The sequence below is a fragment of the Pseudoalteromonas sp. MMG007 genome (genome assembly GCF_018100985.1).
GTDB lineage: Bacteria > Pseudomonadota > Gammaproteobacteria > Enterobacterales > Alteromonadaceae > Pseudoalteromonas.
In genome coordinates, this window is record NZ_JAGJEI010000002.1 from 288,358 (window position 1) to 403,700 (window position 115,343).

The window sequence follows — 115,343 nt, forward strand, 5'->3', positions numbered from 1 at the left end:
TTTATTAGTTAAGCCTTTGTAGGACCTGCTATGTTGTTAACTTCATTTTCTAAGGTTTTATAAAAACCCATTAAAAATAACAGCTCAGCAGTTACATATAACGGGCCAATTATTAAACCGATTAAATCATCTACAAAAGCCGGTTTTTTACCTTCATAATAATGGCCAATAAACTGCAGCACCCAACCAAACACAAACACGCCCACACCAATACTTAACCAAGGCCAAAAAGCCATAGCGGCAATGGGCTGCGCTGCAACTAGCAGTAGCGTAAATAGTACGCCCATAATAAACCCAAGCGAAAAGCTCAGCATAAAATAATAAACAACAGAGGCGAGTACAAACAGCTGTGCGCCATCAATCACTGCACTACCAAGCGGAATTTGAATGCGTGCCAATAAACACAGCGCTGCAAATACAATAAGCGGAATACCAAAAAAGTGAGTGAGCACATTACGTTTAGAGCGATGGTACGAACCATAGGTACCTAGTTGTTGTTGAAGGGTTTTCATTGTTTTGCCTTTATTTTTATATATAAAACTTAATTTAGCAAAAGTAAGTACAACAACAATGTCAGGTATCCGACATTTTGTAAATTAAACAAATGCAGAAATTATTTTACCCGGTTCATGCTCACCTTTCATATCCGTTTGCTCGCGCCCTTTTTGATACTCTTGCTCAAGCATTTTTTGAAGCTCCTCAATTTTATCAGCAATTGCGCTAGGGTCTGCGCCTTCACTTTGCTGCTCTTTAGTGAGTTCTTCTATTGCCGCTTTTAGCTCGTCTATTTTGTTTTTGTTTACACCTAAGCGCTTATAAACCAGCGCTTCTTGGGCACTTTCTAAAAAAGTTGGTTCTTTAGGAGCTGAGGTAATGCCTTTAATATCATTTGTTTTTTCGCTCGGGAGGGTATTAGTTGCCGCAACTTCGCTTAGTCCTACCGCTTTATTTACTGCAGGAGAGTTATAGTTACTATATTGATTTTTAAAGGTTATTGTAGTCATTAGCTCAAATCCATTGTTGCGTTACATTATCTGTAGCAATTTTGGTTCCAACTAAATAAAAAAGTCTCTATTTAAGCTTGTGTAGCACGCGCCTGTAACTTTTGCTTATCTAAAACAGTTATGCGCTGATAGCCTAAACTTATTGCTTTAAGGCTGACTAGGTGCTGCAAAATTTGATTAATAGTTTGACGTGTTAGGTAGGTCATATCAGCAAGTTGCTGCTGAGATAAAACAAGTGGTGTTAAGTGCTCTGTATGTTCACTTAACATTAAAAGTCGGTTACATACTTTTTGTTCAGCGCTTAACAGGGCATGATCTTCCATGGAGGTAAACATGACTCTCAGTTTTTGCGCTAGTAATAACCCAAAATCTTGCCAATATTTGGGTTGCTCATTTAAAAGTTGTCCAAGGCAGCGCTGTGGTACAAAAAATAAAGTTACATTAGTTTGTGCGTGTACGTCGTGAGTCCGTAAGCCGCCATCAAATAACGTTAATTCACCAAACCAAAGTGATGAATCGATAAAGCTAAGTACAGCTTCTTTACCCTCACTACTTACGCCACTCACTCTAACTACACCAGAGAGAACAGCATACAGCCCATCGTGCTGATCGCCGCGTAAAAACAAAGACTGCTGAGCATTAAGCGACAGTGTTTTACCTTGCGTGAGTAAAAAACTTTTTAAATAAGGGCTACGGTTTTTAAACCATTCGCCTTGTTCAATTATACGTTGTTGCTCGGGGCTCATCATTTATTGCATTTGCTGATTAAAAGGTTGTAGTTCTTTAACTAGGTTTTTTGGTAATTGTAAGTCTGTGGCCACTATAAAATCGTTATAGGGATCGTTTCCGGAAAATAGCTCCGCTATTAGTGCCTGGTCCTTAAATACATTAACCGATACCCCACTCCCCATACCGCCAGAGTTTATAATGTAATAATGGTACGGCCCATTATTAAAAAACAAGATACTTTCTCCAACTCGACCAACTTGACGATAATAGCTACCAAAAGGAGCATCTATACTCGCCTTTTTTTCAAGTCCTATGTCGTCAATTCGCCCAAAGCGATAACTAAGTGTAGAGCCATCTTTGGCAAGACATACAGAAAGTACATTTTCGGTAGGCTCTAAAGTGTACGCTTTATCTTTGCTAGGATTACGCATTACTTTTTGCATTTTAGCGTTTATGTAAGCCGTTTCGTTGGTTTTGCAATGAGTGGCAAGTAAGCCTAAAACAATTGCTGGCTCGTTCCCTTTTGCAGCTGGGATTTTTGATTGTGAGTTTGAAGAAGGTTTTATTATATGGTCAAGTTGTGCTTTGTTATGCGAAGAGGTTTGGTTATCGCAACCAAACAAAAATATAAGCACAAAAGAGTAAAAACTCGCTAAAAAAGATATGCGCATAAGAAAGTCCATGTAAAAAATCAGTCTTTAACATAGCGATAAAATAAAGTGCTCGCAATACCCTAATTCATATAACCGCTATAAATCTATAAGTAGACCATCTTCTGCAAAAATTACTTTACTTTTTAATGCTTTATTTAACGATTTATTAAAACGTTGCTGATTTTTTAATGATCGATTCTTAAAATGCGAAGTTACAGTAATACGGGGCTCAACTATTTATAAATGGCTTTACTCGCTTACCTAAAAAACGAAGCTACTTAGCTGTTAGCTTTTCATGTGGGCTTAAAAAAAACATCTTTTTCCAACCTTGGCTTTGCGTTGTAAAAAGCCACGGCATAGGCAAAAGCGATAATATAGAATAATGCACATGGGGCTGTTTTCCTGCAGCGTTACCGGTATCACCCAATGAGCCAATTTGACTGTTTATGCTAACTACATCCCCTGCACTTACATTGTAGTCATTTAAATGTGCAAAATAATGCACGCGCCATTTAGGTCCAAGTACCGCAACTACCTTACCACCTCGATTTAACTCACCTGCAAATATTACAATACCGTTTGTTGAGGCAACAACGGGCGTGTTTTTAGTGCCAAAAATATCAATGCCTTTATGCACACCCGACTTACCCCACGGCTCATACCAAAACGTGCTGTGGTTCCAATCTTTGCCTGTAGCGCCTTTTACTGGAATCATAATTTTTTCAGGTATTAATAAACCGACTATTAATAAAATAATGATTGCGGCCAAAACCCACTTAAGTACTTTCAAAGCTTTATCCTTAATATTAATAGTCGTTAATTTAAATTATTAACCATAATACATGAACGCATTGTGAGTCGTATTTACGGTGCATTGTTTGAGTGAAATACCCGACTAACATGCACTAGACTTATCAACTTTAAAACAGGTTTTATAAGCAATTGCGCACTGCCAGCTATAAATAACCATGTTCCACTTTCTACTAATGAGTCATTTAAAAAGAAAAAACTACCAATTAAAAACCACACTGCAATCAAGAAATCGTTAAATGCTCCCAGCGCTTCATAACGACGTTGGATGGTAATATGCTCTTGCCCTAAGTCTAAATTAAGCTGATTTCTGCTATCCATCAATACTGCTCACTTTTTTTACTGTGTAATTAAAAAACTATTTTTACAAAAATATAGGCTTATCTGCACAATACAATAGCAAATTGCACATAATAAAAAACGCTGTCTGAAATATCAGGCAGCGTTTTGATTTGTATAGGCTGTATAATCTAAGGCTAAGCATAACTTTTAAATTTAATAAATCGTTTATTTTTTCTCTTTTTCTAAACGCTTTTTAAGACTTAAAGCGGCATCAGCAGCGAGTAAACGCATAAATTCAGAACCGTTGCTTTGCTCGCCTTGCCCTGTACCACCAATAACAATTTCAGGTACTAGGCGGCTATTGCCTAAACTTGTAAATAAAGCAGTTTGAATTTTAACTTCAGCTTTTAATGTTTCGTCAAAAACGTATTTAGGATCAAGCGCTGCCGACTTAGCACGTAAACGTGCCTCAGCTAACACATCCATACCAAGTGCTTCTAAACGTTGTTGCTTTAATATCTCTTCTTGCTCTTTTGCAAGCTCCGCTTTTACAGCCACTCGTTGCTGCGCTGAAATAATCGCATTTGCTTTAATACGCTCAGCATCAATTTGCTCTTTAATTTTTAGCTTTTCAGATTCTGCACGTTGCTTAGCAATGGCTTGCTCACCTAGTGCAACCTCTGTACGCGCTTGTTGCTCTGCTTTTTTAAGGTTTTGACGCGCAAGCGCTTCATCTGCTGCCGCTTGTTTTTGCGCCTCTAGGCGAGCGTTTACTTTACTTTCGTAGTCAATATCAATAATGCTCGCATCAACGACTGTAATACCGTATGCGCCCAAAATAGGTGCGTTACGCAGTGCATTGCCTTCGCTGTCTTTTTTAATATTAATAGTAACGCGTTGCTGTTTACTCAAATTACTTAAATCGTCAGTTTTATCACGCTCACCAGTACTAATAATTTGCTCAGTCACAAAAATACCGTTTGTTAGCTGATCAGAAAAATCTTGGCTTAATTGGCCATTACCACCTGAGTAATGTTGCTCTACCGACATCATACGTGCAGACGCTTTAACATTTTCAGTTGTAGCACGCATTAGTAGATTAGAAATTAGGGTTTCTTGTGAGCCAAATTCTTCGTGTATTTTAAGTAAACCACGTAATGCGCCAGACTCACTAGCTGGCACATTGCCCGGTAATCTAAAACGCGATACACCACGGGCACCACCGGTTGTTGTATCTAAAAAGCGAATAGGAATTAACGGTACAATCGCGCTTGCTGTTGCACTACTATCACCAGTAAAGTTAATAGAAATTACTTTTTTATAGGCCGAGGTAGTACCAAATGCTTTTAAATAAGGGCCAGCCTGATTTATTACCGTTAAATTACCAGTAAATGCTGATTGGTGTACTAATCGCTCATCTGCTTCGTTCCACGATATAACCTGCGATGTAAGCGTGGCAATAACCGCTAATACAACAACAATTGACGACACCACAATGACATTACGGCGGCCAAAACGGCTCATAAACGACTCATTTTTTTCTGCTGGGATTGCTTTTTCGTTATCCATTGTTACTACTCTCCATGTTTAATTTTTTCTTAACAAAGTAAATAATTTCTTGCTCGCTTAAATGCGCACAAAAACTACCTGAGCGATGCAATTCAATAAATGTTGCAAGGATCTCTTCTTTGCCTTTAATTGTTTTATGCTCGTCTGCTTGGGCTTGGTTTTTATCAGTAAGTTGAGTAATAAGATCATCCACAATGGTATCTTTATCAAATAACACATTATATTCTTTTGTTTTTCTTACTCGGCTTGTGCGTACATTGCTATAAATGACATAAATAGCTAAACACAAAATAATAACCAATGTACTCAACCCAACAATATAAAAAATCATAATTCCTACTTATATTTAGTTGAATAATCACCTTAATCACAAGTGTAAATTTTTTTCACAAATGTTAATGCTTGATTTTACAGAATAACCGTCTAAAAAACAGGTAAAAAATAAAACATTAGCCAATCGCTAAATACTAAATCTATCTAAAGAAGAGTCTGGGTATGAAATTTTTTGCAAGTGAGGGTCCGCAAACAACGGTAAACTTTTATGTCGTGCACAAAAAAGCCCCTACAGGTTATACCTTGCAGGGGCTTTTTTGAAACTTGCGCTAGCTAGAGCTTCTTATAAAGAAAGCTCTTCTTTAGCACGAGTTAAGTTATGCGTTACCATTGAATTGTCAGAAACCTTTACTGCTTCGTATAAATCTGCAAGTGCTGCTGTATCGTTATGCGCTTTTAAACGTGCAACACCACGGTTGCTTAACGCGTAAGATGTAAGCTGGCGTACTTTAAATTTAGGGCCTTCAGCATCTTTTAAAAGTGCGATAGCTTTAGTACAAATTTCTTCAGCTTGAGCGTAATTTTTAGATTTAACGTTAAGTGCGCAGCTATTGAATGACTCTTCAAGTGGCATTGGTGCAGTAGCGGTTTTGATAACCATTAGTTTGTAGTCACTTGAATCAGCCATTACAGCTGCTGAGCAAGTTAGTAATGAGCCAAGAGCGATGGTTTTTAAAAGTGTACGTTTCATGGTTTGCCTTTCCTAATTAAGTTAGTCGTACTCGTTGCCGACAACTTAACTTTAGAGTATTAGCTCAACAGCGACAAACGAGAAAAACAAACGTAATAAGTGAAGAAAATTAACCTATAGACTTTAGTCTAATGCGTGAGCTGATTTGTTATAAAATCGAGTAACAATTAGCCCTTATTAGCAACTGATTCCTAAACAAAATTTAAGTAATGCCAGTAAAACACGCTATTTTTTGCAACATTAGCTGTATAAATAAAACACATATAATTTATTTTAGTTTAGTTACGAATACTTTTAGCAACTTTGCCAACACTTAAACCCTGGATCAAAATAGAAAACACCACCACAGCATAAGTTAAGGTAAGTAAAATATTTCGCTCTGCTCCATCTGGAAGTTGCAAAACAAGCGCCACCGAAATACCGCCGCGCAATCCTCCCCACGTTAATACCTTCCACGCACCAGAAGGCAACGCTAACTGCTTATTAAAGGTGGTGGTTGTTATACCCACAACAACTAAGCGTGCTAATAAAGCAATTAATATGGTTAGCACGGCAGCGGCTAATAAATTGCCCGAATAGGCAATCATTACAACTTCAAGCCCAATTAAAACAAACAAAATGGCATTTAAAATTTCGTCAATAAGCTCCCAAAATAAATCAACGTAATGACGAGTTTTATCACTCATGGCTAAATTACGGCCATGGTTGCCCACCATTAACCCCATCATAACCATCGCAAGTGGCCCCGATAGGTGCCAATGGCTTGCCAGCGCATAACCGCCAATGACACCTGCTAGAGTAAGTAATACCTCTTCTTGGTAGCTATCTATGCTTTTAAGTAAATAATATAAAATACCACCAAGTGTTAATCCAAAAATAATTCCACCACCCGCTTCAACAGCTAACGTATGCGCTACAGAATAGGTTGTAGGAATATCACCACTTGATAAAATACCCAGTAATAAAACGAATACCACTACCCCTATTCCGTCATTAAATAACGACTCACCCGCTATCACAGTTTCGATACTTTTAGGCGCTCCTGCTGAACGTAAAATCCCCATAACAGCAATCGGATCGGTGGGCGAAATTAACGCGCCAAATAATAAACACCAAATAAACGATAAATCAAAACCAAGTAATGGCAGTAACAAATAAAGTGCACCAGCAATAATAACGGTAGATACAAGCGTACCCACACATGCCAAAATACCAATCGGTAATTTATAACGCCTTAAATCGCTTACATTTACATGCAGCGCCCCGGCAAATAGCAACATAGAAAGCATGCCATCAAGTAAAACCTCCGTAAAATTCAGCTGATCGAGTAAGCTCACCTCATAATCTATCAGATCATCAAACCCTAAAAAGCCCAAAAATATCGCGGTAATAGAAACCAGCATAGAAATAACCATCACACCAATTGTGGTTGGCAAACCAATAAACCTATGATTCACATAGGTAAGTAAGGCAGTAATCGATAAAAATATCGCGCTAATTTCAAATATAGTTAAGCTACTCGTGGGTTCCATTTTTATTAATCCGTATAACATTAGTTTACTGTTTTGTTAGGCCGTATACGCTTGTTGTAAAAACGCAAAAAAGCCATGTTAGGAGCTAACCTAACATGGCTTTTTTGTACCGTGGCTTAATTAAAATGTTTTATAAAACACTTTATGAGCAATCTTTTATAAAGAAAGCTCTTCTTTAGCGCGAGTTAAATTGTGCGATACCATCGTGCTATTAGACATTTGGTTAGCTTCGTATAAGTCGGCTATTGCTGCGGTTTCGTTATTCGATTTTAAACGCGCTACACCACGATTGCTTAAAGCGTAAGAAGTAAGCTGGCGTACCTTAAATTTAGGGCCATCAGCATTTTTTAAAAGTGCGATTGCTTTTGTACAAATTTCTTCAGCTTGCGCATAATTTTTAGACTTAACATTAAGTGCACAGCTATTAAATGATTGCTCAAGTGGCTGTGGCGCCGTTGCAGTTTTGATAACCATTAATTTGTAATCACTTTGATCAGCCATTGCAGCAGCTGAACAAGTAAGTAGTGAGCTAAGAGCGATAGTTTTGATAAAAGTTTTCATGGTCATGATCCTGTTGGTTAAGTCGTGCTTGTTGCCGACAATTAAACTTTAGAGAATTACCATAAAAACGACAAACGATTAAAACAAACCTAATGAGTGAAGAAAATTAACTTATAGACTTTAGTCTAATGCCAAACTAGTAATCAATTCATAGCAAGTACATTAAATATAATTAGTAAACACCAACTAATTTAACTCCCTTATCAATCGCAAACCTATAAACTCCCTCGCCCGTATGCCATAATCTAAATAATTCAAAATTTTAGTAACTTGGCGCGCATTTAGGCGTTTTTAAGTTAACTACTCAGGGTTTTCAGCATGGCATATCAAGAGCAAAATCAAGCAACAATCTATTGGCACGACTACGAGACCTGGGGCGCGAGCCCTCAAAAAGATAAGCCGAGCCAGTTTGCGGGTATTCGTACCGATCTTGATTTAAATATAATTGGCGAGCCGCTTATTGAATATTGTAAGCCGCAGGCGGATTACTTACCTCACCCTGAGGCGTGTTTAATTACGGGTATTACGCCACAAGTGGCGATGAAAAAAGGCTTGGTTGAAGCTGAGTTTATTGCAAAAATTCATGCCGAATTTAGTGTGCCAAACACCTGTGTGGCTGGTTATAACAGTATTCGGTTTGATGACGAAGTGAGCCGTTATAGCTTTTATCGTAACTTTTACGACCCGTACGAGCGTGAATATAAAAACAATAATAGCCGCTGGGATATTATTGATTTAGTACGCGCTTGCTATGCACTTCGCCCTGAAGGTATTGAATGGCCGTTAAAAGAAGATGGCAGCCCAAGCTTTAAGCTTGAGCATTTAACAGTAGCCAACGGTATTGAACACGCTGCTGCGCACGATGCGCTAAGCGATGTAACCGCCACTATTGCATTGGCTAAACTAATAAAAGAAAAACAACCAAAGCTTTATAACTTCTTTTTTGGACTGCGCAATAAAAAAGCACTTGGCGATTTAGTTGATGTATTTAACATGACTCCGCTTGTACATACTTCATCGCGTATTCCTGCAACGCAGGGTTGTACAACATGGGTGGCGCCCATGAGCTTTCATCCGGTAAATAAAAACGCGGTTATTTGTTTTGATTTAACCCAAAGCCCGCAAGTGTTAATTGATTTAAACGTAGAAGAGCTTCGTAAACGTTTATACACCAAACGCGTTGATTTAGCCGAGGGCGATTTACCTGTTGGTTTAAAGCTGGTGCATTTAAACAAGTGCCCTATTTTAGCGCCTGCAAAAACATTATTGCCTGAAAACGCAGCCCATTTAGGAATTGACCGCGAGCAGTGCCTCGCTAATTTAGCTATTTTAAAAGCCAATACCGAGCTTCGCGATAAGGTAACTGAAGTATTTAACGAAAAAGGCGATTACAGCGCGACTACTAACATTGATTACTTACTTTACGATGGCTTTACAAGCCACGCCGACAAAGCAAAATTTGCGATTATTCGCGACGCTAAACCAGATGAATTAGCGGGCTTAAATTTAGATTTTGAAGATAAAAAGTTTAATACATTACTGTTTAGATACCGCGCACGTAACTGGCCTGAAACCCTAAACCAGCAAGAGCTTGATCAATGGCGCCAGTATTGCCAAAACAAGTTAATGCACGGGGAAGATCAACCATCAATTAGCGCACAAGATTTTATGATCACCCTTGAAAACTTGGCCCATGAACACGACGACAGCGAAAAGAACCTGACCATTTTAAAGGCGCTTTATAACTACGCGCAGAGCATGTAATTTGTTTTAAGTCTGTAAAACGCATATAAAAACGCGACGCTTTAGTAATTAAAGCGTCGTGTTTTTGTTTAAATTATTACGGGCTTCGCCCATCACGCAAGCAAGCTTCGCGTCTACAAGTAAGCCCCATATCTACACTTTAGCGGTAGGCTCAGAGCTTGCTCACGTGAAAAGCGAAGCTTTTAATCTTTAAAATGTGAAACGTTATTTTTTATGTAGCGCTTCTATTCGTGCAAGTAAGCTTGAGGTGTCGTATCGGCCGCCACCAAGGGCTTGTACATCGGCGTAGTATTGATCGACCGTTGCCGTCATTGGAAGTGTTGCGCCGTTGTTTTTAGCTTCATCAAGTGCGATACCTAAATCTTTACGCATCCAATCTACCGCAAAGCCAAACTCGTACTCACCTGCCCACATTGTTTTGTAGCGGTTTTCCATTTGCCACGAGCCAGCAGCACCTTTTGATATGGTTTCAATTACTTTTTCGCCATCAAGGCCTGCTTGCTTAGCAAAATGTAGACCTTCTGCTAGGCCTTGCACAACACCCGCAATACAGATTTGATTAACCATTTTACATAATTGGCCTGAACCCACTTCGCCTAGCAACTGGCTAAAACGACTAAATGCCGCCATTACAGGCTGTGCTTTTGCAAATACTTTTTCGTTACCACCAGCCATTACCGTTAACACACCATTTTCAGCGCCCGCTTGGCCGCCAGATACTGGCGCATCAATAAAGTCGATATTTTGCATGGCTGCCTTTGCTGCTACTTCACGGGCAACTTCAGCAGAGGTTGTTGTATGATCAACCAAAATAGTGTGCGGCAGCATGCCTGCTAAAACACCATCGTCGCCATATACTACAGAGCGTAAATCGTCATCGTTCCCAACACACATAAACACTATATCGGCATTACTTACGGCTTCGCGTGGAGTGGGCGCAAAGCAACCAGAGTATTGTTCTGTCCACGTTTGAGCCTTAGCTGTAGTACGGTTATAAACACATACACTGTGCCCTGCTTTTGCTAAATGACCCGCCATTGGGTAACCCATTACGCCTAAACCTATAAATGCGACTTTCATTGACATAAAAATGACCTATTAAACTGATAACTTAGAAACTAGGCCTCGATTATGTCAATCGGGTGGCTAAAAAGCGAATGAAAGTCTTTATAAAATTTCCACTATTAGGAAATTAAGTAGGTAACCTATGGATAGCATTTATCAATTTAACGCACCACTTTATAACAGTGAAAGTTTTCCTCTTAGCCAGTTAAAGAGCAAAACCATACTTATTGTTAATACAGCTAGTAAGTGTAACTTTTCGATGCAATTAAGCGCCCTAGAAAAGCTATATCAAGAATACAAAAGCAGCGGATTTACAATATTGGCGTTTCCGTGTAATCAATTTGGGCAAAATGAGCCTCTTGATAATTTAGCCATTAAAGACTTTTACCAAGCGCAATTTAACGTATCGTTTGAGTTGTTTGGAAAAGTAATGGTAAACGGCCCTGAAGCACACCCACTGTTTAATTATTTAAAATCGCATACGCGTGGTATTTCTCAAAACCGCGCAATAAAGTGGAACTTTACAAAGTTTTTAATTAATACCGAAGGGCAACTAGTTGCGCGTTACGCACCTCGTACCAAGCCCGAAACGCTTAAACACGTTATCGAAGCCAACTTGCAAAAAAAAGCGAGTGGTAAAAAAAGCCCAAAAATAGTAACAAATTTTGCAGCATTAAAAGGCATTTAGTTATTCTAAAACAATAAAGTGGCGCTTAGTAAAGCGCATTACCTAAAAGTAGTTTAATGTTATATACATAAGCATATAAGCATATAAGCGTTGGAGCCAATAACATGAACATTGCTTTTTTTAGCACCCAAAAGTACGAGCAGCCTTTTTTTGAGCAAAGCATTACAGGGCAAAGTAGTGTATCGATTACTTATTTAGAGCAATCTCTTAATCAAAATACCGCCATTTTAGCTAAAGGCTTTGATGCTATATGTGTATTTGTAAACGACACTGTAGATGGCGCTGTAATAAAGCAACTTGCAAGCTTTGGGATAAAAACAATTTTACTACGCTGTGCGGGGTTTAATAACGTAGATTTACCTGCAGCAAAAGCAAATAGCATGAACGTATTACGCGTACCTGCTTACAGCCCAGAAGCCGTAGCAGAGCACTGTATTGCACTTATGCTTACGCTTAGCCGTAAAACACACAAAGCCTATAACCGCGTACGCGAAGACAACTTTGATTTAAACGGTTTGTTAGGCTTTAATCTGCATAATAAAACAGTGGGCATTATTGGCTGTGGTAAAATTGGCCTTGCGCTTTGTAATATATTAAATGGTTTTGGTGCCAACGTTTTAGTGTGCGACCCTTATGCACAACCTGGTAATTACACTATTACCGATTTAGATTCGCTGCTAACTCAAAGCGATATAATCTCACTGCACTGCCCACTAACAGATCAAACTCACCACTTAATAAATAATGACGCATTTAATAAAATGAAACCCGGCGTTATGCTTATTAATACCTCGCGTGGCGCGCTGCTTAATAGTAAAGCGTGTATAAGCGCACTTAAAACTAAAAAGCTGGGGTATTTAGGGCTCGATGTGTACGAGCAAGAGTCTGAGCTATTTTTTAAAAACCACAGTGACGAAATAAATCAAGACGATATATTCTCGCGCATAGTCAGCTTTAAAAATGTATTAGTAACTGGTCATCAGGGATTTTTTACCCAAGAAGCACTTACCGAAATTGCCAATACAACCATACAAAACGCGCTGGAAGTTTGTGAAAGTAAGCCTCTAACTAATGAGGTTTTATAATTTATTTATACTTAATTAATAGGCACAAAAAAGCGAAGTGAGTTTATAAGTTCACTTCGCTTTATTAATCTATTTTTAATGCTAGCTTTATGGCTTAGCCATAATCACCCAAAGGCTACGTTAGCAAATACCAGGGTCATTAATATTGGGCACACAAAACGAATGTACTGAGCAAACCAATAGTGAATCCCTGTTGTTGCCTCATGTAATTTATTCCCTCGCTGCCACATCCAACCTACTGTAATAAAGTAAAACAACCCCATTAGCGGTAATTGGTATTGGGTAAACAGCATAATTACCAAACCAAATAACCAATCAAAGTTTAGTATAATTGCGCTTGCACAAATAAGTACGACTAAACTGACTGCCCACGTTGCTTTAGTGCGGCTCACATTATGGTTTTCGACTAAAAAGGCAACCGGGATCTCAGTGGTTGATATAGTAGATGTAACCGATGCAATTGACATAAGTACAAAAAACAATAAGCCGACTAATAAACCAATTTTGCCCATTGTGCTAAATAACTCTGGTAAAATGGCAAAAATAAGCTGCCCTTCGCCAATTAATTTACCACCGTTAAACACTTCAACGCCGTTATGTTGCGCTACATAAATTGCAGGCACAATGAGTAAACCGGCTAAAAATGCCACGCTTGTATCGAGTAATGCAACGCTTGCGGTTAGTTTTGGCAGGTTTGCATCTGGCTGTAAGTACGAGCCGTAAATCATCATACACCCTACACCTAATGAGAGCGAAAAGAACGCCTGCCCCATTGCTGCAATAATTAAATTTGGGTCGAGCACTTGGCTAAAATCAGGTATTAAATACGCGGCAAAGCCTTCGCTTGCGCCATCTAAGCTGGCTATATAAACAATTAAGCCAACCAATAAAACTAACAGTAATGGCATTAAACGGCGTGACCAGGTTTCGATACCCGATTTAACCCCTTTTAAAATAATGCTGGATGTTAAAATAAGCATAAGTGGCGTAAATACAAAATTACGCAGCACTGAGTCACTGTGTAAAAAGTCGCTTGCGGCATCAAAGCTAAAAAATGAGGTTATGGGCTCAATGGCGTATGAAAGCATCCACCCAGCTACAATAGAATAAAAGCTAAGCATAACCACAGCGCCCGCAAGGCCAATATAACCTGCCGCAGCACCTATTTTTTTATTAGTATTTTGCCATGCATCGCCAAGGGCTTTTACTGGGTTTGCTTGTGCCTTGTGACCTAAGTAAAGCTCAGTATAAAGCGCCGGCAATGCCAATAAAAAAATGACAATAAAGTAAACGAGTAAAAATGCACCACCACCATGGTTGGCCGCTTGTGTAGGAAAACCCCAAATATTACCTAAACCCACTGCTGCGCCAGCAGCGGCTAAAACAAAACCAAATCGGCTTTGAAAGCCATCACGCACTTGTGCCATACATCTACAAATCTGTTATTATTTTGATAGTTGTGAATTAAACCATATTTCATGCCAGCTGAGTAATAAAATTGCTCGTTGTATAAATAAGCTCTGTTAACCGCTCATAATTGCAGCGGCTCACTCAATTTAAGCATTTATGACCGCACATTATTTTAAAAACACCTTAAGTATTACCCCTGCTCAATTAGCAAACTTACCGTTAGCTAATAACAGTATTTTATTATTTGATGCTAAAAAACTCGATGTAAGTAAATTTAATTTACCTGATTACTTAAGCCCATTTGAGCTAAGCGTTATAAATCGCCGTAAAAGCGCGCAAGCAAAACAAGAGTATTTAGCTACTCGCATATTATTAAAACAACTCGTTAAAATAACGCAGCCACAATACGCTAACATAACGCTAAATAGTATGAGCACACAATTTGACGAAGCGAGCGCAAAACTACAACTGCATGTTAGTGGCGACATTTTTAATACCTGTATTTCGCACTCTCATGGTTTGGTTGGCGTAGCCCTTAACTTAACTAAAACTGAGTTTGGTTTTGATATTGAAAAAATAAGCCTAAAGCGCCCGTTTGAAAAGCTCGCTAAGCATTTTTATCACCCAGACGAAATAGCACTAATTACCAAGCCAAGTAATACGCAAACCCAAGCTAATACCTTTTTTAGAATTTGGACATTAAAAGAGTCGCTTGCTAAAGCCACCAGCCGCCCTATTGCTAAATTGCTTAGCCCTAATGTGTTTAACGAGTTAAATATGGCAACACTGAGTGCATCAAGTAACTGTGTTCCCGTTGAAAGTAATAACGAACACACCCACTTTGATGTAACTGTCGCGCATAAAAAAAGCACCGACTGGCGATGCTTTTTAATAACAGACTTTATACTTTAGCTTTTTTATGCCTCTAGTAGGCGGCTGTGTATAGCTTGTACCACGTTATCTGACTCGCCCTGCTCTACTAAAAAGCAAAGGTTGTGCTTACTTGCACCGTGGCAAATTAAACGAATATTAAACTCTTTTAAAACATTCATTAGGTTCATTTCGTGCTGGCGAAGCTGTATTTCTGAACCGATAAGCGCCACTAACGTTAAGTTGTTTTCAACCGATACATGACAAAATTCAGCAAGCTTATCTAAACACGCTTGCTCAAGCTCTGGGCGCGAGGCATTAGGCGCGTTATCGAGGGTAATGGCTACGCTTATTTCAGAGGTAGTCACTAAATCTACCGATATATTAAACTCACTTAAAATAGTAAACACGCGGGCTAAAAAGCCACTTGCCAATAGCATTTCAGGGCTTTTAAGAGTAAGCAATATTTGGTTTTTACGTTGCGTTACAGCGCGTATACCCGGCTGCTGCGATTTTTCGCGCTCAATCCACGTACCACCACGCTCTGGCTCACGGCTTGAGCCTACAAATACATTAATGTGACTACGGCTGGCTGGTAAAATAGTGGCTGGGTGCAATACTTTTGCGCCAAATGTGGCCATTTCTGCGGCTTCGTCAAAGCTCAAACGGGCAATAGGCGTTGCTTTTGCACACAAACGAGGGTCTGTGCTAAATATACCCACTACGTCGGTCCAAATATGTACGCTTTTAGCGTTAATCGCCTCAGCAAGTAATGCTGCGCTGTAATCTGAACCACCACGGCCAAGGGTGGTAGTTTGGCCAAATTCGTCGCTGCCAACAAAACCTTGAGTTACAATTACTTGCTCATCTAATAGCGGAATTAATAATTCTTTAGCCGCTTGCGCTGTGGCTCTAACATTAGGTGTTGCTTTACCAAACTGGCTGTCGGTTTTTAGTACTTTTCGTACATCAAAACGGTCGGCATTTAAGCCTTTTAAACGCAGTACTTGTGCAAATAAGTACGACGATAAGCGCTCGCCAAAACTAAGCAGTTCATCATGCTGCTGATCAGTTGTTAGTGTTTCAAGCGCTAGCGTTTGAAATGCTTTTAATGTTTCGTTAAAGCCTCCTGCTAAATCGGCATCAAGCGATAATTCATCTAAAATAGCGTGTTGAATGGCTAACACGCCGTCTATGTGTTCTTGGCGCTGCTCTGGAGTAATACTTGATTTACACAGTGCAACTAAGTGATTAGTTACGCCGGCACTGGCGCTCACAGCTACAATACGTACGCTTTTATCTGCAACAATAATTTCGCTGCAGCGACTCATCGCTTCAAAGTTTGCAACACTGGTTCCGCCAAATTTGGCAACGATGTAATCTGATTTTGCGCCTTGTACTGTTTGTGGCACTGATTGGGTAGTCATTTAGTCTCCTTTCGCGGTATTTTAACCGCTAAAAAACAAGAAGAACTTGGCAAAGGAATGCATTTGATGTGTCCGCTGCCAGAAGCTCTCCACCTATATTGGTGACAGTTTTGAGGATTCAGCCCCATAAACCGAAAAACAATTGCGACGTACCATTGTTTTTCTCGGCGAGTACTTCCCTCTTTAATGGTTATGGGCGTTCGTCACCTACCATTAAATACCTAAGTATCGCACCTCTTCTGAATGCTTTATTAACCATTGGCTAATAAAACAAAGCCCCGCTAATTAGCGGGGCTTTGAAAGTTATCGTTTAGACGTCTAGGTGTCAAGCATTTATAGTAAATTTTAAACAAAACCACCCATAAAGTAAGCGCCTGCATAACCTACGGTATAGCAAATTAATAATTGCAGCGATAATTTAAAGTAACTAGTAAAAGTAAGTGCTTTAAGTTTGCTCATGGCAATAATACCCGCTGCCGAACCAATTATAAGCATTGACCCACCAACACCTGTTGCATAAGTAAACGACAACCAATGTTGCTGGCTCATTACTATATCTGCTTTTAATAGCGCAGCAGTAAGCGGGACGTTATCAACCCCAGCTGATAATATGCCCATTAAGTAGTTAGCGTATTCAGGTGCCATTATTGTGTATAAATCGGTAAATTTACTTAAAATACCAATTTCTTTTAATGCGCCAACAAGTAAAAGCACACCCACAAAAAACAGTAGCGTGTCGTATTCTATGTCGCGTACAAAATCTATTATGTCTTTGTTTATATCTTTTTTGCGCATTAAAAATTGCGCTACTAAAAACATAACCGATAAGCCAAATAAAAACGTTAATAGCGGCGGTACGCTATAAATTACGCTAAGTGTTAACGTACTCACAACGGTTGATAAAAATATAACAGCGATGGTAATGTCGGTTTTTTCTATGCGTTTTTTTTGCGAGCCAACAAACTCTATTTGCCCTTTCATACCAATAGAGAGTAAAAGCGCTAGTAGCATTACACTTATAAACGCAGGCGCTATGAGCAGTAATAAGTTTGCAATAGACACCTTGCCGTCCAAAAATATCATTAAAGTGGTTACATCACCGGTTATTAGCGATACACCGCCAGAGTTAACCCCAAATACAATAAGTGTGGCGTATTTAATGAGCTTTTTAGCTTCAAGATTTAGCGACATAACCACGGCAAGCGATATAAGCGTAGCGGTTACATTGTCAGAAATAGACGAAAATAAAAATGCAAAGCCGCCCACTAAAAACATAAGTTGTCGTTCACTAATCCTTTTAGGCATTACCCGGTGCACTATGTTTTCTATAAACCCTTTAGAGTTTAAATACGCGACAAAGGTCATGGCGGCCATTAAAAACAGCCACAGTGAGGCTATTTCTAATATATTTTCGTTAAGAAGATGCTGAATTGTGGCTGGGCTTTGCCCATGAAGAGGGTTTACAAAAAGTATAATCCAACAAAGTGTGCCAAAAAATAACGTTGTTTTAGCTTTATTTACGTGAATTATATCTTCTATAACGATCAGTAAGAAGGCAATCGCTATTAGGGTTAAAATTATCGAGGGGACCATGGTAGTTAAATAACCTTTGATATAGTTTTAAAGAACACACAAAAATCACTCCTTTGTGCGTGCCCAATTTCGGCGCGAATTTTAGCACCGCCCTCATGCAAAAACTATTATTAAATGGTCTTAAAAACGAATACTATTTACTGGTAGAATACGTAATAATGAGTCAACTTTAAGAACTCAATAATAAAATACTAGGATGTTGTAACCTCATATGATCCCAGCTAAAAAGCTGCTAAATACCCTTAGCGAACATTGGGGTGTTTTAGAGCTATTATTTAAACGTTTTAAAATGGCCGACTTTAGCCTAAAAGACGTACAAAACGCCATTAAGCAAAAGCAGCCCACATGGACAAACGAGCGCATATATAAAGAAACAAATCGTTTGCTCAATCAAGATATACTCATTCCATTGGCTAAATCTTCTCAGCTTGAAATTAACCGTGCCATTGCCGATTTTGCGACCTTTTTATTACAAGAAGAACACCTAGGTTTAGCACAAGAAATTAGCGTTTTGGTTGATGATTTAGCCCGCCTAGGAAACCGACTAGATAACGCGGGCGAAATGGAAGACTTTGATGATTTACGCCGCTTTAGCCGCATTATGGATGATCGGGTGCGTAAAATAATGAAGCTGTACGCGCACAACGAAAACGCCATATTAAATATTGTAGAGCAAGCTAAATCTGATCACGCGGTGCAATCTTTGCAAAAGCGCTACAAAGCCGTAATAGAAGCCTTTGACGAATACATAGAGCCTATGCTTGAAATGGTCGATATTAGGGGCGATTTTCATGCCTGCTTTACAATTATTGAGCAACAAATAAGTAAGCAAATAGAGCACATTGAGCGCTCGGGTAAGGCCTACAACGACAAACGCATGCTTGAGCAGTTACGTACTCGTATACTCGAAATGCATTTAGTTGGCCGAGAAAGCTTACGTAAAAGCGCCGATATGCTTATGCCTCTGCGCGAAGAACTGCGCCGTAATAACTTAATTACCCGCCAAGCAGCCAAAGTGCTCGGGCTGGTGCGTAAAAATGGCGTAGACAACATGCTAAGTGCGGTACAACCAAACTTTGTAAGCGATGCGCAGCGCTATTCACTTGGGCAGCAGCGCCATATAGTTGCTTACATGGCAAGCTTGGTAGAGTTTGAGCACGAAGAATACCAGCTTCCAGAGCAACAAGACGTGCCGGCATTTGTAACGCCTAACATTCCTGATTACCACGATGTTAAAAAAAGCTTTGCAAAACGCTTTAATAAAAAGCGTAAAAAGCCTCAACCATTGCTGCAATTTTTAGATGAGAGCTACCCCGACCTAGACGCCGACGAAATGCTATTTTTATATCAAAAATTAGTCAGCGACAGCGACGTGCATATTAGCCAAAGCGATGAAAAAGCGCGCGTAAAAATAGCCGGCCAACACTTTTCGTTATACCCATTTAATTCAGCGCCTCAGCCAGATACAAAGGCAGACGAGTAACACATGACACATATAAACCTAGACGAGCTAACACACCTGCAAGCCATTAATAAAAAATTAACTGCGGGTTACCACATTTGCGAACAAGACAACGTAATGTGGCAAGAACTTGACCAACACATAGACGACTACAGTGCTTTATTTAACGCCCTTGGCCACGATTTAAAACACGACAGCCGCGGCTTTTACTATTTTGCCAGCGACGAAAGCACACCAAATATGGGCAAAATATCCCGTGCTATCGCACTTACTATTTACATTTTAATTGAGCATTTTGCCAATACGGGTAAAGACCCAATGCGCGCTTTGTTTGATGAAGTAAACGATTTAGAACTGATGCAAACCTTAGTGCAAATTAACAAACACTTATTTGATCAGCTTGAGATATTTTCGGGCTCGGATTTACGTAAAGACGTATACCTGCGCATGGTACGTTTAGGCCTTGCTCGCGAAGTAGAAGGCGGCTTTATGCTACAAGCACCTATTCACCGCTACATTGATGCTCTAATGGAAGTAAATGAAGAAACCTACATTACGGAGGACGAGGAATGAAAAACTTATACGGACTGAGTAAACTCGCCCTACTTAATACCGCAGGCTATGCAAAGTGTGTGATCCCGCTTGATAAAAGCAGCTCTATTTGTGCGCCAAATAATACCGGTAAAAGCTCGGTTATTAACGCTCTGCAATTTCCGCTAATAAACGATTTACGCTTAACCGAATGGGACGGACACGATTTAGATGAAACCCGTAAGTTTTATTTTTCATCGGATCAGTCGTACATTTTACTTGAAGCCAACCTCCCTCATGGCTCGGTCGTTATTGGTGTAGCGGGCCTTGGTAAAATAGCCGGTTACGCACATCAGTACTTTTGTTATCAAGGCAAACTTGATTTAGAGCAGTACACGCAAGGTAATACCATAATTAAGTTTACCAAGCTGTTTAATCATTTAAAGTCGCTTAATTACAACCCAATTGAGCTAAAAGCACAAGAGCTAAACGCCCTACTTACCGGTGGCGCAACGCCCTTTGACGGCGACATTAACTTAAAAATGATCCCGCTTAATAATGTACAAGACTCTGCCATTTATAAAGAAATTTTTAGACGTATTCTTAACTTACATAAATTGGGCGCAAGCGATGTTAAACGCTTTATGCTACGCGTGTTTGAGCGCCATATGTCAAACTCAAAGGTCGACTTTTACGAAGTCTGGCGTCGCTCGTTTGATAAAGTAAACCGCGCTAAACGTGAATTAAAAGCCCTTGAATCAATGCAAGAGCCAATAAGCGCGCTTGAATCAATGCTTGAAAATCAAACTGTACTGAAAGGTAAGTTAGCAGCCTATGCACCTAAAATTGACCAAGCACTCATTGACTTTGATACCTACCAAGAGGCGCAGCTAAATGAGCTAGGTGTTGCACTTGAAGACATAGAACACGAAAAACATGAGTTTGAACAAAAGCAAAGCCTATACGTGCAGCAATCGCGTGATATAGAGCGCAGACAAACCCAAATTGAGCAATGGTTTTTAGATTACAGCGCCCTTAAAAGCGAGTTTGAGCTGGTAAATAAGGCCACGCTTAAAACTAGCCTTGGCCAGCTCAAACACGATTACGAGTCGCTTTCGCACTCTATAACCAGTGCACAAGGGCAAAGCCTACACACGCTTGATTACCGCATTAGCGAAACTCAAAAACAAATAAAAAGCTTAAAGCTGCAGCTTAAAAACCTTGAGTTTAATTTGTTTACTCGGATGCGCGAAGACCTATCACTTAAAGAAGTAGAAGAAATATCGCGCATTTTAAATCCCGACCTACTCTCGTTTGCAACCACCACTAATGGCGATATAACCATTGATGATGAAGGCGCCTTTGGGGAGTTTTTATCGCTATTAAGTGAAAACGTTAAAGGCGGAGTGCTTACCCTTCCTGGCGCAAGTATTAAACTTAAAAAACTCTCGCCTGTGCAAATGCAAAGCGGTGAAAACAAAGAGCAATTAACGGCGCAGTTAAGTGCACTTGAACACTCATTAAAAGAGTTTAAACAACAGCGCGAAGTAGCCGCTAATGTAGCCGACAAACAAAAAGAAAAAGACGCACTTTACGATGAACTAATGAGCGCAGAGAGCGCCCTAAAACGCTTAGAGCAATTTGAGGTAATGCAGCAATCGGTTGAAGCGCAAGCCATGCTAAAAGAGCAATTATTAGCAGAGCGCGAACAAGTTGACGAGTACCTGCAAGACATTCAAAAAAATAGTGGCTCAATTGCAGACAGACGCTCGTTAATTAAATCTAAGCAAGAGCAAATTAATCGCCAAACCGAGCGCCTACGCCAAGTTAAAAGCGAGCGAATTGACCACACACTCGATTTATACAGCGGTAAAGTAACCCCATACATGATTGATATAACAGTCGACTTTGATAACTTAAGCGACCTAGTACATCACTTTAATAAAGATTGCCAAGAGCTGCGTAACTTTGACATAAACGTGCGTAATACTTATTTGCATGTATATAACGCAGGCATTACTAAGTTTGATAACGAAAACGACGAATTTACTAAATACCAAAAACTAATTAGCGCATTTCACAACCTTGATAACGAACGCGATGCCGTTGAGCGTCAAGGACGCGTAGCATTGACCGAAGTAGCCGCAACCATTAAAGGCTTGCGTGAAGATTTAGACCGCCTTCGCCGCGAGATGAATAGCTTTAATAAAGGCATAAGCCAGCACCGTATTTCTAACCTTCAAGCGTTTAAAATTAACGTAATACCGCGCAAAATGCTGGTTGATAGTATTGATACTATTATCAGCACGTCGCATCAGTTTGAGCAAGGCGACACCCTTGATTTATTAAGCCAGGAACCCTACAGCGAAAGCGCAGTAAACGAAGCAAAGGATCACTTAATAAAACTCGCCTCAGATAAAGCGGGTTTAACGCTTACTGATTTATTTGATATTCGTTTTGAAGTGGTAAATCGCGCAGGTGAAACCGAACACTTTGAAAAAATAGATTCAGCCGGCTCAAACGGAACACGCATTACTATTAAGTTATTATGTGGCATGTTATTTATTCGTTACTTATTAAGCGATCAAGAACAAAACCTTTACCGTATACCTATTTATATAGATGAAGCGGCAGATATCGACCCGCAAAACCAAAAAGCAATTATAGAAACCGCACTAAGCTTTGGCTTTGTACCTATATTTGCCTCGGTTAAGCCACAAATAAGTTGTGACTACATTGTGCCTATTCGTTCAGTAAAAGATGGCGCACAAAACTGGGTAGACGAAAAAGATTGGATAGAAGTTGAACACAGTTAATTGGCCATTAAGGCTCAGCTATTAAACTAAAATATAGAACGTTAAAATAATACACATTTAAATGATGTGTGTTATTTTAAGGTAACGCATTTTATTGGAGCAAACGTAATGAAAAATATACTTATTGTTGCAGCGCTAGCACTACTTTCAGCCTGTACACAAACCCCTGATTGGGATTACGACAAATCAGCCAACTTTAGTAATTTTAAAACATTTGCTTGGGTAGAAAACGCGAGCTTAACTAAAGACACCACAAATTATCAAATTAATGGCTTAATGGAAAAACGCGTTCGTACCGCTGTTAATAAAGAGCTTAGCCAAACGTTGGGGATGAGCTTAGTAGACGCTGCACAAGCGGATGTACTTGTTAACTACCATGCATCGGTAGATAAAGAGCTTGAAGTAGATAGCTTTAACGTGGGTTACGGCAATCGCTGGGGTCATTGGGGCACTGGTTTTCAACGTGATGTTTCTGCCCGCGAATACGAAGTGGGTACTTTAGTTATTGATATTATCGACCGCGAATCTAACCAGCTGATATGGCGCGGTGCTAAAGAAGGTCGTTTAAAGAAAAAACAAACACCCGAGCAACGCGAAGCGTCAATTAAAGAAACAGTCGCTAATATTTTAAGCAACTTCCCGCCGCACAAGCAGCAATAAATTAGAATTAGCGTTGAGTAAGTTTTAAGAAGCTCACAGTATGTGAGCTTTTTTGTTAACAAAGGAATCATACCTTGGCATTTTTAAAGTATTTTACAGTCACTCTATTCGCTTTTTTTGCTTCGCTCCCCGCACATGCACATGCACATGCACATGCACAAAACTTAAAATTAACTCCAGGTTTTTGGCAAGGAATTAACAAAGATAATTTCGAATACAATGTACTGGAAATAAAAGAAAACGGAGAACACCGTTTAATCATTGCAAATATCGCCAGTGCATTTCATAGAAATAAATCAATTGCGTTTAATGATAACGATATTAAATGCAATCGCATTAATTGCACTATCAAACTCATTAGCCCTAATAAAGAACATCTGCAATTTACATTAATTTTAAGCCGTTATTTAGATAATTCATTTGAGGTGTTAGAAATTTATTCTAATGCAGACGATGATTTTGTCATGTCAAAAACTTACCGGTTGGAAAAACAAGAAAGGCAATCTACCGTCCATACATTTATAGATAAATACCGCTCTAGAATAGATGAATTAGCAGCTATAGAAAAGTCAGGTTTATATGGTTTTTGGGTAGGATTATTAAATTTAGACGGCAATCAAAAACTCGTAAGTATTGAATTTCACCCAAATAAAGAGTCATATTTCACCTATTTTGCAAGTGGAACCAATGACATAATCAGCACCACTTTTATGCCACAAGATATTCAAGAAATAGACAACGTACTGAAAATCACTACCAGCAATTCAACCTTTGCAAATAAGCTAATTATTCATAAAGACAACCGAGAACTCAAAGGCTATATGTATTCAAACCACAAAGGTACAACTCTTCAAACTGGCTCGTTTAAATTGTATCGCTTTGAAAGGCCTGAGTAACCTGTAATCTAAGTATAACTCTATGTCAACTTATACTTATACAATAAATCAAAGGGTATATGGCAATAGTCATCGGGGTGATTAGTTAAACGATCTTGATGCTCAGGATCGCTTGGTACGTAATTAGTTAGCATCTCTACCCCTACTACAACTTTTTCGGCATCACTGCGCTTATTTATATAATTGCTTGCTGCGTCTAAATGGTTTTGGTTTTTACTGTAAATAGCAGTGCGATATTTAGGGCCTACGTCATCCCCTTGTTTATTAATGCTGTATGGGTCAATAATTTCAAAAAAGTAGTCAAACAGCTTATTTAGGGTTACGACTTTTAGGTCAAAAATTACCTTTACGCATTCTGCATAACCATCATAGTCGCCGTCTGTCGTTTGATTTGTACCGTTCGCGCGCCCTGCTTCAGTACTTATTACGCCTGGTAAGTGCTTTAAAAATTCTTGTACGCCCCACAGGCAGCCACCAGCAAAGTAAATAGTATTTTGTTCTTTAGTATCCATTATAAATGTTACCTAATGAGAAAAGTGTGAATGGTTATCAAATGCAGTTATTAACAAATTAATGTACAATCGCGCACAAAATGTCTGCTGTTATATTTAGTTATTTTATCATGCTCAAATATAAGCTTTGAAATTAATTGTAACAGCCGCTACAAATAATAAACGACGAGTAACACATGAATCGCACACCACACCTTATAATACCTGCACTATTATGCAGCGTTACCCCATTTGTATATGCCAATACACAGCCTGATGAGTCAGTAATTGAGCAAATAACGGTCGAGGCCTCACCTACTGCGAATAAACTGCCTGTGGGTACATTTGATTCGCCTATTTCTAATTTAGAATATGACCCGCGTGTTGATTTGCAGTCGCGTAATATGGGTGAGGCACAAGCTGATGTAACTATTCGCGGTGGGATTTTTGAAAACACCGGTTTTAGAGTAGGAAGCGCTACCCTGCTTGACCCGCAATCTGGCCATTATTTTGCTGAAATACCTATTGCACCACAAATGCTAAGCGGCCCAGCAGTTTTAACCGGTGCCGATAACGCACTATACGGTATGAACAGCTCTGTAGGTACAGTTTCGTTTGGTTGGAAACCAATTATTACAGGTGGCAGTATATCGCTTGGTACTGGTACAAATGACTTTAATCTTCAAAGTATTCACGCTGCTAAAAACACACAACTTGATAGCTTAGCTAACTATACTCTGGGCTTTGAAGGTGAGTATTCTCACTCGCAAAGTGATGGAACCATTGATAATGGCGATCATGACTTTTCGCGCGCCTCAGCTCGCGTCCAATTAGCAAGCGAGCACAGCCAAACCGATTTATTTTATGGCTCGCAAGATAAGTTTTTTGGCTGGCCTAACTTGTACACCCCTTTTGGCGTTAACGAAACTGAAGATTTAGAAACCCGCCTTTGGATGCTTAATCACAAGCAAAGCTACGCTGATAACAGTCATTTTGAAGTATCGGCGTATTATCGTACCCATGACGATCACTATATTTATTCTCGCGAAAACCCAAGTGCATTTGAAGCTTTTCATAAAAGTGAAGTTAAATCACTTGGACTTTCGGGTCGCCATGCACAAAGCGATGCGCTGGCAATAAATTACTCAGCACAATTTATTGATGATTCGATTGAATCAACAACACTTGAAAACAACTTTACCTCACGAAAGTATTACAAGCTGAGCGTATTGCCCCAATACACAATGGCTTTAAAAGAGAATCAGCAGCTTATCTTTCGTTTAGGCGCTGCGTATGATGATACAAATCGCGATGATGCTGAAGTATCAGCTATTGGTGATATAACCTTAAACACCCAAAACAGTGACGGCACAGCGCAAAGTATTTATTTATCATACGCGCAAGCGAGTCAAGTTGCAGGCTACACAGCGATTGGCGGCAGCGATTCTGGCGGGTTATTTAGAAGTAACTACAACCTTGAGCGCGAAACGACTTCAAACTTAGAGCTAGGCTTATTACTTGAAGAGCAAAGCTGGCAGTTAAACTCGGCTATTTTTTATCGAAAAGATAATAACTTAACCGATTGGACCTTTAATTTTGACTCCACCTCTGCGCGCTTTGCAAACCCGGTTAATATTGATACTGCAGGGGTTGAATTTTTAGCGACTAAGCACTTTGATACTGCAAAACTTATTGCTAGCTATACCTATTTACACAAATCAGAAAACTATGGCGCTGCCGATATTGATGCCAGTTTTTACGCGTTAAACTTTCCTGATCACCGTTTAACACTCGGCGCTGTGTACAACCCAACTGATATTTTAGAATTTAGAATAGATAACGAATGGCGTACACAACACAAAAACGCGCTTAGAAACGGCCACGACAACGCGTTATTCACCCAGCTAACGCTTAAAATAACGCCGCCACAGTTGAGTAATTTATTTATCACCTTAGCGGCAGATAACTTATGGGATGAGTCGTTTGAAGAAATACCAGGTACACCAGGACGCGGTGAACAATATACGTTAAGCGCAACGTATAGTTGGTAAAATTAAAGCGGCGTTTACAAACTCAATTTATACTTTGATTTGTAAACGCTGTGTTTTTTATAAAAGCGCTACTTTAGAAAAAAATATTGTACAAAAAGAAGCGAACGAGAAAACACAAACCAACTATTATTTAAAGTTAATCTCTTCCCCTCTTTTTGAATAAATCACTTTTACAGGTTTTACCTGTCACGTAAGCAAGCTTCACGTCTACAAAATAACCGTATATCTACACATTAGCGGTAGACGCTGAGCTTGCTCGCGTGAAAGCGCAGCTTTTAATTACTTATAAAAATCACTCGGTAATAGATAAATGTAAATATATGTGTATTAACCTCGTAAGCTAGGTTAATTGCTCAAGCTCGGTTATAAGCGCTAGAGCCTCTGCATTTGTTGACCCACACACATCAAATGTGGCGCTAAAATCGCTACATACTTTTGGGCGGCTTTCATCGCCAAATAATTTACATAAATTACGCTCATCTAGCTGAATACAACGCTCTCCAGCTTTTTTACCATTTGGCATTCCAGGGATTGGGGAGCTAATACTCGGTGCAATGCAACACGCACCGCAGCCTAAACGACACGTCATAGGCTCTGTTTTCATAATAACCTCAGTTAATAAAACTATGCAATTTGCAGTGTATTTTCACCCATGCATAGTCAATTGTTTATTTGTAATACACACATGTAATGCTTTGTTACATCTTCAAACGCCTTGTAAACACTTTATTGCGTATTATTGCCTTGTCACCAAATATATGAAGGAATGCCTTGTGGCTACTAAAAAACAAATTTTACTACCAGTCGCGGTTTTAGCTGCCGGGATTGCACTGGCAATTGGCCTTTCAGCAATGAAAACGCCACCAGAAGAAAAACCAGAGCAAGACACTCGCCCGCTGGTTGCGGCAAAAAGCGTAAACATTGATGCTATAACGCTTGATGTAAAATCGTACGGCGTTGTAAAACCTAAAGACCGTACCGAGCTGGTTGCTCAAGTAAGCGGGCAAGTTATTTCAGTAGCCGGGCAATTTGTAGAAGGCGCGTTTGTTAAGCAAGGCGATATTTTAGCACGAATTGATCCAAATGATTACGAAGCCGACTTTATTGAAGCACAAGCAGGCCTTGCACAAGCAAGTTCAGCACTTGAAATAGAACGTGCACAAGCTCACGTTGCTAAAGCTGAATGGGAACGTATTAAATCAGACTCAAGCGATGCGATTGCTTCGGAGCTTTATTTACGTAAACCACAACTTGCTGAAAAAATGGCAAATTTTAAATCTGCTCAAGCCCGTGTAAAACGCACTAAACGTAACTTAGAACGTACGTACATAAAAGCCCCATATGATGCAATTATAAATGAGCGCACTATTAGCTTAGGCTCTGTTGTAAGCGCAGGCAGTAAATTTGGTGAGCTTAGCGCGACAGCAGTTGCAGAGGTACGTTTACCAGTTGCAGATAAAGAGCTGCAATATTTAAATAATGGCGGTATTGGCGCACTGGTTACGCTCAGCGCTGAATTTGCTGGTAAGCAAACTACGTGGCAAGCCAAAGTGGTACGTAGTGAAGGGATTGTTGATCAAACCAGCCGTATGAGCTATTTAGTTGCGCAGTTACCTACTCCGTATGCTGATAACACTAAGCCACTTCGTTTTGGTTCGTACATTAACGCCACAATTGAAGGGCGAGCGCTGGATAACGCGATTATTGTCCCGCACCATTTAGTTAAAAATAACAAAATTGCTATTTTAAACGACAATCAAACCCTTAGCTTTAAAACGCTTAATATTGTACGTGAACAAAACGGCATGGTAATAGCCGACCAAGGGTTAAACAGTGGCGAGCAACTTATTATCTCTGCCCTTGAATACCCAACAGAAGGCATGGCTGTTAAGCTAGAAGGCATTGAGCCTAAAAGCGATGTAACTCAGTTAGCACTTAAAGAGGATACGCCATGAGTACCTCAGAAAAAGGCTTAATTGCTTGGTTTGCACGTAACCCAGTTGCGGCAAACCTAATTATGATTTTTATACTGATTGGCGGACTTTTAACGGCGCTGACAATTCGTAAACAGGCATTTCCACAACTTGAAAATAATTGGGTAAGTATTCAAGCGGTATACCCAGGCGCAGCCCCGCAAGAGGTTGAAGAAGGCATTACAATAAAAATTGAAGAAAACCTTGAGGGATTAGAGGGCATTAAACGCTTTATAACCTACTCTAACCGAGGTTATGCACAAGCATGGGTTGAAATTGAAGAAAAATACGACCTTCAAGAAGCTTTAGACGAAATAAAAGCCCAAGTAGATTCTATCAACTCGTTTCCTGCGGGTATGGAAAGGCCAATAATTCAGCGTGATAAGTTTCAACAAGAAGTGATGTTTATTGCGCTATATGGGGATATGACCTATGCACAACTAAAAGAACTAGGTACAGATATAGAAGATGAATTACTTTCCTTATCGGGTGTTAATCTAGTCAGCTTTTTTAGCGGCTTAAATTATGAAATAGGCATTGAGATTAGCCCCGACAAACTGCGTGAATACGGCCTAACATTTAGAGATGTGTCAAATGCAGTAAGAAACTTCTCAACTAATATGTCGGCAGGGCAAATTCGTTCAGATAATGGTTATATTTCTATGCGTGTTGAAAAACAAGCATATAAAGGTAATGAGTTTGAAAAGTTGCCTTTAATTACCCTTGCTGATGGCGCACAAATATATTTAGGCGATGTAGCCACGATTAACGATGGTTTTGAAGAAGGCTTATTATATTCAAAGTACAATGGTAAAAACTCGTTAATGTTTGATATTGCAGCATCTAAAGATCAAGACATTAGCGACGTTGCCAAAATACTTAAAAATTACATGGCCGAAAAAGAATCTAAATTACCACAAGGCGTAAAACTAACACCTATGGTTGATTTAACCTACTACCTGCAAGGCCGTCTCGATATGATGATCGACAACATGGTATGGGGTGGTGTTTTAGTTATGCTGGTATTAGCATTATTTTTACCTCTTAGATTGGCATTTTGGGTAATGATGGGTTTACCGGTGTCTTTTCTGGGTGCCTTTTTGTTCATGCCGATAGGCTTTTTAGATATCACCATTAACATGGTGTCGTTATTCGCCTTTATAATTGTACTCGGAATTGTAGTGGACGATGCTATCGTCGTGGGTGAATCGGCCAGTGCCGAAATTGAAAAACACGGTCACTCACTCGATAACGTAATCCGTGGTGTTAAACGTGTTGCAATGCCCGCTACATTTGGCGTACTAACTACCATAGCCGCTTTTTTACCACAAGCTATGGCATCAGGCCCAGGCGCAGCATTATCTAAAGCGATTGGTGTCGTTATTATCCTGTGTTTGATTTTCTCGTTAATCGAATCAAAACTTATTTTACCTGCGCATATTGCTGCAATGAACCCGCGTAAACCAAACCCTAAAAACCCATTACATAAACTACGTAATGTGGTTGATAGCGGTTTAAAACACTTTGTACAAAACTACTACACGCCTTTTATAGGCCATTGTATACATTATCGTTATACCGTAATTATAGGTTTTTTATGTATATTAATAGTGAGTGCAGGCATGTTTGCAGGCGGTTTAGTAAAATTTGTACCAAACCCTAAAATACAACATGACTTTCCTCGTATTGTTGTCGAAATGAATCTTGAATCGTCTGAGCATGCAACACTTGAAACAGCTAAAAAAATTGAAGCGGTACTACTTAGTGTAGATGAAGAGCTTGAAGCACAATACGGTCAAAAAATGATTCATGACCTGTCGGTAAGCCTTCGTGGACGTACGACTGCACAGTTAATGGCTGTACTCATTGAACCTGATAAACGCCCTATCGATACCTTTACATTAAGCTCATTATGGCGTGAAAAAATGCCACCACTGCCGGGAGTTAAAACGTTAACTATTGAAGATAACTTATTTGGCGGTGGACGAGATGACGGCGACGTAAGTTTTAGACTTCAAGGCAAGGATACTGACAAACTAAAAGAAGTTGCTGCGTTATTAAAAACTAAATTACAAAGCATGGAAGGTGTAGGCGATGTTAACGACTCACTACAAAGTGCTACCGACGAAGTACAGCTTGATTTAAAACCACTGGCCTACAGCATGGGACTTACACTTGCCGATGTTGCATCGCAAGTAAGCTTTAGTTACTACGGATTAGAAGCACAGCGTATTTTACGCGAAGGCGAAGAAATTAAAGTCATGATCCGCTACCCTGAAAACGAACGTAACTCTATCAGTAACATACACAGTACACGAATCATTACACCAACAGGTGCTGAGGTTCCGTTGAGCGAAGTTGCACAAATCAACATTGTAGATGGTGTAAACAGAATTCGTCGTGAAAATGCAAACAGAACAGTCAATGTATGGGCAGCCATTAATACTGATAAAGTTGAACCTTTTGCCATTGTAAAAGAAATCACTGACGAGTATTTACCAACCCTTTTACAAAATTACCCTGGTGTTACCAGTAATGTAGCAGGACGCGTGCAAGAAGAAATGGACAGCGCTGATGAGCAGTTACGCGACTTTGCCATATCGCTGATGATTATATTTGCGTTATTAGCCATTCCTCTTCGCTCATACTCACAACCATTAATTATTATGTCGGTCATTCCATTTGGTGTGGTCGGTGCAATGTTCGGCCATATGGTATTAGGAATGACCATGAGCGGCCTTTCAATGTTTGGCATAATTGCAGTAGCCGGTATTGTAGTCAACGACTCCCTCGTTATGGTTGATTTTGTAAATAAAGCGCGTGCTGAGGGTGTGCCTATAAAAGAAGCTGTTATGCAAGCAGGTGCAAAGCGCTTTAGAGCTATATTACTGACCTCAGTGACCACCTTTATTGGCGTATTACCTATTATTATGGAAACGAGTTTGCAGGCACAAATTGTAATACCTATGGCAGTATCGCTGGCCTTTGGTGTGCTATTTGCCACGGTAATTACTTTAATACTTATACCTTGCCAATACGTAGCACTAGAAGACGCAAAGCGATTAGTACGTAAGATGCGTGGCAAGCCGCCACTATTGGATGCCCAACCAGCGCCTACTAACAGCTAAACTGAGTTCCCCCCAACCAATAAAGCTCGGCAAGTTGCCGAGCTTTTTATTCTTGGCTCAAAAAGAACATGCAACTATTGGCCAGCTTTCTCAAATGGGGATTTATTTATTAACCTCACTTTTAAAGGATTGACCATAGGTATATTTCAGCTTATTTTATTTATTACATTTTCCGTTTTAATCACACTTAGTGACAAAAAGAATAGCTGCAACTTAATGCTATTAGGCGCCGTTGCTATATCGTTCGCATTTGTGGGGCTCGACTTTTTAATAGGCGTAGATGTAGGTTAATCTTTCATACAAACTAAAACACATTCAATAGCCAGTTTTATAGAGTAAAAAGGTTCGATAAATAAAGAGATAAACTGCTCGTTTTTTATCCCTAATACGTTATGGTATTTAAATAATAAATATACATAATAAAGTTAAGGAACAGCCATGAATACCTCGCAATCAGATCACATTCCTCAAGAAGCCTTTGATTGGTACGACGAATACGCCCACGGCTTGATGGACAGACGTACTTTTATGAAAAAACTTGGCGGTTTAGCTGCACTTGGGTTTTCAATGAGCGTACTGACCAGTGCCTTGCTGCCCAATTACGCGTTTGCAGAGCAAGTATCGTTTAACGATGACGATATAAAAGCCACCTACGAAGAGTTTGACTCGCCAAATGGACATGGTAAAGGTAAAGGCTATTTGGCAGTCCCTAGTAAAGTAGAGGGCAAACTGCCAGTGGTATTAGTTATCCATGAAAACCGTGGTTTAAACCCTTACGTAAAAGATGTAGCGCGTCGCTTAGCCAAAAGTGGCTTTATTGCCTTTGCCCCCGATGCACTTTTCCCTCTAGGTGGCTACCCAGGTAATGACGATGAAGGACGTGCAATGCAAAAAACGATGGACAGAGCTAAAATTCAAAACGATTTTGTAGCCGCTGCCCACTTTTTAAAAGGTCATTCACATAGTAACGGTAAACTGGGGGCTGTGGGTTTTTGTTTTGGTGGCTATATTGTTAATTATTTAGCGGCGGTTGATAGTGATTTGCTTAGCGCTGGCGTGCCTTTTTATGGTACTCCTGCCAGTGAAAATTTACGTAAAAATATTAAAGCACCGTTAATGATTCAATTAGGTGAGCTTGATAAGCGTGTAAACGCGTCATGGCCTGAATATGAGCAAGATTTAAAAGCTAATAACGTTGAGTACACTATGCATATGTACAAAGGTGCAAACCATGGGTTTCATAACGACTCGACTGGGCGGTATGATAAAGACAATGCCGAACTTGCATGGCAACGTACCGTTGAGTTTTTTAATAACAAACTCAGTTAATTAAGCTAACAATAATGTAATGCCACCAGCTTAAACTGAGTGGCATTATACAAGTTAATTAGCCTCAATTTTGGTTATGTAAGTTCTGGTTAGTTAAGCTCTGTAATATGTAATAGCTCACCAGATGGACCCCATAAATAAATCACTCCACGAATAGTACAAAGTTTAAATAGGTGGTAGCAAGTCTAAACAACTGACAAGCAAAACGATTGAAGTAACGTTGAGCCACGGCAGAACTTAAACTGAAATGAATGTAATTCCTTTAGTTTAATTGAGCTAGCAGATGTTTAAACCTCTTTTATAACTGAAGTATAAATTCATTTTTACATAGCAAAAGCCCAACTTTATAGTTGGGCCTGATAATTAAATCAAAATAATCCGTTGAACTAGCATACTTTTAGTTCGCGTGCTTGAATGTACTGCACTAAGTCTTCAATCGATACCACGGTCATACTGTGCTTATTAGCATAATCACTTACCTCTGGTAAGCGCGCCATTGAACCATCAGAGTTTGTTAGCTCGCATATTACGCCAAATGGTTTTAAGCCTGCCAGCTGCATTAAATCAACAGATGCCTCGGTGTGGCCTCGGCGTACAAGTACACCACCAGTTTGCGCTTTTAAACCAAATACATGGCCCGGGCGCGATAAATCGCTCGGTTTAGCATTATCGGCGGTAGCCGCTTTAATTGTGGTTACTCTATCGGCTGCCGATACACCGGTTGTAACGCCATGTTTAGCTTCAATGGTTACTGTGTAGGCTGTGTTATTTTGGCTGGTGTTGTTAGTTACCATTTGTGGTAGGTCTAACTGTTTAATGCGCTCATCGCCCATGCATAAGCACACAATACCGCTTCCTTCGCGGATCATTTCGGCCATTTGTTGGGGAGTTAAATGCTCGGCAGAAAATACAAAGTCGCCTTCATTTTCGCGGTTTTCGTCATCAACAACAAGCACGCCTTGGCCTTGTTGCAGTGCCGCTATGGCATTTTCTACACGGGTGTGGCTTTCGCCAAATTGAGTAAGTAAAGACTGAATCATCATTATATTCCAAATAAAAATAAATAGATTCAGGACACTGAAAGGCATGGCAAAGCCATACAAAATAAATTTGCATGTTTAGCCAAAAAACAGCATTAAAACACACGCCAAAAAGCGATATTTATGGCGTAGTGTAATAAGCTATATTCTCTTTCATCCGGACTTTAACCGTCGGCTCTGGCATCTCACCAGATCTGCTTGACCTTTATTTAACTTTTTCAATATTGTAAAAATAAATTAAATAAAGCGCTCGCGGGCTCGTTTTAGTCAAAAAAGTATTGAGTAAAACATACCGCCGGTGGGGAATTTCACCCCGCCCTGAGAATTTACCGCAAACTTATACGTTTACGGCCTGCGCATTATACGCCTGTATCTATAAGTTATTCAAAAACAAAAGTTAAGAAAGCTCAGTCTTTAATGAGGCTTTAAGTACTTTGCCTTCATTAATATCCGCAATAAGCGAGCATGAAGCGCCATTTACCAGGTTTAAATTAGGCTGTACATGACCTATATCGGCATCAAAAATTACCGGAAACAAACACCCGCCTAAAGCCACATAAAGCGCATGGCGGTAATCAAAGGCGTCGTAATTGCTTTGAGTGATTTCGCTTCGCCCTAAAATAAGGCCATTAATATCGTCAAATATTCCGGCTAGCTTGAGTGAAAGTAAAAATCGAGCAACCGTCGTCGGCGTCAGCTCTGAGTTTTCGAGGTATAAAATGAGTCCTTCTGCTGCACTGTGTTTTTTAAATTCGTGTAATGCTAAGAAAGGTGAGTCGAGCAATAAACCTACAGTATCGAGGCAGCCGCCAAATAAGCGACCTGACATTTCAATTGTACGTTTATCGGTAGAGTTTAAGCACTGCCAATAAGTAGCCTCACTGAGGTTTAAAAGCTCATCAGGGTTTTGAGCATAATTGGGTTTCACTTTTTGATGTAAAGATGAAGGACCTTGTTCAAACTTACTCCCCGCTTCGTAGGTCAAAGTTTCAAAAATTTGTAAACTATACGGGTTTTTTTCATCAGGGTGTAATTGCATTAAATTTGCGCTGTGTAGAGTAGCCCATTGGCACTTAGCTGTTAATGCACAGGCAATAGTACTCACATCAGAAAAGCCCACCAGCCATTTAGGCTTTGCCGCTTTTATAGCATTAAAATCCAGTAACGGCAGCACTTCCATTGCAAGCTCACCGCCCATTGGTGGCATAATCGCGGCTATTTCGTCATCCAATAAAAAGCCCATTAACTGCTCTGCATGGGCTTTGGCATTAAGTTGTTCGCGCGGTTTGTTCTGGCGTAAAAACTCACCTTCGACCACTTCGTATCCACGGTGTTTAAGTCCGTCTATCACTATATCTAATCGTCCGTGGTACTTTTCTTTTAGACCAGATGAAAGTGAGCAAATAGCAATTTTAGAGCCTACTTTTAAAGGCGCTGGATAAAGTATATTAGCCATTGAGTGTTCCTTTTTAATAATACCAACATGCATAAATCTTTGATCAATTTAACGAATTAAATTGCACTATAACGTCGTTAAAAGTTTTTTATTTAGAACAACTAGATATAAAAACTTTTGCCTAGTTCTAGCGTAATTTTCTTAACGTTAAATAGACCCCATATATAAGCAGATTTGTATAAAGTGATTATGTACCTATATCATCATGTTTACTCTTTATGCAATATGAATACCTTTGTTATACCAACTCCATTAAGTATGTGTTCTAAATTTTACGCCGAAAAAACAATTCCAGCTCTAGGCGTAAATTGATGTAATTGGTTGTTCCCTTTACGTAATTTACAACAAAGAAATGGGGGGGTTTAGCGAGTAAAATAGATCGGCTATTTATTGGAGTTGGTATTAGTATAGTGATTTATTCAAGACATAAAAAAACCGATGCAGTCGCATCGGTTTTTATTTAAACGTTGCAGTGAGCTAAATATTAAAGATACTCAACATCAATGATTTCGTACTCAACGTCGCCTTTTGGCGTTTTAATGGTTACAGCATCATCTGTTTGCTTACCAATTAAACCGCGCGCGATAGGCGAATTAACAGAAATTAAGTTGTTTTTAATATCTGCTTCATCATCACCTACAATACGGTATTTTACTTCAGCATCTGTTTCTACGTTTACTATAGTTACAGTAGTACCAAAAATAACTTTACCCGTATTAGGCATTTTAGTTACATCAATAATTTGCACATTCGAAAGTTTCGCTTCAATTTCTTGAATACGACCTTCACAAAAACCCTGTTGCTCACGCGCAGCGTGGTATTCAGCGTTTTCTTTTAAGTCACCATGTTCACGTGCAATCGCAATATCATTTACGATTTTAGGACGGGTAACTGTTTTTAATTCGTTAAGCTCTTCGCGCAGTAACTCTGCGCCACGAACTGTCATCGGAATTGATTGCATACTTTTCTCACTTAACACCAAGGCCTTAATGGCCTTGGTACATTTCCTTAGTTCAATCGCTGGTGTAGCTCTTGAACTGACGTCACTTTACTACGGTCGTCTGCTTGGTTAGCAGTACAGTTAGCAAATGCCGCGTTCAAGGTTGTCGTATAGTTGGTTTTGTTTTGCAATGCACCACGACGCAACACCTTCGAATCTTCGATCGCTTGGCGACCTTCGGTGGTATTTACGATATAGCTGTACTCTTTATTCTTGATGTTATCAAGAATATGCGGGCGGCCTTCATATACTTTGTTTACACGGCGTACTTCAATACCGGCCTCTTTTAAAGCCTCTGCTGTGCCACCTGTTGCATCAATTTCAAAACCAAGGTCTGTCATGGTTTTTGCAAGCTCTACAACACGAGACTTATCGCTGTTACGTACAGATAGTAACGCGCGACCACCGCGTGGTAAAGTGTTGCTTGCACCTAATTGTGCTTTTGCGAACGCTTCGGCGAAAGTATCGCCAACACCCATCACTTCACCCGTTGAACGCATCTCTGGGCCACGGATAGGATCCACACCTTGGAACTTAGCAAATGGTAAAACTACTTCTTTAACGCTGTAATATGGAGGAATGACTTCTTTAGTAATGCCTTGGCTTGCTAAAGACTGACCTGCCATACAACGTGCTGCCACTTTTGCAAGTGCAACACCGGTTGCTTTTGATACAAACGGTACTGTACGCGCTGCACGCGGGTTTACTTCGATTAAGTACACTTTGCCATCTTTTACAGCAAACTGTGTATTCATCAAGCCAACAACGCCAAGCTCAAGAGCCATATCGGTTACTTGCTTGCGCATTACATCTTGCACATCTTGAGATAAAGAATGTGCTGGCAACGAACATGCTGAGTCACCAGAGTGAACACCCGCTTGCTCAATGTGCTCCATAATACCACCAATAATCACTTGCTCGCCGTCACAAATAGCGTCAACGTCAACTTCAATTGCGTTATCTAAGAAACGGTCAAGTAATACTGGTGCCTCGTTTGATGCTGATACGGCTTCAGTCATGTAGCGACGTAAATCTTGCTCGTCGTATACAATTTCCATCGCGCGCCCGCCTAGTACATACGATGGGCGTACTACGAGTGGGAAACCAATCTCAACTGATTTAAGTAATGCTTCTTCAGTTGATGTTACCGTTGCGTTTTCAGGCTGTAGTAAATCAAGACGCTCTACTAATTGTTGGAAACGCTCACGGTCCTCTGCGCGGTCAATCGCATCTGGTGAAGTACCAATCACTGGCACGCCATTCGCTTCAAGCTCACGCGCTAGTTTAAGTGGTGTTTGACCGCCGTACTGTACGATAACGCCTTTTGGTTTTTCAACACGTACAATTTCTAGTACGTCTTCAAGCGTGATTGGCTCAAAGTATAAACGATCAGATGTGTCGTAATCGGTAGAAACTGTTTCAGGGTTACAGTTAACCATGATGGTCTCGTAGCCGTCTTCGCGAAGCGCAAGCGCTGCGTGTACACAACAGTAATCAAATTCAATACCTTGGCCGATACGGTTAGGACCGCCGCCAATAACCATGATTTTGTCTTTGTCTGACGGGTTTGCTTCACACTCTTCATCGTACGATGAGTACATGTAAGCGGTATCTGAGCTAAATTCTGCCGCACACGTATCAACGCGTTTGTACACCGGCACAATGTTTAATTGATGACGTTTTTTACGAATTTCAGCTTCAGAAACACCGGCAATTTCAGCAATACGCGGGTCGGCAAAACCTTTACGCTTAAGCTTGCGTAAAAAGTCTGCATTTAAGCCCGCCATGCCTACTTCACTAATTTTAGCTTCGTCTTTTAAGATGTCTTCAATTTGCACTAAGAACCAGCGGTTAACTTTAGTCAGCTCGTAAACATCTTCAACACTCATACCGTGGCGCATTGCATCGGCAATGTACCAAATACGCTCAGCACCTGGCTCGCGTAATTCACGAATGATTTTTTCACGGGCTTTTGGATCGTCAAGTGCCACAATTGGATTGAAACCCGTTGCGCCAACTTCTAGGCCACGTAATGCTTTGTGTAATGACTCTTGTTGGTTACGACCAATGGCCATTACTTCGCCTACCGATTTCATTTGCGTTGTTAAACGATCGTTAGCACCGGCAAATTTTTCAAAGTTAAAGCGAGGAATTTTAGTTACAACGTAATCGATTGAGGGCTCAAAAGATGCTGGTGTTTTACCGCCAGTAATATCGTTTTGAAGCTCGTCAAGCGTGTAGCCTACTGCAAGTTTTGCTGCAATTTTAGCAATTGGGAAACCGGTTGCTTTTGATGCAAGTGCAGAAGAGCGTGATACACGTGGGTTCATCTCAATGATAACCATACGGCCATCTTTTGGATTAATACCAAACTGTACGTTAGAACCACCTGTTTCAACACCAATTTCACGCAGTACCGCCATAGAGGCGTTACGCATAATTTGGTATTCTTTGTCGGTTAATGTTTGTGCTGGAGCAACCGTGATTGAGTCACCTGTATGCACGCCCATTGGGTCAAAGTTTTCAATAGTACACACAATGATACAGTTGTCTTTTTTGTCACGAACAACTTCTGTTTCGTACTCTTTCCAACCAATCAGTGATTCATCAATCAATAATTCGTTTGTTGGTGATAAGTCTAAACCGCGCTCACAAATTTCTTCAAACTCTTCCATGTTGTAAGCAACACCGCCGCCGGTGCCACCCATAGTAAAAGAAGGACGAATGATACACGGTAAGCCAATACGGCTCATTGTATCTTTAGCTTCTTCCATTGAATGAGCAATTTCAGCACGAGGACATTCAAGGCCAATGTTTTTCATTGCTACGTCAAAGCGTTCACGGTTTTCTGCTTTGTCGATTGCATCAGCCGTTGCACCAATTAGCTCAACGCCGTGCTTAGCCAGTACACCGTGCTTGTCTAAGTCAAGGGCACAGTTTAATGCAGTTTGACCACCCATAGTTGGCAGTACTGCATCTGGTTTTTCTTTTTCAATAATTTTTTCTACCACTTCCCAGTGAATTGGTTCGATGTACGTTGCATCGGCCATTTCTGGGTCGGTCATGATAGTTGCAGGGTTTGAGTTAACTAATATAACTCTATAGCCTTCTTCTCTGAGTGCTTTACACGCTTGAGCACCAGAGTAATCAAATTCACAAGCTTGACCAATTACAATTGGGCCTGCGCCTAAGATAAGAATGCTTTTTATGTCGGTACGTTTTGGCATTATTACTCCAGTTAAATTAGTGTTTACGCGCTTGCATCAAGTCGATGAAGTGGTCAAATAATGGGGCTGCATCGTGCGGGCCTGGGCTTGCTTCTGGATGACCCTGAAAGCTAAACGCTGGCTTATCTGTACGATGAATACCTTGAAGCGTGCCGTCAAATAACGATTTGTGCGTAGCACGTAAGTTACTTGGTAATGACGCTTCATCAGCAGCAAAACCATGGTTTTGTGCGGTGATCATTACTACGTCGCGGTCTAAATCTTTTACTGGGTGGTTACCACCGTGGTGGCCAAATTTCATTTTTGCTGTTTTAGCACCTGAGGCAAGGGCTAATAACTGATGACCTAAACAGATACCAAAAATAGGTGTGTCGGTTTCTAAAAAGGCTTTAATTGCATCAATAGCATAGGTACATGGCTCAGGATCGCCAGGGCCGTTAGATAAGAAGATACCATCTGGGTTTAAAGCAAGTACATCGGCTGCTGAGGTTTGCGCTGGTACTACGGTTAGTTTACAACCGCGATCAACTAGCATACGTAATATGTTACGTTTAACACCGAAGTCGTAGGCAACAACATGAAACTTTTCATCAGCGGTATCTAGGGTTTTAAATCCTTCGCCTAATGTCCAGCTTGATTCGCGCCACTCAAAATTTTCCTTGGTTGAGACAACTTTTGCTAAATCCATACCTTTTAAACCTGGGAAGGCTTGCGCGGCTTGTAACGCTTTGTTTTCGTCTAATTCGTCACCTGCGATAATACAGCCGTTTTGTGCGCCTTTATCGCGCAAAATACGTGTTAGCTTTCTGGTGTCGATGTCCGCAATACCTAAAATATTACGTTCTTTTAAGTAATCATCTAACGATTGCTCGTTACGAAAGTTACTTGCTAGCAGTGGCAAATCACGGATCACTAGGCCTTTAGCCCATATTTGATTCGCTTCTTCGTCTTCGCTGTTGGTACCCGTATTACCGATATGTGGGTACGTCAAAGTTACGATTTGTTCCGCGTATGATGGATCAGTCAAAATTTCTTGATAACCAGTCATAGACGTATTGAATACTACTTCACCGACTGACATGCCGTCAGCGCCGATTGCAGTACCGCGAAACACTGTGCCGTCTTCTAGGACTAACAGAGCGGATTTAGTCAAGTTAAACCTCCTAACAGTAAAAAACGGGAGTAAGCAATTGCTTAACACCCCGCCAATACCCAGAGGGATCGTCAAAACCAGATTTTTGTGAGCTTAAATTGTTTTACGCAGTCTTAAATGATGCCGATATAAAACGCTAAACCTTCAATCATTTTTTCTTGCCTAAAACTCTTTTCATTCCCACTGAAACCCCTGGTTTTACTAGCCACTTGGGTATAATTGGAAACACGCATTTAGTAATTTTTGGCAAATTGGCTGCATTCTACATTAAGTTGCTATTTAGGTCTAATACTATTTGGTAAATTGTTACAAATAAGTAGTTTTAGGTAAAATTAGACCCAAACACGCAAAAAGGTAACTAAACTACTTAAGATCAAGCACATCTTGCATATCATAAAGTCCTACCGGTTTATTTTTCAACCAGCACGCAGCCCTTATAGCACCTAGCGCAAAGGTCATTCTTGAACTTGCTTTATGGGTTAATTCGAGCCTTTCGCCCATAGTTGCAAAATATGCGGTATGTTCACCTACTATATCGCCGCCTCTTAATACCGAATAACCTATTTCATTTTGCGATTTAGCCGTTTCTACTTGGCTGCGGTCGTATACAGCAACTTCGTCATGGTTCCAGCCCTTTGCATCTGCAATTGATTCACCAATAGCTAAGGCAGTACCCGATGGTGCATCTATTTTATGACGATGGTGCGCTTCAAATATTTCTATATCTAAATCATCACCAAATTTAGTAGCCGCTGTTTGTACTAAATTTAAGAGCACGTTTACGCCTACGCTGTAATTGCGGGCAAATACAATCGGAATGTGCTTTGCCGCATCGTTCAAAAGCGCCATATCATCGGCGCTAAGGCCTGTAGTACCTATAACCATTGGTAGCTTTTGCGCTACGGCTGTTTTTAGATGATTACGCATACCTTGCGGCAAAGTGAAGTCGATTAACACATCCACATTATCTACTTCGCTTTCAACGCTAAAGCTTACTGCGCTGTCGGCTGCACTATTTACTTGGTTTACATTAATACCTAATAACGATGAACTGCTACGAACGTATGCGCCTGTAAGTTGTGTTTGCTCTTTAATTGTCGCAGCTTCTAATAGAGCTAAGCCCATTCTTCCGTTAGCACCAAATACACCTATTCGATTTGTCGTCATGGTTTTTACCTAATTTAATTTGAATCCGTTTATTAGTCATATATCCGGACATTGCAAAATACGCAGCTGGGTATTTTTATGCAGTTGGATAAATATTAATCGCTGAAAATCGCGTTGCTTTGTAGATATTATCTAAAAGTCATGCAATAGTCAGGTGACCTTTTAATTTTATAATAATAACAATACCAGTTTACTTTAGCCATCTATACATTTAAACTTCCCTTTCGCGTCGATTTGGTCTTTGGCTTGCGGACGCTGCGGCTAACAACTTTTTTAAATTAAAAGTTGTACTGCTAAATTCAGCTAAAAGAGGAGTTTTGGCTGTGATAAATTTTACTGGTTATGAGGAATATGATGCAGCCATCATTTAATAAAAACAAAGCAATACTTTCTTTACTTCCCCTACTTACCTTTGTAGCGCTATTTTTAGGCTCTGGTTTGTATTTGCAATCGCAAGGGGTTGATTACGCTTTTTACCAACTACCCGCACCTGTTGCTATATTACCCGCCATTATGCTTGCGTTTATATTAAATAAAGGCACGGTAAACCAATGTGTAGAGACCTTTATTAAAGGTGCCGGACACAACAATATTATTACCATGTGTTTAATATATTTACTTGCAGGTGCTTTTTCAGCTGTAGCAAGTGCAACTGGTGGTGTTGATGCGGTTGTTAATGCCGGTTTATCGCTTATTCCACCATCACTATTATTACCTGGTTTGTTTTTAATTGCGGCTGTTGTTTCTACTGCGATGGGGACCTCAATGGGTACTATTGGTGCTATAGGCCCTATTGCTTATGCAGTATCCATTAAAACAGGTATAGATCCAGCATTAATGGCAGGTACTATTGTATCTGGCGCTATGTTTGGCGATAACTTATCTATTATTTCTGACACCACTATTGCAGCGACTCGAACGCAAGGCTGTGAAATGAAAGATAAGTTTAAAGAAAACTTAAAAATAGCTGTTCCTGCAGCCGTACTCACCATTGCTTTATTATTTTATCTCACGCCTGCTGCGCAAGTTGTTGAAACTAAAGATTACGATGTTTGGTTAGTACTGCCTTATGCCTTTATTTTAGTGTTGGCGGTAGCGGGTTTAAACGTATTTGTAGTGTTGTTTAGTGGTATTATTTTTGCTGCGTTAATGGGCTTTACTGGCAGCTACGAAGGCGCAAGCTTTGTAAAAGATATATACAAAGGCTTTACTGATATGCAGGAAATATTTTTACTTTCTATGTTTATTGGTGGCTTATCTGAATTTATTCGTATTAATGGCGGCCTTGATTATATTGCTCAAAAAATTCAAGCGATTACTAAAATAATCGCTAAATGGCATCGTAAAGTGGCCGACCAACTTGGTATCGCCGCATTAGTTTTAACAAGTAATGTATGTATTGCTAATAATACCGTGTCTATTATTGTGGCCGGCCCTATTGCTAAAAAGCTTGCTGATGACGGCGAAATAAGCGGTAAGCGTTCTGCAAGTTTACTTGATATTTTTGCATGTGTAACTCAAGGCTCACTGCCATATGGCGCACAGGCGCTACTATTAGGTGCTACGTTTAAAATTAGCCCGTGGGAAGTGTCTACCTCGTCGTATTACTGCTTTATATTAGCGTTTACGGCAATTGCTATAATTTGTTTACGCCGCAATAAAGCATAATTAACACGTACTTATATGTTGCAGCTTACTAAGTAAGCTGCAACATATGTTAAAATAACACTCTACATATCAATCACTTTTGCTATAATGCGCGCCTTCGCGTGTCACTAAAATTATAGTTAAATACAGATATGAAATTTAAAACATTACTTCCTCTCGTTACCCTTACATCAATTGCTTTATCGTCTTCTGCTTTTGCCGCTAATTGGAGCAGCACAGCATTACATATTAATAATGGCGACCAAAAAAACCCTTTCACAGAGCAAGAGTCAGATACTACTGTTTACTCTATTCAACATGCATCGGGTTACGATTACGGCGATAACTTCTTTTTTATCGATTACAGTAAAGACGATACTGACGATGGTTACCAAGATGCTGATTTTTATGCTGAGTGGTATTCAACGGTAAGCTTATCGGCGATTAGCGGTGAAAAAATTGGCGCAGGCGCGTTATTAGATGTGGGTCTTACTGGCGGAATTAACGTAGCTGGCGATGCTAAAATGATGAAATACTTGCCGGGCGTTAAGTTAAGCTGGGATGTACCTGGTTTTAACTTTTTTCAAACGTTGTTCACAGCTTACATTGACGATAGTGAAGGTGTAGCCAAAGGCGGTGCACCTATTGAAACAAATAGCTGGATGTTTGATGTTGCTTTTGAATACCCTTTTACTATTGGCTCACAAAAATTTAGCTTTAAAGGCCACGCTGAATATATCGCTGAACGTGAAGACGAATTTGGTAACGATGTAAAAGCATGGATACTCGCACAGCCTATTTTAGTATGGGATATGGGCCATGCCCTTGAAATGAAAGAAAATACCTTATTAATTGGTATGGAGCTTCAATACTGGCACAACAAGCTAGGCACAGAGGTCACAGAGTCAGTTCCACAAATACATGTAGAATGGACCTTTTAAGCAACCACGCTTAATTCAAAATAAGTTAAACGGAGCCCTTTTAAGCGCTCCGTTTTTTATGCCATTTTAAGTATTTAATTGAACAGTCCTTAATACTTAGCTATTGTCGTACTTCTTTTAAGCCTAGTGCTGGTCCTTTAAAGGAGTAACAAAATGTCGCCAATTAACGTTATGTGTTTTTCTGCATTGTTAGCTTTCACTAACAATGCCTTAGCAAGCAGTAAAGTGAATACTGAGTCTCTCTCTTACGATGCGCTTATAAGTAGTTACCAATACGACTTTAAAGTAAATTACTTTAATATTGAGTCACAAAAGCAGTCTCTTAAAATGGCGTATATTCACCTAAAGCCTACCAAAGCAGATATGCCTACAGTGACACTTATGCACGGCAAAAATTTTAATGCTGATTACTGGACGACTACAGCACAATACTTACAATCCCTTGGCTTTGGGGTGCTAATTCCTGATCAAATTGGTTTTGGTAAATCATCTAAACCCACTAACTACCAGTATTCGTTTGCAGTACTTGCCCATCATACACATGCGTTAATTGAGTCTCTTAATTTAAAAGAAACAATAGTCGTTGGTCATTCTATGGGCGGTATGTTGGCTAGTCGGTTTACATTAATGTACCCAAGTACAACAACTAAACTGATTTTGCTTAACCCAATTGGGCTTGAAAACTATTTACAATATGTAGATTACAAAGATACAAATTTTTTCTATAAAAATGAGCTTGCCAAAACCCCCGAGAGCGTAAAAAAATATCAGCAAAAAAACTATTATGATGGAAAGTGGAACGCCACATATTCCGCCCTTACAGACTTTATAACCGGGCAAATACAAGGTCCAGATAAAGAGCAAATGGCGTGGGTTAACGCTAAAACATACGATATGATTTTCACTCAACCGGTAATTACTGAATTTAAGGACTTTGCCGTACCTGTTAAGTTAATTATTGGCACCCGAGATAGAACAGGTCCCGGCAGAAACTGGAAAAAAGACGGTGTAGATTATGAGCTTGGCCGTTATGATAAGTTAGGTAAAAATGCCGCTTCGCTTATCCCTAACGCTAAATTATATGAGCTTGATAATTTAGGACACTTACCACAAATAGAAGATTTCGAACGTTTTAAAACGGTATTTAAACAAGCCCTCACAGCTGAATAAACTATGTAAGAGTATAATAAAACCCCTGTAGGAGATGCACTTACAGGGGATTTATTTTATTGGTACGTTATTAAACGCATATTACTTTAACTAATAAGACACATAACTAAAGTGTGCACTGCGGGTTTTTACCTTGAGATTTAGCAGTGCTTTGTTCACTCAGTGCTTTACTCATTTGTGCTTGTAAGTCTTTAATACGACTGCTTGGCGCAGGGTGAGTAGATAAAAACTCTGGGGTTGTACCACTGCCAGCAGCGCTCATATTCTCCCAAAGCGTGACTGACTCTTGCGGATTAAAACCTGCTTGAGCCATCAAATCTAACCCAATTTCATCGGCTTCAGATTCATGTGAGCGACTAAAAGGCAGAACAACACCATATTGTGCGCCTAACCCTAATCCTTGCATTATTTCGTTGCGGTATTGAATATTGCCCATTTCAAGTGCAGCACTGCCTAACTGCAAGCCAGTGTCTAAAATTGAGCTTTGTGATACACGCTCATTTGAGTGCTCAGCAATAACATGCCCTACTTCATGCCCAAGCACGGTGGCAAGTTGATCTTGATTGGTGGCTATTTTTAATAATCCCGTATGAACACCGATATAGCCACCCGGTAGCGCAAATGCATTAGCTGACTCATCTTCAAATACCACGACTTCCCAATTTTGCGACGCATATTCTTGAGGCAAAACAGCGACTACTTTTTCAGCAATACAATTTACGTAAGAATTAGTTTTTGCGTCTTTATTAATAGGCTGAGATGCTTTCATTTCTGCAAAGCTAGCGGTGCCCATCTCACTCATTTGTTGATCTGAGTAAAGTGCTATTTGCGTACGTCCGGTTGGCGATGTTTTGCAACCAGCTAAAACCGCCGTTGCTAATACAGCAAGTACCAGTTTTTTCATAATATTTCTCTCAAGTCATTTTTTTAATTACTTGTAGAATAGCAAACACAGTGCCAGTTTAGAATCTTTACACTATGTTACTACTCGTTTATTTTTATTAACTTAGCAGGCAAACTAAGTTTATACACTTCTAATGCCCTGTTACACTGTAGGTCTTGTTTTTAGTGATTGTTGAGTTTATTCATGGACGCCTCAGCCTCGTCTTTTAATACCCGTATTTTATTACCTCTATTAGCTAGTATTGTAGCAATTACCCCACTGGCAATAGATATGTATTTACCCGCAATGTTGGTGATTGCGAATGATTTACAAACTACTATGCCTAATGTACAAATTTCGTTGAGTATTTATTTGGCGGGTTACTCATTAGGTATGTTGTTTTTTGGCCCTGTAGCCGATCAAATTGGTCGACGTAAACTCGCGCGAATTGGCTTAACCTTATTTGGCACGAGCTCTATTGCGCTGGCGTTTACCTCTGAAATAAATACTTTTTGGGCACTAAGAGCAGTGCAAGCATTTACTGGCGCGGCAGCAACTGTCGTTGTACCAGGTATTATTAGACATATTTATCAAAAAAACACAGCGAAAGGAATGTCGTATGTGTCGATGATCATGATGGTAGCGCCTCTAATTGCGCCTTCTGTAGGTTCATTTATTTTGGGGCTATCTGTTTGGTCTAGCATATTTTTAGTGCTCGCGGCCTACAGCTTTATGATACTTGCTTTTGTACAAATATACTTAATTGATATCCCTATTCATAAAAACGAGAAAAAAGGCCTCGCTTTATTTTTTGATAGTTATAAAACCGTGCTTAGTAATAAAGATGCTCGCGCAGATATTTTAAGCTCTATGTTTGTATCGTTTGGCTTTTTTTGCTTTTTAACCTCAGTACCGTTTATATATTTAGATTTATATAAGGTATCTGAGCAATTATTTGGTGTGTTATTTGCCTTTAACGTAATGGCACTTATGTTTGGTAACTTTTTAAATACGCGAATTGTACCAAGGCTTGGCTCTCGTAAAATGCTTTACGTAGGGCTTGTATGCGGATTTATATCTGGGCTGGCACTACTAACATTTAGTTTGCTACACCTCTCTTTATACTACATAGTGGCTGCCATAGCGCCATTAATGATGAGCTTAGGGGTGACCGCAAGTAACGCCGACTCACTAATATTAATGAAATTTGAAAAGAACACAGGTACTGCCACAGCCGTTATTGGCACGCTTCGTTTTGGCAGTGGCGCATTGGTTGGGCCAATACTAGCGCTAATGCACGCTAAAAGCTCTGTTCCGTTTTCAAGCTTGATGTTTAGTGCCGTGCTTTTAACTATGCTGGTACAGTTAATTCACTATAAAGTAGACAAAAAAAATGCCTCAATTTGAGGCATTTTTAAATATGTTAAAGGGCTAAATTAAGCATCAGCCGCTTTTGAAACCATAACCATTGCTGGGCGTAATAAACGGCCATTCAATGTGTAACCTTTTTGCATAACGGCCAATACTGTATTTGGCGTTACATCGTTACTTGGCTGGATAGACATTGCTTGATGAAAATCAGGGTTAAATTGCTCACCTTGCGGGTTTACAATTTCAACGCCAAATTTAGCAACGGCATCGTTAAAGCTTTTAACCGTCATATCAATACCTTCAAGTAACGGCTTTAATGTTTCGTTTTCTTTATCAGAAAACTCAATAGCGCGTTCTAGGTTATCAATAACTGGTAGTAATTCGTTAGCAAATTTCTCTAGTGCAAACTTGTGAGCTTTTTCTACATCTTGCGCTGCACGACGACGAATATTATCAACGTCAGCGGCTGCACGTACTACACTGTCTTTTTGATCAGCAATAGTCTGTTTTGCAGCTTCAAGCTCTGCGTATAGCATTGCGATTTCCGCTTCAGGGCTTTGCTCTTGATCTGCTTCGTGTTGCTCTGCGGCTTCTACTGCTGCTTCAACATCAGCTTCCATTTGAGCTACTTCTTCATTTAGTTCTACTTCTTGCTCAGGGTTTTTTGTCTGCTCAGACATAAAATACGTGCTCCAATTCTTTACAACTGCGGTAATTATGGGGATTGAATAAAAAGATTCAAGAGTTAGATGACTCTAATAATTTAAATTCTTGGATTATTTCTTCAATTTGCGCCGATTTAGGGCAAATTACGCAAAAGCGGCTTTGGTATTCTTGATTTTGAAAATACGGCACACTAAGTACAATAAGTTCATCGCACTCAGTGAAGGGCAATTTACCAGTATTTAAAACCGATACACCATTTTTAAAGGCAAGCTTATCTTCAACAAAGTTTAAAAACGACACACCAATATTTAGATTTTGTTCGCAGTCTATTTTTTTATATAAATAATTTTCACCGACTACAATACTGTTATCAGAACCTAGCTTTTGGCTAAGCTGACGTGTCCATTGGGTTAATGAGTCGTGGCAGTTGTGGGGCGCAGTATTTGCCATAGCTTGCATTCTATAAAGGCCTTCCATCAACGTTTGTTGACTAAATACAGTATTTAACCACGTTGCAAACTGATAACGTACGCTGTTTGATGAATCGTGCGGTTTATCAATACAAATATTATGGCTCTGCCCTGCTCTATCTATTAATAAAATAAGCCAATCGGTTGAGTCAAAATCAAGTACCTCTACTCTAAATACTTGCTGAGAGCTTGCTTGTGGCAACCCCACACAGCAACACACTTGATACTTTTGACTAAGCCCGTGAGCAAGCTCAACAAGTTGTGCTTGCTCTGGTTGCCAATAATTTGCAATATCAGCAAGTGTAAAGTACTCATCAAACCAATAATCAAACCCTTGTGTTGTCGGGACTCTGCCCGCAGAAGTATGCGGCGAATAAAGCAAGCCAATTTTTTCTAATCGTGCCATTGCGTTACGTACCGTTGCCGAACACACTGCCATACCTTTGAGTTTAGCAATCTTTGTTGATGGGACTGGAAGGCCCTCACCATTACAGTACATGTTCATAACAGCTGAAAAAATTTGTTGATCTCTAGGGTTTAGTTTCATGTTATCTACATCTTGTTGCATGAAAGAGATATCGGGGCGTTTAGTTGTAATTCAAGTCACTTAATTAACTCAATCGCAATAATATTGAAGGTTTATAATATTGCTATAATCAGTATTTTCAAACACTTCTCTTTTGGGTTACCCTACAAATATAAACTCTTTATGTGCGTACATTATGGACTCTCCTTTTAAAACTATTGGCCTTATAGGCAAACCTAATCACCCAGGCGCAGCGGCGACTCTACAGCGATTACATACTTTTTTACTCGCATTAGGTTTTGAGGTAATTGTAGAAAAGCGCACAGGGAGTCAGTTAGAGGATATCCCTCACGATAATCTTGTTAAATTAGTCGACTTAGGCGAACAAGCCGACCTAGCCATCGTGGTTGGGGGTGACGGTAATATGTTAGGTGCCGCGCGCGTACTTGCTCGCTTTAATATCGCAGTGATTGGCGTAAACAGAGGGAACTTAGGTTTTTTGACTGACTTAAATCCAGAAGGATTTGAAGCAAGCCTTGAGCAAGTACTAAGTGGCGAATACCTTGAAGAGAATCGTTTTTTATTAGAAGTTGAAGTTTACCGTCATAACGAATTAAAAAGTGCAAATTCAGCGGTAAACGAAGCCGTACTTCATGCCGACAAAGTGGCTCACATGATAGAGTTTGAGGCATTTATTAATAACGATTTTGTATTTTCGCAGCGCTCTGACGGTTTAATTGTATCAACACCTACAGGTTCTACAGCTTATTCTCTTTCAGGTGGTGGCCCCATATTAACACCCGAGCTAAATGCAATTTCATTAGTGCCAATGTTTCCACATACTTTATCAAGCAGGCCTTTAGTAGTTGATGCCGATAATGAAGTGCGCTTAAAGTTAAGCCTAGAAAACACCGATAGCCTGCAAGTAAGTTGTGACAGCCATGTTGTGCTTGCCGTTTTACCGGGCGACGAAGTAGTAATTAAAAAAGCAGATAAACAGCTGCGCTTAATTCATCCAAAAAACTACTCTTACTACAACGTTTTACGTACTAAATTAAATTGGGGCAGTCGTTTATACTAATCTTATTGCCAAATTTAGTACTATAGAGCAAAATACGGCGTCTAATAATAATCAACGATTTTGGAAACATAAAGCAATGACTTATGTAGTATTCTTTGCTCTACTGCTACTAATTACGCTTTTAGCAAGTTACTTAAAAATTGAAAGTAACCGTAAAAAAGCAATAGAAGCTAAAAAAAAGCTATTTAATGAACGTGTTTCGCAAGTGAACGCACGTCTTAAAACTAAATTAAACGAACTACTTGATGCTAAAGTAATTCGTCCTAAGTACATCCCTCGTATTCAAGCTATTTTAAGCAACTTTTTTGTAGTACAACCCCATACAGACGAAAACTTACAACAATTAGAGGATATAGCCGATTTACTTATTAGTACGCTTACTAACGAGCTAATAAAGATAAACCAAACAAACTTTATTCAATCTTTAATAGATAACGTGCAGCACTTTGTGTCTGAGTTACCCCAACAAGGTATCTTGTATAATAAGCAATTTTATACAAATAAGTTACCTACACTTATTAGTAATATTAAAACCGAAGATTTCTCACAACCTACTGATATAGAAAATGAAACGGCCAATACAATCCCATTAACGCCCGATCCTCGATTCGTCCAAGAAGCGAGTGTTGCTTAAATAAAATAAAATTAATTTGCAAAAAACCAAAACACTGTATAAATTAACAGTTAATTGACTGGATGGATAAACAGTATGTTAATTGGTTTAGAAGTTAAAAATTTCGCAATTGTAAGTAATTTAAGCACCGAGTGGCGCAGCGGTATGACAGCCATAACAGGCGAAACCGGGGCTGGTAAATCTATTGCTATTGATGCTTTATCACTATGCCTAGGTGAGCGCGCAGAAGCCTCTGCTGTTCGCCCAGGTACTGATAAAGCGGAGGTATGTGCGCAGTTTGATTTATCAGCATTGCCTCTTGCTCAATCATTTTTAGAGCAACATTTATTAAGTACTGATGATAGTGAATGCTTATTACGCCGTGTAGTTTGTAAAAATGGTCGCAGTAAAAGCTATATAAATGGCAGCGCAGTCACTGCGTCCCAATTAAAAGAGCTTGGCCAATACTTAATTTCTATTCATGGGCAACATGCTCACCAGCATTTATTAAAAGCTGAGCACCAATTACAGCTTCTTGATGCCTACGCTGGCCACCACAATTTAGTTGAGGCAGTAACTTTAAATTATAAGCAATTTGCTAACCTACAAAAAGAATTTAAACACCTAGAGCAACAGCAACAACAACAAGCTGCGCAAAAGCAACTTTTAGAGTACCAAGTTGCTGAACTCGATGAATTTGCTTTGCAAGAAGGCGAGTTTGAGCAAATAGAAGCTGAGCATTATAAGCTCAGTAATAGCCAAACAATCTTAGAATCTTGCCAACGTGAGCTACAACATTTATATGAAAGTGATGAACAAAATGCATGCTCTATGCTACAACACAGTGCTCAACAGTTTGCTCAACTTGCTCAGTATGATGAAAGTTTAGCAAGCGTCGCTGCATTACTCGATGAAGCAGCGGTACAAGTTGAAGAAGCAAGTCGTGAAGCAAGAAACTACACCGAGCAAGCTGATTTAGATCCCGCTCGTTTAATCGAAGTAGAAACACGCTTAAGTGGCGCAATGGACTTAGCACGTAAGCACCATATAAAACCGCAACAACTCGTTGATTTTCATCAATCTATTTCACAAGAGCTAGAGTCAATTAGTAATAATTCAAACCGTTTAACACAACTAGAATCTGAAATAGACAGTGCCTTAATTGATTACAAACATTCTGCAGAGCAGCTAAGCGAAAGCCGTTATAAATATGCCAGCACACTTAATGTATTAATAAGTGAAAGCATGGCTAATTTATCAATGGAAAATGGTGTATTTGAAATAGCGCTAACACAGCAAAGCGACCGCACACCAAATAGCTTAGGCTTTGATAATGTATCGTTTTTAGTATCAACCAATCCAGGCCAACCTTTACAACCTCTTGCTAAAGTAGCATCAGGTGGTGAGCTTTCTCGTATAAGTCTTGCTATACAAGTTATCATTGCACAAAAGGTTACAACTCCAACCTTAATTTTTGATGAAGTAGATGTAGGTATTTCGGGACCTACAGCATCGGCAGTGGGCAAATTATTACGCCAATTAGGTAAGTCAACGCAGGTTATATGTGTTACCCATTTACCTCAAGTAGCAAGCAGTGCGCATCAGCAGTTTTTTGTCGCAAAAGAAATTGCACAAGGAGAGACCTTTACGCACATGCTGCCATTAAATAAAGATGGCCGTATTAATGAGATAGCACGCCTTCTTGGTGGTGACAACATAAGTAAAACAGCTAAAGCGAATGCTAAAGAACTAATAATGGCTCACGGCTAGCTTGGATATGATAAGTACGGGTTTTTAACATTGTTCTACTCGTACAATAATTAAATTTGGTATTTATTTTTTGTTAAGAGACTCTATTTTACGACTGCATAAGATCTAGCCTACTTTAAAATGTTGTAAATATAGCGGTTATTTTAAGAAGATTACTTACTGAGTTAGCGTATTAACATACTATAGGATTCAATATGCAAAATCCCTTAATTGATTTTTGTATTATTATTAGCTGGGTTTTGTTTGTATTCAGCACAGGCTTAGTGCTATTTAGCAAATATAAGCATACTCATTTTAAGCAGCGATTATTAAAATTTTTAAATGCTGTTTTATTATTTCAAACAGTAACTACAACTTTTTACTTTACCAACAGTAAAGCTGATAGTTTAACCACTTTCGTTTCTAGTTTATGGCTACTAATTGGATTGCAAATTATCTTAAACGTAATATGCTTTATGAGTGTAAAACGTCGAAAAGCTAAAACTAGGCCGTCATTAGACTCATTTTCGATGGACTAGGCACGCCTTAGATTTATGAAAGAGCATGTTTTGTTCCTCCGTTGCTCTTTTACCTTATAGTGTAGTTTATCATCATGCTTAATGTCCGAGTCTATTGAGCGCCCACCGGACGATGAAATAACACCAATTCTGAGCATTAAACTCATACTGTTATTTAAATGTTTACCTTTGGGCTTTTAACTGAGCTATGAATTTTTTCAACGATTATTCTTCCTTTTTCAAGGTTTTAATCTGGAAGAATAATTAAAAATTCTTCACCGCCCCAGCCAGAAGCTGTCGCATTTTTTAGAATGTTTTTTTAATATATTTTAGCTAGGTCATAAATATTTAGTCTACGAAATTATATCCAAAGTCATCATTGGCTTTTTTATGAAAGCTCTGCTAAATACGCTCAAGTTACTATAAAGAGTGAAAAATGATGAATATGACCGTTAAAAGCGGGCTCAATGATGTACTATTTCGCAAAAAAGAAAGAACTGTGGGAAAGGCTTTGTTATAAAAACTATTACATGAAGGTAAAAGCCTAAAGGCATAGGCTGAACTAAGTAACAGGTGCACTGACACACTATTATACAATACGAGCTAGGTCTATTGCATCTAAATCGCACAAACAAAAAAGCAAGCCAGATGGCTTGCTTTTAATACTCATAAAATGAATGACTAAACTTCTAAATAATCCATGATGCCTTCAGCTGCGTTTCGACCTTCAAAAATAGCCGTTACGACTAAATCTGAACCGCGCACTATATCGCCACCCGCAAATATTTTAGGGTTAGTTGTTTGGTGTGTAAATTCACCTTGTTCTGGTGCGTTAATACCGCCCCAATGGTTAATTTCTACATCGTACTTCTCTAACCAATCCATCTTATGTGGTTTAAAACCAAACGCCATAATCACTTGGTCAGCTTCAAGTACATGCTCTGAGCCTTGTACTACTTCTGCACGGCTTCGACCATTTTCATCAGGCTCACCTAATTGTGTTTTGACCATTTTGACACCCGCAACGTGGCCATTATCGTCAAGCACTATACCCGTTGGCTGTACATTAAACGTAAAGTTTACGCCCTCTTCTTTAGCGTTTTTAACTTCACGCTTAGAACCTGGCATATTCTCTTCATCACGACGGTACGCACACGTTACTTTAGCTGCATTTTGGCGAATTGATGTACGTACGCAATCCATTGCGGTGTCACCACCACCAAGTACTACAACCTTTTGATTGACCATATCAATGCAGGCTTGATTTTTTTCGTCATAACCCATTACACGGTTAGTATTGCCGATTAAAAATGGGAGTGCATCGTGCACGCCCGGTGCATCTTCATTTTCAAGGCCAGCACGCATACTTTGATACGTACCTACACCTAAAAAGACCGCGTCGTAGTCAGCTAAAACTTCATCCATGGTAATATCGACACCCACTTCAACGTTTAGCTTAAATTCAACACCCATTTCGGTGAAAATTTCACGACGTTTTTGCATTACTTCTTTTTCAAGTTTGAAAGAAGGAATACCAAAAGTAAGTAAGCCGCCAATTTCAGGGTGACGGTCAAAAACCACTGGTTTTACACCGTTACGCACTAAAATGTCAGCACAGCCCAAACCAGCCGGACCCGCGCCAATAATAGCCACTTTTTTATCCGTCCACGTCACGTATGACATGTCTGGTTTCCAGCCCATTTTAAATGCAGTATCAGTAATATACTTTTCAATATTACCAATGGTTACTGCGCCAAACTCTTCATCAAGCGTACATGAACCTTCGCACAGTCTGTCCTGTGGGCAAACACGTCCACATACCTCTGGCAAACTGTTTGTACGGTGAGAAAGCTCAGCGGCTTCTAAAATACGGCCTGTCCTAATTAACTTTAACCACTGAGGAATGTAGTTATGCACTGGGCATTTCCATTCACAGTAAGGGTTACCACAATCTAAACAACGGTCAGCTTGCGAGTTCACCTGGTTCTCTGAAAAGGGTTCGTAAATTTCCACGAAAGATTTTTTACGCGACGAGATTGGTTTTTTGCGCGGATCTACACGCTGCACGTCTATAAATTGATATACATTTTCGCTCATACTGCCCCCTTATTGCGCTTGAACACGAAGTTCTGCGCTACTGCGAGCGCGATGCCCGAGTAAACTTTTTACATCACTTGATTTTGGTTTAACTAGCTTGAACATAGGTAAATACAATTCAAAGTTAGCTAAAATGGTTTCTGCACGGCACGAGCCTGTCAGCTCTAAATGCTCGGCAATTAAGCCGCGTAAATGCTCTTGGTGCGAACTTAAATCATCAAGTGTTACAACTTCAACAAGCTCCGGGTTGATGCGTTTTTCAAAGTCATTTCGCTCATCTAAAATATAAGCAAAACCACCTGTCATACCTGCGCCAAAGTTAACGCCAATATTACCAAGTACACACACAACGCCGCCGGTCATGTATTCACAGCCATTGTCGCCTACACCTTCTACAACCGCTTGTACACCTGAGTTACGAACAGCAAAACGCTCACCTGCGCAGCCTGCAGCAAATAATTTTCCGCCCGTAGCGCCGTACAAACATGTATTGCCTGCAATAGTCGCTTTATGACTTTCAAACGATGAGCCAAGTGGTGGGCGAATAACAAGCTTACCGCCAGCCATGCCTTTACCAACATAGTCGTTTGCATCGCCTATTAACGTCATTTCTAGGCCACCCGCATTCCAAACACCAAATGATTGCCCTGCAGTACCATGTAGCTCAATTGCAATAGGATCTGCGGCCATACCTTGGTTACCGTGTTTAGAAGCAATATAGCCAGATAGCATTGCCCCAACTGAGCGGTCTGTATTACATATACGGCTCACGAGCGAGATACCTGATGAAGTATCAATCGCCTGCTGTGCTTTACCTAATAACGTTTCATTTAACTCACCTAAATAATGAGAGCTATTTGGTGCGCTACAAAATAACGTTTCGCCCGTTGGGTTATTAGGCTGAGCAATCACAGATGATAAATCTATTTTCTTTTGCTTAGCTGTTTTACCTTCAATCGCTTCAAGTAAATCTAAACGACCGATTAAATCAGTTAAGTTTGCAACACCTAAGCTTGCCATGATCTCGCGTGCTTCTTGCGCTATAAACTTAAAGTAGTTCATCGCCATTTCTGGTAAGCCATGGTAGTGCTTTTGACGAAGCGTTTCGTCTTGCGTTGCTACGCCGGTTGCACAGTTATTTAAGTGACAAATCCTAAGGTATTTACACCCTAACGCCACCATTGGGCCGGTACCAAAACCAAAGCTTTCGGCACCTAAAATAGCCGCTTTAATAATGTCTAAACCTGTTTTTAAGCCGCCATCTGTTTGCAGACGAATACGATGACGAAGGCCATTTTCAACAAGTGCTTGTTGAGTTTCAGCAAGGCCAAGCTCCCATGGGCTACCTGCATATTTTACAGACGTAAGCGGGCTTGCGCCTGTGCCACCGTCGTAACCCGAAATAGTAATTAAATCAGCGTATGCTTTAGCTACACCCGTAGCAATTGTGCCCACGCCAGGCTCCGACACTAACTTAACCGAAATCATCGCTTCAGGATTTACTTGTTTTAAATCGAATATTAGCTGAGCTAAATCCTCAATCGAGTAAATGTCGTGATGCGGTGGTGGTGATATTAGTGTTACGCCCGGAACTGAATAACGAAGTTTAGCAATATAAGGCGTTACTTTTTCACCCGGTAGTTGTCCACCTTCACCAGGCTTAGCACCCTGCGCCACTTTGATTTGAATTACGTCGGCATTACGAAGATAATGCGGCGTTACACCAAATCGTCCAGAAGCAACTTGCTTAATTCGTGAGTTTTTCTCAGTGCCAAAACGTAATTTATCTTCACCGCCTTCACCAGAGTTTGAACAACCACCTAAGCGGTTCATCGCAATAGCTAACGCTTCATGCGCTTCTGGCGAGAGTGCACCAATACTCATTGCTGCTGAATCAAAACGTTTATATAGGTTTTCAGCTGGCTCTACATCATCAACGTTGATGCCCTTTTCAGGTAATTTAAGCGCTAACATATCGCGCAAAGTAGCTATTGGACGATTATTAACTAAATTTGCGTAAGCACCGTAGTCTTTATAATCTCCAGAGCGTACTGCTTTTTGCAGCGTTTGAATTACATCTGGGTTATAAGCATGGTACTCACCACCGTGCACATATTTTAATAAACCACCATGGCTTAGTAGCTTACGCTTACTAAATGCAAGTTTATGTAGCTTTTGCTGATCACTATCAAAATCACTAAAACACGCCCCCTTAATACGACTTGCAACCCCTTTAAAGCACATCTCAACCATAGAGTCAGATAAGCCAACCGCTTCAAACAGCATTGAACAACGGTACGATGCAATTGTACTGATGCCCATTTTAGACATTATTTTGTATAAGCCTTTATTAATGGCTTTACGGTATGAAAGTGTTACTTCGCAGTACGATTTTTCAATCACTTTACTGTCGCTCATCGCAACGAGTGACTCGTACGCAAGGTATGGGTAAATCGCTGTTGCGCCAAAGCCAAGTAGTACGGCAAATTGGTGTGCATCGCGAACGCTACCTGTTTCAATGATAATGTTAGATTCGCAGCGAAGATTTGTATCCACAAGACGCTTTTGTACTGCACCTACCGCCATAGCAGCAGGAATAGGTAGTTGGCTCTCGCTAAAGTTGCGGTCTGACAAAATAAGCATGACACAACCCGCTGCGGCTTTTTCTTGTGCCGAATCACAAATTCGCGCTACTGCCTTTTCTAAGCCCTCTTCGGCTGTGTATGTAATATCGATTTTGCAGTAGCTGTAGTGCTCGTCATCAGCATTAAGTAACTGCTGCATGTCTGCGTACATTAAAATAGGCGTATCGAACTGTAAACGCTTAGCGTGGCCTGTTGTTTCGTTGAATACATTTTGCTCACTACCAATACAAGTAGCAAGTGACATTACGTGGTTTTCACGTAACGGATCGATAGGCGGGTTAGTTACTTGCGCAAACTTTTGACGGAAGTAATCGTAAAGTGAACGATGCCCTTCGCTTAAAACAGCAAATGGCGTGTCGTCACCCATTGAGCCTGTCGCTTCTTGGCCGTTTTCACCCATTACACGAATAACACTATCAAGCTCTTCATTCGTGTAGCCAAACATTTTTTGGTACTTAGCAAGCGTTTCATCATCAAATGAGCGATTACCCGCATCTTGCTCAGTAAGTTCTTCAAATGGTGTTAAACGTTTAACGTTTTCTTCAAGCCATGACTTGTAAGGATGACGTGATTTTAAATCTTGGTCGATTTCATCTGAATGCCAGATTTTACCAAGTTTAGTATCAATTACTAATAGCTCACCTGGGCCAACACGGCCTTTTTCGACTACTTCATCGGCGGTGTAATCCCAAATGCCCACTTCTGAAGCAAGCGTAATAAAACCATCTTGTGTAATAACATAGCGTGCTGGGCGAAGGCCATTTCGGTCAAGGTTACATGCTGCAAAGCGACCATCGGACATAACAATACCCGCAGGGCCGTCCCATGGTTCCATGTGCATAGAGTTAAAGTCATAAAATGCGCGTAAATCATCATCCATTGCACGGTTTTTTTGCCATGCAGGCGGCACTAGCATGCGCATAGCACGGAATAAATCCATACCACCGGCTAAAAACAACTCAAGCATGTTATCTAGGCTTGATGAATCAGAGCCAGTTTCGTTTACAAATGGCGCTGCACTTTGTAAATCAGGAATAAGTGGCGATGAAAACTTATATGAGCGAGCTCGTGCCCATTGACGGTTACCCTCAATCGTATTTATTTCACCATTATGCGCTAAATACCTAAACGGTTGCGCTAAAGGCCAACGCGGCTGAGTATTAGTAGAAAAACGCTGATGAAAAACACAAATAGCGCTGGTCATGCGAATGTCGGCTAAATCTAAATAAAAGTTAGGCAAATCTGCAGGCATCATAAGGCCTTTATAGATAGTGACTAACCCAGATAAACTTGCAATATAAAATGACTCATCTTGCGCTAAACGCTTTTCTGCACGACGACGTGCTACATATAATCGGCGTTCTAAATCTTTAGAGCGCCAGCCTTCAGGCGCACTAACAAAAATTTGCTCAAACCCTGGCAACTGCTGAGTAGCAATAGGACCTAGCATTGAAGGGTCGGTTGGCACTTCACGCCAGCCTAATATTTTAAGTGTTTCTTGTTCTAATTCTTCACATAAAACCTGTTTTGCAGCTTGTGCTAAAACGGGATCTGAATTTAAGAAAACCATGCCTACGGCGTAATTTTTACCTAAGTGCCAATTATGTTCACTGGCAATAGCACGGAAAAAACTGTCAGGCTTTTGCAGTAATAAACCACAGCCGTCACCAGTTTTACCATCGGCAGAAATACCACCACGATGCTGCATGCGATCAAGCCCAGTTATGGCTGTACGTATAAGCCTATGACTAGCCTGACCATTAACTTGGGCTATTAAGCCAAAGCCACAATTATCTTTTTCTAATTTTGAGTCGTATAACATAGACCCCTCCCCTTGCTGCACTGTTAACGTGAATGAACTGCTCGACGATTTGCTAACAGACGCACAAAACTAGCCTCTATAGTAAATAGAGTCAATATTATTTTGAATACATATTCACATTCTTGAATATTTCTCACTTCAAGGCAAGATTTCTTTTGTACTTATAAGTTTTAACAATTAGCGCTTATTTGACCGCTATTTTTTCATGACACTGGTGTCAAGTTTAATATTTTGTAAAAACCAAGGACTGAAACACTTACACCTTACGTAAACGTAAGGCGATATCGGATTGAATAAATATTCACTACCGAACAGTTGATTCAGTTAACATTTAGATAGTTTTATTAGTTAAGTTGAATTTTGCAGATTAAGATCTCTATTTTTGTAGTTTCATTAGTATAGTTATTACTATTTATGTCAATTTTTTATGCTTTTTGTGAATTTTTATCTACTTAATTACAGTCTTTGTAAGACGTTATCCAATAAATAGGAAGTCGGAGGGGCAATTCATTGCTCCACGGATACACTTTTCGGCAAAAATACTCTAAAAAGGTTTAATTCAAACCTTTAATGATAGCTTCTTGTTTTGGTCAACGTGGTAAGTAAAAAACCAAGTGGATTAATGATGTGGACATGAGTGGGTCATATGATTTAAATACAACTAGAACACCGCATTTTGAAAGAGTTTAATTAATCGCTTCAATTTTAAAATTTAGGGTTTACGACTTTAAGCAAAAATAGGTGGTTGAATAAATGATAGTTATGAAGGGTAGTTTATAAACAACAAGGCCACATAAAATACGTGGCCTTGTAATAGTATCTCAAAGCTTGAGTAAAATTTACTCTGCGTCAGCTTCTTTATATTTAGCTGCAGTCTCTGCAACTAGCGGCTGTAACTCACCGCGTTGGAACATTTCGATAATAATGTCACAACCACCTACTAACTCGCCTTCTACCCATAGTTGTGGGAACGTAGGCCAATTTGCGTATGCTGGAAGTTCAGCACGAATATCTGGATTAAGTAAAATATCAACATATGCAAATGGTTCGCCACACGACATTAGAGCTTGTGACGCTTGTGAAGAAAAACCACAATTTGGTAATTTAGGTGACCCTTTCATGTAAAGGATTATTGGGTTTTCTGAAATCTGCTGTTTAATTTTATCAATGGTTTCCATCTACAACCTCAAAATGACGATAGCTGAATATACCCAGGCCTTGAAAATAAATCATTGTGGCCACAGATATATAACTTAAAATGGGCAAATAAAGCCGCAATTGAAATAGTCTTTAGCAATAGCATTGCTGTTTGCTAAAACTTGAGTAAAATACTCAACAATTATAGTAACACTATATTCCCGGTTGGTATAGGTAAGTGGCCTGTTTGTACAGGTATTACGTATAACCAAACGGATTATCAACCAAAAGAAGATGGAGATAGAAAAATGGCATTTGAACTACCGTCACTACCATATGCAATCGATGCACTTGAGCCACATATTTCAAAAGAAACGCTAGAGTTTCACCACGGTAAGCACCACAACACTTATGTTGTTAAACTTAACGGTTTAATTCCTGGTACTGAGTTTGAAAACAAATCTCTAGAAGAAATCGTATGTTCTTCAGAAGGCGGCGTATTTAACAACGCAGCACAAATCTGGAACCACACTTTCTACTGGAACAGCCTATCTCCAAATGGCGGCGGCGAGCCAACTGGTGCAGTTGCTGATGCAATCAACGCTAAATGGGGCTCTTTTGATGCGTTTAAAGATGCATTAAATGATAAAGCAGTTAATAACTTCGGTTCTAGCTGGACTTGGTTAGTTAAACTTGCTGACGGTTCATTAGATATCGTAAATACGTCTAACGCAGCGACTCCATTAACAGATGAAGGTGTTACTCCAATCCTAACTGTGGATTTATGGGAACATGCTTACTACATCGATTACCGTAACGTGCGTCCAGATTACCTTAAAGGTTTCTGGTCACTAGTTAACTGGGAATTTGCAAACGCAAACTTCGCTTAATTAGCGCTTTTAGCTAATTTAAAAAGACGCTTAGGCGTCTTTTTTTATGCTCAATTTTCAACAAAAGTGGTGTTATACGACGGCAGTTCGTTAATTGGTCAACATGATCTTTTTTCACTTAAATTTTTAATTTTATTGCACAAAAATACGAAACAATGACTAAACTTTAAAAAGTAAGCACCTTTTTTAGCGGGTTTCGGAGGTTATTATGACGATTTTTGAGCATTACCAAGCACGATACGAAGCGGCACAAGAAGAAGAGTACAGTATTAGCGAATTCCTTGAAATTTGTAAAACTGATAAGTCTGCCTACGCTAGCGCACCAGAGCGCTTACTTATGGCTATTGGCGAACCCCAAATGGTTGATACTGCAACGGATGCACGATTAAGCCGATTGTTTTCCAATAGAGTAGTAGCACGCTACCCCGCCTTTGAAGATTTTTATGGAATGGAAGACGCTATTGAACAAATAGTGTCTTATTTAAAACATGCAGCCCAAGGGCTTGAAGAGTGTAAACAAGTACTTTATTTGCTCGGCCCTGTTGGCGGCGGTAAATCATCTATTGCTGAAAAACTAAAATACCTAATGCAACAAGTGCCTATATATTCTATAAAAGGCTCACCAGTTAACGACCACCCTTTATCTTTATTTGATGCGGTAGAAGATGCTAGCGTCCTTGAGCAAGAATACGGCATTAAACCCCGCTATTTAAAAACGATTATGTCACCTTGGGCTGGCAAACGATTAAAAGAATTTAACGGCGATATTAGCCAATTTAGAGTAGTAAAACGCTACCCCTCTATTTTAAACCAAATTGGTATTGCCAAAACCGAGCCTGGTGATGAAAACAATCAAGATATTTCTGCATTGGTTGGTAAAGTAGATATTCGCCAACTTGAGCATTTTGCGCAAAACGATCCTGATGCATACGCTTATTCGGGTTCATTATGCCTTGCAAACCAAGGCTTAATGGAATTTGTAGAGATGTTTAAAGCGCCTATCAAAGTGCTACACCCTTTACTCACCGCTACTCAAGAGGGCAATTATAATGGAACCGAAGGCATTAGTGCACTGCCATTTAATGGCATGATCCTCGCCCACTCTAATGAATCTGAATGGCAAACGTTTAAAAATAATAAAAATAATGAAGCGTTTTTAGACCGCGTTTACATTGTAAAAGTGCCTTATTGCTTACGTGTAACCGAAGAAATTAAAATTTACGATAAATTACTAGAGCATAGCGAGCTTTACAATGCGCCATGTGCTCCGGGCACACTAAAAACACTGGCACAATTTACCACGCTATCTCGATTAAAAGAGCCAGAGAACTCGAGTATTTATTCAAAAATGCGGGTATACGATGGTGAAACCTTAAAAGACACAGATCCTAAAGCAAAATCTTACCAAGAGTATCGCGACTACGCTGGCGTAGATGAAGGTATGACGGGGCTCTCTACCCGCTTTGCGTTTAAAATTTTGTCCCGTGTGTTTAACTTTGATACCACTGAAGTTGCAGCTAATCCTGTACATTTATTTTATGTACTAGAGCAACAAATTGAACGAGAGCAATTTAGTAGCGAAGTTGAAGAGCGCTACTTAAGCTTTTTAAAAGGCTATTTAATTCCACAATATGTAGAATTTATTGGCAAAGAACTACAAACAGCCTATTTAGAGTCTTATTCTGAATACGGCCAAAATATTTTTGACCGCTATGTTATTTATGCTGATTTTTGGATTCAAGACCAAGAATACCGTGACCCAGATACAGGCCAACTATTTGACCGTGAAGCACTTAATGCAGAGCTTGAAAAAATTGAAAAATCAGCCGGTATTTCTAACCCTAAAGATTTTAGAAACGAAATAGTTAACTTTGTACTTCGCGCTCGTGCCCATAACAACGGTAAAAACCCACTGTGGACCAGTTACGAAAAGTTACGCACTGTCATTGAGAAGAAAATGTTCTCAAATACAGAAGACTTACTACCCGTTATTTCGTTTAACACTAAAACATCAGCGGAAGATCAACAAAAACACGAAGACTTTGTAAACCGTATGGTCGAAAAAGGCTATACACAAAAACAAGTACGCTTGCTTTCTGAATGGTATTTACGAGTTAGAAAATCGCAATAGCCTTCATATTCGTAGTTTTTAGGAGGTCATTATGGCGAATTTTATTGATAGGCGTTTAAACGGAAAAAACAAAAGTACGCTCAATCGCCAGCGCTTTATTAGGCGCTATAAAAAGCAAATTAAAGAAGCTGTGTCAGATGCAATAAACAAGCGAAGTGTCACCGACTCAAGTTCTGGTGAAAGTATTTCTATTCCGCAGCGTGATATCAGCGAGCCTACCTTTCATCAAGGCAGAGGGGGAAATAGAGAGCAAATTCACCCGGGGAATGATCAATTCTCTACGGGAGATAAAATTGAACGCCCTAAAAATGGCCAAGGTGGTGGTGCAGGAGATGGCGATGCGAGTGATTCTGGTGAGGGGCAAGATGAGTTTGTATTTTCTATATCAAAAGATGAATACCTAGATTTACTATTTGAAGATTTAGAACTGCCGAATTTGCAAGAAAATCAACTTGATAAACTAGTACAAATGAAAACGCATCGTGCTGGTTTTTGTAGTGATGGTATGCCCAGTAATATAGATATAGTGCGCTCACTTCAAGGCTCCCTAGCCCGAAGAGTCGCTATGAGTGCGGGTAAAAAAAGGCGACTCGCAGAGCTTGAAGGGCAGCTTGCAATGGAGCTTGAGCAACCTCAAAGCGATAAAGCGGCTATTGCATTGCTGCAAGAGGATATTAACTTATTAAAACAACAAATTAAAAATGTGCCATTTATAGACAATTATGATTTGCGCTTTCGTAATTATGAAAAACGCCCTCACCCCACCAGCAAAGCGGTCATGTTTTGTATTATGGATGTATCTGGCTCTATGGACCAAGCCACAAAAGATATGGCTAAACGCTTTTATATTTTGCTGTATCAGTTTTTAACACGCAGCTATAAAGATATTGAGGTGGTATATATACGCCATCATACACAAGCAAAAGAAGTAGACGAGCAAGAGTTTTTTTATTCGCAAGAAACAGGTGGCACCATCGTTTCAAGTGCACTTAAGTTAATGAATGAAATAATAAAAGATCGTTACGACGCTGAGCAATGGAATATATATGCTGCACAAGCATCCGATGGCGATAACTGGGCTGACGATACCCCTCACTGTGGGCAAATATTACGGAACAAGCTTTTAAAAGCTGTTAGGTATTTCGCCTATATTGAAATTACAACGCGTGCTCATCAAAGTCTATGGCGTGAATACGAAGGCATTACACAAAGCCACAAAAATTTTGCTATACAACACATTCAAGGTGTCCAAGACATTTACCCTATATTTAGGGAGCTATTTAAAAAGAGCCGCCAACAGCAAGGTACAGCATAAGCCTAAGCGAGGTAATAATATGAGTAATAAACGTATTGATGATGGCCCCGATTGGACATTCAACTTATTACACGAGTACCAGACAGAAATTGCTCGCGTTGCAGAGCACTACCGATTAGATACCTACCCTAATCAAATTGAAGTTATTAGCGCTGAACAAATGATGGACGCATACTCAAGTGTGGGCATGCCTTTAGGCTACAGCCATTGGTCATATGGCAAAAAGTTTATTCAAACAGAGCAAAACTATAAACGCGGGCAAATGGGCTTAGCCTACGAGATAGTGATTAACTCTGATCCATGTATTGCGTATTTAATGGAAGAAAATACCCTGCCCATGCAGGCTCTAGTTATGGCACATGCCTGTTATGGTCATAACTCATTTTTTAAAGGTAACTATTTATTTAAAACTTGGACTGATGCGGGATCAATTATTGATTACTTAGTGTTTGCTAAAAACTATATTAGTCGCTGTGAGGAAAAATACGGTATTAGTGAAGTAGAATCGCTGCTTGACTCATGCCATGCTTTAATGAATTACGGTGTAGATAGGTATAAACGCCCGCAACAAATATCATTATTTGAAGAGCAGAAGCGCCAGCAAGAACGTGAAGATTATATGCAATCTCAAGTTAACGAGCTATGGCGGACCATACCTGTTCAACAAGAAGAAGCAAAAAAGCTGGAGAAGCATTTTCCGCAAGAGCCCCAAGAAAATATATTATATTTTATTGAAAAAAACGCCCCACTTTTGGGTTCCTGGCAACGTGAAATAATCCGTATAGTGCGTAAAATTTCGCAATACTTTTACCCGCAAAAGCAAACACAGGTAATGAACGAAGGCTGGGCCACTTTTTGGCATTACACTATCTTGAATCATCTATACGATGAAGGAAAACTAAGTGACGCCTTTATGCTTGAGTTTTTACAAAGCCATACTAACGTTGTTTACCAACCACCATACAATAGTAATTATTATTCAGGTATTAATCCATATGCCCTAGGCTTTAATATGATGGTAGATATTCGCCGTATTTGTGAAAACCCGACAGAGGAAGACAAGCGCTGGTTTCCTGAATATGCAGGAAGTAATTGGTTAGACACCTTACATTTTGCTATGGAAAACTTTAAAGATGAGAGCTTCATTAGTCAGTTTTTATCACCTAAGCTCATACGTGAATTTAAGCTATTTACTATCGTTGATCATGCTAATAGCTCACATTTAGAAGTAGGTGCTATACACGACGATAGTGGCTACAAAGCAGTGAGAGAAGCCCTTTCTGCACAATACAATTTGAGTAATCTTGAGCCAAACATTCAAGTGTATGACGTTGATATTAGAGGCGACCGTTCTCTAACGCTAAGATACGTTCCACATAATAAAATCCCGCTTGCAAACTCCCATGAGGAAGTACTAAAGCATCTTTACAGACTATGGGGGTTTAAGGTAAAGCTTGAGCAAGAGTCAAATACGGGTGATGTATCAATGCTGGGACAATGCCCAAACGATAGTTCAGGCAATACAACCGACTAAATATATTAAAATCTTTGTACTTAGTTACTTTTACATAATCTATAAGTAACTGTCTAAAAAGCTATTATGCTAATTATAAATTTAATACTTATAAAAAATGTCGATTAAGCGCCATTTTTTATATCTGCATAAGCGGTTACTTTATTACGCCCAGCACCTTTTGAGTGATAAAGTGCTTTATCAGCAGCTTCAATCCAGCGTTCGTGGTTTTTAAAGTCATTACTACTACCAGCTAACCCTATGCTAATGGTCATTTGAATTTCATAGTGTTTATATTTAACAGGTGTTGATTCTATTAATGCTCTTAAACGCTCTGCAAAAATGGCTGCGCCTTCTTTGTCAGTATCAAGTAAAGTTACTACAAACTCTTCACCGCCATAACGTCCCGCTACATCAGTTTCACGAAGTGTTGTTCTAAGTAAATCACATAAATGACGAAGCGTTTCATCACCACAGCTGTGGCCATATTTATCATTAATTTTTTTAAAGTGGTCAATATCAAACATTAACAAAGTGCTACATCCACCACTTCGTTTCACTCTTAAAAACTCTTGACGAAGTGTTCCCTCCCAGTGACCACGGTTTGAAAGTTGCGTTAAGCTATCTCTTTGACTAACCTGCTCCAACTTTTTGTTTAATTCTTCGAGTTCTTTTTTATTTACGGCTATATCAGTTACATCGTACAAAATTATACAAATATGGCTCACTTCCCCCATCGTATTAGTCAGTGGAATAAACGTGGCATTTTGATACATATAATCTGCTTTACCCGTAATTGGGCGGTAATTTTTAAAGCGGAAAATATAAGGTTGCTGCTCCCAAATAGTAAAAGAGCGATTTTTTAGTACAAATACAGATTCTGATTTACTTCTAAACCATTTTTCATCTATTGCAGGAAATAAATCAAATAAGTCTTTATCTTTAACGGCACTAGGAAGGAGCCCAGAATGATTTTCCATAAAACCATTCCATACACATACCTTATAATCCCTATCGAGTACCACAAGGCCTACATCTACAGTATTAAACATATCCATTAACCAATGGATCTCATTCATTTCTAAATCAGCGGCCATAACTTAATCTTCTAATAGGTAAGCAACTTTGTATTTCAAAGTTTTAAGTGAATCTTCAGTAAATAACAGCATGAGGTCGCAATTAATATCATGGTTTTCAATACCGTAACTTATTTCTATGGCGAGCGTACGTTGCCAACGTGATTTGTTTGATTTTACTAAATCAGATACATCTCTGTGTTGCCCAAGGACTATTGGGTGCCCTTGACTAAATGACATATCAAGCTGCTTGGATAGGCCGGTTAAAATTGCGCCAATCAAAATATTACTAATATCCATAAGGAGTTCAAGCTCAACCTTGTCGTTTAGCTCGCCATCGTAATTCATCAATGAGGCAATTTCTTTAAAGCTAGAGTCATTTAGTAGTAATAATGCTTCACCAGACACTCCACCACCAATAAAGCCTTGGCACACACCTGAGGTAGCCGCATTGTTATCAATTGACTGAAGCGCCATATCAAGCTCGTTAACTTCTAAAATGTTAACATTTGGAATTGGCAGCTCTACAAATACATTTAGTAGGCGAGCTAATAAGTCACCTGCTTGGCCCATAGCAACGTTAGTAAGCTCTTGATATATATCTCGTACATCAGGGTCGACTTGCTCACCTAATGAATGAGATAGTCGCTCACGCAGTGCCTTATCTTTAATTCCGTGATGTTCAATAATATGGGCGAGTTTATCAGCGGAACAAGGCTTTTGTATGAAATCGATTGCACCAAGCTCGAGAACGCGTTGATGCGCGCTTGGCTGTATATCCCCAGAGACAACAACAGTAAGAATGCTTAAGCCCTGCTCTTTCATAGCAATAAGAACTTCGTAACCATCCATTTCGGGCATATTTAAATCTAAGAAAAGTATTTCTGGCTGAATTAATTTAATTTGCTTTATGCAATCCACACCATCGAGTGCAAATTCAACCTTAATATCCCAATCTTCAGGTAATGAACGAGCTAATTGCCGTCTCGCTAATTTTGAATCATCACATATTAATACCGTTGTCGACATACTAACTCTCTGTTTTAGACCCGTTATAAGATTCAAAATGATTTATAAAGGCTATTCTTTTTTTTATTAAAGATATACTTTGTAACTTCATGTTAATCAAAGATTGTCTTCGTTACAATTTTTATATTATAGAATTAATGTCTACTGCATACTTACGCGCTTAACTTATAAGTTGATCATCAAAGCAGACCACTACAGAGCCACATAATCACTTGGTTACTATTACGCAGTATAATACACTGACAACTATTGCGTTAATTTAAAAGGAAATACCCTATGTTTCGTTCTGTTGTGTTTGCATTGAGTGGATTTTGCTCTGTTGCCATAGCTGCCGACTACGCTGAAAACACGCTTGATGCAGGAAAAGTATCTGCACAAGGTAAGCCTGTAACTTTATTAGGAAACGGAGTCGCTGTGGGTGATAGCGCACCAAACTTTAAAGTGGTTGATGGTGACTTTACTCCTGTAACGCTTGATGATTATCAAGGTCAAGCTGTACTAATAAGTGTAGTGCCAAGTCTTGATACGGGTATTTGTAGTTTGCAAACTAAACATTTTAACGAAAAAGTGGCAGCGCAATTTCCAGGTGTTGCCATGCTTACGATTAGTGCAGATTTACCGTTTGCTCAAAAACGATTTTGTAAAGCTGAAAATATAGACAAAGTCACTGCGCTATCTGACTCGGTATGGCGTGATTTTGGTCAAAAATATGGTTTAATTATTAAAGATATGGGCCTATTAACGCGCTCAGTACTTGTTTTAGATAAAAGCCACACTGTGATTTATAAACAACTAGTAAGTAGCCTATCTACAGAGCCTGATTATGATAGTGTGATTAAAAAACTTAAAACACTTTAAGTTTTTACTCGCTGCTTTAGATAATTAAGTATTCAAGCTGAGTGTATTACACATTATAAAAACAAAAAACCGCCATTTGGCGGTTTTTTAATGCGTTTTAAATTAACCTAAAAGCTCACCTAACTGTGCACTCACAACTTCAACGGCTTGTGTACCGTCAAGTTTGTGGTACTGCGTATTACCTGCAGCGGCCTCAGCTTGGTAGTAATCAACTAATGGCATAGTTTGCTCATGGTAAATGCCTAAACGTTTACGTACTGTTTCTTCAGTATCATCAGCGCGAACGATTAAGTCTTCACCTGTTTCGTTGTCTTTACCTTCAACCTTTGGTGGGTTGTAAACAACATGATAAACACGACCTGAGCCTGGGTGTACACGACGTCCGCCCATACGCTCTACAATAACTTCATCAGCCACATCAAATTCAATAACGTGATCAACCACTACGCCATTTTCTTTCATTGCATCTGCTTGTGGAATGGTACGTGGGAAGCCATCAAGTAAAAAACCTTTTTCACAATCAGCTTTAGCAATACGCTCTTTAACTAAACCGATAATGATATCGTCAGAAATTAACTGACCTGCATCCATTACTTTTTTTGCTTCAAGACCCAGTGGTGTGCCTTCTTTAATAGCTGCACGAAGCATATCGCCAGTAGAAATTTGTGGAATACCGTACTTGTCCATTAAAAACTGAGCTTGAGTACCTTTACCAGCACCCGGCGCGCCCAAAAGAATAATGCGCATATCATTGTCCCCTAGTATGGAAGTTTATTTTTAAAGCCTGAATTCTTCCATAAGCGCCACTGATACTCAAGTAACTTATACTAATTGCCTACTTTGCAGCGCATAAAAAAAGGAAGCAAACGCTTCCTTTTAAAATATGTACAAACTTTGTACTTTTATTTACTTAGCTAATAAGCAATTACTTGCTTAGTTCTAACATAAGTTTGTTTAGGCGTGTAACAAACCCTGTTGGATCTTTTAATGTACCGCGTTCAGCAAGCAACGCTTGGTCTAATAATACATTTGACCACTGTGCAAATTTATCTTCATCTTGCTCATCATTTAGGTGCTTAACAAGTTGATGCTCAGGGTTTAGCTCAAACACAGGTTTAGCTTCTGGGGCTGCTTGACCTACAGACTCCATTAATTTTTGCATTTGAGAGCTCATGTCGTTGTCGTCACTTACAACACACGCTGGAGAATCAGTTAAACGGTGCGTAAAGCGCACTTCTTTAACATCATCACCTAGCGCTGTTTTAATACGCTCAACAAGGCCTGCCATTTCTTTTTCAGACTCTTCTTGTGCTTTTTTAGTTTCTTCGTCGTCAAGCTTACCTAGGTCTAAATCACCACGCGTAATTGATTGCAGTTGCTTATCAGCAAATTCAGTTAGGTGGCTCATCATCCACTCATCAACACGGTCACTTAGCAGTAACACTTCAATGCCTTTCTTACGGAAAATCTCTAAATGCGGAGAATTTTTAGCTGCAGTGAAGGTATCAGCTACGACGTAGTATATTTTATCTTGGCCTTCATTCATGCGCTCAACGTATTGCTCAAGCGATACATCTTGCGTTTCTGAATCAGTATGAGTTGAAGAAAAACGTAATAACTTACAAATAGCTTCTTTATTTGCTGCGTCTTCCGCTGGACCTTCTTTCATTACTTGGCCAAACTCATTCCAAAACACTTGGTAGTCATCAGCTTTGTTTTTAGCCATACGCTCAAGCATTTTGATAATGCGCGATGTACACCCTTTACGAATAGCTTGAGTAACTTTGTTGTCTTGTAAAATTTCGCGAGATACGTTTAGTGGTAAATCGTTTGAATCTAATAAACCTTTTACAAAACGTAAGTAGCTTGGCATAAACTGCTCAGCATCATCCATTACAAATACGCGCTGTACATAGAGTTTTAAGCCGCTTTGACGATCACGATTCCATAAATCAAATGGCGCTTTTTTAGGAATATATAAAAGGCTCGTGTATTCAGTTTTACCTTCAACCTTGTTATGTGCCCAGCTAAGTGGCTCTTCCCAATCATGGCTTACGTGTTTGTAAAACTCTTTGTATTCTTCATCAGAAAGCTCTGACTTATCACGCGTCCATAATGCTGTAGCTCGGTTAATGCTTTCCCACTCACCTGGCACGGCTGGAATTTTTTCACCGTCTTCGCCTTCTGATTCAGGCACTTCTGGTTTGTACATTTGTACAGGTGTAGAAATATGATCAGAGTATTTAGTAACAATGCTACGTAGTCGGTAGTCATCAGCAAATTCTTTTTCTTCATCGCGAAGGTGCAAAATAATCTCTGTACCACGGCCTTCTTTTTCAATTTCTTGAAGTGTATACTCGCCTTCGCCTTGAGATTCCCACTCATAAGCTGTTGTTTCGCCGGCTTTGCGCGTGCGTACCGTTACTAAATCGGCAACGATAAATGCTGAGTAAAAACCTACACCAAATTGACCAATCAACTGTGAATCTTTACTTTGATCGCCAGTTAAATTTTTGAAAAACTCAGCAGTACCTGATTTTGCAATTGTACCCAAAGAGCTAATTACTTCATCACGGGTCATACCAATACCGTTATCTGAAATAGTAACCGTATTGGCCTCTTTATCTGCGCTAATACGTACTCGTAAATCAGCATCACCTTGGTAAAGGTCACCATTAGAAAGCGCTAAAAAGCGTAACTTGTCTGCTGCATCAGATGCATTTGAAACAAGTTCGCGTAAAAATATTTCTTTATTTGAATAAAGAGAATGAATCATTAAGTTTAATAATTGTTTTACTTCTGTTTGAAAGCCTAATGTTTCTTTTTGTGCTGCAATCATTTATGTATCTCCAATTTGCAAAGTGTCTGCGTTATGCACTTAATATGGGGTGAGGTGAATCAACTTCAAGGGAAAAGTTTAAAAAAGATTAAAACGGGCACGGACACTTTGCATGAAAAGGAAGCCCTGTTACTGGATGATCAAAAAATACGTCACTGGCATGTAATAATAAACGTTCAGCCATTTTTTCACTGCGCTTACTTTTATATAAATCACACCCTAAAATTGGGTGTCCTATTGCATGACTATGAATGCGTAGTTGATGCGTACGTCCTGTAATAGGTGTAAATTGCACAAGTGTACGTTCAGGCTTTAATAACCTTTTGAGCACTGTGTATTTACTAATTGCTTCTTTACCTGTGGTTTTGCATATTTTGACTAAAGGAAAGCGCTCTTTGTCTTTTGCTATAGGCAAATTTATTTCACCTTGCAAGGTAGTCACACTTCCTTCAAGCATCGCTAAATAACGCTTTTGTATTGCTCGACTTTGAAACTGTTTATTTAAATGCTTAGACACAGAGGCATTTAACCCAACAATCATAATACCTGATGTGCCAAAATCTAGCCGGTGCGGTAATTTAGCCTCAGGAAAGGCCGTTGTTAATCCTTTTTGACCATTTACTAACCGGTAGTGTACTGAGTCCCAGTTAAGTGGATTCTTCCCAGATAAACTTAATAATCCACTGGGTTTATTAATAATCAAAATAGCATCATCTTGATAAAGTATTTTAATAGCTTCATGGCACTTGGGCGCTACAAAATTATCAATAATTGTATGAGGCGCACTCAAAGGTTCAACCATTAATCAATATCTTTAGAATGCAGCGCTTTTAAAGCCAATACTTGCTCGCGTAAATTATCGGCAGTCACATTATCTGCTGCTATTGGCTCACCTGCTGTAACCGATACTAGAGAGTACTTTAATCGAGGTAATTGCCACTTAGCTTTACGGCTAAACATACTGCCCCATAATCCACCTAAATGCACAGGGATAACAGGCACGGGGGAGCGTTCAATAATACGCTCAATGCCACGCCTAAACATATCAATTGAACCGTCGCTCGTTAATTTCCCTTCTGGAAATATGCCAACAAGCTCGCCGCGTTCAAGCGCACTGGCTACATCATCAAACGCTTTTTTAAACGCTGCTGGATTTGTTTTTTCGCTATTTATTGGAATTGCTTTGGCCATTTTAAATAGCCAATGTAAAGCAGGAGAATAATAAATAGGCGCAAACACCATAAAGCGTATAGGCCTTGGGGAAGCAGCTAAAATAAACATCCAATCCACAAAACTAACATGATTTGCAACAATCACCGCAGCCCCTTCAGATGGAATATTAACCTCACCTTTAGTACGTACGCGATACATACATATCGCTAATATATAAATAATAAAGCGTAAGAAGAACTCAGGCACTTTAGTATAAATATATATTGAAATAAGTAAGTTAAGACCTGCGAGTAATAAAAGTAGTGATGAAATATGCCACTTAAGAACAGACAGCGTAATAATACTTAATATAGCGCTGCCAACCATAAACAATGCATTAAGAACATTATTAGCGGCAATGACGCGTGATCGGCTCGACTCTTCAGTACGCTGCTGAATTAACGCATACAGCGGCACTGTATAAAAACCTGAAGCAATACCAATTCCAGCCATCCAAATAAAATGCCAGATCATATCGCCGGTATTTAAAATTTGCTTAAGGGTTAATAAGTTTTCACTTGGAGTAATGTACGTCCCAATTGCTGGTTCTTGGCTTAATAAATACAAAAAAAGCGTTATTAAAATAGCCCCAAATGGCACAATACCAAGCTCAATACGAGAGCGTGAAAGTTTTTCACACAGCAGAGAACCAATTGCAATACTTAAAGAAAAAACCACCAATGCACTGGTTACTACTAATTCATCGCCGCCCATCACATGTTTAACGTAACTGGGTAGTGCGGTTAAAATAATAGCGCCTATAAGCCAAAACCAACTGATCCCTAAAACAGATTTACCCACAGATTCTGTTTGTGCATTAAGCGCTTTAAATACATTTTTAGTTGACGAAAAAATATTGTACGTAAAGTGCAAATTAGGCTCATTCGCTTCACTTACAGGTATAAAGCGGCTACTAAAATACCCAAGTGTAGCCAGTACCAATACTGCAATACTTATTACAACAGGACCCACTGTTTGAGTAATAAAATAAGTACCAAATATAGTTCCTAATAAAATTGCCACAAACGTACCAGACTCCACTAAACCATTTGCTTTAGTGAGCTCGTTTGGAGCAACATGCTGAGGTAATATTGAATATTTTAATGGGCCAAAAAAGGTGCTTTGCAATCCCATAAAAAATATTGTTGCAAGCATTAGCCATACTTGCTGCGTTAAAATTGATGCAGCGCCAATGACCATAATTGGTATTTCACATAGCTTTACAAGCCTAATAAGCTTTGATTTTTCTGTTTTTTCGGCAAGTTGCCCTGCCATACCAGAAAATAAAAAAAATGGTAAAATAAACAAGCCTGCAGCAATATTCGAATATAATGCACCGTCTGCAAGTCTTGCCGCTTGAAAAACCAATAAAATAAGCACCGATTGCTTATATACGTTATCGTTTATGGCTGATAAAAACTGCGTAACAAAAAGCGGGAGAAAACGCTTACTGCTTAGTAATGCACTTGGATGTTTTTTATTATTTTGCATTTTGTCCCTTAGTCACTAGCTAATGCTTAATCATATAAAGCGCTAATCTTACCTTATGTTTTGCTTTAAAAACAAAAAAGCCTACATATTTTACAATGTAGGCTTTTAAAGTAAGTTTCAAATAGCTGCTTTAGTCTTGCATAACTGCACGTCGGCCACTAAAGGCGTGCATCAGTGTGGTCCCATCAACTAAGTCAAGCTCACCACCGACAGGTATACCATGCGCAATTCTTGATGCGCCTACTTTATATTTATGGCACAGCTGAGCAATATAATGCGCTGTTGTTTCGCCTTCAACCGTTGGGTTAGTCGCTAAAATAACTTCGTTTATACCACCATGAGAAAGCTTTTGCTCTAGAACATCAAGGCCTATTTCTTTAGGACCAATACCATCTATAGGTGATAAATGCCCCATTAAAACAAAGTATAAACCTTGATATTGCCCTGTTTGCTCAATTGCCAGTACATCTGTTGGTGATTCAACAACACACAAAACACCACTGTCTTGACGTTTAGTGCTTAAGCAAATGTCACATTGTGCTTGTTCTGTAAACGTACGGCACGATTGACAATGCCCTACCGCAATCATTGCTTTAGTAAGCGCATTACCAAGTTGAGTGCCACCTTTGCGGTCGCGTTCAAGCAAATGAAAGGCAATACGCTGCGCTGACTTTGGGCCTATGCCTGGCTGACAGCGCAATGCTTCAATAAGCTGAGTTAAACTATCTGAAAGTTGCATATTTGCTTAAAACGGCATTTTCATACCTGGTGGTAATTGCATACCGCCAGTTACTTTGCCCATGCGCTCTTGTGTTTCATCAGCCACGCGACGTACAGCGTCATTACATGCTGCTGCTAATAAATCTTCAATCATGTCTTTGTCGTCTTCCATTAAACTTTCATCAAGCTCAACACGACGTACATTATGGTTACCAAGCATAGTTACTTTAACTAGGCCTGCGCCCGCTTCACCTACAACTTCTAGTGTTGCGATTTCGTCTTGGGCTTTTTGCATGCGCTCTTGCATTTGCTGCGCTTGCTTCATCATGTTACCCATTCCACCTTTAAACATAATTTTCTCTCTTTCTTTTAAACTTTAATTGTCATGAAGATAAGGGCGATTGTATTTAATTACAATGCCTGAATGCTATTTTCGTCAATTTCCGCGCTAAATACTTGCTGAAACTGCACTATATTTTCATCCGCTGTGATCACATCGATTGCTTGTTGATGACGACCTACATCTATTTTTTGTTGAATTAAGTAAGGTGAATCTATCACCCCTTTTGCAAAATTAATGCTAAGCGATACGTTATGCTCGTAAATGCTTGATAGTGCTGCATCTAATTTTTGGCGAAGTACAGGTGTATCTAAATGCTTTTGCGATTCATCAACATCAATATGCAAGTTGTTACCTTGCTTAGTAAAAATGGAGTGCAACGCAAACTGGCGCATACGACCCCCTAAGCCCATACGCTTAATTAAATAAGCCCATTCATCTTGCTGATGTGCAAATCTAATTTCGCTGATCGGACTTTGAAAATCATCAGGCACTGGAATACTAGGCTCTTCAGAGGCGGCTTCTACCACTTTTTGAGGATTAATTTGCTCAAGTAACTCTGGCGCTAAGTTTTCAGTAATTGTTTGATGTTTTTCTTTAAAATCAATCTTACGTGCAGGTTTTGTATTTGCTTGATTAAGTGGCTCTGTTTGGCTCCCTGTTACTGGGAGCTCATGCTTTTTTTCACTCTCACCTGCGCTATTGGTTGCCCATGGAGGTGCGTCATCAATTGCATCATAACTTGGTGTAATTTCATTGCTCGCCGCTGGCTCTGCATTTTGGCTAGATTCACCTTTTGGCATTCTAGGATGCTGGCTAGGTTCTTTTGCAGTTGGCTTGGTTAGCTGCTCTGATGTGTTATTTTCATCTGTGCAAGTGTTCGCACCTGATAACCTGCCTGCGCCTGATATATTTCTGTCACGTAATATACGGGCTATAGCAGATTGCGCCTGAGCGTCTTGCTCTGCAATTGGTGTACTCGTATTTTGGCTAACTGCACTTTCACTTGATGCCGGCTCAGAAGGTGACTCTGAATTAGTGCTTTGCGCAGGGTTAAAGCCCTGATCTACGGCACTACTCATTATATCGTCAAATTGCGAAGCGAGTGTTTGTTCAGCATTGCTATGCTGCATATAAGCTTCATTTTCACTTTGACGCTGAGCTTGTTCATCTGAAATTACAGTACTTTTTGGCTGCTCATTAACATGTTCAGGTTGTTGAACTGACGGCTTAGCCTCGGCTGCACTGGGCTGCATATTCAAAACTTCATCGGCAACAAACGGCTCTTTCGCAGGTGGTACTTGAACCATTGACTCTTGTTTTTGAGTGTCTGGCTGTGAAGTATTATCTAAAGCTTGTGTGCTGCTAATTGAAGGAATACTTTGGCTAACTGTTGTGTTTTGCGGTGTTTTATTTTTATTTAATATATCTCGCAATGCACTCGCTTTACTTGGTTTATTCTCAGCAGGCTCTTGAGCTGCTAAAGGCGTAGCCTGTTTATGCTCAGTTTGCGTAGGCTCAAATGCTAACAGTCTTAACATTATCATTTCAAAGCCTAGGCGAGGCTCTGGTGCCCACTGTAAATCTTTTTTACCATTTAACAGGAGTTGGTAATACACTTGAATCTGTTGCGCACTCGTATGCTGAGCAACGTGTGCAATATAATCAACGTTTTTTTCATCAAGTGCTGCAGCTTCAGGAACAAGCTGGCTTAATTGGACTAAATGCGTAAGTGCAATTAAATCATCAAGTAATGCTACATAATTTGGGTTACGACTCGCTACTTGCGCTATTTCATTCATAAGCGCTGCGCCATCTTGCGCTAGTAATGCGGCAAGTAAACTTTGGCTATAATGCGTATCCATTAAACCAAGCATAGTTTGTACTGCTTGATTATTTATATCTCCATTTGTTTGCGCTATCGCTTGGTCAGTTAAACTAAGTGCATCGCGCATACTGCCATCAGCCGCTTTTGCAATAATACTAAGCGCATCATTTTCAAAACTTAGTTGCTCATGAGTTAATACATGCTCAAGCTGAGTTTTAATTTCACTTTGCGATAGAGCATTTAAGTTAAACTGTAAACAACGAGATAAAATAGTGACAGGTAATTTTTGTGGATCGGTGGTCGCTAATAAAAACTTCACATGCTCTGGAGGCTCTTCTAAGGTTTTTAAAAGGGCATTAAAGCTATGCTTTGAGAGCATGTGAACTTCATCTATTAGGTATACTTTATAACGCCCGCGCGTTGGCGCATATTGCACGTTATCGAGTATTTCGCGGGTATCTTCTACTTTAGTACGAGAGGCTGCATCTATTTCAAGTAAGTCAATGTAACGACCTGCTTCTATATCAGTACAACTACTACACTTTCCACACGGAGATGCAGAAATGCCTTCATCACAGTTTAAGCTTTTAGCAAAGATACGCGCAATAGTGGTTTTACCCACACCTCGGGTTCCAGTGAATAAATACGCGTGATGCAGTCTATTTTGCGTAAGCGCATTAACCAGCGCTTGTTTAACATGAGACTGCCCAACCAATTCATGAAAGGTTTGTGGACGCCATTTTCTCGCTAGAACCTGATAACTCATCGATTACTCGCCTTCAAATTCAACCAATTTTAGAATTTTAATACCCATTTTTTCGATGCGCTGTTCGCCGCCAAGCTCTGGTAGTGAAACAACAAATGCTGCATCAGTTGCTTCCCCACCAAGCTTATTTACAAGCTTAGCCGTTGCTTCAATTGTGCCGCCTGTCGCAAGTAAGTCATCAACTAACAACACTTTGTCGCCTGGTACTATTGCATCAACATGAAGCTCAAGTGTGTCTTCACCATATTCTAATAAGTAGTCTTGGCGAATAACTTCACGTGGTAATTTACCTGGCTTACGCACAGGAATAAATGGAATACCTAAAGCATAAGATAAAGGTGCACCAAAAATAAAGCCACGTGATTCTGTACCAATAATTTTAGTAAAACCTTGATCTTTATACTCGCTTATAAAAGCATCAATTGTTGCTTTAAACGCGTCAGGGTTTGCCATTAATGTGGTTACATCGCGAAACATAATGCCCGCTTTTGGATAATCAGCAATTGTAGTTATGCTGTTTTTGATAATCGCTGGTGTTACTTGAGTCATAATTTTAACTGCTCAATGGTTCATATTACAAAGCAGGTGATTATAACCTTAACTGACCTTAAATTGCGAGTTTGCAATAATTATAAAGAGAAAGAATGGGAAGATTTACAAGGATTAAAATTAAAAGGGTCAAGGCTGATGCAAACAACAGCCTCTCGATGCAAATGCATTTTAAGTTAAGCTAGTGATCCAGCCTAAAATCGCATTTAAACAACCAATACCCGCAAATACCGCTAAAAAAGCAATAAAGTAAGTAGCGTTAAACGGATCTTTAAAATCTTTATCATCTGACATGGGTACAACCTTTTATTAAGCACGATAAATTAGGTTGCCATGATAGACGATGTAAAAACATCTATAAAGGGCTTAATCTTGATTTTTTGTCACTATTACTCTGCGCTCCGCCATTGCATTAAGCGTAGCAAGTGCGCCTTGGTTTATTTGTTCTGGGCTAAACTGTGGAGCATGGCTTAATACTTGTTCACAAATTTCGTCAAAGGTAATGCCATTACTATTTTCAATAATTGAAAGTAATAAAGCCGTCATTGCATTGGTTGCCAAAAATTGCACATCGTCTTGTGCATCTCTATAAACAACAAAATAACTTGGTTGCTCGGCTGGGTGCTTAGGTTGAAAGTCTACACTGATAGTTTGAACCGGATATTGGTAACTTAAATTACGCGCTGTAACCGATAAGTATAGCGGAGCATCTGTAATATCAGTTGCATTGAGCTTTTGCTCTTGCTGATTATCCATAGCAATAGATACATCAAGCTCTATCCATTCGTAATGAGCAAGCTCTAACATAAAGGGAGGATCATTTTTTTGTATTTTATAATCACTTGATAAGTAATTAATGAATTCGCCTGCTATATCTAAAAAGTATGGTGAATGGCAATCATGGTTACTAAAAAATTGCCTAACGAGCTTTTTCCATTGTTTGTCGCTATATAAGGTTTTCAATACCGGAAAACCTGATGAAATAAATCCATCTACATTATTAAAAAATAAGTCACGATAAATAGCCATTCGCCTGTCTTCTATGTCGCTGGGCTTTTTATTTTGTTGAGGCTGGCGAATATGTGCCATAAATTCGTTTTGTACTTCAATAAAACTCATAATTGCATACTCTTTTAAACAAATATTAAGCACTTTGCTTAGTTAAAGACGAATTTAAATACTTACTTTGTAGCTTATGAATGATGTCTAGCTCTTTAGTTAATACATTCATCTCAGGAATATTAAAATCTCGCTCAAGCAACGTCGGAAATACGCCATGCTTTGCATATGCTTTATCTAGCAATTCCCACACAGGGTCTATAACATCAGCACCATGGGTATCGACAATTAAATCTTCCGCTTCATTATAGTGTCCTGCAACATGACCATAAGCGATACGCTTTGAAGGCAGCCCATTTAAAAACTCTTCAGCATTGTATCCATGATTGATTGAGTTAACATAAATATTATTAACATCGAGCAATAGCTTACAATCAGCTTGCTCTAAAATAGTATTGGTGAACTCAAGCTCAGATAACTCTTGACCAGGCGCACCATAGTAAGAAACATTCTCTATCGCTATTTGGCGCTCTAAAATATCCTGTACTTGCTTAATGCGAGGAACAACATGTGCGATTGCATCTTGAGTAAACGGAATTGGCATTAAATCGTACATATGACCCGTGCCCGAGCAATAACTTAAATGCTCACTAAATATTTTAATATTGTGCTCATCAAAAAACGTTTTAAGTGACTTAACAAATTCGATATCTAATGGCTCAGGTGAACCAATAGAAAGCGATAATCCATGACATACAAAGTTATTAGCATCAGTTAATGTTTTAAATTGCTTTTTAAATCGACCGCCTAACTTGAGCCAGTTCTCTGGTGCTACTTCCATAAAATCTACTTGGTGAGGTATATTTTCAAGTAATTCATCAAGCATCTCACGACGAAGCCCGAGCCCTACCATGCCAAAGTCGGTATTTTGAGTTGTTTTCATTATTGTCTCCTTAAAGCAAAAAGGGCCTTATGGCCCTTTTAGTATAACTGCAGCTAAATAGCTCAGGCAATTACATCAAAATGATTATTGGCCGCCACACTTGCCTTCACCACATTTACCTTCTTTTTTACCTTTTGCGTCGCCACCGCATTTACCTTCGCCGCACTTACCTTCTTTTTTACCTTTTGCGTCGCCGCCACATTTTCCTTCGCCGCACTTACCTTCTTTTTTACCTTTTGCGTCGCCGCCACATTTACCTTCGCCGCACTTACCTTCTTTTTTATCTTTTGCGTCGCCGCCACATTTCCCTTCGCCGCATTTACCTTCTGCAGCATCTAATTGATAACCTGTAACTAGCTCTTGGAACTCAAATGGGTTAGCTTGTGCATCTACCGATACAAAACTTGCAGAGCCAACAACTACTGCACCTAATGTTAACGCGATTGTATTTTTTTTAACTGTATTCATAATGTGACTCTCTTTAATCAAGGATTATATTGTAGAACTACATACACAATTTTTGTGTTTGTATGTAACTGGTATAGTTAAGAAGACCCGAATGAAAATAAAATCTTTCATTTATTTTCATTTTTTTTACTATTCACTTTATTCAAATAAATATGGACGACAAATACAGATTTATCAATTTAACTTTTACGGTTAAACTACGCGTCCAATTTTTAGCAAAACATTAAATATTTTATGAAGCTTGTTTTAGCGCCTATGGAAGGTGTTGTTGATTTCAAAATGCGCCAGCTACTTACCGATATAGGTGGGTTTGACCTATGTGTTACTGAATTTGTAAGGGTCGTAGAAGCATGCTTACCCGACAAAGTATTTCATAGGTTTTGTCCTGAGCTTCACAATAATGGTTACACTCGTTCAGGTACGCCAGTACGTATTCAGTTGCTTGGACAAGAAGCAAGCCCTCTTGCTGAAAATGCAGTAAGAGCAATTGCACTTGGCTCTCATGGCGTTGACCTAAACTTTGGTTGCCCTGCAAAAACGGTTAATAAAAGTCGTGGTGGTGCAGTGCTACTAAAAGATCCAGAGCATATGTACACTATTATTAAAGCGGTAAGAGACGCGGTAGATAATAAACATGAAGTAAGTGCAAAAATTCGTTTAGGATTTGACGATGACTCTAATAGTCAAGAAATAGTTGATGCAGTAGTAAACGCAGGTGCAAATAGCGTCGCTATACATGCGCGCACTAAACGAGATGGTTATAACCCTCCCGCATACTGGGAAAAAATTCCACCAATCATAAAAAACAAAAATATTGCAGTAGTTGCTAATGGCGAGATTTGGCAGGTTGAGGATGCTTTACTGTGCCAAAAACGCAGTGGTTGCAGCGATTTAATGCTAGGGAGAGGCGCGCTTTCCCATCCCGATTTAGCAAAAAAAATAAAAGCTCATGTTAATAATGAACAATATAATACTTTAGAGTGGGAACATATAATTTATCATCTAATTCATTCTGCTATCCACCAAGACCCAGCAAAGGATGAAAAATATTTTGCATCACGAACTAAGCAATGGCTCGGTTACTTAAAACGTCAATACCCAGAAGCAATTGAGTTATTCGATGAAATTAGACGTTTGAAAAGTAAAGAGGATGTGGCGAATGTATTGAAAAAATACGCCAAAGCGCCGCAACTTGATTCAAATCATAACAGTAAATAATAAACTCTAGATAATATCAGTATAACGAAAAGGCAATTTTTAAAGGTTATACTGATATGCACCATCAGCAAAAACTTGATCAGGAAATAGCTAAAGTCCAATCAGCTATAATGGCAATGCTCTCTGAATCTCCCCTTTCATGCTATCAGCAATTGAAATACGAATTATCTAGCATTAAAAAAAGCGAGTGGATTGATCATATAGGCCAAAAGCTAGGGCCTGAATACACCCCCTTAATAAGTAGAATGATTCAACTTGAAGCTGCAATAAGTCAGATAGAGATAGGTCAGTACGGGTATTGCTGCGACTGTGAACAAGAGCTGCCTTCAGCCTTACTTGAAAAAGATCCAGCCACACAGCGCTGCGATAAGTGTGCTAAATAAGCACACTTACTGAATATCACAATGCTTTTGATGCAAAGCTAAATGATTGCCCTGGAAATAAAATGATATCCTCAGCTAGATAATGAGCAAATTCATCGCTAATATTTAATCTTTTCACTAAGTTTACTCTAGCCTGAGGCAGAGTCCACGCATGATAGTGAATACCGATATCAGTCTCCATCATCACTAACATTAGGGAATATATATCAGCTGAAGTCTCTGTATTAGCAGCCATGGAGGGTAAATCTATATAGTGTGTTTGCCAATCTAAACCTTCAATTATTGTATCTCCCTGAAGAGATCGCACTGTAAAAGAGCGCTCGTGTTCTGCAGGTACGTCGCTTACCAATATCGGTTTAGTTACTTTTAAAGTATTGATTTTTTTATTGAGTATTGAGGACCATTCAAGAGGAGAATGTACAGACCCACTGAAATAATTAAGTTTGCTTTGATACCACTCACTTCCGTTAGCAAGTCCACGTAACCCTATACTGCCTCGCGCCTTGTAGGTATCTAAATAATCTCTAAAAGATCTTAATTGGCTTTTTAAAGCGCCTTGTATTGTATTATTTTGAAGTGTTTTATCGACATGTAATTGTAACAAAGAGAGTTCGACTTTATTGAGCTTCAAATTACTTTGTACAGCGCTGTCTAATTGGTCTTGCGTCAACTTTAGCCATTTAATAATACTGTCCGGTTTATATACTTTGCCATTCAAAGCAAGCATATTTTTTAGTACGTTTATTTGTGCAGGCCAATTAAAGTAGCGCTCAGGAAATCGCTCGGCAATAACTAAATAGTTTACTTGAGCAATTTGATTTGATTCAAGATCCATATCCATTAAACCTTGGTAAATAGCATGACGCTTTGCTAAGTACGCCTCTGAAAAAACGAGTTGTTGCTCAGTTAATATTTCATTTTCAACTGTTTTAGATCGTATAAGTGCGGCATTTAAAGTCTTCAAAGCCGATTGCGCATCCTCAAACGAGCTAAATGGCTGTGGTTGCTTATTACAGGCAGTTAAAAATAGACAAACAATTAGTAAAAAAGAAAATGTTTTGTACATAGTTATTCCAATAAAAAAAGCCCCAGAGGGGCTTTTTAGTAAGTTGCTTTAGCTAATTAAAGTTAAATTTTTACACCGTTGCGAGCGGCTTTATCTTTAATGTAAGTAGCCCAACCTTTTGCAAACTTGCGAGTGCGCGGGTCGTCCATAGCTTTAGTAATAGCAGCGTATGCTTGCTTGTACTTGCCTTGGTAGTAATACGCTTCAGCTAGGTCTGAATAAATAGTACCTTTTTTGTCAGAACCAAGTTCTAACGCTTTGTTCAAACGAACAACGGCAGCATTAAATTTTTCAGACTGTAAAAGTAATGAACCTGCTTTGCGGTAAAGCTCAGCATCTTCATCAAATTTAGCAGCTTCTTCGTAGTACTTTGCAGCTTTTTCTAAGTCTTTAGAGCGATGGTAGTTACTCGCAATCGCGCTAACATTCTGCTTAGTACGTTTAACTTTTTCACCTTTAACGGCCTTTTCAAGCGTTATTGCCGCTTTAAAAGGAATTTCGTTTAAAGAGTAAAAGTTAGATAAAACTTTATATTCAACTTCATTTTCGAAGTAACCGTTCTTGTATGCAACTTCCATAGTTGCCAAGCCTTTAGAATAGTCTTCGGTTTGCAAGTAATATTTACCTAAGCTAACCCAAGCTTTTTTATCATCTGGCCATACTCGAACAATTTCTTCACCAATCTTAACCATGTTTGCATAATCTTTAAGCTCAAAGTATGCACCAAGTTTTAATTGGTAAGGGCCTTTATTAGGCTCTTTTTGAAGTTTAATTGCTTTATCAGCTGGTTCAAAAACGTCACGGTATTGCTCTAACTGATAGTTAGCTTGAGCGATACGCGTGTAAACTGTTGGATCTTCTTCGCCTGTAAAGTCCATCCAAGCTACATAAGCTTTTTTGGCTTCTTGATACTTTTCAGTACCGGCGTATAAATCACCTAACAATTTAAGCGTTTGTTCTTGGTCAGCAAAGTTTAAAACATCAGGCGCAACTGCTTGCTTAGCGTATTTGATCGCATCGGCGTACTTTTCTTTTTGAGCGTACATGCTACCTAGGTAACGATTTACGGTCGCTTTATCAAAGTCATTCGAAGGTTCAATCTCTCTAAGCAAAGCAATAGCTTCATCAACTTTTTCTTCGTTGTACAAGTCAAATGCTTTAATTACTTTTTTACCAGTACGCTCGCCCATGATTTTAGTTTTTGCTTTCTTACGCTCTTCAATCTTTGCGTAATCTGGCGCAGCTAAAACAGATGCACTTAAAGTAGCACCTGACACAGACATAAGAATTGCAAGAGCAGTTACTTTAGAAAAATTTCTCATTACTCGCCTCCTTAGTTGCCTTGGTTAAGTTTAAAGTCTAATTGAACTTGTAAACCTGGTTGTTTTTGTGGTTTTCCGTCAATGATCTTAGGACGGTATTTCCACTTACGCAGTGCACGTTTAGCTTCACGGTCAAAGATACGTTTAGGATCAGCGTCGATTACTTCAACGTCGGTCACACCACCTAACTCATCAATTGTGAATGAAAGTTGAACCCAACCTTCTTTACCATCACGCGCTGCTTGCGTTGGATATTTTGGTTCAATACGAACGATAGGTGTCGCATCACCATCTCGTCCAAATGCACCTGGACCACTTAGTCCACCAGCTGAACTACCTACATCAATGCTACCCATGTTAAATGACATAGCACCAGGGTTAGGATTATTATTTTCCGGCTGTGGCGGCTGCGGCTTAGGCGGCTGCTTTGGCGGTGGCGGAGGCGGAGGCGGTACACGCTTCCTCTCCTGCACCTTAGATTCAGGCGGATTCGTCATTATTTCGACTATGATCTGCTCTTTTTGTTCCGTATTACGGTCAGCCCCACCAGAGATGAGGTAAGCCATGAAGTAGAACAAGCCGAAAGTAACTGCCCCACCTGCAATCAGTGAAAACAGAAAACGAATCATTACTGATCTCCAGCTATTGAAATTCTTAGGTTATCACCCGTCGCTTTGATCTGGTCCATAACTTTAACCACTGTGCCATGTTTTGCTTCTTTATCAGCTTGCAAAATTACAACATCAGTAGGTTGTTCTGCTAATAAACTTTCGATTTTCGCTGAAACACGTTCAACGTCAACTTGTTGTTTATCAATCCAGATAGCACCATCACTACGTATAGCAATAAAAATGTTAGCATTTTTTTGCTTCGTAGCTTGAGCCGCTTTAGGTTTATTGACCTCGATACCAGCCTCTTTAACGAACGATGTAGTTACGATAAAGAAAATAAGCATGATAAATACGATGTCAAGCATCGGCGTCATATCTACCGCTGCTTCTTCTTCTTCACGAAAACGTTGTTTACGTGCCATATTTAATTCTCTCTCTAGTGATGAGGCATGCTATCTACAAGTTTGGCTTTCACCATTCTCGCTCTTGCCTCAAGGCGTGAGCTAAAGAAAACTCCAGATAATGCCGCAACCATTCCAGCCATTGTTGGGATTGTTGCCATTGAAATACCTGATGCCATTAAACGTGCATTACCAGTACCTTGAGTAGCCATGGTTTCAAAAACCGCGATCATACCCGTTACAGTACCAAGTAAGCCTATTAAAGGACAAACAGCTACCAATGTCTTAATCAACAACATACGCTGATCTAATTTTTCAGACGCTTCAGAAATCCATGCTTCACGGATTCTGTGTGCGTACCAAGACGTAGTGTCTTGGCGGGCATCCCACTTGGCTACAATGTCCTTCGTCAAACGAGGAAATTCAGCAAGTAGGAACCAATAGCGCTCAATCATTAAAACCCACATAAGAAAGAGTGCTATCGCGACCACGTATAAAACCTGACCGCCTGTGCCAACAAAATCCCTGATAGATTCCCATATCTCCATCAGGACTAGCATTAAGCCTTCTCCTTCTCCGCGTGAGTAGCGATGATACCAGCGCTTTGCTCATCAAGGATATGTAATACCGACTTACTACGACCTGCAACAATTGAGTGAAGTAGAATAAGTGGTAGTGCTGCGATAAGACCTAGCGCTGTAGTTACAAGAGCTAGAGAGATGTTACCTGCCATGATCTTCGGATCACCCGTACCGAACAATGTGATTGTTTGGAACGTTAAGATCATACCGATTACAGTACCTAGTAGGCCTAGTAATGGTGCGATTGCAGCTAAGATCTTGATGATGTTGATACCAGCTTCAACACGTGGAGTTTCACGTAGTATCGCTTCATCAAGTTTAAGTTCAAGGTTTTCAACATCTTGAGTCTTGTTATCATGGTACACTTTAAGAATACGACCCAGTGGGTTGTTTGTATTCGGTGTAGACAAATTCTTAAGCTGAGACTTGATCTTAGAAGTAGTAAGCGCTAAATCAACGAAACGTACTAAGAAGATTAATAGACCTACAACTAATAGTACTGTGATGATGTAACCAACTTCAGCACCTTGCTCGTAGTATTCCATCAGCGTTTTCTTCTGCGTGTTGATACGTAAGATTGCACCACGAGTCGGGTCAACGTATACGCCAGCATAGTTATCAGCAGAAGTACCTTCTAGAGCAGTAATACCGTCTAAAATGTAGCTATCAGGTTGTTTACCTAGAGGCTGAATAGACTTAGTCTCTGGTGAGTAGATTAAGTAACCTTCGTCAGTAACTAAGTTAAAGTTACCAATACGAGTTACTTGCTTCATTGAAGCGTTACCGTCAAGACCAGCAACTTCAGTTTCAAAAGTAGAAACTTTAGCTGACTCGGTCATTTCTGTTTGAAGTGAAATCCAAAGTTCTTCAAGTTCGCGAACTGTTGGAAGTTCTTTAGCAGCGGCTAATGAACGTAATACTTCAGCACGACCTGGTTTTTCAGCACTTACTAGTGAAGCTTCGATAGAACCGATAGCGTCTTGAGCTGCACGACGTACAACACCAAACATTTCACCAAGTGTACCTTGAGCGTTTTGAAGAGCTTGCTCTTTTTCCGCTAACGTATTTTCGTTTTGTGCATATTGCTTAGCTAAGCTATCGCCACGTGCTTTTTCAGCAGCTAGTTGGCTTTTCGCTTTGTTAAGTAATGCTTGCTTGTCAGCACGTTCTGAAAGGAACTCTTGCTCACGTTGCTTATTGATTTTACCTTCAGAGATACGCTCTTGCTTAACTTGCTCAAGAATTTTATCTAGAGCACCAGTATTTGCATGTGCATTAAGCGCGGTACCTGCAGAAACAGATAGTACTGCTGCAACAGCAAAACCTTTAAATAGTTTCTTCATTATTTAATTACTCCGCGCCAAAAATTGGTAGTTTAACAAGTTCTAGTGTCGCTTGCTTACGCGCCATACGGATCACTTCTTTAACTGATTTTAGGTATTCATCACCTAACTTCTTCCACTCTTTAGTGTTGTTATCCCACACCCAAGCGTGTTTTAAGTCAAAAGACTGTGCTACGTAAGAAATACGACCTAAACGACCGATATCAACGTTAATGTTCTTGCCATCAACTTCTAAGGTACCTTGTGAAGCTGTTACAGCTGAACTGTAAGCAGTTTCTACTGTGTACGCTTCTAGAACTTGGCGGAATTTCTCTGACGTCGTTACAGACGCAGAAGCCATAATGTCGCGAAGTTTCTCAACACGTCCAAGACGCGTTTCAAGATTAAATGGAACGTCCGCTTTGATGAATTGCTCAAGCGTATCGATCATGCGATACATCAAAGGCACAACGTTTTGTTTTGTGTTGTCAATTGTAGCGATTTGACGGTCAAACGATTCAATAGAAGCATTTTGGTCAGCGACCAAACGTGCTACGTGATCGTTGTATACTTTCATAAGTTCAGTCTCATCAACAACGCTACGGTACTCAGCGATTAACTCCTGAGTTTGACCATATACATTGTCAATTTTAGTTTGAGACTTAACAGCAGCCTTTTGAATTTGTTGACCTGCTTTTTGCACGTCATTCAAAGGATCTGCAATCACATTGCTGCTTGCAAATGCAAAAGCGCCAACCAACGCAGTTGCTACAAGACTCTTTCTGATTTTAACAGACATAGTTCCCAACCAATTAAGTAATGTTACTTTTATAATTTAATTATCCTCCGAGGAGAACAACCCTGATATCTTTTAATAGATATCAACCTACCAATAATGCTAAATGCAATGGATGCTGTCAACTTGATGTTTACTGTTCTCTGTAAATAAATAACCATGATAAAGATTAAACTAAAGTACCAACTCAATAATGTTAACATTATTGTAACGACTACTTTTCTTAATATGCCAACTGAAGCCTTTTAAGGGGTGTATTTATTCCCAGACCACTGACAAATAACAACATAATTGCAACATTTAAACAAAAATGAATTAGCACTGAAAAAAACTCAAAAAAAAACGATACGGTTATAACAAAAGTTATTTTTTAGACTGTTTTGATACGTTTTGGTGTATTTTTTACAACTCATCTTATAAAACAAACCGTTTATCGCACAAAAAAACAACAATCAGCTCATGGAGTCACTTTTACTCCAATGCGAATAGTGATATTTCTAAATATTAATATTGGTTTTTTGCACAACATGCTTTTAAACCATTTTTAATTTTTATGCATGCCTATAACTTCAACAATCCATTCGTTAGGCGTGTTGTAAATGTGAATAAATTAATGAGGTCTATAAATAAGGTATAATTGCAAAACTAAAACATTTATTAAGTAGTAAACAGAGAAAAAGCTAAAAACGCGACTGCCCTACTATCTGGGAACGTAAATTCACTTTAGGATTTACTTAAACAGCTAATGTTTATAATATAATTTTTCACGGCGCCAAAAATTAGCAGAGATTAAAATTTGTAGTTAAACATTTCTAGGAAATAATATTTATAAGGGAGAGTATTAAAGGGGATTATGGTGAAACAGATGACTGCTCCACCACGATGAACAAAGGTTCACATAATTTAAATTATGCTACTTCTACGTTCTCAGCTTCAGGGCCTTTTTGACCTTGTTTGATGCTGAATGTCACTGCTTGACCTTCGCTAAGAGTGCGAAAACCTGAACCAGTGATTGCGCTGAAATGTACAAACACGTCAGGACCATTTTCTTGTTCAATGAAACCAAAGCCTTTAGCTTCGTTGAAAAATTTTACTTTACCAGTAACCGACATACTAATTTTCCTGTAAGTCAATAATTAAAATTCAGCCATATTATTATGGCTATATCCTCCCTGAGTCAGTGCCCAAAATTCTGGAGGTATAGTACAGGAACAAGTTTTAACCTAACCGGTAACCTTAAACGCAGCACAATATCCGTAAATTCAATACGCAAAAACTCAAAGCAAGTTAAGATTAACACATTAATTTTTTTTTGGCTCTATTAATTGGGATTTATTTATGAAGAAACTTAACTTTCCCAAAATTAATGATAAATGGTTAATTTAAAAGCAGAAATAATATGAAATATACTATTGTATGATTTAAACCTATAAATAGAAGGCTTATTTGGGCACATTTTAAATATGTACTCAAATATCATATTTTACAAAAAAGCTAAAAAGCTATTGATTATAGCTCAAAAAAGCCACAAAAATTCTTTTGTGGCTTGCACATATTTTATCTTATTATTTTACTTGCCAGTTAATCGTATCCTCAGCTTTTATAGGCACGACTTTGGAATCACCTAAAGTGTAAGTTGCAGGCACTTCCCATGGGCTCTTTACTAATGTAATTGTATCTTTGTTGCGCTCAAGACCATAAAAATCAGCACCAAAGTGACTAGCAAACCCTTCTAGCTTATCAAGAGCACCTGCATCTTCAAAAGCCTCTGCATATAACTCAATTGATGCATGAGCAGTGTAAGCTCCAGCACAACCGCACGCAGCTTCTTTTTTATCTTTATAGTGCGGCGCAGAGTCAGTCCCTAAGAAAAACTTTTTATTTCCACTAATTGCAGCACCCATTAAAGCTTGTTGATGGATATTACGCTTAAGGATAGGCAAGCAGTAATAATGAGGGCGAATACCACCAGCTAACATATGATTACGGTTATAAAGAAGATGATGCGCTGTTATCGTCGCCGCAACATTCTGTGGTGCGGCCAATACAAATTCAACGGCATCTTTCGTTGTTATATGTTCCAACACAATTTTTAATTCAGGAAAATCAGCAACAACATCACCTAAAATAGTCTCTAAAAAAACCTTCTCGCGGTCAAAAATATCTATTGATGAATCAGTTACTTCACCGTGCACTAAAAGTAGCATGCCTACTTCTTGCATCGCTTTTAAAACAGGGTAAATATTTTTTACTGAAGTAACCCCTGAATCAGAGTTAGTTGTTGCCCCTGCAGGGTATAGTTTTGCTGCAAAGATTTTACCCGTTGCTTTTGCTTTTTTTATTTCGTCTGGAGTCGTTTTATCAGTTAAATAGAGGACCATTAAAGGTTCAAACTGCCCTTGTGGTTCAGCATCCATAATACGTTCGCGGTAAGCTAACGCTGTATCAGTACATGTTGCAGGAGGAACAAGGTTTGGCATAATAATAGCCCGCCCCATGTAGCGGCTAATGTCTCGCACAGTATCTTTTAGCTGTTCACCATCACGTAAATGTACGTGCCAGTCATCTGGACGAGTGATAGTGAGAGTTGTTACGGTATTAGATGTATTGCTTGTCATTACTTTGTTCCACGGCTGAATTTATCCGATCATAGGCATATGGCGTTTTGGAGTAAAGATTTTATTAAAAAGAATCGCTTTACACTTTAGAAAATCTATTTATTACTTTATTTTGTACTAATAGAAATATTGGGTTAACTTAGTAGTTGCACTTAAAAATAAAAAGAATAATGTAAATTGTCTATGTCTTATCAAATTGATGCAATAAGAGCATTAGAAATAAAAACTGATGAACTCAGTATTATTAATCAGTTTTCATCTAGCTTACTTCAACTCGACACCCTCGATGAGCTCTTTGAATATGTAACTACACAAGTAGTGAATCGTTTAGGGTTTGTTGATTGTGTGATCTATTTGGCAGATCGCAATGCCGATACATTAAACCAAGTTGCTTCTATGGGTATTACACATGCTCGCAATAAGTACCAAGCTGAACGTAAAATAATTCGTTTCAGTGAAGGGATTACTGGGGCTGTCGCAAGCACTGGTAAAGCCGTTATTATTGACGATGTCACAAAGGACAGCCGATATATTGCGGACGAGCGCCCTGCTCAATCAGAATTATGCGTCCCTCTCATATATAAAGAGCAAGTATTAGGTGTTATCGATTGTGAGCACCCTTTTAAAAATTATTTTACCCATGCCCACTTAGAAATTTTAACTACAGTGGCACATTTGCTCAGCGCAAAAATAAACCAAGTAAATACGGTTAACAACTTACAACAAACTGTTGAGCAACTCAATAATGCTCAAAAATTAGAAAATAGCTTATTACAAATAGCTAACCTGACTTATAAAGCAAATGACCTAGACACTTTCTTTGAAGCACTGCATAGAATAATAAACAGCTTAATACCTGCCGATAACTTTTTTATTGCTCTTTACGATAAGCAAGTTGATATTCTCGATCTGGTTTATATAGTAGAAGAAGGAATTCAAAGTCATGCCCATAAAAAAATATCAAAAGAGCAGCTAAAAGATACAGCCTCTTACTATTTATTAAAATCAGATCGTGTTTTATTACTTAACCAATCACAATATCAACAACACATTAATGCCGGCGACTTTAAACTTGTTGGTAGGTTATCTGAATCTTGGCTTGGCGTCCCGTTTAAAACGAATGAGAGAATAAGCGGCGTAATTGTTGTTCAAAGTTATGATAAAAATCTGCAATATAATGAGCATGACAGCGCTCTATTAACCTACGTTAGCCGCCAAATAAGTATGGCAATAGATAGACAATTAGCCCGTCAAGAGCTAGAGCACAAAGCACTCCATGATGAACTAACAGGCCTTGCTAACCGCTCTTTACTTATTGAGCGGATAAAACACGCTATTTTACGCTTATCCCGTGCTAAAAAAAGCACAAGCCATGCGCTCTTATATTTAGATTTCGATCGGTTCAAAAGTATAAACGATGCTCTGGGCCATGAAGTGGGTGATCACTTTTTAATTAAAATCTGTGAACTTATAAAAAATACAGTGCGAAATACTGATACCTTTGCTCGTTTAGGCGGTGATGAATTTGCTATTTTCATGGAAAATATCACTCATAAAAATCAGGTAAGTGAAGCGTTAAAGCGCATTACGACAGCACTTTGTAAACCATTAAATGTTGATGGCCACCTATTGCAGGCCTCTACTAGTATTGGTATAGCTTACAGCGACAGTATTGACGATAAAGCCTATATTTTATTACAGCAAGCCGATGCTGCTATGTATGAAGCAAAATCAACCGGCCGAGGACAAGTAAAGTTTTTCAATAACACAATGCGTAAAAAACTTAAAACTCATGCAGATATCGAAAACGATTTACAGCATGGTATTGAGCATAATGAGTTTGAACTCTATTTTCAGCCAATATTTACCATTAATAGTAGTGAAATTATAGGCTTTGAAGCATTAGTACGTTGGCATCATCCTAAAAAAGGCTTTGTACCACCTAATGACTTTATACCTATTGCTGAAAACACAGGTCAAATAATTAATCTAGATTTACACCTTCTTGATTTAGCTGCGCAGCACATTGCCAATTGGCATAAACAGGGGCATCGCTTTTTAAAAGTAACCGTTAATGTATCTTCACGTCATTTTGCAAGCCTTGACTTTGTTGCTCAAATTCACTCCATTTATAATAAGTACCAATTACCTCTTGGTTCTTTATGTTTAGAGATCACTGAGTCGGGTTTAATCGAAAACTTAGACTTAGCAACACAAATTATAGAAGGGCTTTCACCGCTTAAGGTAAAACTGTGCCTTGATGATTTTGGTACTGGCTATTCTGCGCTTGGTTACTTACATCAATTACCAATCCATATTTTAAAAATAGACAAGAGCTTTATTGATCACCTTCAAGACTCAACTAATCCTCTTGTTGAGGCTATTTTATCTCTGGCACAATCCCTTCAACTCGAGGTTGTTGCTGAAGGTATTGAAACACAGGATCAGCTCACTATTTTGCAATCAACTGCCTGTAAGTACGGACAAGGCTATTTAAAATCAAAGCCTGTAACCGCAAACCAAGCAATTAAATTAATTAATAAGCCTTTGTAAGCTATACGTTAGTACATCAACTAAAATTAAGTAATGCTCTTTTTAACCACATTAAATAAAGCATTACTTAATTGCCTTACGGTATGCTTACATATGCCTGACAGCATTGAAAAAACAATCTATTTAGCCTCGCTCACACCTAAAAAGCACTTAATATAACCACTTATGATAGATTTATTATTTATAGTCTAGGTTAATCATGCAAATTCAAACTAAACATGAACTAAACTCATAACCAACCCACCAAACAACCTTTTAAGCCAGCTGCCACATTAAGATATTTAATGTTTAGAGGGTAATCTATAATAAACAGTCTTATTTTAGCCATCTAGACGTTGAAACGTTTTTTGTAAAAGCGTAGTATGTAGTTAATCTAAGCAAAACTCACTTTCACCATGAGAATTATTAAAGATGATTGACATTAAACATTTAAAAACCATTGCGACCCTAAAAGACACTGGATCTTTGGTTAATACAGCTCGTGAGCTATTTTTGACACAATCAGCGTTGTCTCATCAAATAAAAGACTTAGAAAACAAATTAGATTGCCAGTTATTTGAACGTAAAACTCAACCTGTACGTTTTACGCCACAAGGCATGTTATTACTAGAGCTGGCAAACGAGGTTTTACCAAAAGTAGAAGCAACTAAATGCAGATTAAAAGAAAGCCTTAACCAACCTATTTCACAACTGCGTTTAAGCGTCGAATGCCATGCCTGCTTTCATTGGTTACTGCCTACAATTAAAGAATTTAATAATTTTTGGCCCGATATAAAAATAGACTATGAGCGCGGCTTTAGTTACGACGCTATTCCTGATTTATTAAGTGATGAGCTAGATTTAGTATTAACCTCAGATATCCGTGAACCTGACAAACTAGAGTATGCGCATTTATTTGATTTTAAATTAAAGCTAATTGTGGCACCGGATCATGAACTTGCTAAAAAAGCCTATGTAACCGCGCTTGATCTAAAAAACGAAACTATTATTTCGTACCCTATTCCGCGTGAACGCCAAGATATTTTTAAACATTTTATTCAAAATGCACGCTTTGATGGCACACTCAAAAATGTAGACCAAGGGCTACTTATATTTCAATTAGTAAGTGCTGGAATGGGTGTAGCTGCACTACCTGACTGGCTTGTTACACCTTACGAAAGCCAAGGATTGATTAAATCAATTCCGCTTGGTGCACTTGGCTTAACACGCCCAATGTATTTAGCAATGAAAAAAGACATGAAAGATAACCCCGTTTATCGTCACTTTTTAAATACGTGTAAGCTAAATAACGGTCGATAAATTACATGCTAATAAGTAACATAAAGCAATATTATGTTTGTGTTACTTATTATGTTTGAATTAAAAAAGATTTTAGGTGGCTTACTCATGCCGCTCCCTTTATTTTCTCTGTTTGCTCTTATAATGCTGTTGATTGCATTTAAAGGGCGTAAATCAGCACTTGTTATTTCAAGTTTAAGCTTATTCGCTCTGCTTTGTCTTAGTACACCGTTTTTTGCACATCAAATTATTAAAAGCAATGAGCCAAGTTCACTTGCGTTTAATGCATTAAAACACTCTAAAATAGATAAAATTGTTGTACTTGGCTGCGACATAAACCCAAACACCGGGCTCAGTGCCAACAACCAGCTTGGTAACTGTGCGCTTAGCCGCTTAGTAGAAGGTGTAAAACTTGCTAAGCAATACCCTAATGCACAACTTATAGTATCTGGTGGTGGTTACGAGAATGTCACTAATAGCGCCTTAATGTATAAAACAGCCATTAGTTTAGGAGTGAATAAAAACCGTATTAGTCAACACCCGCACGCTATGGATACCGCTGCGGAGGCAAAAATGTTAGCCCCAAAACTGGTTGATTTTCACGTTGCTTTGGTTACTTCTGTGCTTCATATGCCTAGAGCAAAAAATTTATTCAACGCCCAAGGAATAGATGTAATAACAGCTGCAACTGATTACCATAATTTTGCAGCGCAGCCTTTATATAAGCAGTTTATTCCAAATGCAGAGGCTTTAAGGGTCGTTACACAGTACGCACATGAATTGCTGGGAAATGCGTGGATTAATTTGCGCCGCTGGATAAATCCAGAAGTGCTTTAGTAACTAATAAGTATTTTAGTTATACCGGGTTATCTATATCTATAAAGGTAACCTCAAAACCATAATCTTTAGCTAGTAACTCACCCAATGCTTTAACACCGTAGCGTTCAGTGGCATGGTGCCCTGCAGCAAAAAAATCTATATTTTGCTCGCGCGAACTGTGAATAGTTTGCTCAGACGCTTCACCTGTTAAATAGGCATCAATTCCCTGCTCTGCTGCTAAGTCTATATAGCCTTGCCCACCACCTGTGCACAGTGCAATGGTGTGTATTTTTTCATCGCGAACAATACTGCTCAATGGCTCTCGATGCAAAACGCTTGCAATTTTCTTGGCAAACTCACTACCTGTAAGCGGAGTTTTCAAACGTCCTTTCATTGCTACACTATTAGCAGTTGGCTCAAGCCCAGTTTCTATCTCAATATCAAGTAAATTAGCTAGCTGCGCGTTATTACCAATAGTCGGGTGAATATCCAGAGGTAAATGATACCCAAACAAATTTATGTCGTTTTTAAGTAATGCACTTATACGGCGCTTTTTCATACCTGTGATAGGTTGGGATTCCCCTTTCCAAAAAAAACCATGGTGAACCAAAATAGCATCTGCATTTTTTTCTATAGCTGCATCAATAAGTGCTTGGCTTGCTGTTACACCAGTAACGATGGTTTTAATTTCATTTTTACCTTCAACTTGTAATCCATTTGGGCAAAAATCTTTAATTAAATGCGGTTTTAAAATGTCATTTAGAAGTTGGTTAAATTCTCTACGTTGCATACACGTTACCTTACTTAACACTGAATTTTGTGCAAATTTTGGCGTTTATAGGTGAAAAATGGAAGGAAAATCGCAAAAAATTGAAAAACAGTTTTAAAATAGGTATAAATACCCCCTTCTTTATCTGTGTTCACAACGTATAGGGTCTCTGATGAGCAAACTAGACAAAACAGAAGTGTTATCTGCCTTTGAAGCAGCATATGAAGCTGCAAATGGTAAAAAACCTGAAATTACAACTAAACCAGGCTGGTACAGCATCGATGGCGGAAAAAATCTACGCCTAGCTGACGTAGCTGAGCTGACTGAAGAATTAAGCTCTGGTAAAACTACACCTAAAGCTGCAGAAAAAGCGCCGGCTAAAAAAACTAAAACGAAAACTGCTGCGCCTGTTAAAGCACAGAAAAAAGCACCGTTCTCTGTTGTTACCGAAAATGAAGAAGGTTACACAGCTGAAGAGCTTTGGATTGTAATTTTAGCTCGTAAAGATCATGACTGTCGCTTACCGCGCGGTGTTGTTTAAACACCATTTGTGATTTTAAAGAAACCGCGTTAAGCGGTTTTTTTATGTCTGTTATTTATTAATTGAACATGCAATTAATCCACAATAATACTTAATTATTTTACGGGCCTAAACGTGTCGCCACCTGCGATAAAAATTATCATTTAGAACAAGCCAAAAATGCAAATAAACAGCAAATACAACACCAATAAAAGCGGTAATTAGCATGCCAAATTCTTTACTAATAATACAGAGCTAAAAAAAGCGGCTATTAGCCGCTTTATAACAGTTAAAAATAATAATTAACGCTATTCAAAATAAAGCGGTTCACGTGCTTTTTTACCCACTTCATTCATTGTACTTGCATCAAATAAACGACCATTGATCATGGTGTAATCAACTTTATCCGAATCTCGAATATTTTTAAGCGGATCGCCATCTATAACCATTAAATCAGCCAGTTTACCCACTTCAAGCGAGCCTACGTTTTTATCGAGCCCTAAATACTTAGCCGGATCGAGTGTCGATGCACGTATTGCCTCAAGCGGTGTCATTCCGCCTTGAGCAAACATCCACATTTCCCAATGTGCACCAAGCCCTTCACGCTGCCCATGGGCACCTAAATTAACCAGTACACCCAAGTCTTGCAGCTCTTTTGCCACACGTGCGTTATTAAAGTGATTATAGTGATGATCAGGCGCTTTTACGCGGCGCATAGAGCGCGGTAATAATTGGTTTTTAGGCACAAATTTACTTAAACGAGGGTGGTTCCACACATCCGTTTTATCATACCAATAGTTTTCCCCCCATATACCACCGTAAGCCACTACAAGTGTAGGTGTATAGCCTACATCACTTTGCGACCATAACTGTTTTATATCATCATAAATGTGCTCAACAGGAATAGAATGTTCAATGCCTGTGTGGCCATCAACCACCATACTTAAGTTATGTTGCAATAATGAGCCGCCTTCTGGCACGACCATCATTTCAAGTTCACGCCCGGCTTCAATTACTTGCTGGCGCTGCTCACGCCGTGGTTGGTTATACGATTTAACACTAAACGCCCCCACTTTTTTAAGTCGCTCTAAATGAAATTTAGCATCTTCTAACGAGTCTATGTGTGACGTATAACCCGGCATATTTGCGCCATATAAAATAGTCCCTGTAGAGAAAATACGCGGGCCAACAATCATCCCTGCCTTTTGCATTTCACTGGCAGTAAATATTTCTGTTGTATCATTTGATGGGTCATGAATAGTGGTAACACCCAGTGCTAAGCCTGCAAAGTTTTTCCAATTTTGCTGTGGAATTATTTCATCACTTGCTTGAGAGCCATGTGCATGCGCATCAACAATACCAGGCATAATCGTTTTACCTGTTACATCAATTACTTTTGCATTTTTTGGTATGGTTACTTCATTAGCTGTACCAATTGATTTGATGTGTTTGCCATCTGTAATTATCACACCATTTTCAATGACCTTTTCGCCATCCATAGTAATAATCTTTGCGCCTTTTAACGCAATCATGCCTTTAGGCTCAGCCATTTTTTTACTAAAACCAATGCGTTCACCGCTTTTTACTTTAAAGTCAGCATCATCGGCTTTATTAATTGCAAACATTCCCTCTAAACTTGCATGGTAAAGCTCTGGGCCTAAAGTCCAATAAAGCGTATTGCTTTTAGTATTCCAGCTAATGTTTTCACCCGCACGAGCAGACAATTGCTCTATAGGGAACTGGCTATCTTTAGGGCTTATATTAATTGTTGAGCCACTTTCTACAAAAGGGGTAACAAACACTTTAAACCGCTCAGCAAACGCTAAATATTGACCATCTGGTGAAACTCTAAATTCAGTTGCATGCTCAGACTCATAAAGCTTACGTACTTTTTTACTTTTAAGCTCTACTACGCTAAGCGTTGGTTTTGGCCATGGGCTCATAATAAAAACGCGATCACTCTCATCACCAAACTGTGGTTGATACCCGCTTTTAGAAATCAGCTCACTTTTACCACCTTTAACGCTTACACTATAAATGCCTGGGTTTAAAGACCATTTAGGGTTTAATATGCTGCCACCTGTGGCTTTTCGGTACACAACCGTTTTACCATTTGGGCTAAATGTTGGCTCTACATATTTGCCAGGCTCTGAGGTAATGGTATCGCCCCGTCCGCTGCGCGACGATACAACGCGTACCGTACCTTGTTCGTTATCATTCCAAGTGGTGTATACAATTTTCTTACCATCACGAGAGTATTGCGGGAATAACTCATAATGCTCAGTTTGTTTAGTTAAACGTTTAATCTTGCCCGACTCTAAATCACGTTTATAAATATAACCAAGTGCTTCAAAAATTGCCGTTTCGCCATCTGGGCTTACCTGTACATTTCGTAGCATTTTTACATCAAACTCGTCGGTATCTAAGTTTTGTGTAAATCGCACTGCTTTTTGAATTTTTTTACTTGTTTGCACTTTAAAAGGGATGGTTTTAACAGATTTGTCTGCAACATCTAGCTTGTGAATAGTGCCACCAGCCCAAAATACCAGCTCTTCATTATCTGGCGTCCATGCAATAGTCGGATAAACCCCATGTATAGCCCACGTTTCTTGCATGTCACGTTCAAGCTTGTCGTACAGTTTTGTGTGCTCACCGCTGCTTAAATCGTATAAATAAAGGCTAGTTTGAAAATCATCACGCTTAATGTACGCTAACTTTTTGCCATCAGGCGATGGTGTGGGTCTTATCGCTCCACCCATAGTATTAATAACAGTTTCTATCTCGCCTGTTTCACGGTCGTAGCGTTTAATTTTATAAATACCCGCTACTGAATCTTTTGAATAATGAAAAGTTTTACCAGGCGTTGCATCATGTGAAAAGTAAACATAACGTCCATCTGGGGAGAACATTGGCTCACCTAAATCTTTTTGATCGTTCTCGCGCTTAGTAAGTTGAACACCTTTGCCCCCCGCCTTATGATAAAGCCACACTTCACCAGCTCCCAACGAGCGGCTTGCAGTAAAGTGCTTACGTGCAACTAGGTAATCGCCATCAGGGCTCCATGCGGGGCTGTTTAAAAGCCTAAAGGTTTCATCAGTAACTGCGTGTTGGTTTTCGCCATTTAAATCCATTATCCAAATATTATCGCCACCTCCCTGATCTGAGGTAAAAGCAATGTGTTTTCCATTTGGACTAAAGCGAGGCTGCATTTGCCATGCAATATCTGAGGTAAGTTTTGTAGCTGTACCGCCACTCATTGGCATTGTATAAATATCACCAAGCAGGTCAAACACAACTGTTTTTCCATCCGGGCTTACATCAATATTCATCCATGTGCCTTGTTCAACGCTAATTGCAGCGTCAACAAACTGGCCTTTAGGAGAATCTACTTGCCATTTTTGTTCATCTTTTTCGGCAGCATTTACATGCCCTAGAGCCAATGACACTGAAAGTGCCAATACTGTATGAAGCATTTTTTTCATGCGTTTCTCGCTTGTTATTGTTGCAGTTAAATCTATTTTACATGATTGCAACAAAAACAAGCGTAACTTGCCAGCGTTATATGATAAAACGCAGTTTATGTAGGTTTAATGCCAAGCAATAGGATCAAATTGATAGTAATCCACCAGCAGACGGTAAATTTCAGGATCGTGATGTCTAAGTTCAGCTGGTTTTTCTAAGAATGTTTCTGTGATCACAGCAAAAAATTCAGCCTCATTAGTTGCACCATAACTATGTATAACATGGCTCATACTATACGCCACATGTGTTTTTAACTGAGTAAATGCACGGCTAAATACACGCCCCCATTCTGTGTATTGCGCAGCGTTTTTTAAAAGTGGCGTACCCGATGTTTTACCTGTTTCTTGATCAAGCTGATGAGCAAATTCATGAAATACCAAGTTATGGCCATCGCTAGGTAATCTGTTTCCCTCCAGCACATCGTGCCAACTAAGCACTAAGGTGCCGCCAGGCCACGACTCACCCAAACGTACAGCGTTATGATAACTAACAAGCCCAGCACTATCACGGGTCGATTGCGGCGCATAGTAAGCACTTGGATATAGTAATATCTCCTTCACGTTTTTATAAAGCGGCCATGGCTTATTTAGCACAAGTACGCACGCGTCGGCAGCTACAATTAATTTCATGGCAGGTGTTAGCTTTAAACCATCGCGCCCTAAAAAGCGTTTCTCGTTTAAAAACCAGACGATATGGCGCTCTAGCTTTTCTCTATCTGCGTCAGTCATTTTTTTATAAATAGGCATGCAGCGGAGTAAGATATCTTTTTGCTGAGAATTTAAGGAGAGAGTTTTATACTTTTTTTGCCATAAGCGGTTTTGTATTGAAGGCCATCGCCAAAACACAATAACAAACACAACTAAAATGAGTAATAACAGTCCATTTATCATAAGGACGTCCTAAATTAATTTATGTTATATAAATATGTCCGGGGATGTTGTTTTTCAACTGCACATGGCTCCACGTTTAATATAGAGCCAACACGTTATTTTAAAATTGTTTAATAATAAGCTTTAGCTTACCTGCCAATCAGCTATTACAAAAGTCATCAAAGGCACTTTGCAGTACGTTGATAAATTTAGCGACATGCAATCCATCCATCAATGAGTGGTGCACATCAACAGATAGAGGCATTGTTCCGGTATTTTTATCGAATTGACCAAACACAAATTTAGGGATCCCTACACTCTCTCCATTACTAAACGCATGCGAAAACGCGCTAAAATTTAACCATGGTAAAACTGATATGTGAATTAAATCGGCTTGGCCTTCTGTTTGCTTAAACGCATCTGAAAAAAGCGGCTGGGATTTAGCCTTTTTACTTACCTCACTAGCATGAACTGCAAACTCAGCAAATGTGCTTTTACTATTAAAGTAACTAAAAACAAATGCATCATTTTTATCAAGCTCAACCACACTCGCTCGCACTTGATTAAGTAACCAAGGCTTTTGCTCTAAAATGCGTAACATTAACGGCTCATAGGCATGGCATGCTTTTAAAGTACAAAATATATAAGCCTGAAAAAAAGATAAGCCCTGCGTTTTGCAATACTGATAAAGCTGCTGTGCATCTATACGCACACAAACATTAAAGTAAGGCTGAGCAAAGTTTTTAAAAAGCTCAAAGTGCTGCGTGCGAGACCAACTTTCTAAATCAAAAGGCTGCATAAAAGGAGTTGAAGAAGTCATAATATCCGTGTGAGTGTAATTAACACTTTTAAGTATAAACAAAAAAGGCGTACCTCTGTACGCCTTTCATTATGTAATTACTGATTAAAGACCGTTTTTAATGATCTCTTGTGCTAACTCATCGGCAATTAAATGCGTTGATTTTTGCTCTTTTTCACTTCGAGCAAAAATTTCAGTCAAGGTATCGAATATCACCTCAACATGCTTATTAGATGCAGCTTTACTGTAACCTTCAGGTGCTGTTTCGTAATAAACATTAATAATACCGCCAGCGTTAATTACATAATCTGGTGCATATAAAATGCCTTTTTCACGAATAATTTCACCGTGGCGAGACTCTGCCAGCTGATTATTAGCACAGCCTGCAATAATCGTCGCTTTTAAACGCGGAATCGTTAAGTCGTTAACCGTTGCACCTAAAGCACAAGGCGCATATACATCTACATCTAAGTCGTAAATTTCATCAATACCAACCGCTGTTGCATTAAAGTCATTGACCACTCTTTTAATAGCGTCTTGGTTTATATCAGTAACAAACAACTCTGCACCTGCATCAGATAAATACTTACACAGCGCATAAGCAACTGAACCTAAACCTTGTACAGCCACTTTAATACCAGCAAAGTTTTGATGACCGCGTTGATGCTGTAATGCGGCTTTAATTCCTAAAAATGTTCCGTAAGCAGTAAATGGCGATGGGTTACCACTTTTACCTTCAAGACCCAAAACGTAGTTTGTTTCTTTATTCATCAGGGCAACATCGTCGCAAGTGATATTTACATCTTCTGCACAGTAATAGCTGCCACCTAAGCCTTCTAGCTTACGACCAAAAGCGCGAAATAACTGCTCTGATTTAATTTCTTTCGCGTTACCAATAATAACAGACTTACCACCGCCAAATGGCAGGCGTGCAACTGCATTTTTATATGTCATGCCTTTAGCTAAACGCAGCACATCGTAAACTGCATCGTCGTCATTTGCATAATCCCACATTCTACAACCGCCAACAGCAGGGCCTAAATTCGTATTATGTACAGCAATAATTGCTTTTAAGCCTGACTCTTCATCAGAACAAAAAACCACTTGCTCGTGGTTATCAAATTCAGCTTGGTTAAATACAGCCACTTTAAATACTCCGAAAAATGAACCCGTGAGAGGGTATACGCGCTGGAAATTCACGAGACTTTACCACTTCATATTAAGGTTCGCCACACCAATGGATGATAAACCCAATGAAAACATCAAGCTTGAATTAAACAACCCAACAAAAGCCACTTTAAAGATAAAAAAACCCGAATAAACAACTATTTTAATTTTAAAAACTAAATTAATAAAAACCACAGTTACTTACGCTTACGTAAACGAGAAGAAACTAATAGATGTAAAGTTTAAAGTACAAGTGCCAATTATACTGCAATGCGCACAGTGTATAGGTTTATGAAAATTAGAGGGGAGTAATCAAAACTGGTCTGAGGTGTTAAATTAGTTGATAAGAGAATTTAGAGTATTAAAAAGCGAGCCTAAACTCGCTTTTTAAAATTAACGGCTTATTTTAATTTACCGTCTAACTCTTCAATTTTAGCTTTCCAAATTGCTGGGCCTTGCGTATGTGCATTTGCACCTTCGCTATCTACAGCAACTGTTACAGGCATATCTTCTACTTCAAATTCGTAGATTGCTTCCATACCCAAATCTTCAAAGGCTACAACACGTGCTTTTTTAATCGCTTTAGATACTAAGTAAGCTGCGCCGCCTACAGCCATTAAGTAAACTGATTTATGCTCTTTAATAGACTCAACCGTAGCAGGGCCACGTTCGGCTTTACCAATCATGCCTACAATGCCAGTTTTTTCTAGCATCATATCGGTAAATTTATCCATACGTGTTGCTGTAGTTGGGCCTGCTGGGCCTACGGCTTCATCACCAACGGCATCAACTGGCCCTACGTAGTAAATAAACTTGTTATCAAAGTCTACGCCCTCAGGTAAACCTTCACCTGAATTGATCATGTCTTGCAAACGTTTATGCGCAGCATCACGGCCTGTTAAAATAGTGCCTGAAAGTAAAACGGTTTCACCCATTTTCCATTCTTGAACATCTGCTTTTGTTAATGTGTTTAAATCAACACGGCGAGTACCCTCACCTACTTCAAATGTTACTTGTGGCCAATCTTCAAGTTTAGGTGCTTTTAAGTCAGCTGGGCCTGAACCATCTAAAGTAAAGTGAACATGGCGAGTTGCAGCACAGTTAGGGATCATTACCACAGGTTTTGATGCAGCATGCGTAGGTGCTGTTTTAATTTTAATATCAACAACCGTTGTTAAGCCACCTAAACCTTGCGCGCCAATACCTAATTTATTAGCACGTTCAAAAATTTCTAAACGCAGTTTTTCTTCCGTAGTTTCTGCGCCGCGCTCCATAAGCTCATGAATATCAACCGGGTCCATTAGCGACTCTTTTGCCATTACCGCTGCTTTTTCAGCAGTGCCACCTATACCTATTCCTAGCATGCCTGGCGGACACCAACCAGCACCCATTGTAGGTAATGTTTTTTCAACCCATGCCGCAACGTCGTCTGATGGGTTTAGCATTACCATTTTACTTTTGTTTTCAGAGCCGCCGCCTTTAGCCGCAACCATTACTTCTACTTCACCACCAGCAACTAAATCAATGTGTACAACTGAAGGTGTATTGTCTTTCGTGTTTTTACGTGTGCCTGCAGGGTCTGCAACAATAGAAGCACGTAGAGGGTTGTCTGGGTTCAAATACGCACGGCGAGTACCTTCATCAACCATTTGCTGAACGGTTAAATCTGTTTTATCCCACTTAACATCCATACCTACTTTTACAAAACACGTAATAATACCCGTGTCTTGACACAGTGGACGTTTGCCCTCAGCCGACATACGCGAGTTAATTAAGATTTGAGCTATTGCATCTTTTGCCGCTTTACTTTGTTCTTTGTTGTACGCTTTTTCTAATGCTTGAACAAAATCAAGTGGGTGATAAAAAGAGATGTATTGCAATGCATCTTCAATGCTATCAATAAAGTCTTGCTGACGGATTGTACTCATTAGTGGTTCCTTAAGTTACCGTTACGCATAGTCGCGTAATCTATATCAAACCGGTGACGGTGGTTTGCACTGTTTAATTACAGCGCTTTTACTTAAACGCTGCCAAAAAAATTTGACTTATGATACCCTCCCAGCCCGTTTCGAGCCAGTTCTTAAAGGGGTAGTAAATGCTAAACAATAAAAAAAATTGTACTAAATTAGCCATAACGCAAAACTGCATTGACGTTTTTGCGCATTTTTCGCATTTGCCTTACGCAATTCTTTTAGACTCAGCCAATAGTAATCATATAAATAGTCGTTTTGATATTATTGCTATTGAGCCGCAAAGTACCCTTGAAGTAAAAAATAACCAAAGTTTTTTTAATAATATTGAAAGCAATCAATCGTGCTTTGAAATTATGAACAGTGAGCTTTTAAAACTCGATTGCACTAAAGCAGGTTACGACCTGCCTTTTAATGGTGGCTGGCTTGGTTACTTTGGTTACGACCTCGGGCGCACAATAGAGAGCATGCCAAGTAAAGCGATTGATGATATTAACTTACCACAAATGGCTATTGGTCTTTATTTAGATGCTCTAATTTACGATAAACACCAGCAAAGTTGGTTTTATGTATCTCAGCCAAACGTTGATCGTTTAGCTCTTTATCAGCAATATTTAGATAAAAACGTAACAGTTGAAAAATTTGCTCTTAACAGCCAGTGGCAATCTAATATGAGCCAAGCAGACTACGCTTCAAAATTTGCAAAAATCGAAGATTATTTAAAAAGTGGTGACTGCTATCAAATTAATTTAGCACAGCGCTTTAGTGCTCACTACAACGGCTCACCATGGAGCGCTTATATAAGATTGCGCGAGGCTAACAAAGCCCCTTTTTCAAGCTTTATTAATCATCCGCAAGGGGCCATATTATCCATCTCCCCTGAGCGTTTTATTTTGGTAAATAATAACAAAGTTGAAACCAAACCCATTAAAGGCACCCTGCCACGCAAAGCCGATGCGCTTGAGGACCAGCACCAAGCTAATTTACTGGCCAATTCAGCAAAGGATCGTGCAGAAAATGTGATGATTGTCGATTTACTGCGTAACGACTTAGGCAAAGTAGCAAAACCCGGCAGCGTTCACGTCCCTTCCCTTTTCGCTATTGAGAGCTTTCCGGCAGTGCATCATTTGGTAAGCACGGTAACCTCAGAACTTGATGAAGGTAAAACAGCGGTTGATCAGTTAAAAGCGGCTTTTCCGGGCGGCTCAATCACCGGTGCGCCCAAAATTAGGGCTATGGAAATAATTGAAGAACTCGAGCCACATCGTCGCAGTATTTATTGTGGCTCTATTGGCTATTTAAGTGCCTGCGGTAATATGGATACCAGTATTACTATTCGTACTTTAGTGTGCCATAACCAACAAATTTACTGTTGGGCAGGCGGAGGCATAGTGGCTGATTCTAAAGTCGAATTGGAATATCAAGAAACATACGATAAAGTGAATAAAATCCTTCCTTTATTAACACAGTAGGTGGCTTTGAATAGTGAACATATTAGAGCGCGGTTTCAATTAAGCCCAATTGCTGCGCCTAACCAGCTAAAAGATACTCGTAAAAAGCGTGCCAGTGCAGTTATGCTACCCATTATCGATATAGATAATCATGCGCATATTTTATTGTGTAAACGCCCCACTTATTTGCACCACCACCCAGGGGAAATCTGTTTGCCTGGCGGTAAATTTGAGCCAAGCGATGTTAAACTTCGCACTACTGCACTTCGTGAACTTGAGGAGGAGCTTAATATTACGCCAAGTAATGTAGCTGTGCTTGGGCAACTGCCTGAATACTCTACTTTAACTGGTTTTAGTATTAGCCCCTTTGTGGGTTTGCTTAATAAAAACACTAGATGGGAGAACGATCATAATGAAGTTCAAGCAAGCTTTTTACTCTCGCTTAGCGATTTAAGTAACGATGCTAATTGGCAGCCTTTGCCTTTTCAACGCTTTGGTAAAACAATTACCTTACAAGGCTTTGCAACTCAACACGGACTACTTTGGGGTGCAACGGCAAGCATTATAAAAAACTTTACAAAGCAGCTCGCCCTACCAGTGTAAATCTTCACTATTGTTGGTTACATGCCACCAATTCCAAGTTATTATACTCGACCGTTCAAAGAACAGCTTCATGCTGAGAAACAAAGTAGAGACACACACTATGATCAGTGCATTTGATATGTTTAGCATTGGTATTGGCCCTTCTTCATCACACACTGTTGGCCCAATGCGCGCATCACGCTTATTTGTTAATGACTTACAAGAACAACAATTATTAGCAAATGTTACCGATATAAAAGTAGAGTTATACGGCTCATTAGGGCAAACAGGTGTAGGCCACGGCTCTGGTAAAGCGGTAATTTTAGGCCTTGCCGGTTACGACCCAGAAACGATAGATGCTGATTTAGTTGACGATATTTTGGCCACTATTGAAAATGAGCAGGTGATTTACCTGAATCAAACACATAAAGCTAAATTCCCTAAACAAGGTGCAATTGTTTTTCACCGTCGAAAAACACTGCCTAAGCACTCAAATGCAATGGAAATTATTGCCTCAAACAATGGCGAAAAAATTTACAGTAAAGTTTACTACTCAATTGGTGGCGGTTTTATTGTAACCGATGAAGAATTTGAAAAAGAAAAACAAGCAGCGCTTGATATTAGAGAAGAAAACCCCGCACCCTTCCCATTTGATAGCGCAAAAGACTTGCTAGAAATGTGTAAAGAGTCAGGCTTGAGTGTTTCTAGTTTGATGATGAAAAATGAAAAAACACTGCGCAACGAAGATGCCATTAAAGATGAGCTCTTTAATATTTGGCAAGTAATGAAAGCCTGTATTGAGCGCGGTATGCGCACCGAAGGTATTTTACCTGGAGGCTTAAAAGTTAAGCGCCGTGCCCCCAGTTTATATTTAAAGCTTAACGTTGAAGTAAGTAACGACCCACTTCGCGCAATGGACTGGGTTGATTTATTCGCCCTTGCTGTAAATGAAGAAAACGCAGCTGGCGGCCGTGTTGTTACCGCGCCGACTAACGGTGCCGCTGGCATTTTGCCAGCCGTACTTATGTACTATCACACATTTATTAAAGAAGTAGATCGCGATATAGCAACACGTTACTTATTAACAGCTGCGGCTATTGGTATTTTATATAAAAAAAATGCTTCAATCTCAGGTGCTGAAGTTGGCTGCCAAGGGGAAGTTGGCGTGGCATGTTCAATGGCTGCAGGTGCACTTACAGAAATAGTAGGTGGCAATGTTGTACAAGTAGAAAACGCCGCTGAAATAGGCATGGAACATAACCTAGGGCTTACTTGTGACCCTGTTGGTGGACTAGTACAAGTGCCGTGTATTGAACGTAACGCAATGGGCTCTATAAAAGCCATTAACGCCTCGCGACTTGCTATTCGCGGCAGCGGAGAGCAAAAGGTATCGCTAGACAAAGTAATTAAAACCATGCTTGATACCGGTAATGACATGAAAACTAAATACAAAGAAACCGCACGTGGTGGATTAGCTGTAAATATTATTGAATGTTAAAAGCGATAAAATCAGAAAAGCCGCTAATTTAAAATAAGCGGCTTTTTTATTGCTAGCTAAATTACAGCAATAAGGTTAATTGTTATTTAACTGGTAATTCTATGTCTTCAAACAGTTTATCTACGTCTTCTTGGTTACGCAGTAAACTTGCACGCTCTACTCGCTCTTTCGTTAAGTGCGGTGCAAACCGTTCTATAAAATCATACATGTAAGTGCGTAAAAAACTACCCTTTCTAAAGCCAATTTTAGTCGTACTTGCTTCAAACAAATGGCTTGCATCAATACATACTAAATCAGTATCGCTTAGCTGATCTATAGCCATAGATGCAACAACACCCACACCAAGCCCTAACCGGACATAGGTTTTAATAACATCTGCATCGGTTGCGGTAAATACTATGTGTGGCTCAAGACCGTGAGCATTAAACGCTTTATCAAGCTCTGAACGACCGGTAAAACCAAAAACATAGGTAATAAGAGGATATTGTGCAATATCAGAAACAGATAAACTGTCGGCTTTTTTGGCAAGTGGGTGGTCTTTAGCCACGACTATACTGCGATTCCAGTGATAGCACGGCAACATCACCAAATCTGAATACAAATGCAATGCCTCTGTGGCAATCGCAAAGTCTGCATCACCTCGGGCCGCAGCATCAGAAATTTGCTGTGGTGTACCTTGATGCATATGCAGTGATACCGCTGGGTATTTTTTCATAAACCCTTGAATAACGTTAGGCAATGCATAACGTGCCTGAGTGTGGGTAGTAGCAATATTCAACTTACCTTGATCAGGCAATGTGTGTTCATTAGCTACCGCTTTAATCCCCTCAACTTTAGATAATATTTCACGAGAAATATTAATAATGTCTTCGCCAGCGCTGGTTACATGCGTTAAATGTTTACCACTACGACCAAAAATTTGCACACCTAACTCATCTTCAAGCATTCGTACTTGTTTAGAAATACCCGGTTGCGAGGTAAATAAGCTCTCAGCGGTCGCTGAAACATTTAATTTATGGTTTTGTACTTCTACTATATATCTGAGTTGTTGTAATTTCATGGCTGCAAATTTTAACGTTATTATTCATATTATTTATAAAGGCAATACTTATTAAAACCAAGTGTTATTTGAATAAAAAGCAACAATAGTAATTAAGGCATGCATTTATCTGATTAGTACTCAAGGCTAGCATAATAAATATGCTTGAGGTAGCGATGTTTATTCAGGTTAATCTTATAATCCCTTCGTCTTACAACACTTTAAGAAAGCTAAACCTTAAATAACGGAGTATTTTTAAGTTAATCAACGCAAAGCTACACAGTTAACGTATAATTAATGTAAGATTAGGTAAATTAGATTATGAATCAGAGAATTAAAAGATGATTGTTTCTATCATAATAATACTTATAGTAGCGCTTATAGTGATAGCACTATGGGTTAGTGCTGTGCAACAACACAAAGAAAAACAAGAAGCTGAACGCCGCAAACAGTTAACAAAACAAAAAGCAATTATTGAAGAAACAGAAGAAGCACTTATGAATAGTGCAAATATCCCTTTATCCGAAAATATAATTCGCGCATTACAACGCCGTGTGTATGAAGCTTTAAATACAATGGTTTCAAACTCACCAATTTCTAAAGCGCTTAAAACTCGCTTAAGCGAAGCAAAAACTAATTTATCAAACCCAGTGCAAGGTAATAATAGCGAGTCTTTAGCATTACCGAGTAACGATAAGCAATTGGTAAGCCTGATTCAAGGGATTAAGAAGCTACGTTCAGTTTTACGCTCTGAGCACAGTAAAGGTCGTATTGATAGCCAAGTTTTTGCTGTGGAAGATAAACGGCTTGAAAAATTACAGTTACGCATAAATATTGAAAGCCAAATCAAACGAGGCTTGTCAGCTCGCTCTGCAAATATGGTTGGCTCTGCTAGACAATACTTTGAAAAAGCCTATGCAACGCTTAGTGCTGTTACTTACTCTGACGAATACGTAACCTCAAAACGCCAAGAGGTTGAAGGTTACTTAGAAGCTATTAGTGTTGAGCTTAGAGCCTCAAATGCAAGTGCCCTGAAAAAGAAAGCCGAAGAAGAGCAAGACGAATTAGATGTTTTGTTTGCCCCTAAAAAGAAATGGTAAATTAGATTTGCTAGATAATATATGGTGTTATTAAAAGCGATAACTTATCGACTATTTATATCCATGCTACAAATATTAAAAAACCCATACAAAGCAATTTGTATGGGTTTTTTATCATTACCGTTTTATTCTATTATGATAAGAACGCAAATTTGATAATAAATAATGCCGTCAAAACCCACACGCTAATGCTAATTTGATCCTGTTTACCACACAGTACTTTAACCGCAGTGTAAGATATAAAGCCAAGGGCTATACCATGTGCAATCGAAAAAGTAAGTGGTGTCATTAAAAGTACTACCGTAACAGGAATTGCATCTGTCATATCATCCCAATTTACAAACTTTAGGTTTTGTAGCATTAGTACAGCAACGTACAGTATTGCACCTGCCGTTGCATATGCAGGTACCATTTGTGCAAGGGGCGCAAAAAACATCATTAATAAAAAGCATATACCAACAACCACAGCCGTTAAGCCTGTACGCCCACCAACAGATACACCCGCTACGGATTCAATATAAGACGTTGTAGTTGAAGTACCAAGCATTGCTCCAGCAATTGTTGCAGAACTATCGGCACTTAAAGCACGACCTAAACGCGGCATATTACCTTTTTCATCTGCAAGTCCCGCTTTTTGTGTAACAGCAACCAAAGTGCCCGAAGTATCAAATAAATCAACAAACAGAAATGCAAAAATTACACTTAGCATAGACAGCTCAAAGGCAGCAGCAAAATCTAGTTGCATAAAAGTAGGCATAATTGAAGGTGGCATAGCCATAACACCATGGTATTCAACAAGCCCTAAACTTAACGCAATGCCAGTTACTAATAAAATGCTAATGAGTACACCACTTTTGAAATCACGATATAAAAGTCCTGCGATAACAAAAAAGCTCAATATTGCTAATAATGGACCTGCTGATGTTATATCACCTAATTGAACAAGAGTGGCAGGACTTGCGACAATAATACCCGCATTTTTTAATGCAATTAACGCTAAAAAAGCGCCAATACCTGTTGCAATAGCTCGCTTTAATACCAGAGGTATAGCGTTAATAATCCACTCTCTGACTTTAAAAAGGCTTAAAAGTAAAAATATACACCCCGACATAAATACAGCCCCTAATGCAGCTTGCCAGGTATAACCCATACCTAATACAACACCATAAGTAAAAAAGGCATTGAGCCCCATACCAGGCGCCAGTGCTAACGGGTAATTTGCCCATAACCCCATAATAAAACAGCCTATTGCAGCAGCAATACAGGTAGCAACAAATGCAGCCCCTTGGTCCATTCCGGCCTCAGCGAGCATGGCTGGATTTACAAATACAATGTAAACCATAGTGATAAAGGTAGTAAGGCCAGCCACGCATTCACGTTTAACTGTTGAGTTATTTTCGCTAAGTTTAAATAAGGCTTCGAACATAATAAGCTTGTAATAGTAAAAAGTAGTCAGATTTTATCATAAAAATAATCTTTAACAGGACATTTTACTTTGCGATATACTAAACTATCGAAGCAACTAAAATAACAAATGAATCAATATGCTTAAAACAACACCCAGCGGGCACGACCTAGAACAACAGTTAGATAATATTTTAGGCTTTGTTACTCAACCTGATCACAACCCAGCAGTAGCTAATGCTAAAAAAGATGAACAAAGCACACTAAATAAAGCGCTATATTATTTAAAAAATAAGCAACCTCCATTAGCTGCAAAATGGATGCGCCTAGCGGCAATGGCTGGTAATCAGAGAGCTCAGTTTTACTTAGGATTATTTTTTGTAAAAGGTGAAGGCGTTCCACAAAGTGTTTTTCATGCGGCGGCTTGGCTAAGTCTTGCTAGCAGCCAAGGTTATGAGCCCGCTACTGCTGCAATTAACGACCTAAGAAAGCATATAGAAACTAAACGGTTAAAAGATGCACAATGCTATGCCGCAAGTCTATATGAACAAATTCATCAGCTACAGTACGCACAGCTTATTCCTAATGATCCACAAATCGATTAATCTATTGTGTGCTTAATACTGTATAGAGAATAAAGCACTGTATAAAAATGACTATTCCTACCCAACATAGCTCCTTTAAAAGATTAGCAGATATAAACATTAAAACACGGATAGAACACAGATAAAAAAGCTTAAGGTATTGTTTTATTTATCTTATTTTAAATTTCAATAAATAAAACTGAATAACTGTACAAATAAATAGCAAATATAGCTTGCACGAAAGCACTGTATAAACTACTGTATACGCATACTGTATAAAAACCCAGTGAGT

At 39.3% G+C, this 115,343-nt stretch carries 96 protein-coding genes and 2 riboswitches; of the genes, 36 read left to right on the plus strand and 60 right to left on the minus strand.

Translation table 11 applies throughout. The annotated features are described in order from the left end of the window. Nucleotides 1-8: 8 nt before the first annotated feature. The 11 genes from J8L71_RS05130 to J8L71_RS05180 all read right to left on the minus strand — a co-directional run bounded on the left by J8L71_RS05130 (nucleotide 9) and on the right by J8L71_RS05180 (nucleotide 8,164). Nucleotides 9-512 carry an Mpo1-like protein gene (locus J8L71_RS05130; protein WP_210999572.1) on the minus strand — a complete coding sequence of 168 codons (504 nt, stop codon included), beginning with the start codon at nucleotides 510-512 and terminating at the stop codon, nucleotides 9-11. 84 nt (nucleotides 513-596) lie between these two features. Further along, nucleotides 597-1,004: a hypothetical protein gene (locus tag J8L71_RS05135; protein ID WP_210999573.1), complete on the minus strand. Its 408-nt coding sequence runs from the start codon at nucleotides 1,002-1,004 to the stop codon at nucleotides 597-599. Between the two features lie 71 nt (nucleotides 1,005-1,075). Beyond that, a complete protein-coding gene (locus J8L71_RS05140) occupies nucleotides 1,076-1,750 on the minus strand; it encodes a Crp/Fnr family transcriptional regulator (RefSeq protein WP_210999661.1) in 675 nt (224 codons plus the stop codon). Between the two features lie 3 nt (nucleotides 1,751-1,753). Beyond that, on the minus strand, nucleotides 1,754-2,404 hold the full coding sequence (locus J8L71_RS05145; protein WP_247655201.1) for a hypothetical protein: 651 nt from the start codon (nucleotides 2,402-2,404) through the stop codon (nucleotides 1,754-1,756). 256 nt (nucleotides 2,405-2,660) lie between these two features. Continuing rightward, nucleotides 2,661-3,176 (minus strand): M23 family metallopeptidase, encoded by a 516-nt coding sequence (locus J8L71_RS05150; protein ID WP_210999575.1) that lies wholly within the window; start codon nucleotides 3,174-3,176, stop codon nucleotides 2,661-2,663. 74 nt (nucleotides 3,177-3,250) lie between these two features. Then, a complete protein-coding gene (locus J8L71_RS05155) occupies nucleotides 3,251-3,517 on the minus strand; it encodes a YrhK family protein (protein WP_210999576.1) in 267 nt (88 codons plus the stop codon). 186 nt (nucleotides 3,518-3,703) lie between these two features. After that, the gene (locus tag J8L71_RS05160; RefSeq protein ID WP_210999577.1) at nucleotides 3,704-5,047 is read right to left on the minus strand and encodes an SPFH domain-containing protein; all 1,344 of its coding nucleotides are present in this window, start codon (nucleotides 5,045-5,047) and stop codon (nucleotides 3,704-3,706) included. Continuing rightward, nucleotides 5,040-5,378: a hypothetical protein gene (locus J8L71_RS05165; RefSeq protein ID WP_058548935.1), complete on the minus strand. Its 339-nt coding sequence runs from the start codon at nucleotides 5,376-5,378 to the stop codon at nucleotides 5,040-5,042. Before J8L71_RS05165 ends, J8L71_RS05160 begins: the two co-directional genes overlap by 8 nt. A gap of 285 nt (nucleotides 5,379-5,663) precedes the next feature. Then, complete coding sequence (locus J8L71_RS05170) at nucleotides 5,664-6,071, minus strand: hypothetical protein (protein WP_210999578.1); 408 nt, start codon at nucleotides 6,069-6,071, stop codon at nucleotides 5,664-5,666. Between the two features lie 278 nt (nucleotides 6,072-6,349). Continuing rightward, nucleotides 6,350-7,603, minus strand: a complete 1,254-nt coding sequence (locus J8L71_RS05175) for a sodium:proton antiporter (RefSeq protein WP_210999579.1) — start codon at nucleotides 7,601-7,603, stop codon at nucleotides 6,350-6,352. Between the two features lie 156 nt (nucleotides 7,604-7,759). Further along, complete coding sequence (locus J8L71_RS05180) at nucleotides 7,760-8,164, minus strand: hypothetical protein (RefSeq protein WP_210999580.1); 405 nt, start codon at nucleotides 8,162-8,164, stop codon at nucleotides 7,760-7,762. A gap of 318 nt (nucleotides 8,165-8,482) precedes the next feature. On the opposite strand from J8L71_RS05180, the gene sbcB reads away from it, so the two are divergent. Next, nucleotides 8,483-9,928, plus strand: a complete 1,446-nt coding sequence (gene sbcB / locus J8L71_RS05185; protein WP_210999581.1) for an exodeoxyribonuclease I — start codon at nucleotides 8,483-8,485, stop codon at nucleotides 9,926-9,928. 204 nt (nucleotides 9,929-10,132) lie between these two features. On the opposite strand, the gene J8L71_RS05190 is transcribed toward sbcB, so the two are convergent. After that, nucleotides 10,133-11,014, minus strand: a complete 882-nt coding sequence (locus tag J8L71_RS05190; RefSeq protein ID WP_210999582.1) for an NAD(P)-dependent oxidoreductase — start codon at nucleotides 11,012-11,014, stop codon at nucleotides 10,133-10,135. 121 nt (nucleotides 11,015-11,135) lie between these two features. Here J8L71_RS05190 and J8L71_RS05195 point away from each other — a divergent pair, with 121 nt between their 5' ends. Next, nucleotides 11,136-11,681 (plus strand): glutathione peroxidase, encoded by a 546-nt coding sequence (locus tag J8L71_RS05195; RefSeq protein ID WP_210999583.1) that lies wholly within the window; start codon nucleotides 11,136-11,138, stop codon nucleotides 11,679-11,681. 104 nt (nucleotides 11,682-11,785) lie between these two features. After that, entirely contained in the window at nucleotides 11,786-12,766 is a 981-nt protein-coding gene (locus J8L71_RS05200; protein WP_210999584.1) for a 2-hydroxyacid dehydrogenase, read from the plus strand. A gap of 104 nt (nucleotides 12,767-12,870) precedes the next feature. Here J8L71_RS05200 and J8L71_RS05205 read toward each other — a convergent pair whose 3' ends face one another. Beyond that, nucleotides 12,871-14,193 (minus strand): sodium-dependent transporter, encoded by a 1,323-nt coding sequence (locus tag J8L71_RS05205; protein ID WP_210999585.1) that lies wholly within the window; start codon nucleotides 14,191-14,193, stop codon nucleotides 12,871-12,873. 139 nt (nucleotides 14,194-14,332) lie between these two features. Between J8L71_RS05205 and J8L71_RS05210 the strand changes: the two genes are divergently transcribed. Beyond that, nucleotides 14,333-15,088, plus strand: a complete 756-nt coding sequence (locus J8L71_RS05210; RefSeq protein ID WP_210999586.1) for a 4'-phosphopantetheinyl transferase superfamily protein — start codon at nucleotides 14,333-14,335, stop codon at nucleotides 15,086-15,088. A gap of 5 nt (nucleotides 15,089-15,093) precedes the next feature. Here the strand turns inward: J8L71_RS05210 and lysC are convergent, their stop codons facing one another. Then, nucleotides 15,094-16,473, minus strand: coding sequence for a lysine-sensitive aspartokinase 3 (lysC, locus tag J8L71_RS05215; RefSeq protein ID WP_210999587.1), 1,380 nt, complete (start codon nucleotides 16,471-16,473; stop codon nucleotides 15,094-15,096). Between the two features lie 74 nt (nucleotides 16,474-16,547). Continuing rightward, a riboswitch (Lysine riboswitch) is annotated at nucleotides 16,548-16,720 on the minus strand. A gap of 98 nt (nucleotides 16,721-16,818) precedes the next feature. Further along, nucleotides 16,819-18,066, minus strand: coding sequence for a sodium:proton antiporter NhaD (nhaD, locus tag J8L71_RS05220; RefSeq protein WP_210999588.1), 1,248 nt, complete (start codon nucleotides 18,064-18,066; stop codon nucleotides 16,819-16,821). A gap of 211 nt (nucleotides 18,067-18,277) precedes the next feature. On the opposite strand from nhaD, the gene J8L71_RS05225 reads away from it, so the two are divergent. The 5 genes from J8L71_RS05225 (at nucleotide 18,278) to J8L71_RS05245 (ending at nucleotide 24,431) form a co-directional block, all read left to right on the plus strand. Continuing rightward, nucleotides 18,278-19,549: a hypothetical protein gene (locus J8L71_RS05225; RefSeq protein WP_210999589.1), complete on the plus strand. Its 1,272-nt coding sequence runs from the start codon at nucleotides 18,278-18,280 to the stop codon at nucleotides 19,547-19,549. A 3-nt stretch (nucleotides 19,550-19,552) separates the two neighbouring features. Beyond that, nucleotides 19,553-20,101 carry a hypothetical protein gene (locus J8L71_RS05230; RefSeq protein ID WP_210999590.1) on the plus strand — a complete coding sequence of 183 codons (549 nt, stop codon included), beginning with the start codon at nucleotides 19,553-19,555 and terminating at the stop codon, nucleotides 20,099-20,101. Next, entirely contained in the window at nucleotides 20,098-22,875 is a 2,778-nt protein-coding gene (locus tag J8L71_RS05235) for an ATPase (RefSeq protein ID WP_210999591.1), read from the plus strand. The genes J8L71_RS05230 and J8L71_RS05235 overlap by 4 nt, the downstream gene beginning before the upstream one ends. A 108-nt stretch (nucleotides 22,876-22,983) precedes the next feature. Beyond that, the gene (locus J8L71_RS05240) at nucleotides 22,984-23,535 is read left to right on the plus strand and encodes a DUF4136 domain-containing protein (protein ID WP_210999592.1); all 552 of its coding nucleotides are present in this window, start codon (nucleotides 22,984-22,986) and stop codon (nucleotides 23,533-23,535) included. Nucleotides 23,536-23,609: 74 nt separating this feature from the next. After that, entirely contained in the window at nucleotides 23,610-24,431 is an 822-nt protein-coding gene (locus J8L71_RS05245; RefSeq protein WP_210999593.1) for a methionine sulfoxide reductase, read from the plus strand. A gap of 20 nt (nucleotides 24,432-24,451) precedes the next feature. On the opposite strand, the gene J8L71_RS05250 is transcribed toward J8L71_RS05245, so the two are convergent. Then, nucleotides 24,452-24,943: a peptide-methionine (S)-S-oxide reductase gene (locus tag J8L71_RS05250; protein ID WP_210999594.1), complete on the minus strand. Its 492-nt coding sequence runs from the start codon at nucleotides 24,941-24,943 to the stop codon at nucleotides 24,452-24,454. Nucleotides 24,944-25,119: 176 nt separating this feature from the next. On the opposite strand from J8L71_RS05250, the gene J8L71_RS05255 reads away from it, so the two are divergent. After that, nucleotides 25,120-26,973: a TonB-dependent receptor gene (locus J8L71_RS05255; RefSeq protein ID WP_210999595.1), complete on the plus strand. Its 1,854-nt coding sequence runs from the start codon at nucleotides 25,120-25,122 to the stop codon at nucleotides 26,971-26,973. 340 nt (nucleotides 26,974-27,313) lie between these two features. Here the strand turns inward: J8L71_RS05255 and J8L71_RS05260 are convergent, their stop codons facing one another. Beyond that, nucleotides 27,314-27,577: a YkgJ family cysteine cluster protein gene (locus J8L71_RS05260; RefSeq protein WP_058548899.1), complete on the minus strand. Its 264-nt coding sequence runs from the start codon at nucleotides 27,575-27,577 to the stop codon at nucleotides 27,314-27,316. A gap of 169 nt (nucleotides 27,578-27,746) precedes the next feature. Between J8L71_RS05260 and J8L71_RS05265 the strand changes: the two genes are divergently transcribed. From J8L71_RS05265 to J8L71_RS05275, 3 genes are all read left to right on the plus strand, one after another. Beyond that, nucleotides 27,747-28,928, plus strand: coding sequence for an efflux RND transporter periplasmic adaptor subunit (locus J8L71_RS05265; protein ID WP_210999596.1), 1,182 nt, complete (start codon nucleotides 27,747-27,749; stop codon nucleotides 28,926-28,928). Then, on the plus strand, nucleotides 28,925-32,074 hold the full coding sequence (locus J8L71_RS05270; RefSeq protein ID WP_210999597.1) for an efflux RND transporter permease subunit: 3,150 nt from the start codon (nucleotides 28,925-28,927) through the stop codon (nucleotides 32,072-32,074). Before J8L71_RS05265 ends, J8L71_RS05270 begins: the two co-directional genes overlap by 4 nt. Nucleotides 32,075-32,512: 438 nt before the next feature. Further along, nucleotides 32,513-33,403, plus strand: a complete 891-nt coding sequence (locus J8L71_RS05275) for a dienelactone hydrolase family protein (protein WP_210999598.1) — start codon at nucleotides 32,513-32,515, stop codon at nucleotides 33,401-33,403. Nucleotides 33,404-33,789: 386 nt separating this feature from the next. On the opposite strand, the gene ribB is transcribed toward J8L71_RS05275, so the two are convergent. The 6 genes from ribB to dapB all read right to left on the minus strand — a co-directional run bounded on the left by ribB (nucleotide 33,790) and on the right by dapB (nucleotide 42,446). Further along, complete coding sequence (gene ribB, locus J8L71_RS05280; RefSeq protein ID WP_210999662.1) at nucleotides 33,790-34,443, minus strand: 3,4-dihydroxy-2-butanone-4-phosphate synthase; 654 nt, start codon at nucleotides 34,441-34,443, stop codon at nucleotides 33,790-33,792. A gap of 141 nt (nucleotides 34,444-34,584) precedes the next feature. Then, a riboswitch (FMN riboswitch) is annotated at nucleotides 34,585-34,773 on the minus strand. Between the two features lie 67 nt (nucleotides 34,774-34,840). After that, a complete protein-coding gene (locus J8L71_RS05285) occupies nucleotides 34,841-35,899 on the minus strand; it encodes a S66 peptidase family protein (RefSeq protein ID WP_210999599.1) in 1,059 nt (352 codons plus the stop codon). Nucleotides 35,900-36,383: 484 nt separating this feature from the next. After that, the gene (gene greA / locus J8L71_RS05290) at nucleotides 36,384-36,860 is read right to left on the minus strand and encodes a transcription elongation factor GreA (protein WP_210999600.1); all 477 of its coding nucleotides are present in this window, start codon (nucleotides 36,858-36,860) and stop codon (nucleotides 36,384-36,386) included. Nucleotides 36,861-36,907: 47 nt separating this feature from the next. Further along, a complete protein-coding gene (carB, locus tag J8L71_RS05295) occupies nucleotides 36,908-40,126 on the minus strand; it encodes a carbamoyl-phosphate synthase large subunit (protein WP_210999601.1) in 3,219 nt (1,072 codons plus the stop codon). Nucleotides 40,127-40,142: 16 nt separating this feature from the next. Then, complete coding sequence (gene carA, locus J8L71_RS05300; RefSeq protein WP_210999602.1) at nucleotides 40,143-41,279, minus strand: glutamine-hydrolyzing carbamoyl-phosphate synthase small subunit; 1,137 nt, start codon at nucleotides 41,277-41,279, stop codon at nucleotides 40,143-40,145. 363 nt (nucleotides 41,280-41,642) lie between these two features. Beyond that, entirely contained in the window at nucleotides 41,643-42,446 is an 804-nt protein-coding gene (gene dapB / locus J8L71_RS05305; RefSeq protein ID WP_210999603.1) for a 4-hydroxy-tetrahydrodipicolinate reductase, read from the minus strand. Nucleotides 42,447-42,800: 354 nt separating this feature from the next. On the opposite strand from dapB, the gene J8L71_RS05310 reads away from it, so the two are divergent. The 3 genes from J8L71_RS05310 to J8L71_RS05320 all read left to right on the plus strand — a co-directional run bounded on the left by J8L71_RS05310 (nucleotide 42,801) and on the right by J8L71_RS05320 (nucleotide 46,204). After that, nucleotides 42,801-44,114, plus strand: a complete 1,314-nt coding sequence (locus J8L71_RS05310; protein WP_210999663.1) for a Na+/H+ antiporter NhaC family protein — start codon at nucleotides 42,801-42,803, stop codon at nucleotides 44,112-44,114. 131 nt (nucleotides 44,115-44,245) lie between these two features. Then, a complete protein-coding gene (locus tag J8L71_RS05315; protein WP_210999604.1) occupies nucleotides 44,246-45,034 on the plus strand; it encodes a nucleoside-binding protein in 789 nt (262 codons plus the stop codon). 153 nt (nucleotides 45,035-45,187) lie between these two features. After that, the gene (locus J8L71_RS05320; protein ID WP_210999605.1) at nucleotides 45,188-46,204 is read left to right on the plus strand and encodes an alpha/beta hydrolase; all 1,017 of its coding nucleotides are present in this window, start codon (nucleotides 45,188-45,190) and stop codon (nucleotides 46,202-46,204) included. Between the two features lie 106 nt (nucleotides 46,205-46,310). Here the strand turns inward: J8L71_RS05320 and J8L71_RS05325 are convergent, their stop codons facing one another. After that, nucleotides 46,311-47,108 (minus strand): M48 family metallopeptidase, encoded by a 798-nt coding sequence (locus J8L71_RS05325; RefSeq protein ID WP_210999606.1) that lies wholly within the window; start codon nucleotides 47,106-47,108, stop codon nucleotides 46,311-46,313. Nucleotides 47,109-47,291: 183 nt separating this feature from the next. On the opposite strand from J8L71_RS05325, the gene J8L71_RS05330 reads away from it, so the two are divergent. Continuing rightward, on the plus strand, nucleotides 47,292-48,494 hold the full coding sequence (locus J8L71_RS05330; RefSeq protein ID WP_210999607.1) for a Bcr/CflA family efflux MFS transporter: 1,203 nt from the start codon (nucleotides 47,292-47,294) through the stop codon (nucleotides 48,492-48,494). A 29-nt stretch (nucleotides 48,495-48,523) separates the two neighbouring features. Here J8L71_RS05330 and grpE read toward each other — a convergent pair whose 3' ends face one another. Then, entirely contained in the window at nucleotides 48,524-49,138 is a 615-nt protein-coding gene (gene grpE / locus J8L71_RS05335; protein WP_104642409.1) for a nucleotide exchange factor GrpE, read from the minus strand. A gap of 58 nt (nucleotides 49,139-49,196) precedes the next feature. After that, the gene (locus J8L71_RS05340; RefSeq protein WP_210999608.1) at nucleotides 49,197-50,162 is read right to left on the minus strand and encodes an HrcA family transcriptional regulator; all 966 of its coding nucleotides are present in this window, start codon (nucleotides 50,160-50,162) and stop codon (nucleotides 49,197-49,199) included. A 154-nt stretch (nucleotides 50,163-50,316) separates the two neighbouring features. Here J8L71_RS05340 and nadK point away from each other — a divergent pair, with 154 nt between their 5' ends. From nadK to recN, 3 genes are all read left to right on the plus strand, one after another. Further along, nucleotides 50,317-51,201, plus strand: coding sequence for an NAD(+) kinase (nadK, locus tag J8L71_RS05345; protein WP_210999609.1), 885 nt, complete (start codon nucleotides 50,317-50,319; stop codon nucleotides 51,199-51,201). Between the two features lie 76 nt (nucleotides 51,202-51,277). Next, complete coding sequence (locus J8L71_RS05350; protein ID WP_210999610.1) at nucleotides 51,278-51,835, plus strand: hypothetical protein; 558 nt, start codon at nucleotides 51,278-51,280, stop codon at nucleotides 51,833-51,835. Nucleotides 51,836-51,910: 75 nt separating this feature from the next. Beyond that, nucleotides 51,911-53,584, plus strand: a complete 1,674-nt coding sequence (gene recN, locus J8L71_RS05355) for a DNA repair protein RecN (RefSeq protein ID WP_210999611.1) — start codon at nucleotides 51,911-51,913, stop codon at nucleotides 53,582-53,584. 1,178 nt (nucleotides 53,585-54,762) lie between these two features. Here the strand turns inward: recN and J8L71_RS05360 are convergent. From J8L71_RS05360 to J8L71_RS05370, 3 genes are all read right to left on the minus strand, one after another. Further along, nucleotides 54,763-56,178, minus strand: coding sequence for an FAD-dependent oxidoreductase (locus tag J8L71_RS05360; protein WP_210999612.1), 1,416 nt, complete (start codon nucleotides 56,176-56,178; stop codon nucleotides 54,763-54,765). A gap of 9 nt (nucleotides 56,179-56,187) precedes the next feature. Continuing rightward, nucleotides 56,188-60,645 carry a glutamate synthase large subunit gene (gene gltB / locus J8L71_RS05365; protein ID WP_210999613.1) on the minus strand — a complete coding sequence of 1,486 codons (4,458 nt, stop codon included), beginning with the start codon at nucleotides 60,643-60,645 and terminating at the stop codon, nucleotides 56,188-56,190. A gap of 839 nt (nucleotides 60,646-61,484) precedes the next feature. Continuing rightward, complete coding sequence (locus J8L71_RS05370; RefSeq protein ID WP_058548872.1) at nucleotides 61,485-61,823, minus strand: Grx4 family monothiol glutaredoxin; 339 nt, start codon at nucleotides 61,821-61,823, stop codon at nucleotides 61,485-61,487. Nucleotides 61,824-62,090: 267 nt separating this feature from the next. Between J8L71_RS05370 and J8L71_RS05375 the strand changes: the two genes are divergently transcribed. The 4 genes from J8L71_RS05375 to J8L71_RS05390 all read left to right on the plus strand — a co-directional run bounded on the left by J8L71_RS05375 (nucleotide 62,091) and on the right by J8L71_RS05390 (nucleotide 67,652). Continuing rightward, nucleotides 62,091-62,672: a Fe-Mn family superoxide dismutase gene (locus tag J8L71_RS05375; RefSeq protein WP_058549160.1), complete on the plus strand. Its 582-nt coding sequence runs from the start codon at nucleotides 62,091-62,093 to the stop codon at nucleotides 62,670-62,672. Nucleotides 62,673-62,880: 208 nt separating this feature from the next. Continuing rightward, entirely contained in the window at nucleotides 62,881-64,803 is a 1,923-nt protein-coding gene (locus J8L71_RS05380; RefSeq protein ID WP_210999614.1) for a PrkA family serine protein kinase, read from the plus strand. A gap of 31 nt (nucleotides 64,804-64,834) precedes the next feature. Then, entirely contained in the window at nucleotides 64,835-66,118 is a 1,284-nt protein-coding gene (locus J8L71_RS05385) for a YeaH/YhbH family protein (RefSeq protein WP_210999615.1), read from the plus strand. 19 nt (nucleotides 66,119-66,137) lie between these two features. Beyond that, a complete protein-coding gene (locus tag J8L71_RS05390; RefSeq protein ID WP_210999616.1) occupies nucleotides 66,138-67,652 on the plus strand; it encodes a SpoVR family protein in 1,515 nt (504 codons plus the stop codon). A gap of 104 nt (nucleotides 67,653-67,756) precedes the next feature. Here the strand turns inward: J8L71_RS05390 and J8L71_RS05395 are convergent, their stop codons facing one another. Together J8L71_RS05395 and J8L71_RS05400 are read right to left on the minus strand one after the other, a co-directional pair. Further along, nucleotides 67,757-68,728: a diguanylate cyclase gene (locus tag J8L71_RS05395; protein ID WP_210999617.1), complete on the minus strand. Its 972-nt coding sequence runs from the start codon at nucleotides 68,726-68,728 to the stop codon at nucleotides 67,757-67,759. 3 nt (nucleotides 68,729-68,731) lie between these two features. After that, nucleotides 68,732-69,736, minus strand: coding sequence for a response regulator (locus J8L71_RS05400; RefSeq protein ID WP_210999618.1), 1,005 nt, complete (start codon nucleotides 69,734-69,736; stop codon nucleotides 68,732-68,734). Between the two features lie 276 nt (nucleotides 69,737-70,012). Here J8L71_RS05400 and tpx point away from each other — a divergent pair, with 276 nt between their 5' ends. Next, a complete protein-coding gene (gene tpx, locus J8L71_RS05405) occupies nucleotides 70,013-70,594 on the plus strand; it encodes a thiol peroxidase (RefSeq protein ID WP_210999619.1) in 582 nt (193 codons plus the stop codon). Between the two features lie 102 nt (nucleotides 70,595-70,696). Here tpx and adk read toward each other — a convergent pair whose 3' ends face one another. The 12 genes from adk to J8L71_RS05460 form a co-directional block, all read right to left on the minus strand. Beyond that, on the minus strand, nucleotides 70,697-71,341 hold the full coding sequence (adk, locus tag J8L71_RS05410) for an adenylate kinase (protein ID WP_058548865.1): 645 nt from the start codon (nucleotides 71,339-71,341) through the stop codon (nucleotides 70,697-70,699). 178 nt (nucleotides 71,342-71,519) lie between these two features. Next, nucleotides 71,520-73,433 carry a molecular chaperone HtpG gene (htpG, locus tag J8L71_RS05415; protein WP_210999620.1) on the minus strand — a complete coding sequence of 638 codons (1,914 nt, stop codon included), beginning with the start codon at nucleotides 73,431-73,433 and terminating at the stop codon, nucleotides 71,520-71,522. An 88-nt stretch (nucleotides 73,434-73,521) separates the two neighbouring features. Then, a complete protein-coding gene (locus J8L71_RS05420; RefSeq protein ID WP_210999621.1) occupies nucleotides 73,522-74,235 on the minus strand; it encodes an RluA family pseudouridine synthase in 714 nt (237 codons plus the stop codon). Further along, entirely contained in the window at nucleotides 74,235-76,136 is a 1,902-nt protein-coding gene (locus J8L71_RS05425) for an MFS transporter (RefSeq protein ID WP_210999622.1), read from the minus strand. The genes J8L71_RS05420 and J8L71_RS05425 overlap by 1 nt, the downstream gene beginning before the upstream one ends. Before the next feature lie 130 nt (nucleotides 76,137-76,266). Next, entirely contained in the window at nucleotides 76,267-76,875 is a 609-nt protein-coding gene (recR, locus tag J8L71_RS05430; RefSeq protein WP_210999623.1) for a recombination mediator RecR, read from the minus strand. Between the two features lie 6 nt (nucleotides 76,876-76,881). Continuing rightward, nucleotides 76,882-77,208 (minus strand): YbaB/EbfC family nucleoid-associated protein, encoded by a 327-nt coding sequence (locus J8L71_RS05435; protein WP_058548860.1) that lies wholly within the window; start codon nucleotides 77,206-77,208, stop codon nucleotides 76,882-76,884. 59 nt (nucleotides 77,209-77,267) lie between these two features. After that, nucleotides 77,268-79,790, minus strand: a complete 2,523-nt coding sequence (gene dnaX, locus J8L71_RS05440; protein ID WP_210999624.1) for a DNA polymerase III subunit gamma/tau — start codon at nucleotides 79,788-79,790, stop codon at nucleotides 77,268-77,270. 3 nt (nucleotides 79,791-79,793) lie between these two features. Further along, nucleotides 79,794-80,339: an adenine phosphoribosyltransferase gene (gene apt / locus J8L71_RS05445; RefSeq protein ID WP_210999625.1), complete on the minus strand. Its 546-nt coding sequence runs from the start codon at nucleotides 80,337-80,339 to the stop codon at nucleotides 79,794-79,796. 171 nt (nucleotides 80,340-80,510) lie between these two features. Then, a complete protein-coding gene (locus tag J8L71_RS18600) occupies nucleotides 80,511-80,633 on the minus strand; it encodes a hypothetical protein (RefSeq protein ID WP_008132255.1) in 123 nt (40 codons plus the stop codon). A gap of 72 nt (nucleotides 80,634-80,705) precedes the next feature. Continuing rightward, on the minus strand, nucleotides 80,706-81,458 hold the full coding sequence (locus tag J8L71_RS05450) for a putative DNA-binding domain-containing protein (RefSeq protein ID WP_210999626.1): 753 nt from the start codon (nucleotides 81,456-81,458) through the stop codon (nucleotides 80,706-80,708). Nucleotides 81,459-81,483: 25 nt separating this feature from the next. Next, on the minus strand, nucleotides 81,484-82,311 hold the full coding sequence (locus J8L71_RS05455) for a DUF692 domain-containing protein (protein ID WP_210999664.1): 828 nt from the start codon (nucleotides 82,309-82,311) through the stop codon (nucleotides 81,484-81,486). A gap of 114 nt (nucleotides 82,312-82,425) precedes the next feature. Next, complete coding sequence (locus J8L71_RS05460) at nucleotides 82,426-82,809, minus strand: hypothetical protein (RefSeq protein ID WP_210999627.1); 384 nt, start codon at nucleotides 82,807-82,809, stop codon at nucleotides 82,426-82,428. Between the two features lie 234 nt (nucleotides 82,810-83,043). Between J8L71_RS05460 and J8L71_RS05465 the strand changes: the two genes are divergently transcribed. Both J8L71_RS05465 and J8L71_RS05470 read left to right on the plus strand, forming a co-directional pair. Beyond that, nucleotides 83,044-84,027 (plus strand): tRNA-dihydrouridine synthase, encoded by a 984-nt coding sequence (locus J8L71_RS05465; protein WP_210999628.1) that lies wholly within the window; start codon nucleotides 83,044-83,046, stop codon nucleotides 84,025-84,027. A 56-nt stretch (nucleotides 84,028-84,083) separates the two neighbouring features. Further along, nucleotides 84,084-84,410 (plus strand): conjugal transfer protein TraR, encoded by a 327-nt coding sequence (locus J8L71_RS05470; protein WP_210999629.1) that lies wholly within the window; start codon nucleotides 84,084-84,086, stop codon nucleotides 84,408-84,410. Between the two features lie 16 nt (nucleotides 84,411-84,426). Here the strand turns inward: J8L71_RS05470 and J8L71_RS05475 are convergent, their stop codons facing one another. The 9 genes from J8L71_RS05475 to pyrC all read right to left on the minus strand — a co-directional run bounded on the left by J8L71_RS05475 (nucleotide 84,427) and on the right by pyrC (nucleotide 93,127). Beyond that, nucleotides 84,427-85,476: a hypothetical protein gene (locus J8L71_RS05475; RefSeq protein WP_210999630.1), complete on the minus strand. Its 1,050-nt coding sequence runs from the start codon at nucleotides 85,474-85,476 to the stop codon at nucleotides 84,427-84,429. A gap of 62 nt (nucleotides 85,477-85,538) precedes the next feature. Continuing rightward, complete coding sequence (locus J8L71_RS05480) at nucleotides 85,539-86,798, minus strand: tetratricopeptide repeat protein (protein WP_210999631.1); 1,260 nt, start codon at nucleotides 86,796-86,798, stop codon at nucleotides 85,539-85,541. An 11-nt stretch (nucleotides 86,799-86,809) separates the two neighbouring features. Beyond that, nucleotides 86,810-87,427: an energy transducer TonB gene (locus J8L71_RS05485; protein WP_058548850.1), complete on the minus strand. Its 618-nt coding sequence runs from the start codon at nucleotides 87,425-87,427 to the stop codon at nucleotides 86,810-86,812. After that, the gene (locus J8L71_RS05490) at nucleotides 87,427-87,831 is read right to left on the minus strand and encodes a biopolymer transporter ExbD (protein ID WP_006792384.1); all 405 of its coding nucleotides are present in this window, start codon (nucleotides 87,829-87,831) and stop codon (nucleotides 87,427-87,429) included. Before J8L71_RS05490 ends, J8L71_RS05485 begins: the two co-directional genes overlap by 1 nt. 14 nt (nucleotides 87,832-87,845) lie before the next feature. Continuing rightward, entirely contained in the window at nucleotides 87,846-88,370 is a 525-nt protein-coding gene (locus tag J8L71_RS05495) for a MotA/TolQ/ExbB proton channel family protein (protein WP_004588135.1), read from the minus strand. Next, complete coding sequence (locus J8L71_RS05500; protein WP_210999632.1) at nucleotides 88,370-89,734, minus strand: MotA/TolQ/ExbB proton channel family protein; 1,365 nt, start codon at nucleotides 89,732-89,734, stop codon at nucleotides 88,370-88,372. Before J8L71_RS05500 ends, J8L71_RS05495 begins: the two co-directional genes overlap by 1 nt. A 7-nt stretch (nucleotides 89,735-89,741) precedes the next feature. Further along, nucleotides 89,742-90,512 carry a DUF3450 domain-containing protein gene (locus J8L71_RS05505; protein WP_058548847.1) on the minus strand — a complete coding sequence of 257 codons (771 nt, stop codon included), beginning with the start codon at nucleotides 90,510-90,512 and terminating at the stop codon, nucleotides 89,742-89,744. Between the two features lie 905 nt (nucleotides 90,513-91,417). Beyond that, nucleotides 91,418-91,621, minus strand: coding sequence for a cold-shock protein (locus J8L71_RS05510; RefSeq protein WP_004588138.1), 204 nt, complete (start codon nucleotides 91,619-91,621; stop codon nucleotides 91,418-91,420). Between the two features lie 453 nt (nucleotides 91,622-92,074). After that, nucleotides 92,075-93,127, minus strand: coding sequence for a dihydroorotase (gene pyrC, locus J8L71_RS05515; RefSeq protein WP_210999633.1), 1,053 nt, complete (start codon nucleotides 93,125-93,127; stop codon nucleotides 92,075-92,077). Nucleotides 93,128-93,310: 183 nt separating this feature from the next. Here pyrC and J8L71_RS05520 point away from each other — a divergent pair, with 183 nt between their 5' ends. From J8L71_RS05520 to J8L71_RS05530, 3 genes are all read left to right on the plus strand, one after another. Then, nucleotides 93,311-95,680: a GGDEF domain-containing protein gene (locus J8L71_RS05520; RefSeq protein ID WP_210999634.1), complete on the plus strand. Its 2,370-nt coding sequence runs from the start codon at nucleotides 93,311-93,313 to the stop codon at nucleotides 95,678-95,680. A gap of 411 nt (nucleotides 95,681-96,091) precedes the next feature. Further along, nucleotides 96,092-96,979: a LysR substrate-binding domain-containing protein gene (locus tag J8L71_RS05525; protein ID WP_058548844.1), complete on the plus strand. Its 888-nt coding sequence runs from the start codon at nucleotides 96,092-96,094 to the stop codon at nucleotides 96,977-96,979. Nucleotides 96,980-97,030: 51 nt separating this feature from the next. Continuing rightward, a complete protein-coding gene (locus tag J8L71_RS05530) occupies nucleotides 97,031-97,795 on the plus strand; it encodes a YdcF family protein (protein WP_210999665.1) in 765 nt (254 codons plus the stop codon). Nucleotides 97,796-97,814: 19 nt separating this feature from the next. Here J8L71_RS05530 and J8L71_RS05535 read toward each other — a convergent pair whose 3' ends face one another. Next, on the minus strand, nucleotides 97,815-98,567 hold the full coding sequence (locus tag J8L71_RS05535) for a Nif3-like dinuclear metal center hexameric protein (RefSeq protein ID WP_210999635.1): 753 nt from the start codon (nucleotides 98,565-98,567) through the stop codon (nucleotides 97,815-97,817). A gap of 151 nt (nucleotides 98,568-98,718) precedes the next feature. Here J8L71_RS05535 and J8L71_RS05540 point away from each other — a divergent pair, with 151 nt between their 5' ends. Beyond that, nucleotides 98,719-99,087: a hypothetical protein gene (locus tag J8L71_RS05540; protein WP_058548842.1), complete on the plus strand. Its 369-nt coding sequence runs from the start codon at nucleotides 98,719-98,721 to the stop codon at nucleotides 99,085-99,087. A 287-nt stretch (nucleotides 99,088-99,374) separates the two neighbouring features. Here the strand turns inward: J8L71_RS05540 and J8L71_RS05545 are convergent, their stop codons facing one another. The 5 genes from J8L71_RS05545 to J8L71_RS05565 form a co-directional block, all read right to left on the minus strand. Then, nucleotides 99,375-102,548: an amidohydrolase family protein gene (locus J8L71_RS05545; protein ID WP_210999636.1), complete on the minus strand. Its 3,174-nt coding sequence runs from the start codon at nucleotides 102,546-102,548 to the stop codon at nucleotides 99,375-99,377. A gap of 105 nt (nucleotides 102,549-102,653) precedes the next feature. Next, complete coding sequence (locus tag J8L71_RS05550) at nucleotides 102,654-103,478, minus strand: M90 family metallopeptidase (protein ID WP_210999637.1); 825 nt, start codon at nucleotides 103,476-103,478, stop codon at nucleotides 102,654-102,656. Nucleotides 103,479-103,617: 139 nt separating this feature from the next. After that, nucleotides 103,618-104,256 (minus strand): CatA-like O-acetyltransferase, encoded by a 639-nt coding sequence (locus tag J8L71_RS05555; RefSeq protein ID WP_210999666.1) that lies wholly within the window; start codon nucleotides 104,254-104,256, stop codon nucleotides 103,618-103,620. A 105-nt stretch (nucleotides 104,257-104,361) separates the two neighbouring features. Continuing rightward, nucleotides 104,362-105,402 carry a Glu/Leu/Phe/Val dehydrogenase gene (locus tag J8L71_RS05560; RefSeq protein ID WP_210999638.1) on the minus strand — a complete coding sequence of 347 codons (1,041 nt, stop codon included), beginning with the start codon at nucleotides 105,400-105,402 and terminating at the stop codon, nucleotides 104,362-104,364. A gap of 422 nt (nucleotides 105,403-105,824) precedes the next feature. Further along, complete coding sequence (locus tag J8L71_RS05565) at nucleotides 105,825-107,351, minus strand: fumarate hydratase (RefSeq protein WP_104642383.1); 1,527 nt, start codon at nucleotides 107,349-107,351, stop codon at nucleotides 105,825-105,827. Nucleotides 107,352-107,518: 167 nt separating this feature from the next. On the opposite strand from J8L71_RS05565, the gene pabB reads away from it, so the two are divergent. The 3 genes from pabB (at nucleotide 107,519) to J8L71_RS05580 (ending at nucleotide 110,924) form a co-directional block, all read left to right on the plus strand. Further along, nucleotides 107,519-108,865 (plus strand): aminodeoxychorismate synthase component I, encoded by a 1,347-nt coding sequence (gene pabB, locus J8L71_RS05570; RefSeq protein WP_210999639.1) that lies wholly within the window; start codon nucleotides 107,519-107,521, stop codon nucleotides 108,863-108,865. Between the two features lie 6 nt (nucleotides 108,866-108,871). Further along, entirely contained in the window at nucleotides 108,872-109,447 is a 576-nt protein-coding gene (locus J8L71_RS05575; RefSeq protein ID WP_210999640.1) for a CoA pyrophosphatase, read from the plus strand. 100 nt (nucleotides 109,448-109,547) lie between these two features. Beyond that, the gene (locus J8L71_RS05580; protein ID WP_210999667.1) at nucleotides 109,548-110,924 is read left to right on the plus strand and encodes an L-serine ammonia-lyase; all 1,377 of its coding nucleotides are present in this window, start codon (nucleotides 109,548-109,550) and stop codon (nucleotides 110,922-110,924) included. A gap of 82 nt (nucleotides 110,925-111,006) precedes the next feature. Here J8L71_RS05580 and cysB read toward each other — a convergent pair whose 3' ends face one another. Beyond that, a complete protein-coding gene (gene cysB / locus J8L71_RS05585) occupies nucleotides 111,007-111,984 on the minus strand; it encodes an HTH-type transcriptional regulator CysB (protein ID WP_210999641.1) in 978 nt (325 codons plus the stop codon). A gap of 320 nt (nucleotides 111,985-112,304) precedes the next feature. On the opposite strand from cysB, the gene J8L71_RS05590 reads away from it, so the two are divergent. Beyond that, complete coding sequence (locus J8L71_RS05590) at nucleotides 112,305-113,063, plus strand: DUF349 domain-containing protein (RefSeq protein ID WP_210999642.1); 759 nt, start codon at nucleotides 112,305-112,307, stop codon at nucleotides 113,061-113,063. A 133-nt stretch (nucleotides 113,064-113,196) separates the two neighbouring features. Here the strand turns inward: J8L71_RS05590 and J8L71_RS05595 are convergent, their stop codons facing one another. Then, complete coding sequence (locus tag J8L71_RS05595) at nucleotides 113,197-114,489, minus strand: NCS2 family permease (RefSeq protein ID WP_210999643.1); 1,293 nt, start codon at nucleotides 114,487-114,489, stop codon at nucleotides 113,197-113,199. A gap of 118 nt (nucleotides 114,490-114,607) precedes the next feature. Between J8L71_RS05595 and J8L71_RS05600 the strand changes: the two genes are divergently transcribed. Further along, on the plus strand, nucleotides 114,608-115,072 hold the full coding sequence (locus tag J8L71_RS05600) for an SEL1-like repeat protein (protein ID WP_210999644.1): 465 nt from the start codon (nucleotides 114,608-114,610) through the stop codon (nucleotides 115,070-115,072). Nucleotides 115,073-115,343 lie beyond the last annotated feature (271 nt).

Bases quoted from the DNA above. Each gene is read 5' to 3' on its own strand.
- recR (WP_210999623.1), bottom strand. From the start codon at position 76,875: ATGCAACTTTCAGATAGTTTAACTCAGCTTATTGAAGCATTGCGCTGT.
- J8L71_RS05400 (WP_210999618.1), bottom strand. From the start codon at position 69,736: ATGTCGACAACGGTATTAATATGTGATGATTCAAAATTAGCGAGACGG.
- J8L71_RS05460 (WP_210999627.1), bottom strand. From the start codon at position 82,809: ATGAATACAGTTAAAAAAAATACAATCGCGTTAACATTAGGTGCAGTA.
- J8L71_RS05595 (WP_210999643.1), bottom strand. From the start codon at position 114,489: ATGTTCGAAGCCTTATTTAAACTTAGCGAAAATAACTCAACAGTTAAA.
- adk (WP_058548865.1), bottom strand. From the start codon at position 71,341: ATGCGCATTATTCTTTTGGGCGCGCCGGGTGCTGGTAAAGGTACTCAA.
- grpE (WP_104642409.1), bottom strand. From the start codon at position 49,138: ATGTCTGAGCAGACAAAAAACCCTGAGCAAGAAGTAGAACTAAATGAA.
- J8L71_RS05480 (WP_210999631.1), bottom strand. From the start codon at position 86,798: ATGAGAAATTTTTCTAAAGTAACTGCTCTTGCAATTCTTATGTCTGTG.
- J8L71_RS05540 (WP_058548842.1), top strand. From the start codon at position 98,719: ATGAGCAAACTAGACAAAACAGAAGTGTTATCTGCCTTTGAAGCAGCA.
- J8L71_RS05485 (WP_058548850.1), bottom strand. From the start codon at position 87,427: ATGATTCGTTTTCTGTTTTCACTGATTGCAGGTGGGGCAGTTACTTTC.
- J8L71_RS05230 (WP_210999590.1), top strand. From the start codon at position 19,553: ATGACACATATAAACCTAGACGAGCTAACACACCTGCAAGCCATTAAT.
- J8L71_RS05535 (WP_210999635.1), bottom strand. From the start codon at position 98,567: ATGCAACGTAGAGAATTTAACCAACTTCTAAATGACATTTTAAAACCG.
- cysB (WP_210999641.1), bottom strand. From the start codon at position 111,984: ATGAAATTACAACAACTCAGATATATAGTAGAAGTACAAAACCATAAA.
- J8L71_RS05565 (WP_104642383.1), bottom strand. From the start codon at position 107,351: ATGAGTACAATCCGTCAGCAAGACTTTATTGATAGCATTGAAGATGCA.
- dnaX (WP_210999624.1), bottom strand. From the start codon at position 79,790: ATGAGTTATCAGGTTCTAGCGAGAAAATGGCGTCCACAAACCTTTCAT.
- J8L71_RS05190 (WP_210999582.1), bottom strand. From the start codon at position 11,014: ATGTCAATGAAAGTCGCATTTATAGGTTTAGGCGTAATGGGTTACCCA.
- J8L71_RS05135 (WP_210999573.1), bottom strand. From the start codon at position 1,004: ATGACTACAATAACCTTTAAAAATCAATATAGTAACTATAACTCTCCT.
- J8L71_RS05275 (WP_210999598.1), top strand. From the start codon at position 32,513: ATGAATACCTCGCAATCAGATCACATTCCTCAAGAAGCCTTTGATTGG.
- J8L71_RS05465 (WP_210999628.1), top strand. From the start codon at position 83,044: ATGAAGCTTGTTTTAGCGCCTATGGAAGGTGTTGTTGATTTCAAAATG.
- J8L71_RS05495 (WP_004588135.1), bottom strand. From the start codon at position 88,370: ATGCTAGTCCTGATGGAGATATGGGAATCTATCAGGGATTTTGTTGGC.
- J8L71_RS05140 (WP_210999661.1), bottom strand. From the start codon at position 1,750: ATGAGCCCCGAGCAACAACGTATAATTGAACAAGGCGAATGGTTTAAA.
- J8L71_RS05285 (WP_210999599.1), bottom strand. From the start codon at position 35,899: ATGGCTAATATACTTTATCCAGCGCCTTTAAAAGTAGGCTCTAAAATT.
- J8L71_RS05370 (WP_058548872.1), bottom strand. From the start codon at position 61,823: ATGGAAACCATTGATAAAATTAAACAGCAGATTTCAGAAAACCCAATA.
- J8L71_RS05255 (WP_210999595.1), top strand. From the start codon at position 25,120: ATGAATCGCACACCACACCTTATAATACCTGCACTATTATGCAGCGTT.
- J8L71_RS05270 (WP_210999597.1), top strand. From the start codon at position 28,925: ATGAGTACCTCAGAAAAAGGCTTAATTGCTTGGTTTGCACGTAACCCA.
- carB (WP_210999601.1), bottom strand. From the start codon at position 40,126: ATGCCAAAACGTACCGACATAAAAAGCATTCTTATCTTAGGCGCAGGC.
- lysC (WP_210999587.1), bottom strand. From the start codon at position 16,473: ATGACTACCCAATCAGTGCCACAAACAGTACAAGGCGCAAAATCAGAT.
- dapB (WP_210999603.1), bottom strand. From the start codon at position 42,446: ATGACGACAAATCGAATAGGTGTATTTGGTGCTAACGGAAGAATGGGC.
- nadK (WP_210999609.1), top strand. From the start codon at position 50,317: ATGGACTCTCCTTTTAAAACTATTGGCCTTATAGGCAAACCTAATCAC.
- J8L71_RS05425 (WP_210999622.1), bottom strand. From the start codon at position 76,136: ATGCAAAATAATAAAAAACATCCAAGTGCATTACTAAGCAGTAAGCGT.
- J8L71_RS05600 (WP_210999644.1), top strand. From the start codon at position 114,608: ATGCTTAAAACAACACCCAGCGGGCACGACCTAGAACAACAGTTAGAT.
- J8L71_RS05225 (WP_210999589.1), top strand. From the start codon at position 18,278: ATGATCCCAGCTAAAAAGCTGCTAAATACCCTTAGCGAACATTGGGGT.
- J8L71_RS05340 (WP_210999608.1), bottom strand. From the start codon at position 50,162: ATGCAACAAGATGTAGATAACATGAAACTAAACCCTAGAGATCAACAA.
- J8L71_RS05130 (WP_210999572.1), bottom strand. From the start codon at position 512: ATGAAAACCCTTCAACAACAACTAGGTACCTATGGTTCGTACCATCGC.
- apt (WP_210999625.1), bottom strand. From the start codon at position 80,339: ATGACTCAAGTAACACCAGCGATTATCAAAAACAGCATAACTACAATT.
- J8L71_RS05490 (WP_006792384.1), bottom strand. From the start codon at position 87,831: ATGGCACGTAAACAACGTTTTCGTGAAGAAGAAGAAGCAGCGGTAGAT.
- J8L71_RS05470 (WP_210999629.1), top strand. From the start codon at position 84,084: ATGCACCATCAGCAAAAACTTGATCAGGAAATAGCTAAAGTCCAATCA.
- J8L71_RS05235 (WP_210999591.1), top strand. From the start codon at position 20,098: ATGAAAAACTTATACGGACTGAGTAAACTCGCCCTACTTAATACCGCA.
- J8L71_RS05450 (WP_210999626.1), bottom strand. From the start codon at position 81,458: ATGAGTTTTATTGAAGTACAAAACGAATTTATGGCACATATTCGCCAG.
- J8L71_RS05375 (WP_058549160.1), top strand. From the start codon at position 62,091: ATGGCATTTGAACTACCGTCACTACCATATGCAATCGATGCACTTGAG.
- ribB (WP_210999662.1), bottom strand. From the start codon at position 34,443: ATGATTCAGTCTTTACTTACTCAATTTGGCGAAAGCCACACCCGTGTA.
- J8L71_RS05155 (WP_210999576.1), bottom strand. From the start codon at position 3,517: ATGGATAGCAGAAATCAGCTTAATTTAGACTTAGGGCAAGAGCATATT.
- J8L71_RS05205 (WP_210999585.1), bottom strand. From the start codon at position 14,193: ATGGCACAAGTGCGTGATGGCTTTCAAAGCCGATTTGGTTTTGTTTTA.
- J8L71_RS05455 (WP_210999664.1), bottom strand. From the start codon at position 82,311: ATGGTAGGGCTCGGGCTTCGTCGTGAGATGCTTGATGAATTACTTGAA.
- J8L71_RS05545 (WP_210999636.1), bottom strand. From the start codon at position 102,548: ATGAAAAAAATGCTTCATACAGTATTGGCACTTTCAGTGTCATTGGCT.
- J8L71_RS05180 (WP_210999580.1), bottom strand. From the start codon at position 8,164: ATGAAAACTTTTATCAAAACTATCGCTCTTAGCTCACTACTTACTTGT.
- J8L71_RS05350 (WP_210999610.1), top strand. From the start codon at position 51,278: ATGACTTATGTAGTATTCTTTGCTCTACTGCTACTAATTACGCTTTTA.
- J8L71_RS05165 (WP_058548935.1), bottom strand. From the start codon at position 5,378: ATGATTTTTTATATTGTTGGGTTGAGTACATTGGTTATTATTTTGTGT.
- J8L71_RS05475 (WP_210999630.1), bottom strand. From the start codon at position 85,476: ATGTACAAAACATTTTCTTTTTTACTAATTGTTTGTCTATTTTTAACT.
- J8L71_RS05240 (WP_210999592.1), top strand. From the start codon at position 22,984: ATGAAAAATATACTTATTGTTGCAGCGCTAGCACTACTTTCAGCCTGT.
- J8L71_RS05590 (WP_210999642.1), top strand. From the start codon at position 112,305: ATGATTGTTTCTATCATAATAATACTTATAGTAGCGCTTATAGTGATA.
- J8L71_RS05385 (WP_210999615.1), top strand. From the start codon at position 64,835: ATGGCGAATTTTATTGATAGGCGTTTAAACGGAAAAAACAAAAGTACG.
- J8L71_RS18600 (WP_008132255.1), bottom strand. From the start codon at position 80,633: ATGTCAGATGATAAAGATTTTAAAGATCCGTTTAACGCTACTTACTTT.
- J8L71_RS05360 (WP_210999612.1), bottom strand. From the start codon at position 56,178: ATGAGCGAAAATGTATATCAATTTATAGACGTGCAGCGTGTAGATCCG.
- J8L71_RS05195 (WP_210999583.1), top strand. From the start codon at position 11,136: ATGGATAGCATTTATCAATTTAACGCACCACTTTATAACAGTGAAAGT.
- J8L71_RS05170 (WP_210999578.1), bottom strand. From the start codon at position 6,071: ATGAAACGTACACTTTTAAAAACCATCGCTCTTGGCTCATTACTAACT.
- J8L71_RS05420 (WP_210999621.1), bottom strand. From the start codon at position 74,235: ATGGTTGAACCTTTGAGTGCGCCTCATACAATTATTGATAATTTTGTA.
- J8L71_RS05395 (WP_210999617.1), bottom strand. From the start codon at position 68,728: ATGGCCGCTGATTTAGAAATGAATGAGATCCATTGGTTAATGGATATG.
- sbcB (WP_210999581.1), top strand. From the start codon at position 8,483: ATGGCATATCAAGAGCAAAATCAAGCAACAATCTATTGGCACGACTAC.
- pabB (WP_210999639.1), top strand. From the start codon at position 107,519: ATGCTAAACAATAAAAAAAATTGTACTAAATTAGCCATAACGCAAAAC.
- J8L71_RS05435 (WP_058548860.1), bottom strand. From the start codon at position 77,208: ATGTTTAAAGGTGGAATGGGTAACATGATGAAGCAAGCGCAGCAAATG.
- J8L71_RS05530 (WP_210999665.1), top strand. From the start codon at position 97,031: ATGTTTGAATTAAAAAAGATTTTAGGTGGCTTACTCATGCCGCTCCCT.
- J8L71_RS05210 (WP_210999586.1), top strand. From the start codon at position 14,333: ATGACCGCACATTATTTTAAAAACACCTTAAGTATTACCCCTGCTCAA.
- J8L71_RS05580 (WP_210999667.1), top strand. From the start codon at position 109,548: ATGATCAGTGCATTTGATATGTTTAGCATTGGTATTGGCCCTTCTTCA.
- J8L71_RS05260 (WP_058548899.1), bottom strand. From the start codon at position 27,577: ATGAAAACAGAGCCTATGACGTGTCGTTTAGGCTGCGGTGCGTGTTGC.
- J8L71_RS05325 (WP_210999606.1), bottom strand. From the start codon at position 47,108: ATGAAAAAACTGGTACTTGCTGTATTAGCAACGGCGGTTTTAGCTGGT.
- recN (WP_210999611.1), top strand. From the start codon at position 51,911: ATGTTAATTGGTTTAGAAGTTAAAAATTTCGCAATTGTAAGTAATTTA.
- J8L71_RS05500 (WP_210999632.1), bottom strand. From the start codon at position 89,734: ATGAAGAAACTATTTAAAGGTTTTGCTGTTGCAGCAGTACTATCTGTT.
- greA (WP_210999600.1), bottom strand. From the start codon at position 36,860: ATGCAATCAATTCCGATGACAGTTCGTGGCGCAGAGTTACTGCGCGAA.
- nhaD (WP_210999588.1), bottom strand. From the start codon at position 18,066: ATGGTCCCCTCGATAATTTTAACCCTAATAGCGATTGCCTTCTTACTG.
- J8L71_RS05310 (WP_210999663.1), top strand. From the start codon at position 42,801: ATGCAGCCATCATTTAATAAAAACAAAGCAATACTTTCTTTACTTCCC.
- J8L71_RS05160 (WP_210999577.1), bottom strand. From the start codon at position 5,047: ATGGATAACGAAAAAGCAATCCCAGCAGAAAAAAATGAGTCGTTTATG.
- J8L71_RS05145 (WP_247655201.1), bottom strand. From the start codon at position 2,404: ATGCGCATATCTTTTTTAGCGAGTTTTTACTCTTTTGTGCTTATATTT.
- pyrC (WP_210999633.1), bottom strand. From the start codon at position 93,127: ATGACAAGCAATACATCTAATACCGTAACAACTCTCACTATCACTCGT.
- gltB (WP_210999613.1), bottom strand. From the start codon at position 60,645: ATGTTATACGACTCAAAATTAGAAAAAGATAATTGTGGCTTTGGCTTA.
- J8L71_RS05550 (WP_210999637.1), bottom strand. From the start codon at position 103,478: ATGATAAATGGACTGTTATTACTCATTTTAGTTGTGTTTGTTATTGTG.
- J8L71_RS05510 (WP_004588138.1), bottom strand. From the start codon at position 91,621: ATGTCGGTTACTGGTAAAGTAAAATTTTTCAACGAAGCTAAAGGCTTT.
- J8L71_RS05200 (WP_210999584.1), top strand. From the start codon at position 11,786: ATGAACATTGCTTTTTTTAGCACCCAAAAGTACGAGCAGCCTTTTTTT.
- J8L71_RS05525 (WP_058548844.1), top strand. From the start codon at position 96,092: ATGATTGACATTAAACATTTAAAAACCATTGCGACCCTAAAAGACACT.
- J8L71_RS05175 (WP_210999579.1), bottom strand. From the start codon at position 7,603: ATGGAACCCACGAGTAGCTTAACTATATTTGAAATTAGCGCGATATTT.
- J8L71_RS05555 (WP_210999666.1), bottom strand. From the start codon at position 104,256: ATGCAGCCTTTTGATTTAGAAAGTTGGTCTCGCACGCAGCACTTTGAG.
- J8L71_RS05320 (WP_210999605.1), top strand. From the start codon at position 45,188: ATGTCGCCAATTAACGTTATGTGTTTTTCTGCATTGTTAGCTTTCACT.
- J8L71_RS05315 (WP_210999604.1), top strand. From the start codon at position 44,246: ATGAAATTTAAAACATTACTTCCTCTCGTTACCCTTACATCAATTGCT.
- J8L71_RS05380 (WP_210999614.1), top strand. From the start codon at position 62,881: ATGACGATTTTTGAGCATTACCAAGCACGATACGAAGCGGCACAAGAA.
- J8L71_RS05520 (WP_210999634.1), top strand. From the start codon at position 93,311: ATGTCTTATCAAATTGATGCAATAAGAGCATTAGAAATAAAAACTGAT.
- htpG (WP_210999620.1), bottom strand. From the start codon at position 73,433: ATGATTGCAGCACAAAAAGAAACATTAGGCTTTCAAACAGAAGTAAAA.
- J8L71_RS05505 (WP_058548847.1), bottom strand. From the start codon at position 90,512: ATGTCTGTTAAAATCAGAAAGAGTCTTGTAGCAACTGCGTTGGTTGGC.
- J8L71_RS05390 (WP_210999616.1), top strand. From the start codon at position 66,138: ATGAGTAATAAACGTATTGATGATGGCCCCGATTGGACATTCAACTTA.
- J8L71_RS05250 (WP_210999594.1), bottom strand. From the start codon at position 24,943: ATGGATACTAAAGAACAAAATACTATTTACTTTGCTGGTGGCTGCCTG.
- J8L71_RS05330 (WP_210999607.1), top strand. From the start codon at position 47,292: ATGGACGCCTCAGCCTCGTCTTTTAATACCCGTATTTTATTACCTCTA.
- tpx (WP_210999619.1), top strand. From the start codon at position 70,013: ATGTTTCGTTCTGTTGTGTTTGCATTGAGTGGATTTTGCTCTGTTGCC.